Here is a 114,097-nt window from a genome sequence, read left to right as displayed (position 1 = left end):
TTCGGGTCGTCGACCGGCGCGCGCCAGTGCCCGTGGTCGGTGATCACGACCTCGACCCGGTCCGCCCGCACCACGGCTTCGAGGTCGAGCAGCCCCCGCCCGTCGCCGCCGTACGCGTGGTCGGCGACGTTGGCCAGCGCTTCGTAACTGGCGAGCACGATGTCCTGCGCCCGTTCCTCGGGCACGCCCGCCGCACGCACCCACGCCGTGAGCCGGTGGCGCAGCGCGCGCAGCGCACCCGGCTCGGCCACGACGTCGCGGCAGCTGAGCGGGGTCTGGCCCGGCCGCGTGTCCACGGGCGGGCTGTCTTCGGGCAGGGCCACGCTCACGCCTCCGTTCCCGAAGCGAGCGCCTCGTCGACGGTGGTGAACAGGCCGATCCACGTGTCGAGCCCGGTGCTGGTGAGCGGCCGCGTCGTGACGTGCGACGTCGAGACCACGCGCAGCCCCCGCTCCCCCAGCCGCTGGTGCGCCGCGGCCAGCACCTGCAGGCCGGCCGAGCTGAGGAAGGTGACCTGGCGCAGGTCGACCACGAGGGCCTCGGGACGCTCGTCGACCACCCCGGTCACGATCTCGTCGAGCTCGGGCGCGGTGACGAGGTCGATCTCGCCCGCGACGGTCACCACGGCGGCCCGCTCGTGCCACCGCACCGTGACCAGCAGGTCGCCGGATTCGGGCACATCCCGGGGAGAAGACGTCACGAGATCCCATCGTGCAGGATCGCCGCCGAGCGCGCCACTGCCGGTGCTCAGCGCGGCAGCTTCACGACGGTGACGAAGAAATCGTCGATCTGGCGCACGACCTCCACGAACCGGTCGAAGTCCACGGGCTTGGTCACGTACGCGTTGGCGTGCAGGTCGTAGCTGCGCAGGATGTCCTCCTCCGCCTCCGATGTCGTCAGCACCACGACCGGGATGCTGCGCAGCTCCGGCGTCGCCTTGACCTCGGCGAGCACCTCGCGCCCGTCTTTCCGGGGCAGGTTGAGGTCCAGCAGGATCAGGCCCGGGCGCGGCGCGTCGGCGTACTGGTCCTCGCGGCGCAGGAACTGCAGGGCCTCGACCCCGTCGGCCACCACGTAGAGCGCGTTGCGGATCTTGTGGTGCTCGAACGCCTCCTGCGTCATCAGCACGTCGCCGGGGTCGTCCTCGACGAGCAGGATGTCGATGGGGGCCATGGTTTCGGTCATGCGTCCTCGTTCCCGGTCCGGGTCTCGATCAGGGGCTCGGTGTGCCCGGTGTCCGCCGCGGGCTGGGGCGCGGCTTCGAGCACGGGCAGGGTGAAGCGGAAGCGGCTGCCTTCGGTCACGTCGGTGTCGAGCCAGATGCGCCCGCCGTGGAACTCCACGATCTTGCGGCACATCGCGAGCCCGATCCCGGTCCCACCGTAGGCCGACTTGCTGTGCAGCCGCTGGAAGATCACGAAGATCCGCTCGGCGTACTGCGCCTCGATGCCGATTCCGTTGTCCGACACGGAGAACAGCCACTCCTCGCCCTCGCGTTCCGCGCTCACGCGGACGACGGGCGGGGCTTCGCCGTGGAACTTCAGCGCGTTGTTGACCAGGTTCTGCAGCACGGCGGTGAGCAACGGCCCCTCGCCCCGCACCTCGGGCAGCTCGCCGCGCTCGATCCGCGCGCCGGTCTCCTCGATCACGGGCTCGAGGTTGCCGAGCGCGTCGTCGAGCAGCTTCCCGGTGTCCACCACGGTCATCTCTCCCGCGCGGCGGCCCACGCGGGAGAAGGACAGCAGGTCGTTGATGAGGTTCTGCATGCGCTTCGCGCCGTCGACGGCGAAGGCGATGTACTGCTCGCCGCGTTCGTCGAGCTGGCCCTTGTAGCGGCGTTCGAGCAGCTGGCAGAAGCTCGCCACCTTGCGCAGCGGCTCCTGCAGGTCGTGCGAGGCGACGTAGGCGAACTGCTCGAGGTCCGAATTGGACCGTTCGAGCTCCTGCGTGCGGGTGTCGAGCAGCTCGTGCGCGTGCTCCAGCTCGCTGACCTCGCCGACGATCCGCAGGCGCATCGCGTCGACGTCGGCGCCGAGCTCCACGAGCTCCCGCGGGCCGCTGCCGCGCACGGGCCGGTGGATGTCGTCGGCGTCGGACACCGCGCGGACCTCGGCGGCCAGCCGCATGATCGGCACCGTGATCACCCGGCGCAGCCAGATCCACAGCAGCACGAACAGGATCACCACGAGCCCGGCGATCACGAGCAGCAGCACGGTGAGCTGCGTGGCGGCACCGTTGAGGTCGGCCCGGCCGACGTCGCGCGCGGCGGACACGTGCGCGGAGAGCGTGTCGAGGGTGGCCCGGACCCGGTCGAACAACGCCTTGCCGGTGTCGGCCGCGCCGACACCGGGCGGCGGCGCGCCGGGAGCCGTCGGTGTGGTGACCGCCGCCTGCCACGCGCGAGCGGCACGCAGCACGGATTCGAGGTCGTCGCCGACCTGGGTACCGGGCAGGGCTCCGAGGCGGCGCAGCTCGCTCACGGCGGCGTCCTGCTGCGAGCGGCCGGCCAGGTAGGGGTCGAGGAACGAGCGCTGGCCGGTGAGCAGGAACCCGCGGACGCCGGTCTCCTGGTTGAGCAGTGCCTGCGAAAGCGCGTTGGCCTGCAGCAGCTGCGGGCCGCTCTGGTCGAGCAGGCGGCTGCGCGCGTCGTTGAGGTTGCCCACCGCGAGGACTCCGCCCGCGACGGCCGCCAGCAGGAGCACCGCCTCGACGACCCCGACCACCGAGACCCACCGGCGGATCGGCCAGTGCGGCTGCGCTCGCCCGGAGCCGCTCATCGCTGCTCCTCGGCCAGGTGCGTGAGCATGGTGAGGGCGACGTCGTCGTCGAGCGGTCCGGCGTTGAGCTCCTCGACGCGGGTGATGAGCCGGTCGAGCACCACGCCGTGATCGGTGTCCGGGCCGGCCTCGCGCAGGAGCGCGACGAGCAGGCGCGCCATCTCCTCGTGGCCGAGGCGCTCCGCGCCACCGCCGACGCGGCCTTCGAAGATGCCGTCGGTGTAGAGCACGAGCGACCAGCCGGGCTCGAGGGCGACGTCCAGCGGGTCCCAGCGCGCGTCCGGGACGACGCCGAGCGGCACGCCCAGCTTGTCGCCGGGCAGCAGGCGGCCGGTGCCGTCGCGGCTGATCAGCAGCGGGGGCGGGTGGCCGGCGAGGCTCATCCGCGCCGACCGGCGGTCGGGAGCGACGACGACCGTGCACAGCGTCGCGAACAGCGGGCGGATCCGCTCGTGCACGAGGACGCGCTCGACCGTCGCGAGCACGTCGGCCATCGGCATGCCGGCGAGCACCAGGGCGCGCCACGCGATGCGCAGCGCGACGCCGAGGGCGGCCTCGTCCGGGCCGTGGCCGCAGACGTCGCCGATCACCAGGTGCACCGTGCCGTCGGTGAGCTCCACGGCGTCGTAGAAGTCGCCGCCCAGCAGGGAGCCGTTGCGGCCCGGGCGGTACTTCGACGCCAGCTCCAGGTGCGGGTCGGCGAGCAGCGGGGTGGGCAGCAGGCCGCGTTCCAGGCGCGAGTTCTCGCTGGCCAGCAGCTGTTGCTGCAGCAACTGCTGCTCCACCTGCTCGGTGCGCTTGCGTTCCCACGCGTAGCGCAGCGCCTTGCCCAGCAGCGGGCCGTCGACCTGGTTCTTGCCGAGGTAGTCCTGGGCGCCCGCCGCGACGGCGGCGACCCCGGTGGTCTCGTCGTTCTGCCCGGTCAGCACCACCACGGCGGTGCCGGGCGCGTGCTGGCGCAGCCGCGTGAGCCCGGTGAGGCCCATGGCGTCGGGGAGCTGGAGGTCGAGCAGGATGCAGTCGGCCACGACCGGGCCCTTGAGCGCCTCGGCGAGCGTGCGCGCCCGGGCGAGGGTGGCCGGCACCGACGCGTCGGCCAGCATCTCCTCGACGATCAGGGCGTCGCCGTCGTCGTCTTCGATCAGGAGCACACGCAACCGCGAACCCGGCGCGGCCGGATCGGCTCTGGGGACGACCGGCGAGGCGTCCCGCTCCACTGTGTCAGACAGAACACTCAGCCTTTCGGGAAACGCGCCGACTCCGACCCCGCCCCGCCCACGGGGTCACGGCGACACGAAGGAGAGCCCTGGCGCGGACGAATCCACACCGGGGCTCGAAGGCTGCCTTTTCAACCTCCGCCCACCCTAGCCCGGCGGCATCGTGCGGCCTGTGCCGGACATGCCGGAGTGTCCCGCTACACGGTGAACCGGTCGGGGTCCGCGGCCTTCCAGTCGACGGCCCACTCCTCGGGCGGCTCGGCGAGCAGCTGCCCCGGCTCCAGCCACTCGTACAGCTCGGCGTAGGAGCGCACCACGTGCGGGTCGAGGCGGCGGCGCAGCTGGTGCGGCGCGAGGTCGGCCGGGTCGGACACGCCCATCGCGGCCATGATCTGCAGCGCCCCGGCGACGGTCGAGTGCTGGTAGCGCTGCACCCGCTGCGACTTGTCCCCGACGTCGAGCGCGCGCCCGCGCCGCGGGTCCTGCGTCGCGACGCCGACCGGGCACTTGTTGGTGTGGCAGCGCTGCGACTGGATGCACCCGACGGCGAACATCATCGCCCGCGCGGCGTTGGTGTAGTCGGCGCCTTGGATCAGCCGCTTCACGAGGTCGGCGCCCGTGGCGACCTTTCCGCTGGCGCCCAAGCGGATGCGGTCGCGCAGGCCGGTGCCGACGAGTGCGTTGTGGACGGTGATGAGGCCTTCGGTCAGCGGCGTGCCGAGGTGGTCGGCGAACTCCAGCGGCGCGGCGCCGGTGCCACCTTCGGAACCGTCGACGACGATGAAGTCGGGCGTGACGTTCTCGTCCGCCATCGCCTTGCACAGCGCCAGCACCTGCCGCCGAGAGCCCACGCACAGCTTGAAACCGGTGGGCTTGCCGCCCGAGAGCTCACGCATGCGCGCGACGAAGTGCACCAGCTCGCGCGGCGTGGAGAAGACGCGGTGGTACGGCGGGGAAATCACGGTCTGCCCGATCGGCACCTCACGCACCCGGGCGATCTCGGCGTTGACCTTCGACCCCGGCAGCACGCCGCCGATCCCGGGCTTCGCACCCTGGGAAAGCTTGAGCGACACGCACTTCACGTTGTCGTGCTGCGCTTTGTCGGCGAACACGGCCGGGTCGAAGTCGCCGTCGGAGGTGCGGCAGCCGAAGTAGCCGGTGCCGACCTCCCAGATCAGGTCTCCCCCGCCGCGCAGGTGGTACTCCGACAGGCCGCCCTCGCCCGTGTCGTGCGCGAACCCGCCGAGCGCGGCGCCCTTGCTGAGCGCGAGGATCGCGTTGGCGGACAGGCTGCCGAAACTCATCGCCGACACGTTCAGCAACGCCATGTCGTACGGCTTCGTGCAGTCCGGCCCGCCGATCCGCACGCGCGGCGGCGTCTCGACCTGCTTGACCGGCGCCATGGAGGGCACGAGGAACTCGTAGCCGTCGGCGTACACGTCGCGCTCGGTGCCGAACGGTTCCTCCGCGACGGTGCCCTTCGCGCGCTGGTAGACGATGTTGCGCACGTCGCGGTCGTACGGGCGCCCGTCGAAGTTGCGCTCGATGAAGTACTGCTGCAGCTCCGGACGGATCGCCTCCAGCAGGAACCGCGCGTGGCCTAGCACGGGGTAGTTGCGCAGCACCGAATGCTTGCGCTGCACCAAGTCGTACACCCCGACCACCGCCGGCACCAGCAGCGGCCCGGCGAGGAACCACCACCACGCGTTGCCGGCCGCCGACACCACAGCGCCCGCCGCGACCACCACGAGGAGCGCCACCGCCCCGAACCTCACCGCACTCAATCCACGCACGGGGGAAAAGGTAACCGCAGCACCGCCTTTGCGCAGGTCCGGGCTGCCTTTCCGGGCGCTGCGCCAGGTTGTTTCGTCCCGTTCGCGCCCGTTCGGACTACCGGAACCGGACACGGCCGACGCGGGGCACCCCGCGCCGGCCGTGGTTCCGGGTCAGTACGCGAGGTTCGGCCGCAGCCACCGCTCGACCTCGTCGAGGTCCAGGCCGCGCCGGCGCGCGTAGTCCTCGACCTGGTCGCGGCCGAGGCGTCCGACGGTGAAGTAGCGGGACTCGGGGTGCGCGAAGATCAGGCCGCTGACGGCGGCGGCCGGGGTCATCGCGTAGGACTCGGTGAGGCCGATGCCGAGCTCGCGGGCGCCGAGCAGGTCGAAGAGGTCCTTTTTCTCGCTGTGGTCGGGGCTCGCGGGGTAGCCCAGCGCCGGGCGGATGCCGCGGAAGCGTTCGGCGTGCAGGTCTTCCAGCTTCGGCTGCGCGTCGGGCTCGAACCAGCGGCGGCGGGCCTCCAGGTGGATGTACTCGGCGAACGCCTCGGCCAGGCGGTCGGCCAGGGCCTTGACCATGATGGCGCGGTAATCGTCGTGCTCGGCTTCGTAGTGGTGGGCCAGCTCCTCGGCGCCGTGGATGGCCACGGCGAAGCCGCCGAGGTGGTCGCCGGAAGGCGCGAGGTAGTCGGCCAGGCAGCGGTTGGCGCGGCCTTCGGGCTTCTTCGTCTGCTGGCGCAGCATGGGGAAACCGCGGCCCGCGTACTCGCCGTCCAGCAGGATGTCGTCGCCCTCGGCATGGGCGGGCCAGTAGCCGTACGCGCCGCGGGCGGTGAAGGAGCCGTTGGCGATGATCTCGTCGAGCAGCGCGGTCGCGTCGTCGAAGAGCTCGCGCGCGACGGGCTGCTCCAGGATCGCCGGGTACTTGCCCTTGAGCTCCCAGGCCAGGAACAGGAACTGCCAGTCGACCATCTCGCGCAGCTCGGCGATCGTCGGCTCGACCACGCGCACGCCGGTGAACTCCGGCACGGGCACGTCGTCGAACGACACCTCCTCGCGGTTCGCGCGGGCCTGCTCGACGGTGAGCAACGGCGTCGCGTGGCGGTTCTCGTGCTGCTCGCGCAGGCGCTGCTGCTCGGCGCGGTTGGCGGCGTCGAGCACGTCGGAACGGTCGGTGTCGAGCAGGTCGGACACCACGCCCACCACGCGCGACGCGTCGAGCACGTGCACGGTGGTGTGGTCGTAGACCGGCGCGATCTTCACCGCCGTGTGCTGCTTCGAGGTGGTGGCGCCGCCGATGAGCAGCGGCAGCTTCAGCCCGCGGCGCTGCATTTCCGTGGCCACGCTGACCATCTCGTCGAGCGAGGGCGTGATCAGCCCGGAAAGCCCGATCACGTCGGCGCTCTCGGCCACCGCCGTGTCCAGGATCTGCGCGGCCGGGACCATCACGCCGAGGTCGATCACCTCGTAGTTGTTGCAGCCCAGCACCACGCCGACGATGTTCTTGCCGATGTCGTGCACGTCGCCCTTCACCGTGGCGAGCACGACCTTGCCCTGGCCGCGGGAGGTGTCGATGCGGCCTTCGAGGCGCATCTTCTCCTTCTCCGCCTCCATGTACGGCTCGAGGTAGGCCACGGACCGCTTCATCACGCGGGCGCTCTTCACGACCTGCGGCAGGAACATCTTGCCGGAGCCGAACAGGTCGCCGACGATCTTCATGCCGTCCATCAGCGGGCCCTCGATCACCTCGAGCGGCCGGTCGAACTGCTGACGCGCCTCTTCGGTGTCGGCCTCGATGAAGTCGACGATGCCGTGCACGAGCGCGTGCGAGAGCCGTTCGGTGACCGGGCCTTCGCGCCACGACAGGTCCACGACGCGCTTGGTGCCGCTGCCCTTCACCGTGTCGGCGAACTCGACGAGCCGGTCGGTCGCGTCCTCGCGCCGGTCGAAGAGCACGTCCTCGACGAGCTCCAGCAGGTCCTTCGGGATGTCCTCGTAGACGGCGAGCTGGCCCGCGTTGACGATGCCCATGTCGAGCCCCGCGCGCACGGCGTGGAACAGGAACGCCGAGTGCATCGCCTCACGCACCACGTCGTTGCCGCGGAAGGAGAACGACAGGTTCGAGATGCCGCCGGACGTGTGCGCGCCGGGGCAGCGTTCCTTGATCTGCGGCAGGGCCTCGATGAAGGCCTTGGCGTAGCCGTTGTGCTCACTGATGCCGGTGGCGACGGCCAGCACGTTGGGGTCGAAGATGATGTCCTCGCCCGCGAACCCGGCCTGCTGCGTGAGCAGGTCGTAGGCGCGGGCGCAGATGTCCACCTTGCGCTGCGCGGTGTCGGCCTGGCCCTTCTCGTCGAAGGCCATCACCACGACCCCGGCGCCGTAGTCGCGGATGCGGCGGGCCTGCTCCAGGAACGGGCCTTCGCCCTCCTTGAGGCTGATGGAGTTGACCACGCCCTTGCCCTGCACGCACCGCAGGCCGGCTTCGAGCACGCTCCAGCGCGAGCTGTCGATCATCACCGGGATGCGCGCGACCTCGGGCTCGGTGGCGATGAGGTTGAGGAACGTGGTCATCGCCTGCTCGGACTCGAGCAGGTCGGCGTCCATGTTCACGTCGAGCAGGTTGGCGCCGCCGCGCACCTGCTCCAGCGCGACGTCGACCGCGGCCTGGTGGTTGTCGCCCTCGATGAGGCGGCGGAACTTCGCGGACCCGGTGACGTTGGTGCGCTCGCCGATCATCACGAAACCGGTGTCCTCGCCGATCGTGAACGGCTCCAGCCCGCTGAAGCGCGAGCGGTGCGCCGGCTCGGGCACCTCGCGCGGTGCCAGGCCCTGCACGGCTTCGGCGATCTTCGCGATGTGCGCGGGCGTGGTGCCGCAGCAGCCGCCGACGATGTTGACCATGCCCTCGCCCGCGAACTCGCCGAGCATGCCGCCGGTCTCGTCGGGCGTCTGGTCGTAGCCGCCGAACGCGTTGGGCAGGCCGGCGTTGGGGTGGCACGCGGTGTAGGTGCCCGCGATCTTCGCCAGCTCTTCGACGTGCGGGCGCATCTCGGCGGCACCGAGCGAACAGTTCACGCCGACGACCAGCGGTTCCGCGTGGGCGATGGAGCTCCAGAACGCCTCGACGGTCTGACCCGAGAGCGTGCGGCCCGACAGGTCCACGATCGTCACGGAGATCCACAGCGGCAGGTGCGGCGCGACCTCGCGCGCGGCCGTGATGGCGGCCTTGGCGTTGAGGGTGTCGAAGATCGTCTCGATGAGCAGCAGGTCGACACCGCCGTCGGCGAGCGCCTGGATCTGCTCGGCGTAGGAGGCCTTGACCTCCTCGAACGTCACCGCGCGGAACGCCGGGTCCTCGACGCGCGGCGAGAGGGACAGCGTGACGTTGAGCGGGCCGATCGAGCCGGCCACGAAGCGGCCGCCGAACTCGTCGGCCGCCTGGCGCGCCAGGGCGGCCGCGCGCAGGTTCATCTCGCGGACGTGGTCCTGGAGGCCGTAGTCGGCCTGGCCGATGCTGGTGGCCGTGAAGGTGTTGGTGGTCGTGATGTCCGCGCCCGCGGCCAGGTACTGGCGGTGGACGTCGAGGATCACGTCGGGCCGGGTGAGGTTCAGCAGGTCCGGGTCGCCGGTGACGTCCTTGGGGTGTCCCTCGAGCCACTCGTCGCGGTAGTCCTCGGGCGTCAGACCGGCGCCCTGCAGCATCGTGCCCCATGCGCCGTCCAGCACGGCAATGCGCTGGTCGAGCAAGTCTCGCAGCTGCTGGGTCATGCCACCTCCGTCGTAGTCACGGAGGCGCCCTTCGGTTCACGGTGGAGCCGGCCGAGCGTGGCGGACTCACGTGGTCCGTTGCAGCGCCTCTCGACCTCGGTAGTCGAGACTACCGGATCCCCTTGTTACAGGCAGCCACCGTTCACACTCCGGGACGGTCATTCCCCCGGCGGCGCACCCCGCCACTTCCACTCCGCCCGCCGTGACCTGCCCGGCAAGGCGATGCGGCCCGCGCACCACCGGAGACCGTCCCACGGATCGGACGCCGGCGCCTCGCCGGGGAACAGCCGCGCGACGACGTTCGCGCAGACCTCACGCGGCGGGTCGAGCCGGGTGCCCAGGCCGGTCGCCAGGTCCTCGCCGTGCAGCAGCAGCTCGGCGCAGCCCATGGCGGCGAAGCCGGCGGGATCGGCGTTCCCGGTCGGGTGGTAGGCGCGGGCGTCCTCCTTGCTCGCGCTCACGGCCGCTTGGAGCAGGCGGCCGCCGGTGAGGGCGAACTCCAGGAGTTCTTGTGGCGTGGCCCCTTCGTCGGCCTTGGCGAGGAACCGCACGTAGTGGTCCTGCGGCAGGCTGACCACCTGGGCCGCGTAGGACATCAGGACGTCCCCGACGTGCTCCGCGGTCTGGTGGCAGTCCCAGTCGAGCTTGCCGGCTCTGGCGGTCCAGTCCCGGGCGCCGGTGGGCCGGAGGGTGCTCTCGACGCTTTCCAGCGCCCGGCCGAGCTCGGCGGCGGTGACGGTCATGGGGCCATGGTGCCTCAGCCGGGGTTGAGCGCCTTGCGCAACCGGCCGAGCGCCCGGTGCTGCTGCACCCGGACCGCGCCGGCGGTGAGGCCCAGCGCCTCGGCGGTCTCTTCGGCGGACAGCCCGATGATGACGCGAAGGACGAGGATCTCACGCTGCCGGTCGGGCAGGACCCGCATGGGGTCGAGCGCCTCCCGCCGCGTTTCGCGCCCGACGTGGTCGACTTCTCCCCGCGCGAGGGCACACACCAAACCGAGCAACGAGCGCTCGGCACCGACCTGCGACGGCAACGCCCGCAGCACCGCCGCGCAGACTTCGTTCGCGGCACTGTCGGCGGCCGCGAAGGTGCCGTCCTGCCGCCCGATCCGCGCCCGGCAATACCGCACCGCGACGTGTCGTGCGGCCGACAGAACTTGTCGAACCGCCTCCCGGTCCCCCTTCGCCGCCGCCGCGACGATGTCCGCGCTCCCCGCGCGGAGGATGTTCGCCGACGTGGGGCCGGCCGGCTGCCGCAGTGCATCGCCGAACTCGCCGCCGGTGGCCCCGAGCCGGTCCGGCACGGGCGTCTGCTCCGTCATCCTGCTGTCGCTCCCCCTCCCCTGCGCAAGCCGTTCGACAGTAGGAGCGCGGCAGGGGGCCGAACGTGCAACGACACCGAAAACACCCGCGCGTCGCAGAGCAGATGCGTCAGGGAGTCACGGGGTGTTCGCGTGCCAGAACGGGCAGTGGTGGTCGGTGGCGAAGGCGGGATCGGGGTGGAGGCCGTCGGCGGCGAGGGTGACGACCGAGCCGGCCGGCCACGTCGGCAGGGGGCTGCCGTGGACGAAGGCCGCCCAGGCGTCGACCATCTGGTCGGACAGGGACTTCTGCGCGGGGGTGAGAGCGGCGGGGTGGCCGTCGAGGTCGAAGAGGTACGGGAGTTCGAACGTGTGGGCCGCGCCGAGGGGGAAGGGGGCTGGGACGCCGGTGGCGGCCGGGGACGTGGCGTCGGTGAAGTCGTAGCGCCAGACCGACGGCAGGGAGTGCGACAGCTGGTCGGCGACGCAGGCGAAGGACGAGTCCGTGACGGCCGCCGCGTAGGCGCGGGAGGCGTTGCCGCCGAAGGAGGACGGTGGGTATTCGGCCGCGACGGCCGTCGCGTCGGGGAAGTAGCGGGCCAGGGCGGCGGGGTAGCCGGCCGGCGTGATGGGCGGGGCGCCGGCCGCGAGCTGCTGGGCGAGGAAGTAGGTGAACTCGTCGTGGGTGGTGCCCATGAGCACCGGGACGGGAGCGGCGGAGCCGTGCTGGACGGCCGTGACCGGGTCGGCCGGCAGGACCGTGCCACCGGTGGCCGGGCCGGGGATCCCGATGCCGGCCAGCGAGTAGTAGACGGGGGCGGTGGCCAGCTTCGCCACCGGAAGCGCACGCAGGCAGGCGGCGGCCGTCGCGCGGTCGGCGCAACCGTGGGCCGTCGAATAGTCCACACTGGACTTTTCCGCCGCGGCAAGGCCGGCCTGGGCCTGGCACGGAGCACTTTGGACGATCGCCGCGCGGAAGAGACCGCGGGAACCCGGGGCCACGAGGTGGTCGCACACCGACATGCCACCCGCGGACTCGCCGGCGATGGTCACGGCGTCGGGGTCGCCGCCGAAGGCCGCGATGTTGTCGTGGACCCAGTGCAGGGCCTGTTGCTGGTCGAGGAAACCGTAGTTGCCCGGCTGCGCGCCCAGGGCCGGGTCGGCGAGGAAACCCAGCGCTCCCAGGCGGTAGTTGATCGTCACGACGACCACCCCGCCGCGCACGGCCAGCCGGGTGGCGTCGTAGCGGTCGCCGCCGCCGTCGAGGAAGGCGCCGCCGTGGATCCAGACGAGCACCGGGCGTTTCACCGTGGAAACCGGCGGCGTCCAGACGTTGAGGTACAGGCAGTCTTCACTCGTGCTGGCCGTGGTGCCCTGAGGACAACGCGGGCCGGGGGCCGTGGCGTCGCGCTCGGCGGTCCACGACGCGGGCGGGGCCGGCGGCTGCCAGCGGCGCTCGCCGACCGGCGGCGCCGCGTACGGAATCCCTTGGAACACGCGGTGATCCGGTGTCACCGTGCCGCGGACCGGGCCCGACGCCGTGCGCACGACCTCGCCCAGCCGCCCGATCGCCGCGTCCGAAGCCGCGCACGCCGTCGCGGCCACCGCGAGCACGAGCAGCACCACCGCCAGCCCGCGCCGCCGCGCCCCTGCCTCCGCCACCGCGCGGACGATACCGGCCACCAAGATTTTTTCACGGCCCGGGATCCCCGCGGCAGAGCCGCGAACCGTGTCGGTGCTGGTCCGGGAGTCGGCCACCTGGCCAAAGTAGCTCACCACTAAACAACTTCGACGGATCGCTGACGTACCTCACGGCTAAGCCACCCATTAGGCTGACGGCATGGCCGACCACGTGGATTCCGTGCTCGCGCAGTGGGCTGCGCAGCGCCCGGACCTCGACGTGTCCCCGATGGCCGTGATCGGCCGGCTGAAGCGGGTGTCGCGCCTGATCGACACCGAGCTGGCCCGCACATTCGCCAAGCACGGCCTCGACGCGGCGTCGTTCGACGTGCTCGCCACGCTGCGCCGCAGCGACCCGCCCCACCGCCTCACTCCGACCGAGCTGATGCGCACGGCCATGGTCACCTCCGGCGCCGTGACGCAACGGCTCGACCGCCTCGAGGACCGCGGCCTGATCGCCCGCAGCCGCAGCGAAACCGACGGCCGCGGCATCGTCGTCGCCCTCACCGTCGAAGGCCGGGCGCTGATCGACCGCGCGCTGCCCGACCACCTCGACACGGAGCACCGGGTGCTCGACGCCCTCGACCCGCCCGCGCAGGCCGCCCTCGCCGACGCCCTGCGCGTGCTCCTGGAATCCTTCGGCGACCGCACCGGCTGACCCTGGAGGCACCGCGTGAGCATCGACGACCTGGCCCCGTTCCTCGGCGAGTGGACAGTCGGCGTCCTGTTCCCGCACGCACCCGCCGACCAGCCCCCGCCCATCGCCCGGTGCGTCTTCGAGCCGATCCTCGACGGCCGCTACCTCACGCAGCGCACCGAAGTCCCGGTGCCCGAGGCCCCGGACAGCTTCTCCGTCATCGCCGCCCACGACGACGGCACGTTCACCCAGCACTACCACGACGCCCGCGGCGTGAGCCGCCTCTACGCGATGACCTTCCGCGACGGCGTCTGGACACTGCTGCGCGAAACCGCCGACTTCTCACCCCTGAACTTCCGCCAGCGCTTCACCGGCACCTTCAGCGCAGACCGCACCCGCATCGACGGCGCGTGGGAAATGGCGATGCCGGGCGAAGACTGGAAGCACGACTTCGAAATGCACTACCGGCGCGCCTGAGGTTCAGCCCATGCTCTTCGCGCCGTCCAGGGACTCGCGGATGATGTCGGCGTGGCCGGAGTGCTGGGCGGTCTCGGCGATGATGTGCATGAACACCCGCCGCGCCGACCAGCTCGCGTTCGCCTCGAACCAGGGGGCCTTCGGCAGCGGCTGGGTCGCGCCCAGGTCGGGCAGCGTGGCGACGAGCTCGTCGGTCTTGGCGGCTACATCGGCGTAGGCGGCCAGCACGCCGGCCAGCGTCTCGCCGGGCAGCAGGGTGAAGTCGTTGGCGCGCTCGGCGAAGTCGGCTTCGGTCATCTCCGAGAAGTCCGGCATGGCCGACGGGCCCTGCACGATGAACTCCGCCCAGCCGCGTTCCACCGAGGCCACGTGCTTGATGAGGCCGCCGAGGGTGAGCTCGCTGGCCGTGGTCCGCCGGCGGGCCTGGTCGTCGGTGAGGTCGCGCGTGGTGAACCGCAGGAAGTGGCGGTGCTTGCCCAGCATCGCCAGCAGGTCGGCGCGCTCGCCCGTGGTCACGGCGGTCGTCAGGGTCTCGTTCACGGCTTCGTCCTCTCATCGGTGTCTGCGGCCAAACCTAAGGTAAAACCCATTCCGGCCACTTTGTGACCTCAATAGGAGAGAATCTGGATTCATGGCCAACACGAGCTCGCGAACCCTGCGGTTGCTGTCGTTGCTGCAGACGCACCGGTACTGGCCCGGCCAGGAGCTGGCCGGTCGCCTGGAGGTGTCGATCCGCACGCTGCGCCGCGACGTCGACCGGCTGCGTGAGCTGGGGTATCCCGTCGAGGCGCAGCGCGGCGTCGACGGCGGCTACCAGCTCGCGCCGGGCGCGACGCTGCCGCCGCTGGTCGTCGACGACGAGGAGGCCGTGGCGCTCGCGGTGGGTCTGCAGGCGGCCGCGCAGGGTTCGGTCGAGGGCATCGCGGAGTCGTCGCTGCGCGTGCTGGCGAAGGTGGTGCAGGTGATGCCGGCCCGCTTGCGCCGGCGCGTCGACGCGTTGCGCGCGATGACCGTGCCGCTCGGCTGGAATGGCACGCCCGGCCCCAGCGTCGACCCCGGTGTGCTCACGGCCATCGCCCTGGCGTGCCGCGACAACGAACGGCTGCGGTTCGCCTACACCGCTGCGGGTGGCCGGCAGACCGACCGGCACGTCGAGCCGCTTCGCCTCGTCCCCGTGGGCCGCCGCTGGTATCTCGTCGCCTACGACCTCACCCGCCACGACTGGCGCAGCTTCCGCGTCGACCGCCTCAGCGACCCCCGCGGCACCGGCGCCCCGTTCCGCCCGCGCGAGCTGCCCGCGGCCGACGCCGCCGAGTTCGTCCGCGCCGGCCTCGACAACGTCGCGCGGCCGTACCGGGTGGAGGTCGTCGTGGCCGCGCCGGCCACCACCGTGCGCGAACGCATCGGCCAGTGGACCACGGTCGAGGAGCTGGACGGCGGGCAATGCCGGGTCCTGATGACCGCCGACTCCCTGGACTGGCCCATGCTCGCCCTCGGCGTCACCGGCGCCGACTTCCGCGTGGTGACACCACCGGAACTGCAGGAACGCGTACACGAATGGGGCGCGCGCTTCAGCCGGGCGTAGGTATCGTGAGTCCTTCGGGAGGCTGCCATGGCCACAGTCAGCGTCCGCTACTTCGTGGACGACGTCGACGCCGCGATCGGGTTCTACCGCGACCACCTCGGGTTCACCGAGGTGATGCACCCCGCTCCGGCCTTCGCGATGCTCGACCGCGGTGAGCTGCGGCTGCTGCTCAGCGCGCCGGGAGGCGGGCCCGGCGGCGGCCAGGCCCTGCCGGACGGGCGGGTGCCCGAGCCGGGCGGCTGGAACCGGTTCGCGCTGCAGGTCGAGGACCTCGACGCCGAGGTCGCGCGGCTGCGCGCGGCCGGGGTGGCGTTCCGCGGCCCGGTCGTCGACGGGGTCGGCGGACGGCAGGTGCTGATCGAGGATCCGTCCGCCAACCCGGTCGAGCTCTTCCAGCCCACCCGCGCCGAAGCGCGCCTCGACGCGCGCTGAACCGGGTCAGCGCACCTTCGCGGGCTCCGTCGGCGTCGGCGCCCAGCCCCACGCGTGCGGCGCCTCCCCCGGCTCCACCACCTCGCCGCCGCGCACGGTCAGCACGGGCACGAACGCGCGGTCCAGCCGCAGCGAAGCGCCCACCGAGTCGGAGACCGACCAGTCGCCGGCGACGAGGTCGAGCACCGACAGGTCGGCCGGGCGCCCGACCTCGAGACGGCCCGCGCGGTCGGCGATGCCGGCGGCCGCGGCCGGGCCCGCCGTGGCCAGGGCGAGCACCTCGGGCACGCTGAAGCCCAGCGCGAGGTAGCGGCTGAGCACCTCGGTGAGGCTGAAGACGATCTCGCCGTGGCCGGTGAGCGTCATGTCCGTGCTCACCGCGTGCAGCGGAATCCCCTGGTCGAGCACCCGGCGGGCGACGTCGAACGACAGGTTCTTGCAGCCGTGCGCCGAGTCGAACAGCACCCCACGCGAAGCGGCGGCCAGCGCTTCGGGCAGCACGACGCCCTCGGCGTCCAGCACCCCGCCGGGGTTGGCGGTGTAGACGTGCGTGACGATGTCGCCGGCGTCGAGCAGGTCGAGCGTCTCCGGGCCGACGCGCGGGCCGGCCAGGCCGCCGATGTCGCCCACGTGCACCATCAGCGGCACCCCCGCCTCCCGCGCCACCGCGCGCGCGGTCCGGAGCATGTCCAGGCCCGGCCCCTGCAACGCGGGCGACACCATGCGCACCTTGATCCCCCGCACCAGGCCGGGGTTCTCGGCCAGCACGCGGCGCACGCCGTCGGGGTCGAGGTCCGCCCCGGTGGTCACGTCGGGTTTCACCGCGAGCCCGCGTCGTCCGATGTGGACGAACGGCACCACTCGCGTGCGGCACGACGGCAGCAGCGCCTTGAACTCCGCGAAGTTCTCCGCGCCGGAGCTGCCCGCGTCGATGACCGTCGTGACACCCGAGAGCACGCCGGCGACGTCCGGGTCCACGCTGAGCGCCGAGCCGGGAGCGAACACGTGCGTGTGCAGGTCGACGAGCCCCGCCGTGACGAGGCTCCCGGTCACGTCCACCACGCGCGCGGCGCCGGAGCGATCGAGGTCGGGCCCGATCGCCGTGATGACCGAGCCGGTCACGGCCACGTCGAGCCGTCCGGAAAGCCCGGCCCCGGCGTCGACCACTTCACCACCGGCCAGCAGCAGATCCGTCACTGTCCCGCCTCGCTCACGACCAGCAGCCCGTCGAGCGCCACCGCGCGGTCGGCGGTCACCGACACCGGGTTCAGCTCCAGCACGAAACCCGGCCACGGCAGGGTTTCGACGAACCGGGAGAACCGCACGAGGAACGCCACCGCCCGCGCGCCCGCGTCCTGCAGGGAAAGCCCTTTCGACTTCCCCGTGGTCCGCAGCCGCCGCAGCAACGCCAGCGCCGCGGCTTCGTCCAACGGCGCCAGGGCGAAGCTGACGTCGTCGATCAGCTCAGTCGCCACTCCCCCGGCGCCGCACGACACGACCGGCCCGAACACCGGGTCGCGGAATCCCGACACGAGCAGCTCCGTGCCGCCGACGGCGGACTGCTGCACGAGCACACCCAGCAGATCCGCGCCCAACGCCTCCGTGCGCGCCGCAAGCTCGCGGTACGTCTGTTCCGCCGTGGCCCGATCGCCGACACTCAGGCGCACCAGGCCGACCGCCGCACGATGCGTGATCTGCGGAGAGAGCGCTTTCAGTACCACGGGGAAGCCGAGTTTCTCCGCCAGCGCCCCGGCTTCCTCGGCCGAGTGGGCGGTTTCACCGCGCAGCACGTCGAAGCCCGCATCTGCCAGCAGCCGGTGCACCTCGTGCTCCGCCACCACGTCACCACTCGACACGGCGGGCAGCGTCGCGTCGACGACCGGCGTCACCAGCCCCGGCGCGGCAGCCAGGATCGTCCGCGAAACCTCGTCGTCCGTCCGAATCGGACCCGTGAGCAGGCCCAGCGTCTCGACCGCCACGCGCTGGTCGTCGAACACGTGCAGCCCCGCGTCCGTGTACAGCTTCACGGCCTCGGCCGTCGCGCCGCGCGAGTAGACGGCGACCGCCAGCTCGCCCTTGCGGTGCAGGTCGATCACCGGCCCGGCGATGTCCTCGGGGTACACGATCTCGCCCACACTGAACTGCGTCAGCAGCACATCGGCTTCCCCGGAAGCGGCCACCGCGGCCAACGTGGACGACAGCTGCGAGCGCCACTTCTCCTGCACGTACGCCTCGGGCGTGAGGTCGACCGGGTTCTTCGTCGACGCGATCTCCGGCATCGTCGGCGCCAAGGCGGCCCGCGTTTCCGCCGACAGCGCGGGAACTTCCAGCCCGGCCAACGCGCACTGGTCGGACGCCAGCACCCCGGCACCCCCGCCGTGGCCCATGATCACGACCCGGCGGCCCCGCAGCGGCGGCAGCCCCGCGCGGCCGTGGAGGTACCCGGCGGTCTCGAGCAGCTGCTCCACGGAATGCACCTGCACGGCGCCTTCCGCCTCCAGCAACGCGTCCCACACCCGCGTCTCGCCGGCCAACGCTCCGGTGTGCGCGGCGATGGCCGCCGCGCTCGCGGCCGAGTGGCCCACCTTCAGCACCAGCACCGGCTTGCCGAGCTCGCGCGCCCGGCGCAGCATCTTCGCGAACCGCCGGCCGTCGCGCACGCCTTCCAGGTACGCCAGCACGATCTCGGTGCCCGGGTCCTCGACCACGGTCTCGAGCAGGTCGACGACCCCGAGGTCGACTTCGTTGCCCGTGCTGATCATGTACCGGAAACCGATGCCGGACTCCTGCGACCACGCGTGCGCGTTGGCCGCAAGCCCGCCGCTCTGGCTGACCATGGCGATGCCGCTGGTCAGCAGCTTGTCGGCGCCACGCAGCCAGGTCGCGAACGTGCCCGTGAACCCGATCGCCGTGTTGACCACGCCGAGGCAGTTGGGCCCGATCAGCCGCACGCCGGTCTCCCGGACGGTGGCGGCCAGCTCGGCCTGCAGCCGCTCGCCCTCGGGACCGTTCTCGCTGAACCCGCCGGCCCACGCGATCGCACCGGGGATCCCGGCCTCGTGCAGCTCGCGCACGACCCCGGACACGTTGGCGGCGCCGAGGCCGATGATCGCCACGTCGACGCCGGACGGCAGCTCGCCGATCGAGCGGACGGCCGGGTAGCCGGCGACGGTCTCCGCGGTGGGGTGCACCGGGTACACGTCGCCGGCGAAGCCGAACTTCCGCATGAGGGCCGCCGCCGTGCCACCGCGGTTGCCCTGCCGGTCGCTCGCCCCGACCACCGCGACCGAACGCGGGGCCAGGATGCGTTGCAGCGGCGTCACTTGTTCTGCCAGACGGGGGCGCGGCGCTCGACGAACGCGCGGCTGCCTTCCTTCGAGTCGTCGGTGGCGGCGACGTCGCGGTCGAGCTGGCGGGTGTACTCGTCGAGCGCCGGGTTGAGCGACGAGATCCGGTACACGCGGGTGGCGGCCTGCACGGCGTGCGGCGAACCCGCCACCACCATGGCCGCGAGCTCCTCGGCCTTCGCCATGATCTCGCTCTGCGGGGCGACCTTGTTGACGATGCCCTGGCTGTAGCAGTCCTGCGCGGTCAGCCGGCCGTTGCACAGCGTCAGGAACGCCGCGGTGGCGCGGGGCAGCGCGAGGAACTTCGCCTGCGGCGAGCCGAGGCGCCCGACGTTGGTGTGCTGGTCGCCGAGCCACGCGTCGTCGGCCATCACGCGCAGCTGGCACTGCATCACGAGCGTCAGGCCGACGCCGACGGCGAACCCGTTGATCGCGGCGATGAGCGGCTTGTCGAGGTTCGCGTCGTACGGCATCCCGCCGCCGCCCCAGTAGTACGCGGGGTTCGCCGGGTCCTCGTGCGGCGTCTGCTGGCCCTTCGCCTGGTACTCGGCGAGGAACTTGATGTCGCGCCCGGCGCAGAACGCCTTGCCCTCGCCGGTCAGGATGCCGACCCGCACCTCGGGGTCGCGCTGCATGTCGAGCCACACGCGGCGCAGCTCGCGATAGGTGTAGGTGTGCAGCGCGTTGCGCACCTCGGGCCGGTTGATCGTGATGTACGCGACGTGGCCCTTCTTCTCGTACTTCACGAACTCCAGGTCGTTCGGCATGGTCGACGGGTCGTAGGTGCCGGGCATCGGCGTGGCTCTCCTCTTCTTCGGGACTACAGCTGGCTCAGGAAGGCACGGGCTCGGTCCGTGCGGGGGTTGTCGAAGAACTCGGCGGGCGGCCCGGCCTCGACGACCTTGCCGTCGGCCAGGAACACCACCTGATCGCCCACTTCACGGGCGAAGCGCATTTCGTGCGTGACCACGACCATCGTCATGCCGTCGGCGGCCAGCTCGCGCATCACGCGCAGCACCTCGCCGACGAGCTCGGGGTCGAGCGCCGACGTCGGCTCGTCGAACAGCATCACGTCCGGCCGCTGCATCAGCGCCCGCGCGATCGCCACGCGCTGCTGCTGCCCGCCGGACAGCTGCACCGGGTGGGCGTGGGCGCGGTGCTTGAGGCCGACGCGGTCGAGGATCGCCAGCGCGCGTTCCTCGGCTTCCTCGCGTTCGAGCTCGCCGTGCAGCAGCGGCGCGAGCGTGAGGTTGCCGAGCGCGGTGAGGTGCGGGAACAGCTCGAAGTGCTGGAACACCACGCCGAAGCGGCGGCGCTGTTCGAGCAGCTTCTTGCGCGGCATGTCGTGCAGCTTCCCGCCGCGCACCACGCGCCCGATGATCTCGCCGTCGAGCAGCACGTGGCCTTCGTCGGGGGTGAGCAACCCGTTGACACACCGCAGAAGCGTGCTCTTGCCGGAGCCGGACGGGCCGATCAGGCACGCGACCTGGCCCTCGCCGAGCGTCACGTCGACGCCGTCGAGGATCTTCGCCTCGCCGTAGCTCTTGCCGACGCCGACGATCTCCAGCAGGTCCGCGCGGGTCTGCTTCGCGTTCTCCTGCGCTTTGTTCTCATGCGCTGCGAGCACCGGCGTCTCCTTCCGTGGCGATGACCGCGTCGGGCGTGCGGACGCGCCGTCGGTAGGCGCCGGCCCGGCGTTCGAGGTAGCGCTGGCCGACGCTGGCGAGGCTCGTCAGCACGAGGTACCAGATCGAGGCGACGAACAGCATTTCCATCGTCGCGAGGTTCTGTGACGCGATCTGCTCGGCGACGCCCAGCACCTCCGTGCCGGCGATCGCGTAGACCAGCGACGTCGACTTCAGCAGCATCACGAACGTGCTCCCGGCGGGCGGGATCATCACCGGGATCGCCTGCGGCAGCACGACTTTGCGTTCGATCTGCCACGTGCTCAGCCCCATCGCCGCGGCCGCCTCGCGCTGCGACTCGGACACCGACTGGGTGCCGGCCCGCACGATCTCGGCCAGGTAGGCGCCCTGTTCGAGCGAGAGCGCGACGCCGCCGGCGACCATCGGCACGAGCACCGAGTTCGTCGAGACGGACCAGAGGCTCAGGTCGGTGAACGGCAGCCCGATCCCGAGCCGCGGCAGGAAGAGCGCGAAGTTGCCGAAGATCAGGATGAACACGATCAGCGGCACGCTGCGGAAGAACCACACGTACAGCCAGCTCGCCGTGCGCGCCACCGGGTTGCGGCTGACCCGCATGTACCCGACGACGACGCCGATGATCGAGGCCACCACGAACGACACCAGGGCGAGCGCGATCGCGCCGAGCACGCCTTCGAGGATCCGCCAGTCGAACAGGTAGCGGCCGATCACCGAGAGGTGGATGTTGTCGTTGTGCAGCAGCGTGTTCAGGATGATCAGCAGCACGACCGCCAGCGCCAGCCAGGAGACGATCCGGCCGACGGGCGAGCGCACGGCGTGCTGCTGCGGGATCGGGTCGGCGCGGGTGAACCGCGGCCCGGGGTGGATTTCGGTGGTCATTTGGTGGCCTGGTTCAGAGTCGCGGTGGACACCAGCTGGTTCTGCGGCAGACCGAAGCCGGTGAGGATCTTGGCGTAGCTGCCGTCCTTGATCATCGCGTTGACGGCGGCCTGGAACGCGGCGGCGAGCTTCGGCTGGTTCTGGGCGATGGTGAAGCCCTCGTCGCCCTCGTCGATCTGCTCGGCGATGGCGTCGTTGGCCTTGGTGGCCACGAGCTTGCCCTGCGACTGCTGCGCCGTGTAGACGACGGTCGGCGTGGGGATCATGCCGCCGTCGACCCGCCCGGACTGCACGGCGAGCACGATGTCCGCGGTCGCCGAGAGGCCGATCATCTGCGGGGCCGGTTTGCCGCCCTGCGTGCAGTGCTTGACGATGTCGTTGAAGATCGCGACGGTCGCGGCCGCGGCCTTGCCGAGCCCGATCTTCTTGCCGCACACGGCGTCGAGCGTCTCGAACTGCGAGGCCTTGTCGGCCGTGGCCAGGATGCCCTGGAGGTTCTTGAACGCACCGACGACGTTGGCCTTGGCGATGATGTCGGCGTTGGCCGCGCTGGCCGAGCCGCTCACCACGATCTTGCCCGCCTGCATGGCCGGCAGCTGGTCGGGGTAGAGCACCTGCTGCCAGGCGACCTTCAGGCCCATCATCCCGGCGGCGTGCTCCACGAGCTTCACCACCGCGCCGGTGGGCGTTTTGGTGCCGGTTTCGTACATGGCCATGGGGGCGGCCTGGAAGTTCGCGCCGCCGTTGATCGTGCCGGCCGCCGCGATGTCGGCGGGGACGAGCGCCTTGATCGCGGGGTCGACCGCCGCGGGGGCGACGGCCGCCGCGGCCGGCTGGCTCGCGGCGGCGGATCCGGCCGGAGCGCCGACCGGGGTGTCTGTGTTCGAGCAGCCGCTCAGTGCGGTCGCCACGGCGACGCCTGCGGCCAGCGAGAGCACCAGCTTCTTCATGGGGACTCCTCAGTCCAACGGCACTGTTGAGCTGCCTGTCGAGCAGCGCTCACAGTGCCCCACCGGTTCGGTATGCGTCAAGTACTTGACTGACCAATTTTGTCTGACAAGTATTTCTGCAGAGCCGGACTTGTCGTACCTCGTCCGGGTGGATCAGTGCGCACTCGCCTACACTGGGGACGCTGTCGTTTCCCGGCCCGACCTTGGCCGGGGCGTGGGGCTGCGGCGCCGGTGCAGGGGGCGGCGGACACACGAGGGATCAACCACAGGAGGTGCCAGCGGTGTCGTCGGTACTCGGATCACCGTCATTGACCGAGTCGCTCAGCGACGCACTTCGCCAGCAGATCATCCGCGGCGAGGTCGCTCCCGGTCTCCGGCTCACGGAGGCGTGGGTGGCGAACCGGTTCGACGTCGCGCGCCCCACCGCCAAGGCCGGCCTCGACCGGCTCGTCGCCGAAGGCCTGCTCCGCCGTGGCCCGCGGCGCAGCTCGATCGTGCCGCAGCTGTCCACTGAGGACATCCGCGACATCTACTTCAGCCGCGAGCCCGTGGAAACCCTCGCGGTGCGCACGCTCGCCGAAACCAAGACCGTGCCCGCCGAAGCCCAGCAGGCGCTCAACATGATGCGCGTCGCCGCCGAACAGGCGCTGCACTCCGACCACACCGAGGCCGACGTCGCGTTCCACCGCGCCCTCGTCGCGGCCGCCGGCAGCCCCCGCCTGCAGCGCATGCACGGCACCGTGATGGGCGAGGCGCAGCTCTGCATCGCCCAGGTCCGCCGCACCGCCTCCACCGACCTCGTCGAGCTCACGGCCCGCCACGCGGCCATCGTCGAGGCCATCCGCGAAGGCGACGGGACCATCGCGGAAGCAGCCATGCGCGCCGACCTGCACGGCTGCCGCGACATGCTCCTCGCCGACGCGGCCAAACGCGCGGGAGTCGCAGTCTGACTGTCGCCGGGCGGGATTCAGTGCTCGGTGTGGTCTGGACCGCCGGTTCTCGTGGAGTGGCCGCCGGGACGGGAACGCCACCACTGCGCCCGAATCTGCGGCCGGCGACCGCGCTTGAAGAGCGCCTACTGGCCACGAGTTCGCCCACCACGGCCGGAAAGCCGGTCCGCATCGGCGGCCCGACGAAACACGGTCTACCGAGCCGACGGCCACTGAAACGACCCGCCTGCCACCGCGGTCCGGCCGCACGCGCCTTCGCGCGCACGGCGCCCGCTCACGGCAGCCTGGCATGCCTCGCACGCGGCCGCCCGAAGCCAGGCGACCGCGCCGGCCGGCTACCCAAGCCGGCCCGCGCAGCAGCCCGACCGCGATCACCAGCCCAGGTGGGGAACTCCCTCAACCCAGCCCAGGGATTCCTCCGTCGGCACCGTCGGTTTGTACTCGCACGCCACGTTGCCGCGGTAGCCCGCCCGCCAGAGGTGTTCCAGGACGCCCGCGAAGTCGATGTCGCCGGTGCCGGGTTGGCCGCGGCCGGGGGCGTCGGCGAGCTGGACGTGGGCGATGAGCGAGCCGTGGGTGTCGATGACGCGCTTGAGGTCGTCGCCGCTGGTGGTGAGGTGGAAGGTGTCGAAGAGGAGGCCGATGGTGTCCGCGCCGGTGTCGGCGCGGGCCTGTTCGACGACGCGGGCGCCGTCTGCGGCGGTGGTGAGGGGGTAGGCGCCGTTGAGGCCGCGGCCGAGGGGTTCGACCAGGACGGTGCCGCCGGCCTGGCCGAGGCGCCGGGTCGCGGTGGCGAGCTGTTCGCGGGCGACGGCGTCCTCCTCGGCGGGGTCGCCGCCGGGGGTGCGCTGGCCGTAGAGAGCGTTGAACGCCGGGCAGCCGGTGCGCTCGGCGATGGCCACGACGAGGTCGAGGTTCGCCGCGAACTCCTCGCGCCGCGCGGGGTTGGAGACGATGCCGCGTTCGCCGCCGGACATGTCGCCGGCGAAGAGGTTGAGGCCGGTCAGAGAGACGCCTGCCTCGGAAATCGCGGCCACGAAATCGTCCACTTCGGACGAAGAAGGCACCGCCGACGGCCACGGCCACCACGTCTCGACCGCGGTGAACCCGGCACGCGCCGCGCGCGCGAAGCGTTGCAGGTAAGGGACTTCCGCGAACAGCAGCGAGACGTTCGCGACGAGCCGCAGCTCCCCCGTCATCGCGCGCTCCACTTCTCGACGCCGGACAGCGCGGCCACCTGGGTCAGCAGCGCCGAGTGGTCCAGTCCACCGGAACCGGTGGCGCGCAACGACGCCATCAGCTCCCCCACCAGCGCGCCGGCCGGGGAGAACACGCCGTTGGACTTCGCGGCCGCGCGGTAGATCTCGAGGTCCTTGTGGTGCAGGTCCACGCGGAAGCCGGGCTCGAACCTCCCGGCCAGCATCGCCTCGCCCTTGCGCGCCAGTACGGTGCTGCCCGCGAGGCCGCCGCCGAGGACGTCGACGGCCGGCGCGACGTCCACGCCGTGCGTCTCCAGGAACACGAGCGCCTCGGACACGAGCTGCAGCGTGCCCGCGACGAGCAGCTGGTTGGCCGCCTTCACCGTCTGGCCGCTGCCGGGGCCGCCGACGAGCACGATCGTCGTGCCCATCGCCTCGAGCACCGGCCGCGCGCGCTCCAGCGTCTCGGGCGAGCCGCCGACCATGATCGACAGCTTGCCCTCCTTCGCACCGGCCTCGCCGCCGCTCACGGGCGCGTCGAGCATCGGCATCGACACTTCCGCGGCGCGTTCGTGCAGCTCACGGGCGACGTCGGGGCGGATCGTGCTCATGTCGACCAGCAGCGTGCCGGCGGCGGCCGTGGTGAAGACGTCGGCGTACACGGCCTGCACGTCAGGACTGTCGGGCAGCACCGTGACCACCACGTCGGCGCCGGCAACGGCTTCGGCCAGCGACGGCGCGAGCGAGCCACCACCCTCGGCCAGCGGACGGCCTCTGTCCGCGGTACGGGTGAAGCCCACGACGTCGAAGCCCGCCTTGACCAGGTTCAGCGACATCGGGAGGCCCATGACTCCCAGGCCGACGACCGCGATCCGCACTCTGTCTCCCTCCGATGGGCGCCCTGGAACGGACGCCGGTTGGACGGGTGACACCTTTCCTCGTGTCCGGCGCGTCGGTCAAGTACTTTTGTCAGGTGAATTTTGTCTAGCAAGATTACCCTGCGAGGCGACAGAGCGGTACCGTACGAGGAGACGCGGTGATCGTCAGGCAGCCGACCGGACGGGCACCCGAGCCGGCGCACGCTCCGGCAACGTGGCCGACGCGGGAGCCGCGGTACGGGTCGGCAACGCGGTCGGCACCACCGGCCGGCGACGCAGCGAGCCGAGCCACTGCACCAGCAGCACCGCCCCGCCCGGAGCCGTGGACACCAGGCCCAGCAGCCCGTACACGACGGCGACGGTCACCCCCTGCTGCGCGCCCAGTCCCACGGCGGCGAACGCCAGCGCCGCGACGCCTTCGCGCGGCCCGAACCCGCCGACGTTGATCGGCAGCCCCATCGCCAGCAGCGCGAGCACGAGCAGCGGCAGCAGCGTCGTCAGCGAAGCGGTGGCACCGGCCGCATGCGCCGCGACCACGAACAGTGTGAGGTGCCCGGCCAGCGCGACCAGCGACAGCGCCGTGACCCGCGGCCAGGTGCGCAGCCCCAGCAGCCCGGCGCGAACGTCCGCCATCGACTCCGCGAACCCCCGCCGCCACTTCGACGCACTGTGCAGCCAGCGATCGCCCGTGCTGCACGCGACCGTCAGCACCACGATCGCGACCAGAAGAACACCAGCGCCTGCGAAAGTCAGCACATCGTGTGCGAACCCGGGCAACACCGCAGGTCGGAAAATCAACACGGCGAGTCCGGCCGCCACCACCACGACCTGTCCGGCTGTGCGTTCCAGAACAACAGCTCGCACACCCCGCGCCACGTCACCGGCCTTCCGCCCGTGTTCCACCGCGCGGTGCACGTCGCCGAGGATCCCGGCCGGCAGCACCCCGTTGAGGAACTGGGCGCGGTAGTAGTCCCCCACGGCCTGGCGCAGCGGCAGCCGCAGGCCCAGCCGTGAAGCGACCACGCGCCAGCGCCAAGCGCTCACGACGGTGGTCAGCAGCCCGATCGCCAGCGCGGCCAGCACCGGCCACAGGCCGATCCCGCGCAGGCCGTCGAGGAAGGCGTCGGTACCGAGGCGCCACGCCAGCACCCCGATGATCGCGAACCCGGCGAGGATTCGGAACCACGACCAGAACGTACGCATCAGGCCACCTTGATCGGGATGGAACGCCAGCGGGAAAGGACTTCGGTGAGGCGGCGGGCCGCGCGGTCCCACTCTTCGAGTGCGCTGCCGCGGCCGAGCGCCGCCGTGCGCAGGTCGCGCCGCAGCTCGGCGTCGGTGACCCAGCCGCGCAGCGCGGAAGCGAGGGCGCCCGGGTCGCCGGGCGGGACGAGCAGGCCGGGCACGGCGCCGTCCGACGAGCGGCCGAGCGCGTCGGGAACCCCGCCGACGTCGCTCGCCACCACGGGGATGCCGCGCGCCAGGGCTTCGGTGATGACCATGCCGTAGGTCTCCGCGTGCGAGGGCAGCAGCACCAGGTCGGCGCGGTCGTACGCCGCGTCGAGCTCGGCGCCGGCCTTCGGCCCGCTGAACGTGACGCGGTCGCCGAGGCCGAGGCGGTCGACGGACCAGCGCAGCTCGTCGACGTACTCCGGCGCGCGCGTCAGCGAACCGACGAAGTCCACGGTGAGATCGAGGTCGGGCAGCTGGGCCAGCGCTTCGACGAGCACGTCCTGGCCCTTGCGCGGGGTCACCGCCGCCACGCACAGCAGCCGCGACACCCCGTCGGTCCCCGACGCCAGCGGCGCCAGGTCCACGCCCGGCTCCACGACGGCGACCGTCGACGGCCCGAGGCCATGGCGGCGGATCAGTGTGCGCGCGGCCGTCGGGCTGGTCGCCACGACCTGGCGCACCACCCGCAGCGTCTCGCGCTCGCACGCGTCGAGCTCCGCGGCGTGCACGGGGTCGAGGCCGGTCTCGTCGGCCAGCGGCAGGTGCACGAGCACACCCAGGCGCAGCCGCCGCGCGTGCGGCACCACGACCTCGGGGACCCCGCACGCGACCAACCCGTCGATCAGCACGGTCGTGTGGTCCGGCAGCGCCGCGAGCGCCCGCGCCAGCCGCGCGCGCCCCGTCGGCCCCGGCTCGGGCCACGACCCGGGCACGGCGACCTGCAGCACGGGCATCCCCGCGCCCGGCAGGCTTTCGCACATCCGCCGGTCGTAGGTGTTGCCCCCGCTGGGCTCCGTGACGTCGTCCACGTTGCCCGGGAGCACGAACGCGACCACGTCCCCCGCCCGCTGACTCCGCACGTTGCCTCCTCACGCCGCTCTACCCAGCAACACGGAAGCCACGGTCCGGCGGTTCAATCCCGCCGGAAATTCCCACCTCGGCGCAGCGCCGGGATCCCCACTGCACGAACCGCCACCCGACCACCCGGCCGTGGATCCGCCCAGCCCCCTCCCGCCACCCCGATCCGAAGCCGAAACACGGGCGGCGGCGGGTTGTCAAGATACTCTTTCCAGCCTTGACGACCCGCCACCGCCCGTAGTCACACTCGACCTTCGGGGTGGCGTCCCGCCGCCCCTCCCGGCCCCACGTTCCCCGGCTCCACCGCGTTCCCCGGCTTCGGATCCGCGGCCTACAGCCACTTCGGCGCGGCCCCCTTTTCGAGCCGCTTCCACCGGCTCACGAACTCCCGCCGCATGCCCGCGCGCACTCCCCCGGCGGTCCCGTAGAGCACGCCGAACGTGAATCCCACGCCTTCGTCGTGGCCGTCGACCCCGAGCCGGTACACGACCGGGCCCGCCACCACCCAGTCCTGGTGCTCGCCCAGCAGCTCCTGCACGTTCTTCACGTTCTTGCGCCACCCGCGCACCTTGCCGCCGAACACGGGCCGCACCACGTCGGCCGCGTAGCGGGCGCGCTTGGCCTTCTTGCGCACGTCGTGCAGCGCGTGTTCCAGCTCCCGCCCGGACAGCCCGTGTGCCGCCTGCTCCGCCTTCCTCAGCTTCCCCGCGGCCTTGCGCACCGGCTTGCGCAGCACGCTCCGGGCGGGACCGGTGTCGGTCGGCACACCCGACACGACGGCGTCGAGCTCCTGCACCAGAACCAGGTACCGCTTGCTGCGCAACGCCTCCAGCACCTTCTTGCGCGCGTCCGCGGCCTCGCGGGCGAACCGCCGCGTCAGGAACTGGTCCACCGGCCCGACCACGAGCTCGGCCGGCGCGCCGGCCACCCACCCGCGCACGAGCGCCTCGACGACCTCGCCGTCGCGCGCCGGGCTGAGCTCGCCGCCCAGCCACTTCAGCTCGCGCGTCACGTTCGGGATCCGGTCGTCGTCCACAATGGACGAGAAGGTCCGCAGTGCGCTGCGCAGCTTCCTCGACGCCACGCGCAGCTGGTGCACGGAGTCCTCGACGTCGCGCCGCACCCCGACGTCGGCACGCTGCAGCGCCGCGAGCTGCTCCCGCAGGTAGGCCCCGACGATTTCGCCGGCGTCGGAACGCTTGCCGGTCACCTGCCCGTCGGGCACGCGGTCGCCGATCAGGCGCCGCAGCTTCGACGGCCACCGCGACGTCCGGGCGCCGGCGTCGACCAGCGTGCTCTCCAGCTCGTCGAGCAGTTCCGGTGCGGCGTCGCCCGCGAGCTCGACCTCGATCTCACGCCAGCGGTCCAGCCGCGCCGTCTTCCCGCCGACCTCACCGGTCACGTGGTCGTCGGTGACCGTCGCGACGACCTGGCCCGCCGAGTCGGTGAGCCGGTGGGAGAACCGGTCGGTCTTCAGGTGCGCGATGGGCAGCAGCTTGCGGCCCAGCGTGTGGGCGCGCAGCAGCCGGTTGAGCTCACCCGGCACCTTGCCGGCGTCGGCGTCGGCGTCGGCGTCGAGCGGAACCTGCAGCTCCTCGCGCTCGTCGGGCCCGACCGGCAGCTTCAAGTGCCACCCGGCGTCGTGCCCGCCCACGCGCCGGCGAAGGGTGATCCCGGCGCGCACGAGGGAGAACTCGGTTGTGTCGTAGTACGTCGCGTCGAGCTTCTCCTCGGCCGGGGCGTCCTGGCCCTGCACCGTCCCGCCGCCGACGAACTCGGGGACCACCGTGTCCTGCGCGACCTCGTACTTGCGCTCGCGTTCGATTTCGACCACGGGTCTGTTCATTCGTTCACTCCTCAGGTTCGTTCACGAAAGTCTGAGGCATGAGGTGCGCTCACGGCGCGCGATGCTCCAGCGGCGGGCTCACGTCCGGGTAACTCGCCTCCTGGCTCGGCACCGCCGTGGTGACCGCCGTGCCCCGCTGCTCGGCTTCCCGGCGCGAGATCCTGCGGTTCACCACGGCCTCGCCCACCTGCTCGCCGCGGATGCGGCCCAGGACGGCGAGCGTGATGGCGTGCACGATCGCCAGCACCAGCAGCAGCACGCCGACGCGGCCCACCACACCGGGCAGATCGCTGTCGCCGAGCGGGATCGTGGACAGCAACGCCAGGAGTCCCAGCGTCACGAGGTGGAACAGCACTGTCACCAAGCGGGTCATCGACGCACCCGCGGTCGGGTCGCCGTAGGAACTCTCCAGGTACCCGCGGCCGCTGCGGTAGATGATCTGCCCGTCGATCAGCACGAGCACCACACCGATGGCGAGGAACGAGACGTACGCTTCTGTGCTCATCCCGGCACACTCCTTCCGGCCTCTCCCGGAGAACTACCCCTGGACCAGCGGGAGAAAACCCGTTCGGTGGCGGTTCAGCCGCGGAAGGTGTCGGGGTGCGGGCCCGTGCGGTGGTCGGCGTCGAGCTTGCCGATCGCCTCCAGGTCCTCGTCGGCGAGTTCGAAATCGAACACGTCGATGTTCTCCCGGATGCGCGAGGGCGTGGCCGACTTCGGGAACACGATGTTGCCCAGCTGCAGGTGCCAGCGCAGCACCACCTGGGCCGTCGTCTTGCCGTGCTTGTCCGCCAGCCCGGTCAGCACGGGGTCGGAGAGCACGGCCGCCTGCGCGAGCGGGCTCCACGCCTCGGTCGCGATGCCGTGCGCGCGGTGGTAGGCGCGCAGTTCCGTCTGCTGCAACGCGGGGTGCAGCTCGATCTGGTTCACCGCCGGCACGGTGCCGGTCTGGCGGGCGAGCTCTTCGAGGTGTTCCACCTGGAAGTTCGACACGCCGATCGAGCGCGTCTTCCCGGCGCGCAGCAGCTCTTCGAAGCCTTCCCAGGTACGCACGTACTTGTCCTGGTGCGGCAACGGCCAGTGGATCAGGTAGAGGTCCACGTACTCCAGCCCGAGCCGGCGCAGGCTGCCTTCGAGCGCGTTGATCGCGTTGTCGTGCCCCTGGGCGTCGTTGGCGAGCTTCGTGGTGACGAAGACTTCCTCCCGGGGCACACCCGACTTCTCGATGCCCTCGCCGACCCCGGCTTCGTTGCGGTACATCTGCGCGGTGTCGATGTGGCGGTAGCCCGCCTCGAGCGCGGTCCGGACGGCGTCGGCGGTGTCTTCCTCCGGAATCTGGAAAACGCCGAACCCGAACTGCGGGATGCGCACCCCGTTGTTCAGCTCGAGGTCCGGGACGTTCGTCGTGTGAGCAGTCATGATCTCGGCCTACCCGAGGCTCCGGACCCCGAAACTCGATCAGGACGCGAGTGCGGCCGCCAGCGCTTGGGCCAGCGTCCTGTGCACGGCCAACGTGCCGGACGCGCCGGTCACGTCGAGGCAGCGGCGCACGCCGCGCGCACCGTCGCACACCACGGTGAACGAAACAGCCCGATCGTGCGCGGTGAACAACGCGCGGATGCCGGCGCAGCCGAGGAACTCGACGCGGGAGAGATCCGCCACCACGGGCTTGCCCAGCTCGACGGCTTCGGTGAGTGCTTCGGCGAAGACGTGGCCGGTGGCGGCGTCGAGGTCACCCACCGGGGTGAGTACGCGGGTGCCTTCGTGGTCGGTGGTCGTGATGGTGAGCTCCGTCGGTATCGAGACCGCGGAAAACGGGGTGTTCATGGAGCGCTCCTCTCGCAGGAACCTGCCGGGGCGCTGACCGGAGCACGTGTCTGAACAACAGCCAACACCTCCGACCGTACGCCGGTGCGCGGTGAGGTCAACCCTCGTCGAACACGCGTCTCAGCACCGCGAGGCCGGCCTCGATCTTCTCCGGGGCCACGGCACCGTAGCCCAGCGCCAGCCCGGACGGCGCCGGTTCCCCGCACAGTCCCACCAGGGACTGCACCCCCACGCCGGCCTGGTTCGCCCGTGCCGCAACGGGTTCCGCGTCCACATCGGACAGTGCACAGAGGTGGAGCCCGGCGGCCGAGGGCACCGGCGTGAGCAGCCCCGCGAACCGTTCGTGCAGCAGCGTCGTGATGTGCTCGTGGCGCGCGGAGTATTCACGCGTCGCCTTGCGGATGTGGCGAGCGAACAGGCCCTCGTCGAGGAACCGGGCGAGCGCGGCCTGCGTGTGGTGGTCGCCGTGCCAGTCGGCCAGCTTCCGGGCGTGGAGCAATGCCTCGCGCAGCGAGCGCGGAGCGATCAGGAAACCCTGGCGCAGCAGGGGAAGCAGGGTCTTGGAGAACGAGCCGACGTACGCGACGCAGCCGGCGCGGTCGAGGCTCTGCAACGGTTCGAGCGGCCGGTCGGAGAAGCGGAACTCGCTGTCGTAGTCGTCCTCGATCACGATCGCGCCGGTGCGCTCGGCCCAGTCGAGCAGCGCGGCACGGCGCCCGAGCGACATCGGCGTGCCGAGCGGGAACTGGTGCGACGGCGTGACGTACACCAGGCGCGTGCGCGCGGGGAGGGCCGCGACCTGCAACCCCTCGCTGTCCACGGGCACGCCGACGATTTCGGCGCCGTGCGAACGGAACAGCAGCCGCGCCATGCGGTAACCGGGTTCTTCCATCGCGACGCGGTCGCCGGGTTCGAGCAGCACGCGGCACAGCAGGTCGAGGGCCTGTTGCGCGCCCTGGGTCACGAGGACGTCGTCGGCGTCGGCGCGCACGGACCGGGAAACGCCGACGTGGCGCGCGATCGCCGCCCGCAGCCCGGCGTGGCCCGCGGGGTCGCCGTAGTGCGCGGAACCGATGCCGCGCAGCTCCGCCGACAGCAGCCGACGCCAGGTTTGCATCGGGAAGAGCCGTGCGTCGGGGACGCCGACGCGGAAGTCGTACTCCGGGTCGGCCCCCTCCGGGTCCGGCTGGGGCAGTGTCCGCCACACCTCACGCGGCCGGGCCGAACCGGCGGGTGCGTGCCTGGTCCGGCCGGTGGGCAGCTCGGCGGACACGTAGGTGCCGGAGCCGACGCGGCCGGTGAGGAACCCGTCGGCGGTGAGCCGGTCGTAGGCCACGGCGACGGTGTTGCGGGACACCGAGAGGCGTTTCGCCAGCTCACGGGTGGGTGGGAGGCGTTCGCCGGAGCGCAGCCGGCCGTCGAGGATCGCGTCGCGCAGTTCGCGGTAGATGCGCGTGCCGAGGTCGCCGCGCCCGGCGAGCGTCACGTGGAAGTCCACCTCCGGCAGCCTACATTGGCCCGGTCCTTGTGCGCGGAATTGGATCTGGTGCAGGGCCAAAGGCGGCTCTAGCGTCGACGGCATGACGACGATCGAGCGCCCCGCCTCCGTGACCGGCTCGCGGCCCGGCCGCCTGCTCGCGGGCGCGCAGCTCGCCGCCTCACTGGGCGATGGTGCTTTTCTCACGTGCTCGGTGCTGTATTTCACGCGCGTTGTCGGATTGACACCAGGCCAGGTGGGGCTCGGTCTCACGCTGGGCTGGGCGGTGGGCACGGTCGCCGGCGTGCCGCTCGGGCACGCGGCCGACCGCCGGGGTGCGCGGGGCGCGGCGGTGCTGCTGTCGCTGGCGACCGGGCTGGCGATCACGGCGTTCCTGTTGGCGGGTTCGGCGCGGACGTTCACGCTCGCCGCTTGTTGTTATGCCACCGGGCAGTGTGGGGTCAGCGCGGTGCGCCAGGCGCTGCTGGCCGCGGTGGCCGAGCCGCAGCAGCGCACGCGGATCCGCGCGCACTTGCAGTCGGCGGGCAACGCGGGGCTGGCCGTCGGCGCGGGCCTCGGCGGCCTCGCCCTGGTGGCCGACACGCCCGGCGCGTACGTCGCCGCGTTCTCCCTCGACGCGGCCGCGTTCGTGGTGTCCGCCGTGCTGCTGCGCCTGCTGCCGGCCGTCGCACCGGTGCCGCGGGCCAAGGGCGAGCCGGCGCTGGCCGTGCTGCGCGATCGGCCGTACGCGCTCGTCACGCTGCTGAACGCGATTCTGTTGCTGCGCATGCCGTTGCTGAGCGTTGCGATTCCACTGTGGATCGTCTCGCGGACCGCCGCTCCCGAGTGGACGGTGTCGGCCCTGTTCGTACTGAACACGATCGTGGTGGTGCTGGGCCAGGTGCGCGTCGCGACCCGCGTGACCGGCCTGCCCTCGGCGACGCGGCTGGTGCGGCATTCCGGGCTGCTGCTGGCCGCGTCGTGCGCCGCCTTCGCGCTGTCGGCAGCGGGCTCGTCGGCGACGGTCGCCGTCGCGGTGCTCGTCGTCGGTGCGCTGCTGCAGGTGCTCGGGGAGATGCTGCAGTCGGCCGGCACCTGGGAAATCGGCTTCGACCTGGCGCCCGCCTCGCGGCAGGGCCAGTACCAGGGCTTCTTCGGCAGCGGGACGTCCGTGGCCCGCATGGCGGGTCCGGCCCTGCTCAGCACCGTGGTGGTCCAGTGGGGCACCCCGGGCTGGCTGCTGGTGAGCGCGGTGTTCGTGGCCGCCGGGTGGGCGATGGGTCCCGCCGTCCGCTGGGCCGGCCGGCGGCGCTGAACCCGAGAGCGGCGCGAGGCTTCGACGAGGCTCGGTGATCCGGCCGTTCGCTGAGGCAAGCCGCTCAGCGAGTCAAGCCGCCCGGTAGCGCCCAGGTACCCGTGCCCTCGTGACGCGGCCGGACGGTGGCGCAAGCCGCTCAGTGGCGCAAACCACCTGGCATCGAGGTGTCCCTGATGGCACTGCCCTCGCCGGCCTTGACGCCCCGGTGATGCGGCCAACCGGCGGCTCAGGCACCTCAGCGGTGCGAGCCACCCGGCGGCGCTGAACCCCCAGCGACACCACCAGCCTGTGACACAAGCGGCTCAGTGGTGCAATCCACCCACTCGCGCGGAGTCCCCGACAGTGCCGGGGACTCAGTCGCGCAGCGCGAGCTTCGCGAGTTCCTGGTCGAAGTCGAACCAGAGGGCCTCGTCGCCGGCCGGAACCTCGTCGTAGGTGCGGTCGAGGAAGTCGGCCAGTTCGTCGGCCGGGGCTTCCAGCACGGCGGAGCCGTCGGGGGCGTTGAGCTCGACGACCACGCGGGCGTCATCGGCGGCGGGGCGCACTCGCACGTCGCCGTCGCCGGCGGGCGCGATGAGGCCGTCGGCGAGCAGGTCGCGGCCGAAGAGCCAGCGGACGACACCGGGGCCGGCGTGGTAGCCGACGGAAATGGCGTACGGGTCCGACGGGTCGTACTCGAGGTCAGCGCGCACCGGCAGCGGAACGCTCCCGAACGTGCGCAGCCCGAAGACGATCGTCGCGTGGACGACGGGGGGCTCGGTGCCCATGGCGGTACCTCCTTCATCTCGTTCTCGGGTGGAATCAACTCACGGCTCAACGTGAATGTTCCTCTATGAGTAACGCCCCGTAAGAGTACGAGCTGCCCGACAACCGATCTTTCACCCCTTTGGTGGAGACGGACGTCTCATGCGCTCACTCATCGGAATGAAGGGCGTCCCCGATCGATGACGCAAGCTGCCGAGAGCCCCCGCGGGCCGCGCTCGCCGACGAGGCCGGGCACGACGGCGGCTGGATCCTGCGCCGCCCCGACGGCAGCCCGTGGCGGAGGCAAGCACCCTCGGCGCCCGGCGCGTGCGCGACGGTGAGGTGCTTCACCTTGTGCCACGGGGCACAGACCGGCCGGAACTCGAGTACGACGACCTCGCGGCGACGGTCACGGCCGCCGCCGCGCGCACCGGCCGGCCGCGGGCTCCCCGGCACTCGCGGAGGCTGGGCCTGGCGGGCGCCGGCGTCAGCGCGAATCCCACGGCCGGCGCCACACGCAGAAGTCTCACCGGGGCATGGTCGCTCCCGGCGCAAGACGGTGGCGGCCGCCGGCCGGAAGCGGTCAGCGCGTCCACTCCTCCACGCGCACCCCGAGCAGCTCCGCCGCCACGCGCAGCTCCCGGCGCCGGTCGCCCGGGACGGCGTGGATGTGGTTGGCGCCGAACCCCCGCAGGAACACCGGCGCCTCGACGTCCAGCCGGGCGAACGCGTGCGGCCATTCCGGTGTGGACCGAGCGGCCAGCGCCGTGTTGGTGGCGTCGTCGTAGCACTCGAACTCGCCCAGGACCAGCTGCAGCCGATAGGCGCCGTCGAACCGGGTCAGCCGTGCGAGGGTCATCCGCCCCGGCGCCGCGAAGTGCGCCACGGAAGCTCCACCGGCCGGGAAGAAGAACACCGACGGATACAGGTGCACGCGGCTGAGGTTCTCCACCGGATCGTCGCTGCGGGCGGCGAACCACGTGGCATGTTGTCCGGAATTGCACAAATCCCACACGTCACGATCGGGATGGTGGTGCCGGACGTCCGCGAACAGCACCGGGGTGCCCGTGATGCGGTGCATCAGCTGCATCGTCATCGCACCGTCCATATCGGACTCCGTGGCGGTGACGTGGACGGCCTTGGGCCCGTTCCAGTCGTACGGGTCGTTGAGCAGCGCCTCCGCCACGTCCATCGTCGCGAAGTTCTCCGTCAGCTCGGGCTGGGCCTTGATGCCGGAGAAGTCCAGGTGCCGCTCGGCCGCGAGGTCCCGCACGGCCAGGTACGCCCGGATCTGCCGCTCCAGCAACGCCGGCGTGAGCTTCTCACCGTCATAGTGGACGGTCGCGAACCGCTCCAGCCATTCGCGTCCGCGCGCGGCCTCGGCGGCGTCGGCCTTCTCCGCGCGCAGCACGAGCTCGTACTGGTCGATCTCCTCGACGTCCACCCCGAACTGCCGCATCCACTCGTCGGTGTTGGCGACGGCCGTGTTCATCCCCATCGGCCGCCCGCCGAACCGCCCGAACGTCGAGCCGCGCAGCGACGCCACGGCACCGGCCGCCCGCGCGTGCACGCCGACGTCGTCGATCAGCGCCGGGTCGTCCGGCGCGCCCCACAGCCGGGTGTGCCGCCGGCCGATCTGGTCCAGCGCCCCGCCCGCGGCGAGCATCCCGACGAGCCCCGGCTCCGCCGGATCGGCCGACGCGACGAGCAGCAACGGCGTCGTCGTCGCGTCGGCTGCCAGCATCGTGAAGTGCGGAAAACTCCACACGGCGTAGTAGAACACCGTCACGTCCACCGAAGCCGCGGCGACGGACCGGGCGGCCGCGGTCGCCGTGGTGTTGGTGGCCACGAGCCCGCCGCTGATCACGTCGTGGCCGGCGGCCGTGAGGGCGGCGCTGAACGCGTCCACTTTGGACCTGATGAACCCGGTGTTGCGCCGGTGCACGTGATCGCGACCGTCGGAGATCGCGATGATCCCGATGCGCGTCATGAGCCGTGGTTGAGCTCTGCGTAGACCTGCGCGGCGTTGTCCTTCGTGATCTGCCGCGTCTGCAGGGTCTGCGTCTTCTGGACCTGCCCGCAGTCGACGAGCAGTTTCTTCGCCGCGGCCACGGCTTCCGCCCCGCCGGTCGGGTAGATGAACGTGGCCGACAGCCGCCCGGCCTCCACCGCCTTGATGCCGCCCTCCGGCACGGGCAGCCCGTCGATGCCGACGATCGGCAACGTCGCCTTGCCCGCGTTCTGCGCCGCGAGCCGGGCACCTTCGGCCATGGGGTCGTTCTCGGAGAAGATCGCCTGCGCGTCGGGGTGGGCCTTGAGCAGCGCGTCGGCCTGCTGCTGGCCCTTGTCGCGCAGCCAGTCGGCGTCGGCCGTCCCGACGATCGTGATGCCCGAGCCCGCGATGCCCTCGGCGAAGCCGTCGGCGCGTTCCTTCGCCGGCGTCGAACCCGCGAGGCCTTTCAGCTCCACGATCTTCCCGCCTTGCGGCAGCAGGTGCTGCTTGAAGTACTGGCCGGCCTGGCGCCCGATGTCCACATTGTCTGCTCCGATGAACGACGTGTACGCGTCACCGTCCACTTTGCGGTCGAGCACCAGCACCGGAATGCCCTGGTCGTAGGCCTTCTTGACGACGCTGGTGAGCGGCGTCGCCTCGTTGGGACTGATGATCAGCAGGTCGATCTTCTGCGTGAGAAACGTGCTGACCTGCTCCACCTGCTTCGAGTTGTCCTGCGCGGCGTCGGCGAAGTTGACCGTGAACTGCGGGATCGACGCCGCCGCCTTGCGGATGTCGTCGTCCATCCGCACGCGGTAGGGCTCGCCGAGGTTCGCCTGGCTCATGCCGATGGTGAACTTCCCGCCCGGCCCTTTGCACGCCTGCGTGGCGGGCCCGGCGCCGGACGACGCCCCCGGCGCGTTCTCGTGCGTGGTGCCGCAGGCCGCGGCCACGAACGCGACCCCGGCGACCGCGAGCGCCGGCCCGCGGCGAGTGGTGGTGGACATGTGAGCTCCCCTTCCCTGGCCAACGTGGCTACGGCCCGGCCTGCGCGCGGCCCGGACGCAGCCGTTGCAGCCCGGCGGCGAACACGATCACCACGCCGACCACGATCAGCTGCACGTTGGAGTCGATGTTGTTGAGCTGGAGGATGTTGTCGAGCACGCCGACGAGCAGCGCGCCCGCCACGGTGCCGAGCACGGTCCCGCGCCCGCCCGAGAGGCTGGTGCCGCCGATGACGACGGCGGCGATGGCGTTGAGCTCGTAGCCGCTGCCGTCGTTGGGGCCGCCGAAGTTGAGCTGTCCCGCGTGGACGATGCCGGCGAGCGCGGCGAGCAGCCCGCAGATCCCGAACACGAGCACCTTGACCCGCACCACGGGCACGCCGGAGAGCCGCGCGGCCTTTTCGTTGCCGCCGATCGCGTAGATGTGCCGGGAGAACGCGCTGAACCGCAGCAGCACCATGGCGAGGGCGGCGACCACGACGAAGATGAGGGCGGGGATCGGGACGGTGCCGTTGAACGTCCGCTCCCCCAGCAGCGAGAACGGCACCGGGGCCTGGCCGGGGCCGTCGCCGTAGGTGATGGACACGCCTTCGCCGCCGGACCACATGCGGGCGAGACCGCGGGCGATCTGCATGCCGGCCAGGGTGACGATGAACGACTGGATGCGGAACCGGGCGCTCGCGACCCCTTGCACCAGGCCGAAACCGAGGCCGAGGGCGAGGATCGCGAGCACGGCGGGGACGAGGGCCCAGTCGTTCGTGGTGAGCAGTTCGGCGACGCCGACGGACGCGAGGCCCAGCACCGAGCCCACGGACAGGTCGATGCCGCCGACGAGGATCACCAGCGTCATGCCGACGGCGAGGATGCCGATCTCGGAGATGGCGCGGACGACGTTGAGCAGGTTGTCCGCGCCGAGGAACACGAGTTCGCCGTCGTTCGAGGGGGAGAACACGATCGCGGCGGCGAACACCACGACGAGCCCGAAGACGCTCTGGAACCGGAACAGCGTGGCGAGCACCGTGCGGCCGGTCACCGGACGTCTCCCATGGAGGCGGCGAGCAGCTCGCCTTCGCCGGCGAGGGCGGTGTCGAGCTCGTGCACGGTCTTGCCGCCGCGCAGCACCACCACGCGGTCGCAGACGCCCACGAGCTCGGCGGGTTCGGACGACGCGAGGAGGATTCCCACCCCGGTTTGTGCGACTTCTCCCAGGATCCGGTAGATCTCGGCCTTCGCGCCGACGTCGACGCCTCGGGTGGGTTCGTCGAGCAACAGCAGATGTGGTTTTGTGAGCAGAGCGCGTCCGAGAACCACCTTCTGCTGGTTGCCGCCGGACAGCGAGCCGACCGGGTCGGCCAGTGTGCGAAGTTTGACACCGAGCTGTTCGGCCGAGGTCTGCGCGGTTTCGCGCTCCCGGCCGGCGGAGACGATGCCGAAGCGGGCCAGTGCGTCGACGATGGAGAGGACGGTGTTGGCGAGGGTCGAGTGGTCGAGCGAGAGGCCGGAGATCCGGCGGTCCTCGGGGACGAAGGCCACGCCGTTGCGGAGCGCGTCTCGTGGGGACTTCGGACGGTATTCCTTGCCGTTGAGCCGGATTTCGCCGCCGGTGATGGTTCCGGGGGACGCGCCGTAGAGGGTTTCGAGGAGTTCGGTGCGTCCTGAGCCGAGCAGGCCGGCGACCCCGACGATCTCGCCGGCACCGACGCTCAGGCTGACCCCGGCCGGTTCGCGGCGGCCGGCCTTCGGGGTGACGACGAGTTAGTACTGCAACGACACTTCGTGATGGCCGCGTCGTCGGTAGTGGCTAGTACGTGCTCGGGCTTGGCTGGAGCGTCGCCATCGTGACCAGTGCATCGCATGCTGGATTGTGTGGCGGATCGGTGCGGTGACGCGGTTGAGCAGTTTGCGGATTTCGTTGGACGTGAGCGGTATCAGACCGGGTGCGGATCCCCTTTTTTCGCGGCGTCTCGGGTGATGACGAGGAATGCCGCCGCCGCCATGGAGAGGGTGATGTGCCGATACCATGCTTGGTATCGGCGGACCTGGTAGTGGTCGAGCCCTGTTTCGTTCTTCGCGGTTTGAAAACTTTCTTCGATTGCCCAGCGGGTTCCGGCGACGCGCACCAGTTCTTGGAGGTCGGTTGCGGCGGGGCCGAAGCAAATGTAGTAGGCGATCTCGGTGGGGTCGCTGACTGAGCGGCGGGCCAGCAGCCAGTGGCCGACTTCTGGTCGGCGCAGGGGGCGGATGTCGACGGCGGCCCAATCGTAGATCCGTTGCCCGTGGGCGCCATCGCCGCAGGACAGACGTTGCCAGGTGGCCGGGTCGACGTCCGCGATGACGGCGTGGACACGCCGCTGCCGCAGATCCATGGAAATCACCATCTGGGACTTGGGCACTGCGAGCACATGCGCGATGTCGTGTTCTTCCAGCCAGAGCCGTAGCCGCCCGACCTGCCCATAGGCTTCATCGGCGGTGAACCATGCAAACGGGATTCTCGCGGCGAGCGCGCGTTCCACCATCAGTTGTGCCAGTTCGGGCTTGGTCGCGAATCCGACGTCGTCGGGAATACCGGCTGCAGCGCACCTTCCCCGATCCGCGATCCACTCTTTCGGCAGGTACAACTCGCGATCGATCAAAGCCCGCCCCCGATCCGAGGCGTACGCCAAGAACACGCCGATCTGCGAATTCTCGATCCGCCCAGCCGTGCCCGAATACTGGCGCGCCACGCCGGCGGATTTCGTGCCCTTCTTCACGAATCCGGTCTCGTCGGCGATCAACACGCCACGTTCGGCGTCCCCGAGCACGTCGACCACCGCAGTGCGCACATCATCACGCATGCCCTCGGCGTCCCAGGCGTAGAAGTTCAGCAGCCGCTGCATGCCCTGCGGACCCGTCTCACCGGCCATCTCTGCCAGGGTCCAGCCGTTCTTGCGCTCGGCTTCCGCCAGCAGCCCCCGCAGGTAGGAAACCATTTGCCGCCGCGGCTCCACCCGCGAAAACCGCTCCGCGAACCGCCCCGCGAACGCAGCGAAACGCGCCGACCAGTCCGTCACCATCTCCAGCACACAAGATCAACTACACGACCGTCGAACCCGAGCCTAACCGACACGCCGGTCGATTCATAACGAAGTGTCGTTGCAGTATTAGAGCTTGTCTCATGTGGTTAGTTTTCGGAGTTTCTTCCAGCAGGTCACGGCGGCTGCGAGTTGAAGGAAGGCGAGGAAGTGTGCGGCTTTGCGTTCGTAGCGCAGGGTGAGACGTCGGTAGCCGGTCAGCCAGGCGATCGTCCGTTCGATCACCCACCGGTGTTTGCCGAGTTTCTCGGCGGATTCGATGCCCTTGCGGGCGATCCGCACGCCGATGCCTTGGGTTCTGACCCAGTGGCGCAGCGCGCGCTGGTCGTAGGCCTTGTCTGCATGCAGCTTCGCCGGCCGGCCCCGCCGGGGGCCGCGACGGGACTTCACCGCCGGGATGGCCATCACCAGGGGTTTGAGTGCGTGTGAGTCGTGAGTGTTCGCGGCGGAAATCGCGACCGTGAGCGGCAGCCCGCCGCGATCGGACAAGACGTGGATCTTCGAGCCCGGCTTGCCCCGGTCGACAGGGCTGGGACCGGTCAGAGATCCCCCTTTTCGCGCGAACACAGGCACCGTCCACGATCGCGCGACTCCAGTCCAGCAAGCCCCTGCTCCCGAGTTCGTCGAGGAGGACATGGTGCAGCTCGCGCCAGAGCCCAGCCTCGGTCCACTGGGCGAAGCGGCGGTGCGCGGTCTGGAACGGCACCCCGAACGACGGCGGCAGGTCCCGCCACGCGCACCCACTGGTCAGCACGTACACGATCGCCGTGAACACCTGCCGCGGTTCCAACGGCGCTGTTCCTCCGCCCTGGGGACGCGCCACGAACACCGGGATCAACGGCTCCACCAGGTCCCACAGCTCGTCCGGCACCAGCCGCAACGACAAACGATCAACCACAACCAAGATCATGACGCATCAGTCGTTGATCACCACGTAAGACACGCTCTTAGTCGATTACCAGAACGTGTTCACCTTCGGACGGTTTGGTTTCGGTGGTGAACATCTGCTGCACCGGCCGGCCCACCATCGCTTCGGCGACCTGCGAGGCCGTCAGCTCGCGGGCGGCAAACTCGGCGACGACTTCGCCATTGCGCAGCACCGTCGCCCGGTCCGCGACGCGTCCGATTTCTTCCATGCGGTGGGAGATGTACACCAGGGCCACACCGGCTGTGCGCAACTGGTCGATCACTGCGAACAAGCGCTCGACTTCGCGGGGGGAAAGCGCCGAGGTGGGTTCGTCCATGATCAGGATCTGTGCGTTCAGCGACAGCGCTTTCGCGATGGTCACCAATTGTTGTTCGCCCGTGCGCAACCGCTCGACCGGCGTGGTGGCGTCGAGGTCCACACCGGACTGTTCGAGCAGGGCTTTCGTCTGGCGCACCATGCGCTTGCGGTCGAGCACGCCGTAGCGGGTGTGCGGCTCGCGACCGAGGAACACGTTCTCCGCCACGGACAGCGCCGGCACGAGGTCGAGCTCCTGGTGGATCATCGCGACGCCGGCGCGCTGCGCGTCGGCCGGGCGGGCGAACCGGACCGGCACCCCGCCGATCCGGATCGCCCCCTCCTCGGCGGCCACCTCTCCGGAGAGAACCTTCATCAGGGTGGACTTGCCCGCCCCGTTCTCCCCGAGGAGCGCGTGCACCTCCCCCGCCCACACGGTGAAATCCACCGAACGAACTGCACGCACTCCGCCGTAGGCCTTGCTGACGCCGGCCAGCTCGACCAGCGCGACGCCGTCGTCGCCCATCCCCCCCGATCCCACCGTTCGAGAAATCGATTACCAGCGAAGGTAAGGGGGCCGCCGGGGTGTGTCAAGGGTCACTGGACAACCAGCTGAAAACGAGAGAAACCGGACCAGGTGGAGCGCGGATGTGCGGAAATCTTCGACTGAGTGGGGCAATCCGCTGCTCCGCTCAGTCCAGGACCTGGCCGGTCAGGTCACCGGCGACGGAAGGACATCCGCGGGCCGGAAAACGCAGCCCGCGACCACGTCGACACACGCCCGTCGGCCGGCTGCAACGTTCAACAGCAGACGCCGATCAATCCCCCACCCCACTCGGAAAATCGACCACCGCGGCACGCTCCGGCTCCCCCGCCAGCAGTCGCGTCCACACCGGACTCGTCGTGAAGTGGTTGTCGAACTGCTCCTGCGTGGCGAGCACCTCGGAGGAGTCCGCCGCACCCCGCCGGATGCGGTCGCCCAGGCGGAAGTAGTCGAAGCGGTTCTCGCCCGGGGCCTTGACGATCAGCACGTCGGCGCCGGACTCGGGCAGGGTGCCCCAGGCGTGCACCACGCCCGGAGGGACCAGCAGGTAGTCGCCGGTGGTCAGGACCACGATGTCGGCTCCGACGAGCACGCGGAGGCGGCCGTCGAGCAGGTAGAACATCTCCGGCGCGAGCCGGTGGTAGTGCGGTGGCGGACCGTCCACGCCCGGGCCCAGCGTCGTCCGCACGACGTTCATCACGCCGCCGGTGTCGGCGGCGTCCGCGAGCAGCCACGTGCGGTTCGACTCGGCGCCCAGCACCTCGGCGGCAGCACCCCGGACCAGTACCGGTTCATTCATCCCGATCGACCTCCTCGAAAGCCTGCCAAGATAATACGGCGCCGAACTATTCGAAGTCAAAGCAAACCGGCAGGGTTGAACAACCGGTGACGATCACGCACCGTCCCGGCGACAACCTCGGCCACGCTCCGCACTCTCGCCGTTTCCCCAGTGCGCACACCGTAGGTTTGCCGGGTGGTTTGTGGCAGACCTCGCGCGAAACGTGTCCCCGGCGGTGTGGCCTGGGCAACTTTTTGGCGGGTTCCCACAATGCAGCGGCTCCGGCATGCGCCATGCACGACATTGGTGTACCCGCCGGTAAGGGAGCAGGGTGTAAGCGAAGACAGGCGACGATCCGGACACGGACGTCGCCTGCTGCGCGTGGGTACTTGGGAGGCTCAGTCCGGTGTTCAGTCGTGTCGCCATCGTGAACCGCGGGGAAGCCGCAATGCGGTTGATCCACGCTGTCCGAGATCTTTCCGCGGAGACCGGTACACGGATCGAGACGGTCGCCCTTTACACGGACGCGGACCGGTCCGCGACGTTCGTGCGGGAGGCCGACGTGGCCTACTCGCTGGGGCCGGCCTCGGCGCGCCCGTACCTCGATCTCGCCAAGCTGGAGAAGGCGCTGGTCGAGACGAAGGCCGACGCCGCGTGGGTGGGCTGGGGCTTCGTCGCCGAGGACCCGGCGTTCGCGGAGCTGTGCGAGAAGGTGGGAGTCACCTTCATCGGGCCGAGCGCAGACGCCATGCGCCAGCTCGGTGACAAGATCGGCGCGAAGCTGATCGCCGAGGAGGTCGGCGTCCCGGTGGCGCCGTGGAGCCGCGGCGAGGTCGCGACGCTCGAAGACGCGCTGGCGGCCGGTGACAAGATCGGCTACCCGCTGATGCTCAAGGCCACCGCGGGCGGCGGCGGGCGCGGCATCCGCAAGGTGTCCTCGGCCGACGAGCTCACCGACGCCTACGAGCGCACCAGCCAGGAGGCACTGCGCGCGTTCGGCAGTGGCATCGTGTTCCTGGAGCGCCTGGTCACGGGCGCCCGCCACGTCGAGGTCCAGGTGATCTCCGACGGCGAGACCGCGTGGGCGCTGGGCGTGCGCGACTGCTCGGTGCAGCGGCGCAACCAGAAGATCATCGAGGAGTCGGCGTCGCCGGTCCTCTCGCCGGCGCAGACGGCCGAGCTGAAGTCCTCGGCCGAGCGGCTCGCGGTCAAGGTCGGCTACCGCGGCGCGTGCACCGTCGAGTTCCTCTACCACCCGGGCGAGAAGCTGTTCGCGTTCCTCGAGGTGAACACCCGCCTGCAGGTGGAACACCCGATCACGGAGATCACCACCGGCACTGACCTCGTGCGGCTGCAGCTGCACGTCGCGTCGGGCGGCAAGCTCGAGGGCGAGCAGCCCGCCGAGCTCGGCCACGCCGTGGAGGCGCGGCTCAACGCCGAGGACCCCGACCGCGACTTCGCCCCGTCGCCCGGCCACATCGCGCGGCTGCTGCTGCCGGCCGGCCCGGGCATCCGCGTCGACACCGGCGTGAGCGAAGGCGACACGATCCCCGCCGACTTCGACTCGATGATCGCCAAGATCATCGCCTACGGCCGCGACCGCGACCAGGCGCTCGCCCGCCTGCGCCGCGCGATGTCCGAGACCACCGTGATCATCGAGGGCGGCGCCACCAACAAGAGCTTCGTGCTCGACCTGCTCGACCAGCCCGAGGTGATCGACGCCAGCGCCGACACCGGCTGGATCGACCGCGTCCGCGCCGAAGGCCGCCTGGTCACCAGCAAGCACTCCGCGATCGCGCTCGCCGCCGCGGCCATCGAGGCCTACGAGGACGAGGAAGAGATCGCCCGCGTCCGGCTCCTGTCGACCGCGCACGGCGGGCGTCCGCAGGTGCAGTTCGAAAGCGGCCGTCCGCTCGACCTGAAGCTGCGCGGCGTCGCGTACCGGGTGAGCGTCGCGCGCATCGGGCCGAAGCGTTTCCGCGTCGGCATCAGCGGCGGCGGCGACGTGCACCCGGCCGACGTCGAGATCGAGCGCTTCGACTCCCACAGTGGCCAGATCACCGTGAACGGCACGCGCTTCCGCCTCGTCGCCGCCACCCACGGCCCCATCCACCTGGTCGAGGTCGACGGCATCACCCACCGCGTGAGCCGCGACGAGGGCGGGGTCGTCCGCTCCCCCGCGCCCGCGCTGGTGGTCGCGACGCCGCTCTCGGTCGGCGACGAGGTGGACGCGAACGCGCCGATCCTGGTGCTGGAAAGCATGAAGATGGAGACGGTGCTGCGCGCGCCGTTCCGCGCCCGGGTGCGAGAGCTGCCCGTGTCGATCGGCAGCCAGGTCGAGACCGGCGCCGCGCTGATGCGCCTCGAGCCGCTGGCCGACGACGAGGACGCGGCGGAAGCCGCCGACGCCGGCGAGACCGTGGAGATCGAGCTGCCCGCCGAGCCCACGGCCGCCTCCGCCGCCGACCGCGCGGCCCGCGGGCTGCAGGACCTGCGCGGCCTGCTGCTCGGGTTCGACGTCGACCCACACGACCAGCGCCGCACGCTCGCGGGCTACCTCGCCGCGCGCGCCGAGCAGGGTGCTTCGCGGCCGCTGGCCGCCGAGGTGGAGCTGCTGGGCGTGTTCGCCGACCTGTCGGAGCTCACGCGCAACAAGCCGGCCGGCGAAGACGTCAGCCCGGCGAGCCCGGTGCACAGCGCCCGTGAGTACTTCCACACGTACCTGCAGAGCCTCGACGTGGAGCGCGCCGGGCTGCCCGAGACGTTCCAGGCCCGCCTGCGCCGCGTGCTCGGCCACTACGGCGTGGCCGACCTGGAGCGCACGCCGGAGCTGGAGGAGGCGGTCTTCCGCATCTTCCTTGCCCAGCAACGGTCTTCGTCGGACGTCGCGATCGTCACGGCGCTACTGCGGCAGTGGCTCACGGAGGCACCGCCGACCGGCGACCTGCGCGAGGAGGCCGGCCTGGCGCTGGAGCACCTCGTGGCCGCCACGCAGGTGCGCCACCCGGCGGTGAGCGACTTCGCCCGCGGTGTGGTGTTCCGCTGGTTCGCCCAGCCGCTGCTGCGCCGCGCCCGCGCGGAGGTCTACGCCGAGGTCCGCCGGAGCCTGAAGTACCTCGACCACAACCCGGACGCGCCGGACCGCGCGAAGCTCATCGCCGGCATGGTGTCGAGCTCCGAGCCGCTGGTGCGGCTGCTCGGCCAGCGCATCGACCGGCCCGGCACGGATCCCGCGCCGTTGCTGGAAGTTCTCACCCGGCGTTACTACGGCAACAAGAGCCTGTCCGAAATCGAACGGCGCGAGGTCGCCGAGTGTGTGTTCGTCACCGCGGAGCACGCCGAGCCCGCGCGGGTGGTCACGACGGCCGTCGACTTCGCGCGGCTGCCCGCCGCCGTCCGCGCCGCGGGTGAGCTGGCGAGCGACGCCGGCAGCTACGCCGTGGCCGACATCTACGTGACGTGGGCCGACCAGCCCGACTCCGACACGATGGCCGCGCGGCTCGGCGAGGTCCTCGCCGCGCAGCCGCTGCCGGAGGCGATCACGCGCGTCACCACCACCGTCGCCGGGGGCGGCGGGGCCGTGATGCACCACCACTTCACGTTCCGCCGCGGTGGCGACGGGTTCGCGGAGGACCGGCTGATCCGCGGCCTGCACCCGCGCGTCGCCGAGCGCATGCAGCTGGAGCGGCTGCAGGAGTTCGACCTCACGCGCCTGCCTTCGGCCGACGAAGAGGTGTACCTGTTCAAGTGCGTCGCGCAGGCCAACCCGGCCGACGAGCGGCTGGTCGCGTTGGCGCAGGTGCGTGACCTCACGCCGCTGCGCGAGGCCGACGGCCGGCTCGTGTCGCTGCCCGCGGCCGAGGACACGCTGGCCGCGTGCCTCGACGCGATCCGCAACGTGCAGGCGCAGCGCCCGGCCCGGAAACGCTTCGACACCAACCGGATCGTCGTCTACGTGTGGCCGCCGAGCGACCTCACCATGGACGAGCTGAACCTGCTCGCCCAGCGCGTGCTGCCGTCGACGGCGGGCGCGGGTGTGGAGGAGATCCAGTTCCTGGCACGGCGGCGCAACCCGGAGACGGGCGAGCTGACCGAGCTGGCCGTGACGATCCGCAGCGAGGCCGGCTCGGGCGTGCGCCTGTCGGTCGGCGAGCCGTCGCAGGAGCCGGTGCAACCGCTGGACGACTACCGCCAGAAGGTGCTGCGCGCGGCGCGACGCGACACTGTGTACCCGTACGAGCTCACCGACCTGCTCGCCGGCGGGGGCACGTTCACCGAGCACGACCTCGACGACTCCGGCGCCCTGGTGCCGGTCGAGCGGCCGAAGGGGCGCAACAAGGCCGGGATCGTCGCGGGGGTCGTCTCGACGCCGACCGAGCGGGTGCCCGAGGGTGTCACGCGGGTGGTGCTGCTGGGCGACCCGACGAAGTCCCTCGGCGCGCTCGCGGAGCCGGAGTGCGCGCGGGTGATCGGCGCGCTCGACCTGGCCGAGCGGATGCAGGTGCCCGTCGAGTGGTTCGCGCTGTCGTCCGGCGCCAAGATCTCCATGGACTCCGGCGTGGAGAACATGGACTGGATCGCGGCGGCGCTCAAGCGGATCGTCGAGTTCACGCAGGACGGCGGCGAGATCAACATCGTCGTCTCCGGCATCACCGTCGGCGGCCAGCCGTACTGGAACGCCGAGGCCACGATGCTCATGCACACCAAGGGAATCCTGGTCATGACGCCGGATTCGGCGATGGTGCTCACGGGCAAGCAGTCGCTCGACTTCTCCGGTGGTGTGTCGGCCGAGGACAACTTCGGCATCGGCGGCTACGACCGCGTGATGGGCCCGAACGGCCAGGCGCAGTACTGGGCGCCGAACCTGGCGGGCGCGCGCGACGTGCTGATGTCGCACTACGACCACACCTACGTCGTGCCGGGCGAACCCGGCCCGCGCACCGCGGTGACGGCGGACCCAGTCAGCCGCGACATGTCGGACTTCCCGCACGCGATCGTCGGCAGCGACTTCACCACGGTGGGCCAGATCTTCTCGGCCGAGCACAACCCGGACCGGAAGAAGCCGTTCGACATCCGCACGGTGATGCGCGCACTGTCCGATCAGGACCACCCGGTGCTGGAACGCTGGGCCGGCATGGCCGACGCGGACACCGCGGCCGTGCAGGACGTCCACATCGGCGGGCACCCCGTGTGCCTGCTCGGCATCGAGTCGCGCTCGGTGCCGCGCCGCGGCTTCCCGCCCACCGACGGCCCGGACACCTACACCGCGGGCACCCTGTTCCCGCGTTCGTCCAAAAAGGCCGCCCGCGCGATCAACTCGGCCAGCGGCAACCGTCCGCTGGTGGTGCTGGCGAACCTGTCGGGCTTCGACGGCTCCCCCGAGTCCATGCGCAAGCTGCAGCTGGAGTACGGCGCCGAGATCGGCCGCGCGATCGTCAACTTCGACGGCCCGATCGTGTTCACCGTGATATCCCGCTACCACGGCGGGGCGTTCGTGGTGTTCTCCAAGGCCCTCAACCCGAACATGACGGTGCTCGCCCTGGAGGGCTCCTTCGCCTCCGTGCTGGGCGGCGCGCCGGCCGCCGCGGTCGTGTTCTCGGGCGAGGTCAACACCCGCACGGCGAACGACCCGCGGGTCTCCGCGCTACAGGCCCGCCTGGGCGAACTCAGCGGCGCCGAGCGCGCGGCCTGCGCGGCCGAACTGGCGGAGGTGCAGTCGTCCGTGCGCGCCGAGAAGCTGGGCGAAGTGGCCGCCGAGTTCGACCGCGTGCACAGCATCCAGCGCGCCGTCGAGGTCGGCTCGGTCGACGCGATCGTCAGCGTGGCGGACCTGCGGCCGCGGATCGTGGAGGCGATCGAGCACGGGTTGAAGCGCTGAGGTTTGTGGGAGACGCCGGGCCCTGGGTGGGGTCCGGCGTTTTTCTTTGTCCTCAGTAGACGGAGGTGCGGCAGCCGGACGCGAGGGCGGCACTTCGGGCTCGCCGAGACGCGGTGCCTTGCGGGTGCGGCCTCGGCCGGGCGCGGGCCTTCGCCCCTCAGTGGTGCCGCAAGCCGTGCGCACCACCAAGGCGGATCGGTGCGGCCGTTCGAGGTCCGGCCGGGTTGTGCTCAGTAGACGGAGGCGAGCAGCTCCTCGACCTCGGCTTGGTGTGGTGGGCGGGGAGCGTTTTTCGTCACCGCATCGGCCAAGGCGGTTGCGGCCAGGGTGGGCAGGTCGGTGCGGGTGAGGCCGAGGTCGCGGAGGGGGCGTTTGAGGTGGACGGCCGTGGAGATCGCGTGGACGGCGTCGAGGGCGGTGGGCGCGCCGAGGGAGGCGGCGACCTGGGCGTAGGCGGTGGCCGCGAAGGGGGCGGTGTAGGTCATGACCTCCTCGAGGACCGCGGCCAGCGCGACGCCGTGCGGGGTGCCGGTGCGGGCGGTGATGGCGTGGCCGAGGCCGTGGACCAGGCCGAGGCCCGAGCGGGTCAGGGCGTGGCCCGCGAGGTGAGCGCCGAGCATGAGGTGGGAGCGGGCTTCCAGGTTGGCGCCGTCGCGGTAGGCGGTGGGGAGCCAGGTGCCGACGAGGGTGAGGGCGCGGGCGGCGTCGGCGCGTGACGTGGCGTCGGCGCCGAGGGAGGCGAGGGATTCGACGCCGTGGACGAGGGCGTCGAGGCCGGTGGCGGCGGTGATCGGGGCGGGGAGGCCGAGTGTGAGCTCCGGGTCGAGCACGGCGATGCGCGGGCGGACCGAATCGTGTCCGATGTAGACCTTGCGGCGAGCGCAGACGTCTTCCACCACGCCGAAGCCGTTGGTCTCGGCGCCGGTCCCGGACGTCGTGGGCACGGCGATGATCGGCAGTCCGTCCGAAGCGGACCACAGCGTGTCGGCGTCGGCGGCGAGGGAGCCGGGGTTGCCGGCCAGCAGTGAGATGCCCTTGGCCGCGTCCAGCGCGGACCCGCCGCCGAGGGCGATCACGACGGGCGCGCCGTGCTCGCGCAGGCGGGCGGCGCCGCGGTCGAGCTCCGTCGTCGCGGGGTTGGGGCCGATGTCCTCGTGCACCACGCATTCCACGCCGGCGGCGGAGAAGATCTTCTCCACGCGCCCGACGATGCCCGTCGCGCGCAGGCCGCGGTCGGTCACCACGAAGACCCGCGATCCGCCCAGCTCGGCGGCGAACTCCGGCAGCCGTTCGACGAAGCCGGGCCCGAACTCGGTCCGCACCACCGTGCCCCTTTCCCGTTCGAGGTGGACAAGTCGACAACTCAGGCGAGATCGAGCCAAGTGGTCTTCAGCGCCGTGTATGCGTCGAGCGCGTGCAGCGATTTGTCGCGCCCCGCACCGGTCGCCTTGAACCCGCCGAACGGGGTGATGACGTCGCTCGCGTCGAACGCATGCCGGACAACGGGTCCACGAACCCGCCGGCGATGAAGGGCCGGGTCTCAGGGGTCAGGTTGCGCGCTGCGGCGAGCCAGTCTTCGTAGGTCAGATCCGCCATCGGTCCACCGCCTCCTCGTCGAGTTCGACGCCGAGCCCGGGCCGCGGTGGCACGGTGAGCTCGCCGCCCGGGGTGATCGTCAGGGGTTCGGCCAGCATGAAGTCGCGACGCTGCGGGGTCCAGCCCGGCGGGTCGTACGGGAACTCCAGGTACGGGCCGGCGCCGACACCCGCGGCCAGCGCGAGGTTCGCGAGCAGGCCGATGCCGTTGGTCCAGCTGTGCGGGGTGAACGCGCGGTGCTTCAGCTGCGCCACCTCGGCGAGGGTGCGGGCGCGGTGCATTCCCACCGCGAGCACGGCGTCCATTTGGTAGACATCGAGCACGTCCTGTTCGAGATAGCACAGCAGGTCGGGCACGGAGTGGTGCATTTCTCCCGCGACGATGCGAAGTCCGGGGTTTTCCGAACGCAGCGTGCGAAAACCTTCAACATCGGCGTAGGGCAAGGGTTCCTCGACCCAGAACACGTCGAGCTCGGCCAGGCGGCGCACGAGCCGGCGGGTCGCGGCGAGATCGGTGGCGGGCGCGGTGTCGCCGGCCATGCGCCAGGACTGGTTGAGATCCACCATGATGTGAAAATTCGAACCGAGAGCATCACGCACGGCGGCGGCGGTCTCCACGCCCTCGTCGACGCGGTCGCGGTCGATGCGGATCTTGAGCGCGCGGAACCCCGCTTCCCGGGCCTGTTGCGCGGCTTCGACGCGTTCGGCCGGCGGTTTGAGCTCCGCCGAGGAAGCGTAGACGGGCAGCGACCGGGCGGAGTTCCCGAAGAGCGTGGCGACGGGCAGGCCCGCGACCTGGCCGATGACGTCCCACAGCGCGGCTTCGAGCGGCCAGTAGCGGCCGCCGTGGAAGTTGGCCGTCTCGATGGCCTTGACGTGGCGGACGATGTCGAGCGGATCGGTGCCGACGAACAGGTGCTCGACGGCTTCGAAGCCCGCCATCGTGTCGCCGGAGCCGATGCCGGTGACGCCTTCGTCGGTGCGGACGCGCACGATCGTGGCGTCGAAGTGCCGCCGGGGCTCGGGGTCCCACGCCGCGTGCAGCGGGGGGTCGAGCGGCAGGCGCAGGCGGTCGAGGGTGATCGCGGTGATCTTCATCGGCTTCGACGCTACGAGCGCGCCGGGCGGGCCGACAAGGGTGCGCGGGACATCGCAACGTGTGTTGCGCTCAGGCCAACTCGGTTTAGGGTTCGGCCATGACTGCGTCGGGGTACGGCCTGCGCCGCGACCTCGACCTGCTCGAGGCGCTGGCGTCGGCCGAGGCCCAGCGCGCGGGCGGCCTCGGCGTGGTGCGGCTGGCCGCGGTGACCGGGCGCGAGAAGAGCCAGGTTTCGCGCGCGCTCAAGGCACTGGCCCTGGAAGGCGTGGTCGAGCGCGACCCCGACACTCTCCGCTATCGCATGGGCCGGCGTCTGTTTTCGCTGGTCGCGCGCAGTGCCGAGGACCGTCTCGTGCGGGCCGCCGAGCCCGTGATGCACTCGCTGTCGGCGGATCTGGAGGAGACGAGCCACCTGTGTGTGCTGCGCGACCGCGAGGTGCTGACGCTGCTTTCGGTGTCGGGGCACTCGTTCCGCGTCCACGAATGGGAGGGCCGCGGCGTCCCGGCCGATCGCACCTCCGCCGGGCGCGTACTGCTGTTCGACGCGACGCCGGACGAGCTCTACGTGCGCTTCCCGGACCACCCGGCGCTGCCCACGTTGTGGACCACGATCCGGGCCGCCCGTGACAAGGGGTTCGCCCGGGTGGTGGAGGAGTTCGAGCCCGGGCTGTCCGGCGTCTCGGCTCCGGTGCGGGACTTCCGGGGTCGGGTGGTGGCGGCGTTGAACATCTCGGCGCCGCACGCGCGAATCGGTTCACGGCTGGACGAGGCCGGGGCCCGGACCGTGGCGGCGGCGGATGTGGTTTCGGCGCACCTGGGCTGGGAACCGGAACCCCCGCCGGGCCGGATGACCTGAGGTGCACCGGAGTCTCGGCGGTGGCATCGAACCCCGGAGGGTGCTTCGATGCCGGGCAGTTGTTTCGGGGCAACGGAACGAACCGGCACCGCGCGCCGGTCAGGCCGGTGGCGGGTGTCGATGCGTCACCACGAGCGGCAGGCGACCAGGACCGGGTCGAGCGTGACCCGGTCCTGGTGCCGGCGTGGCGGACGGGCGCCGAGTCCAGTGTGGACTCGACGCCCGTCCGGCGGTCAGTCTTCGGAGTCGTCCTGGTCTTCGGCGAGGAGGGCGTAGAGGCGGCGGCGCGCGTCGGCGAGGATCTTGCGCATCTCGGCGGCCTGGGAGTCGGTGCCGGTGTACGCGACCTGGCCCGCGGCGGCCCAGAGGTCGCCGAGCTGCTTGTGAAGGGCGGCGAAGCGGTCGGCGGCCGGGTCGTCCTCGGGAGCGTGGGACGCCCAGAGCGCCGCGAACTCCTCCTCGCGGCCCGCGACGTGCTCGCGCCCCGCCTCGGTCAGCTGCGCGACGCGGCGGCCGCCTTCCTCGGCCGAGCGGACGAGACCCTCGTCCTCCAGCTGCTGCAGAATCGGGTAGATCGAGCCCGGGCTCGGACGCCACTCTTCGTTCGAGCGGCGGCGGATTTCCTGCATGAGCTGGTAGCCGTGCATCGGACCTTCGGCGAGCAGGGCCAGCACCGCCGGGCGCACGGGCCGCGCCGGTCCCCGTGACCCGCGGCCGCCCCACTGACGGCCGTCGAACCAGGCGCGCGGACCGCCGGGGCCGCCCGGGAAACCTGGTCCGCCTGGGAAACCTGGTCCGCCTGGGAAACCCGGTCCGCCTGGGAAACCCGGTCCACCGGGAAACCCGGGCCCCGGCGGAACCGGCGGCATCGGCGGCGGCGGAGGAAAGCCGCCCGGCCCGCGCGCCGCATCGGGCGCAAAGCCGAAGGGCTCACCGGGGCCGTGGTGGGGGCCGGGCCCGTGATGGCCGCCGAAGAACTCGGGGGCGCCGGGGCCGTGGTGCTCGAATGCGTGGTGCTCGCCGTGGCCGGGGGCGTGGTGTTCGAAGCCGAAGTGGGCAGTGTGGTGGTGGCCGTGGCGCTCGGGGCCACCGAAGCCGCTGAACATGTGGTGGGCGCCTGCTGTCCTGGTCATGAGAATCCCTTCGTGTGCTATCGCCGACATAGCCACGATATATCGGCACACTATCGTCGGCAACCCCGCAGGTCAGAGTGTTGAAGGGTGACTTTGAGGCCGTCCGGGCCACAGATCGGCGCTCGCCGGCGTGCGGATCAGCATGGTGATCCGCACCGGTGGGTGCGCCCGGCTGACGGGTCGCGCGTTGGACGCGAGCGGCGAAGGGGCAGCCGCGGCGGAACCGGCCTTTTCCGTGCTGCCCGAGAGCCGGGCAGCACGGGAAGGGCCGACCCGTACTACTGCACGCTCGTCGCCGGCGCGGTGGTGGCCGCTTCGCCGCCGAAGCGGATGGACTTGGCTTCCTTGCCGACGGCGGTCAGCACGGCGACGCCGACCAGCGCCGGGATGACTGTCCACAAGAGAGCGGCCGAATAGCCCTGCGACTGGGCGATGGCTTCCTGGATCGGCAGGTTCAGCGCGGCCAGCAGGTTGCCCAGCTGATACGTGACGCCGGGGTAGAAGCCGCGGATCGCGTCGGGGGACATTTCGGTGAGGTGGGCCGGGATGACGCCCCAGGCGCCCTGCACCATGATCTGCATGAGGAACGACCCGAGGGCCAGCATGCCGGCGCCGTGGTCGAAGGCGAAGATCGGGATGATCGGCAGGCCCAGCACGGCGGCGCTGACGATGGTCACACGCCGCCCGAAGCGTTCGGACAGGGCGCCGAACGTGAGGCCGCCGATGATCGCGCCGATGTTGTAGATCACGGCGATCCACGTGCTCGTCGACGCGCTCAGGCCGGCGCCGCCGTGGTCGGTGGACTTGAGGAACGTCGGGTACACGTCCTGCGTGCCGTGGCTGAGCCAGTTGAACGCCGTCATCAGGATGATCAGGTACACAAAGCGGCGGATCACCTTGCCGTTGAGCAACACGTCCTTCACCGACGTGCGGGTGACCCGCATCTTCTCCTGCGCCGCCTCCCACACCTCGGATTCCTTGACGCGGGCGCGGATCAGCAGGCTGATGAGCGCCGGGAACACGCTCAGCACGAAGATCCAGCGCCAGTCCAGGTCGAGCGCGGTGTGGAACAGCAGGTACGCCAGCGCGGCCACGAGGTAGCCGCTCGAGTAGCCGGCCTGCAGCACGCCCGAGAAGAACCCGCGCCGCTGCACCGGAATCTTCTCCATGGCCAGCGCCGCGCCCAGGCCCCACTCGCCGCCCATGCCGATGCCGTAGACGAACCGCAGGATCAGCAGCACGGTGAAGTTCGGCGCCACCGCGCAGAGCACGCCGGCGACCGAGTACAGCAGCACATCCACCATCAACGGGATCCGCCGGCCGACGCGGTCCGCCCACAGCCCGAACACCAGCGCCCCCACCGGCCGCATCACGAGCGTCGCCGTGGTGATGAACGCGAGCTGCGTCGCCGTCGCGCCGAAGGACTTGTCCTTGGCGATGTCGGCCAGGATGAACACGACCAGGAAGTAGTCGAACGCGTCCATGGTCCACCCGAGCCAGGCGGCGATGAACGCGTTGCGCTGGTCGGAGGTGAGTTTGGGTTTCTTGCCCGCCGTGGCATCCTGCACCGGAGTCCCCCTGCTCGTTGGTGAGTTTCGAGGTGTCGCCGGTGTTGGTCTACACCTGAGTGAGTGACCGGGCAACCGATGTGGTTTGGCGGTTTTGGTGTCATTCAAGGGGTTTGCGCGGATTCCGGCACGGCCGGAGCAGGGCACGCGACGATCGGGAAGACGCTCGTCACAGGTGAAACGGGCAGGTGGTCAGAGAGAAACGTGCGAGCTCACGTGGTTGCCGACATCGCGGGCCCACGTGCGGATTCGCGCCCAGTCACGGAAATCGCCAGCACGGGACCCACGCGCCATCAGCCGCGGCAGAATCCCCCGGACGAGCGCGGGGTCCAACCGCCCGCCGAACGTGGTGGTGCGTTCCGCGTCGATGCTCGCCGCCAGGAGGGCCACGGACGCGGGCAGGCTCACGTGCACGAGGGACGCGCCGGGGCCGCACGGGCCACTGTGGAAGAGCCAGACCTGGCGTTCACGCAAGGCTTCCACGTTGCGCTCCAGCAACCGCACGGCCGACGGGCGCCAGCGCGAGTAGTACAGCGCGCTCCCGACCACCACGGCCGCATAGCCCGCCACGTCGGCGACGTCGGCCGCGTCCCGCGTGTCCACGGTGTGGCCGAGGGCGCGCAGCTCCTCCGAGACCACCTCGGCGATCTCGCGGGTGCCGCCGTTCTTGCCTGCGTGGGCGACGAGCACTGCGGTCATGTCCCCATTGTCCGCCCTCCGCGGACCGTCGGCGCCCCCAGTTCGCAGGGATCCGCCGAACGGCTGTTCTCATTGACCAGGGAGCAGGAACGCCGGCCGCGTCGCGGGGTCGGGTTCGTCGTAGTAGCGGTGGAAAACCGGGGTCTGCGCGCCGGAAAGCGGTGGCACGAGCCAGCTCCAGTCGGCCGGGCACGAGCGGCCCGCTCGCTCCTCGCGCTCGAGGTGCGTCAGGAACCGCTGTGACTCCGAGTGGTGGTCGGCGATGGTGACGCCCGCTTGGTCGAACGAATACTGCACGGCCAGCGTCAGCTCCACGAGCGCGCGGTCGCGCCACAGCGTGCGGTCGTCGTCCGTGGCCAGGCCCATGAGGCCGGCGATGACGGGGAGCAGGTTGTAGCGCGCGACGTCGGCGAGGTTGCGCGCGCCGATCTCCGTGGCCATGTACCAGCCGTTGAACGGCGCCGCGGAGTAGCGCACGCCGCCGATCTCCAGCGGCATGTTGCTGATGGCGGGCACGGCGTGCCAGCGCAGGCCGAGGCCGGCGAACCAGCGGTGGTCCGGGTGCGTGAGCGGCACCTCCAGCACGGCGTCGGCGGGCAGGCCGAACAGCTGCGGCGAACCCGGTTCCGCCTCGACGAGCAGCGGGAGCACGTCGAACGAACCGCGCCGCTCGGGCGGGCGCCAGCCCAGCTCGCGCACGGTGTCGGTGAACTCGACGTACTGCGGATCGCCCAGCACGGAGCCGTCTTCGAGGCGGTAGCCGGCGTAGCGGATGAGCTGGTCGTTGTGGATGCGCGGGCCGGGCGTGGTCGGGCTGTCCGGCGCGAACACCGTGAGCGTGGGCCGGATCCGGCCGCCGCGGGTCGCTTCGCGCAGGTGCGTGACGCATTCGGCGGCGACTCCCGCGGCGTCGCGCACGTCGCGCCGGTCGCGCACGCGCAGGCCGCGCCAGTAGAGCCGGCCGATGCAGCGGGCGGAGTTGCGCCACGCCACGCGCGCGCCGTGGGCCAGTTCGGCGTGGGTGTGCCGGTAGGAACCGGTTTCGGCGATCTCCTCCTTGATCTGCGCGAGCCGCTCGTCGACGCGCAGGCCGGGCACGGCGGCTTCCGCGTGGCAGAGCCGGATGAATTCCTCGGCCTCGCCGTATTCGACGGTTGTCACCCTTTCGGGCGCCAACGGTGCGTCGAAATTCACTCGCATGGACGCAATGGTCACCGGGCTACTCCACTGGCAGAAAGCACAACCCGCGACACGCAGGCAAGACCCACTGTTCCTCCGTCATTCGGTGCTGATCCGAGCCGGCGGCGACAAATCCCGTAGCCCCAAGGGTTTCGCCAGAACGGGAAGCGTACCCGAAGCGGCGTTCCAGGCAACCGCCGAATGTGCCGGGCACCGCCCGCGAAATGCGGAATTCGCAGGTAGGCGGCGGTGCTGCGGGCGCGGAAATAATTGCGTCACCTCGACCTTGCACAATGTGTCCGGAAATTGATCACGACCTGGAAGCGGTTCCGTGATCACTTGGCGGTAAGGTCGGTGCGACGGCGGGAGGGGTGTGATCGTGGCCAGGCAGCGGATCCCGGTGGTCCTCGTCACGGGGTTCCTCGGCTCGGGCAAGACCACGATGCTCAACCACCTGCTCGCCAACCGCCAGGGCGCACGGGTCGGCGTGGTGGTCAACGACTTCGGCAGCGTGAACATCGACGCGCTCGCCGTGTCCGGCCAGGTCGACACCATGGTCTCCCTCGGCAACGGCTGTCTCTGCTGCGCCGTCGACGCGAGCGGGCTCGACGCGATGCTCGGGCAGCTGTCGAGCTCCGAAGCCGGCATCGACGTGATCGTGGTCGAGGCCAGCGGCATCGCCGAGCCGCGCGACCTGCTACGGCTGATGATCGCGAGCGAGAACCCCGACATCCGCTACGGCGGCCTCGCCGAAGTCGTCGACGCCGCGGAGTTCGACAGCACCCGCGAACGCCACCCCGAGCTGGCCGACCACCTGCGCATCGCCGACCTGGTCGTGGTCAACAAGGCCGACCGCGTCACGGCCGACGAGCTCGCCAAGCTGACCGCGACCGTCGAGGAGTTCGCGCCGGGCGTGCCGGTGCTGGTGACCGACCACGGCCGGGTGGACCCGGAGCTGTTCTTCGACCCGAAGCCGCGCGAACGCTTCGGCCAGCTGTCCTTCGACGACCTGCGCGAAGACGACCACGACCACTCGCAGCACCTCCACGCGGCCTACGAGAGCGTCACCTTCACCGCCGACCGCCCGCTGTCGCCGCGGCGGCTGCTGGCATTCCTCGAACAGCGCCCGCCCGGCCTCTACCGCGTCAAAGGCCACGTGGACCTGGGCCCGCGCGCGCGGTTCGGGCTGCACACCGTGGGCGCGTTCATCCAGCTCGACCGCTCCCCCTGGCCCGCCGGACGGCCACACCGCACCGAGCTCGTGCTGATCGGCGCCGGCCTCGACGCCGACGACGTCACGCGGCGCCTCACCGAGTGCGTGGCCGAAGCCGACGAGATCGACGAACGCGGCCTGCTGCGGATCTTGCGTTACCTCAACGAACCGGCGCCTGACCAGGCAGAAGAGTCTCCAGAGGACTGAGCGCGCCACGCCGAACACCGCCAAACGCACGGATTCCCGCACCGCGCGACGGAAGATGGCTGTGACGAAGGAATGAAGCTGAACCGGCCTCCCAGGAGGACAGTTCCATGGCGACAATCCCCACAGTCCACACCGCGACGCGCTGGTACCTCGTCGGCGTCCTGCCCGACGACGCGCCCGTCGCCCATCTCATGACCCGCGCCGGCGACCTGCGCTACCGCCGCTCGGTCTGCGGCGAACGCGAGTCCCGCACGTGGACACCGGTCGACCTCACGGCCCCGGGCACCGGCGACGTCACCCCGTGCCCCACCTGCGCCGCGACCCTGTCCGGCGCACCACCAGGAGACGGCGACGGTCAGCTGGCGTTCGACCTGCCGTTCGCGTGACGCGCGAGGTCTTCGACGGAGCAGCCGCTCTCCGGGTCGTTCTCGTGCGCCGGGAACGCGGGGATCCGCCGGTCGCCTTCGCGCTCGTACAACCGCCTCGCTGCGGGCTGCCGCAGGCCGGTCTCGAGCCGCAGCCGGCTCAGCTCTTCTTCGCGCGGCTCGGCGCCACGCGCGGCGGCTCGCCCGGCATCTTCGGGTACACCGGCGGCCAAGGGGCGTCCATCAGGCCCGATGCGAGGTCCGCCCGGGACAGCTCCAGCAGCGGTTCGATGGACTGCGGCCGGTCGTTCGCCCCGGCCCAGGGGTCGCCGTGCTCGGCGACGAGAGCGGGCACCGAAGTCAGGGTGAGCGTGTCCGGGATGACGGTGGCGAGGTCGGCCCACGAGATCGGCGTCGACACCTGGCCGCCGACGCGTGGACGGACGCACCACGCGCCGAAGACCGTTTTGTGCGGGGCGTTCTGGTTGAAGTCGACGAAGACGCGCGCGCCGCGTTCCTCCTTCCACCACTGGGCCGTGATGAGGTCCGGGTGGCGGCGTTCGAGGGCCCGCGCGAGGGCGACCGCAGCGGCGCGGACCTGGTAGCCGTCCCAGCGGGGTTCGAGGATGGCGTAGAGGTGCAGGCCGCGCGAGCCGGAGGTCTTCACGTGGACCTCGATGCCCAGCTCGGTCAGGAACTCGCGCACGAGCACCGCCGCGTCGCGCAGCTGCGGGAAGCCGATGCCGGGCGACGGGTCGAGGTCGATGCGCAGCTCGTCGGCGATGTCGAGCGACGCGGCGCGGTTGGGCCACACGTGGAAGCCGAGGCAGCCCTGGTTCACCGCCCACAGCACGTGGGCGAGGTCAGCGGCCACGAGGGCGTCGCTGGTCGTGCCGTTGGGCGTGGAGACGACGGTGGTGGTCAGCCACTTCGGGGCGGTCTTGGGGACGCGTTTCTGAAACCAGCTCTTGCCGCCGGCGCCGTCCGGGTAGCGCTCCAGCAGCAGCGGGCGGCCGCCGAGGCGGTCGAGCAGCGGGCCGGCCACGGCCTGGTAGTAGCGCACGAGGTCGAGCTTCGTCTCGCCGCGCTCGGGGAAGTACACCTTGTCCGGGCTCGAGATCGTCAGCTCGACGCCGTCGAGCTCCAGGACCACGCCGCTCATCTGGCCTCCCCGAACAACGTCGCCAGCTCGGCCGGCGGCGCCTCCTCCAGCTGCGCGTACGTGCACGAAGCCGGGTCACGGTCGGGGCGGAAGCGCACGAGCCGCCCGCCGTGGCGGAACCGGCCGCCCTGCAGGTGCTCGTACCGGACCTCCGCGACCCACTCCGGCCGCACGGCCTCCCACGACAGGTCCTTCTGCGGCGCCCACCGGCTGTTCGCGCCGGGCCGGCGGCCGGGCTCGGGCTCGTACTCGGCCCAGGTGCGCCACGGGTGGCCCTCCAGCGCGTTCTCCCGCAACGGCGCCAGCTCCTCGACCAGCTCGCGGCGCCGCTTGGCGGTGAAACTGCTGGCCACGCCCACGTGGTGCAGCGCGCCGGCGTCGTCGAACAGGCCGAGCAGCAGCGAACCCACGCCCTGCCCGTCCTTGTGCCAGCGGAACCCGGCGACGACGCAGTCGGCCGTGCGTTCGTGCTTGACCTTCCACATCACACGTTTGTCCTGCTCGTACCGCTGATCGGCCGGCTTGGCCATCACGCCGTCGAAGCCGGCGCCCTCGAAGCGGGTGAACCAGTCCTCGGCCGTGTCCGGATCCGTGGTCAGCGGCGTCAGGTGGACGCGCTGCAGGCCGCCGGACGGGTTGTCCCCGAGCAGGTCTTCCAGCATCCGCCGGCGCGTGCGGAACGGTTCCCCGGTGAGATCGCGCTCGCCCAGGGCCAGCAGGTCGAACGCGATGAAACTCGCCGGCGTCTCCTCGGCCAGTTTCCGCACGCGGCTCGCCGCCGGGTGCAGCCGCAGCTGCAGCGACTCGAAGTCCAGGCCCCGCGGCGTGACCAGCACGATCTCGCCGTCGACCACGCACTTCTCCGGCAGCGCGTCGCCCAGCAGCTCGACCAGCTCGGGGAAGTAGCGCGTGAGCGGGCGGTCGTTGCGCGAACCCAGCTCCACCTCGGCGCCGTCGCGGAACACGACGCAGCGGAACCCGTCCCACTTGGGCTCGAACCAGAGCCCCTCGGTCCTCGGGACCTCGTGCACGGCCTTGGCGAGCATCGGCCGCACGGGCGGCATCACGGGAAGCTCCACGCGCCGATCCTAGGCCGAGCCGCCGCTGACCAGCACCGTTTGACCTTCCTCGCCCGTTCGGGAAGAAGTTTCCCCGCTGCGGCGAAGACGTGGTGAAAGCTGTCCCGGCTGGGAGGAAACCCCGCGTGAGAAGAGGCAGAGAAACGACCGCACCGGTGGGCGACGCCGGGCCGGCCGCGCGGTTCCGGCTGGAGCCCGAGGCGTTCACCGAGGTGCACGACCGCAGAGTCCGGTGAGGGCCACGAAAGCCGCGTGGTCTCGGCGATCACGGCCCGCGGCACGCTCGCGGCCGCGCTGGCCGAGCTCCCGCACGGCGAACGCGACGGGCTGTTGCTCTTGGCGCTCGCGGAACTCGATTACAACGAGGTGGCCCCGGCCCCGCCCGCCACGCCGACCGTCGTCCAGTCCGGACAGCAGGTGCTGCTCGCCGCCGCGACCGTCGCCGAGCGCACGCCCGACGCGACCGGCACCTGCTGGCACGTGCCGCAGTAGGTCACGGGCGGGCGCGGCCCGCCGGGAACACCCGCGCCGGCCCGCCCGCCAGGGCCCGGCCGATGCCGCGCGCGGCCGCCATCACCAAGGGCGCCAACGCGGCCGGCTGGGCGCTGCCGGCCCGGACCACAAGGGACACTGCCGCCGCGACCGTGCCGTCGGCGGTGGACACCGGCGCGCCGACCGACAGCGCGTCGACGGTGACCTGGCCGTCGCTGACGGAGTAGCCCTGCTTGCGGACGTCGGCGAGCACGCGGCGCAGCCGAGCCGGATCGCAGACGGTCTTCGCGGTGTAGCCGTGCAGGGGCCCGCCGAGCACTTCCTCCTGCACGGCCGCGGGCGCGTGGGCCAGCAGCACGAGGCCGACGCCCGTGGCGTGCAGGGCGAACCGGCCGCCGACCCGGGTCCAGACCGGCACGGCGTCACGCCCGGCGATGCGTTCGACGAACACCACCTCCAGGCCCTCGCGCACGGCGAGCTGCACGTTCTCGTGCGTGACCTCGTACAGGTCCTCCAGGAACGGCATCGCCGCGTCACGCAGGCCGAGCCCGCGCGGCGCGAGCGACGCGACCTCCCACAGCCGCAGCCCGATGCGGTAGCGCCCCGCCGCGTCGCGTTCCAGCGCACCCCATTCGACGAGCTCGGCCGCGCGCCGGTGCGCGGTCGCGAGCGAGACACCGGACCGCCGGGCCAGCTCGCTGAGACTCAGATCCGCGGCGTTCGGGGTGAAAGCCTCGAGCAGCGCCAGCACCTTGCTGGTCACGGAGGTGCCCGTCGCCGGGGCTTGCCGGGTCATCGCCTCACGCTACCCGCGGGGTCAGAGATCCAGAACCAGTCGCGCACCGGCGCAGCGCGACACGCAGATCATCATCACGTCGCCCGCCTCGCGCTCCGGGCCGGTGAGCACGGAGTCGCGGTGGTCCGGCACCCCGTCGAGCACGCCGGTCTCGCACGTGCCGCACGTCCCCTCCTGGCAGGAGGACAACACGGACACCCCCGACTCCTCCAGCACCTGGAGGATCGAGCGGTCCGCCGGTACCTGCACCGTCCGGCCCGACTGGGCGAGCTCGACCTCGAACGCATCGCGCGGACCGGTGTCGGGCAGCGCCGTGAACCGCTCGAGGTGCAGCAAATCGGGCGCACACCGCTGTTCGACGGCCGCCAGCAGTGGTTCCGGGCCGCAGCTGTAGACGGCCGCGCCCGGTGCCGCGGCCAGCGCCGCGTCGAGGTCGAGCAGGCCGCGTTCGTCCTGCGGCACCAGCTCCACGCGGTCGCCGTAGCGTTCGCGCAGCTCAGCCGCGAAAGCCATCGACGCGCGGGTGCGCCCGCCGTAGAGCAGGTGCCACTCGGCCCCGGCCGCCTCGGCCGCGGCGAGCATCGGCACCAGCGGCGTGATGCCGATGCCGCCCGCCACGAACAGGTAGCGCGGCGAAGGCACCAGCGCGAAGTGGTTGCGCGGACCGCGCACGCGCAGCCGCTCGCCGCCGGTCAGGCCGTGGACGTGCGCCGAGCCGCCGCGTCCGGCCGGCTCATGCAGCACGGCCACCTGCAGCACCGACCGGTCGGCCGGATCACCGCACAGCGAGTACTGCCGCACGAGATCCGGGCCCAGCACCAGATCCACGTGCGCGCCCGGCTCCCAGGCCGGCATCGCCGCGCCGTCCGGGTCGCGCAGGGTCAGCCGGACGACGCCGTCGGCCAGCCGTTCCGGGGCCGCCAGCACCACGTCGAGCTCCAGCTCCGTGGCCAGGACGCTCATCGTCTCCTCCTCATGAACCGGTCAGATCTCTCAGACCGCTCAGACCGCGACGGCCACGCGCTCCGGCGGGACCAACGGCACCGCCGGACCGCCGTGCCCGACGGGGTGGGCCAGCAGCCAGTCCCACAGCTCCACCGGGTCCTCCGACTCGTGCTCGGCCCCGCAGTGGCACACGCCGACGAGCACGTCGGTGCCGAGCTTCCAGTGGATGCGCACCACGTTCTCGCCCCGCAGCATCGCCACGCGCTCGCTCACGACGACACGACCTGCGCGCTCTCGCCGGCCGCCAGCCTCTTGAGGATGCGGCGCGCGGCCAGCCCGCCCGTGTCGATGTTGACCGAAAGCTCCTGGTACCCCTCGGGTTCGGCCTCGATGACGCGTTCGAGGATGTCGAGCGCCCGCACGTCCTGCAGCACGACCGTGCGGTTGTTCTCCGCGAGGAAATCGGACACGGCGGTGTCCTCCAGAGCGAAGTCCCGTGCCACGGCCCAGAAGTCGTGGGTGCTGTGCTCGGTCTCCGGGGTGATCGCGTAGACCACCTCGACGTGGAAACCGTCGGGGTCGGTGCCGTCGGAGTTCGGCAGCACGCCGACGGGCGCGATGCGGCTGTGCAGCAGGTACAGGCACGGCGGGTGGTACTCGATGTCCTGCCAGCGCGTGATCCGGCCTTCGATGCCGGTGGACTTCGCGTAGAACGACGGGCACTCGGCGTCGGCCATGTGGCGGCTGACGTAGATGATGCCGCGGTCCTCGTCGACCTCCGTGGTGATCGGCGTGTTCGCGACCTCCGGCGTGCCGATGTAGCCGCCGTGCAGGTAGGTCTCGTGCGAGAGGTCGAGCAGGTTGTCCACGAGCAGCTCGTACCGCGCGGCCAGCGGTTCCATACCGCTCACGCTGGTGTACGCCGGGTCCGCGAGCCACGGCGCGCGCGGGATCGTGGACTCGTCGGCCAGCTCGCGCTCGCCGATCCACACCCACACGAACGAGTCCTGCTCCACCACCGGGTACGAGGGAACCCTTGCGGTGCGCGGAATCCGGGCCTGGCCGGGGACGAAGACGCACGAACCGGCGCTGTCGTAGGTGAAGCCGTGGTAGCCGCAGACGATCTTGTCGCCGTCGAGCCGGCTCTCCGAGAGCGGGTAGCGGCGGTGCACGCAGCGGTCGGCCAGCGCGACGACGTCGCCGGATTCGGTGCGGTAGAAGACGATCGGCTCGCCGAGCACGGTCCGGGAGAACAGCTCCCGGCCCACCTCGCGGCCGTATGCGGCGACGTACCACTGGTTTCGGGCGAACGCTGCCATCGACGCCTCAGAGCTCCTTCGGTCGGGGTCGGTTTCCGAAGCTCTCACCCGCGGTGCGCCGGGGACCATCCGGGTTTTCACCCACTGAAAGACTCTCGTCGTCACGAAATCACCTCTTCCCACAGCGCGGGGGCGGACGTACAGTCGGCGGCATCGTTATTTCGGGTACCGGAACGTACGGGGACCAAAATGACCACCAACGACACCGAGACCTTCGACGAACTGGGCCCGGAAGCGGGCCTCGGCGAGGTCCTGCTGGCTCTGGGCGGGCGCTTGACCCGGCTCCAGACGGAGCTGCTCGCCGGGCTCGAGCTGCCGCTCACCATCCGGCAGTACCGGATCCTGTCGAGGGTCGGGAGCGGCCACACGTCGCTCACGGCGCTGTGCAAGCTCGCGCACCGCAACCCGTCGACGATGTCGGAAAGCGTCGACAAGATGGTGAACCAGGGCCTACTCTCGCGCCGTCCCTCGGCCACGAGCCGGCGCACGATGCAGCTCGAGCTCACCGCCAAGGGCGTCACCGCGCGGGACACCGCCCGGCGCACCCTCGACAAGTTCGCGGCCGAACTGACCGCGGGCCTCGCCCCCGAGGTGCGCGACCAGCTGCTGCCCGCGCTCTCGCAGATCTACTTCGACGTCCAGGGCAACCTGGACGACCGGTGACGGAAGAAGACCCAAGGGGGGTCAGCACCACCGCACCACACCGGATCGGAACCGTTTGACGCCAGGCCATCCGGCCCTGCGCCACGGGTTTCGAACCGGACGGCTTCGAGCCGCCGGCCGACATCCCTCGGCCTCCGCACCGCCGGGCTTTCGAGCCGGGCCGCTTCGGAGTGCCGTGGTGCCGGAGTCTCGAAGCCATCGGGTGGCAACCGATCGGTTCGACACGGCCGGACGCACGCCGGTGGCCCACAAGGCCGCCGACCGGCGAACCGGACCGCCGATGGGTTGCCGGCCAACGGGTTCCACGCCGTTCGACCACCGCGTCGGGCGGCGAGGAGCCACCGGGTAGCACCAGCCGCCGTCCTACGAGCTGCTGGGTTTCACAAGCCCTGGGTTGTTCCAGCCACAAGGAGGTGGCCCCACATGCCCCCGTCCCCCGCGACCTCGTCCCACTCCCTGCTCTCCCGCCTCGACGAGTCGGCGTTCACCGCACGGCACCTGAGAATCTACGTGACCGTCCTCATCGGACATTTCCTGTGCGGGTTCGTGATCAACCTGACCGGCGTGATCCTGCCGGGTGTCATCAAGACCTTCCACCTCACCAGCGAGTCGGCCGGCGTGTTCTCCTCGGCGCTGTTCGCGGGCATGCTCGTGGGCGCGGCCGTCGCCGGCACGGTGTCCGACCGGTTCGGCCGGAAGGTGCCGCTGTCGATCACGGTGATCGTCTACGCCGTGTTCTCGCTCGCCGCGGTGTTCGCGCCCAGTTTCGGCGCCCTCGTCGCGTTCCGCGCGCTGCAAGGGATCGGGCTCGGTGCCGAGATCGCCGTGGTCCTGCCCTACATCGCCGAGTTCGTGCCCTCGCGCCACCGCGGCCCGCTCGTCACCGCCGCCACGGCGGCGTGGCTGATCGGGCTGCCGACGGCGGCCGCGGTCGGCACCGCGGTGGTGCCGGCGTTCGGCTGGCGCGCGATGTTCGTGATCGCCACCGTGCCGGTGGTCGTCGGTGTGTTCATGCTGGCGACGCTGCCGGAGTCGGTCCGCTACCTGCTGCGCCGCGATCGTCTCGCCGACGCCGCGGCCATCGTCAGCGGCCTGTGCCGGGGCGGCAACCCCACCGAAGCCCCCGCCGGCCGGCCCGCGGCACCCGAGAGCGGCGGCACCGTGCGCACGCTCGTCGCCCGGCACTACCTGCGCTACACGATCGCCATCTGGTTCATGGAGGTCTGCGCCGGCGCGTTCCTCTACGGGCTCTCGAGCTGGCTGCCCTCGGTCCTGGAAGACCAGGGCGTGGACCTGCTCAAGAGCTTCGGCTACACGGCGATCATCACGGCCGCCGGCGTGGTCGGCGCGATCCTCGCCGGGCAGCTGATCAACCGGATCGGCCGCCGCGTGGTGCTCGGCGGGGCGTTCGTCCTCAGTGGAGTGTTCTGCCTCGCCTGGGGCACCACGTCGGCGACCGGCGCGGTGATCGTGCTCGGCTCGCTGGCCACGTTCTTCGGCAGCGGCCTGGCCGGCAGCACGCTCTTCGCCTACGCCAGCGAGCTCTACCCCACGGCCAGCCGCGCGACCGGGCTCGGCTGGGCGGCGGCGTGGCAGAAGGTCGGCGGCCTCATCATGCCCGTGCTCGTCGGGTTCATCCTGGCGGCACACGCTTCGCAGTTCCTGTTCTTCCTGGTCTTCGGGATCATCTCGATCCTCGCCGGGATCGCCGCGCTCGTGGCGACCTTCGAGACCCGCGGCCGCACCGTCGAGCAGATCACGAGCGAGATCACCGGCGAAGGGGCGCCCGCCGCCCTGGCCCCGGCGCGCTCCTGACTGCCCGAGTCACCACCGGAAACCGACCCCACCACAACCACAGTGGAGGTACCCATGACGATCGACCACGCCCCGGCACCCGCCGGAGCGGGCCTGTCCCCCGAGGACCTCGCGGAGCTGCAGCTGCGGCACCGCAAGATCCGCGACGCGATGGCCGAGCAGGGCCTGGACGTCGTGCTCGCCTACGGCCCCGCCTGGCGGCGGGAGAACATCCGCTACTTCACCGACGTGACCCCGGCCGGCAGCGCCGCGCTCGTGGTGTTCCCCGCCGAAGGTGACGCGGTGGCGTTCTCGACCCGGCCTTCGGACCTCGCGGCCTTCACCGCGCAGGGCTGGGTCGGCGAGGCCCGGCGGCTGGACCCGGCGAACCCGGCCGAGCTGGGCGTGGTCCTCAAGGAGCTGGCGCCGCGGCGCATCGGCATCGCCCACCACGAGCTCGTGCCGCTCGTGCTCATGGAGACGATCCGCGCCGCGGCGCCGGGCGCCGAAGTCGGGTCGGCCACGAAGCTGCTCGACACCGCGCGGCTGGTGAAGAGCGAGTGGGAGCTGGCGCGGATGCGCCGCAGCGCCGTCGTGTGCGCGGCCGGCTGGGAAGCGTTCGTGGACGTGCTCGAACCGGGGCTGCCGGAGTACCGGATCGTCGCGGAGGTCGAGGCGCGGCTGAAGAACCTCGGGGCCGAGGACAACTTCATGCTCATCGCGTCGGGCCGCGACGAGGTGCGCGGCATGACCCCGCCGGGCGACCGGCTGCTCGAAGCCGGCGACATGGTGCGGACCGAGCTCACGCCCAAGATGGACGGGTACTGGCTGCAGATCTGCCGCTCCGCCGTGGTGGGCAAGGCCGACGACGGGCAGCGCAAGTCGTTCGACCTGTTCAACGAGGCCGTCGAGGCCGGCATCTCCGTGGTGCGCCCCGGCATCACCGCCCACGAGGTGGCGATGGCCGAGAACGACGTGTTCCGCAAGTACGGCTACGGCGAGTACTGCAGCAGCAACTACACCCGCGTGCGCGGCCACGGCCACGGCCTGCACCTCGACGAGACGCCGATCATCGAGGGCAACCACACCGTGCTGCCCGAGAACTCCGTGTTCATCATCCACCCCAACACCTACACGCCGCTGGCCGGCTACCACGTGCTCGGCGACCCCGTGCGCGTGACCGCCGACGGCTGTGAAGTGCTGATCACGACCGAACGGAAGCTGTTCGAGACAGGAGACGTGGCGTGAAACGAGGTCTGCACGTACTCGACCCCGCGGAAACCCCCGACCAGGAGTGGGGCGACCGCGTCGCCGCGCTGCAGAAGGCCATGGCGGCCCAGGGCGTCGACGTCGCGTTCGTCTACGCCGACGTGTCGCGCTCCGACGACCTCGCCTACCTGACCAACCTGTGCCTGTACTGGAACGAAGGTGTGCTGGCGATCCCCGCCGAGGGACCCGTCACGTTCCTCACCAAGCTCTCGCTGCGGGTGCAGAACTGGATGAAGGCCTCGTCGAAGGTCACGGAGTTCAGCGGTGGCAAGAACTTCGCCGACCTCGTCGCGAAGTACCTGCTGGGCAAGAAGAACGGCACGATCGGCCTGGTCGACGCCGCGCTGTGGCCCGCCGACGTGGCCGACGAGATCGTGGCCGCGGTGCCCGGCTGGCAGGTCGAGCGCCTCGGCGGGCTGGTGCGCGAGCAGCGCCTGATCCCGTCGGCGGCCGAGACCGAGCTGCTGCGCGCGGCCGGCCGGATCCTCGACGACGCCGCGGCCAAGGCCACGGTGGAGGGCAGCACCGCCGGCAGCCGCGTCGAGACCGTGGAACGCGCCCTGCGCGGCGGCGGGTTCCTCGACCTGTACCCGAGCTCGCTGTCCACTTCGGACGGCGTGACGTCCTTCGGCGTCACCGGGCAGTACCGGATGAACTGGGTGTACTCGAGCCGCGTCCTCGGTGACGGCGCCGGCTGGCCGGGTGCGCTGAAGGACGCTCTGACCGCGGCCATCGCCTCGGCCAAGGCCGGCGCGAGGATCGGCTCGCTCGCCGAGGCCGCCGCACCCGCGCTGGCGAAGCTGCCGGAGGGCGCCAAGGCCGAGGTCCGCTGGGTCAACCAGGCCGACCTGTCCACCAGCGGCGAGTTCCGCGCCCAGGACCCGGCCGCCGTACTGGCCGAAGGCGAAGCGGGCGCGGTGTCCGTGGAAGTCGCCTTCGCCGACGGCGGCAACGCGGCCGTGGCCGAGACCGTCCGCGTCACCGCGGGCGAACCAGAACACCTGACAGGAGCACAACGGTGAGGATCCTTTCCAACGGCGACATCGAGCAGGTGCTCACCGCCGGCGAGACGCTCGACGCGCTGGAGACGGCGTACAAGGAGCTCAACTCCGGCCAGGGCGCCAACCGGCCGCGCAACCACACGTACTTCCCGGTCGAGGACAGCCGTCACCCGGGCTTCCGCTTCCGGTTCAAGTCGCAGGAGGGCGGCAACGTCTCCAGCGGCGTGTGGGCGCTGCGGATCACGTCCGACATCGCGGGCGTCGAGACGCTGCCCTCCGGGGTGCAGCGGCGCCGGCTCATCCCGGCCGCGCCCGGTGGCCGCTACGTCGGGCTCGTCACGCTCTACAGCCTGACCACGCTCGAACCGCTCGCCATCATGCACGACAGCTTCATCCAGAAGATGCGCGTCGGCGCCACCTCGGCGCTCGGCATCCGCGAACTGTCCAACCCGGACGCGACGGTCGCCGGGATGTTCGGCTCGGGCTGGCAGGCCGAGGCGCACCTGGAGTGCCTGCTCATGGTGCGGCCGAACATCGAAGAGGTCCGCGTGTACAGCCCCACGCCCGAGCACCGCGAACACTTCGCGAAGGTGTGGAGCGAGAAGACCGGGCGCAAGATCGTGGCCGTGGACGAGCGGCGCGACGCGGTGGCCGGCTGCCAGATCGTCACCTGCGCCACCGCGGCCATGGAAGCCTGCTTCGACGGCGCCTGGCTCGACCCCGGCACGCACGTCACGGCCATCACCTCGCCCGACGGCACCGCCACCCGGCGCGAGCTGGACGACACGACGTTCGACCGCGCCGCGCCGCACATCACCGTGCTCTCGCGCGAGCAGGTGCACCACGACAAGCAGTACGACATCCTCGGCCCGGTCACCCGCGGCCTGATGGAGTGGGACGCCATCCGCGAGCTCGGCGACCTGCTGCTGGGCGAGGCGCCGGGCCGCACGAGCCCCGAGGACATCACGGTGTTCGCGAACAACACCGGCATGGGCGTGCAGTTCGCGGCCGTCTGCGCGCGGGCGCTGGCCCTGGCCGAGAAGCGCGAGCTCGGGCACACGGTGCCGACCGACTGGTTCCTGGAAGAGACGAGCCCGTGACCGGAAACCGCCGCACACCAACGGATCCACGAGCGGAGACTTCCCATGGGCAGTGATTTTCGTGTCGGAGGCCAGGTCATCACCTTCGGCGAGAACGTGAACACCGACGTCATCATCCCCGGCCGTTACCTCGTGAGCATCGACCCGGCGGAGCTCGCCGAGCACGCTTTCGAGCCACTGGGGCCGGAGACCCAGGCGCGGCTGCGGGCGAGCGACGTCGTGGTCGCCGGCCGTAACTTCGGCTGCGGCAGCGCGCGGGAGCAGGCCGCCACGTGCCTGATCGGCGCCGGGATCAAGGCGGTCGTCGCCGCCTCCTTCTCCCGCGTCTTCTTCCGCAACGCCATCAACACCGGGCTCGTCGCGGTCGAGTCGCCCGCCGCGGCCGAGGCCGCCACCGACGGTGGCGAGATGTGGGTCGACTACGACGCGGGCACGGTCGAGGTGGACGGGCAGACCTTCCCGTTCAGCCCGTACCCGCAGGTGCTGCGGGAGATCATGGCCGACGGCGGCCTGATCCCGCACCTGATGGCGAGCTTCGCGGGAGGAAAGCAGTGACCGCCAAGACCTTCGCGCAGAAGGCGATCGAACGCGCGTCCGGGGTCGCCGACCTCGTGCCGGGCCAGATCGTCGACGCGTTCCCCGACCTGTACATGAGCCACACCGCGAGCTGGCGGTGCATCCGGACGCTCGAGAAGATGGGCGTCGAACAGCTCTACGACGTGAACCGCGTCGCCATGGTGATGGACCACCTGTCCCCCGCCATGAACGCCAAAACGGCCGCGGACCACGCCCTGTGCCGCGAGTTCGCGCAGAAGATGGGCGTGAAGAACTTCTTCGACGTCAACAGCGGCATCGCGCACATCGTGCTCATGGAGCACGGCCTCGTGCGGCCCGGCCAGTTCATCATCGGCACCGACTCGCACTCGACGATCTACGGCGCGCTGGGCGCGTTCGGCACGGGCGTCGGGTTCAGCGAGATCACCGCCGCGTGGGTCACCGGCAAGCTGTGGGTCAAGGTGCCCGAGTCGGTGCGGATCGTGATCGACGGCGACCTCGCGCCGGGCGTCTACGCCAAGGACATCATGCTCAAGCTCATCGGCGACCTCGGTGCCGACGGGCTGACCTACGAGTCGGTGGAGTTCTCCGGCTCCTACGTCGAGGGCATGTCCGTGTCCGAGCGCATGACGTTCTGCAACCTGGCCATGGAGATGGGCGCCAAGAACGCCTTCGTGGCCCCGGACGACACCACGCTCGCCTACCTCGACGAGGCCGGCGTGCCGCGTGACGAGCTGGACATCCTGCTGCCGGACGAGGGCGCGACCTACCGCGCCACCGTGCGGCTCGACGGGCCGACGCTCGCCCCGCAGATCGCGGTGCCGCACACGGTCGACAACGTGGTGGGCGTCGGCGACGTCGCCGGCACGAAGCTCGACCAGGTCTTCATCGGCTCTTGCGCCAACGCCAAGTACGACGACCTCGTGATCGCGGCCGACGTGCTCGCCGGCCACCGCGTGGCCCCGGGCCTGCGGCTCATCGTCACGCCCGCGTCGGCGAAGATCATGGCGCAGGCATCGGACAGCGGCGTGCTCACGAAGCTGATCCAGGCCGGCGCGATGATCACCAACCCCGGCTGCGGCGCGTGCGCGGGCAACGGCGGCGCGATGGCCGACGGCGAGACCACGCTGTCGACCGCCAACCGCAACTTCCAGGGCCGCATGGGCAGCTACGACTCGAAGATCTTCCTGTCGAGCCCGGCCACGGCCGCGGCGTCGGCGATCCGCGGCGTCATCACCGACCCGCGCGAGATCGTTGCGACGGCGGTGGTCGCGTGAACCTCGTCGAGAAGATCCTCGCCCGCGCCAGCGGGCGCGAGTCCGTGGCGCCCGGCGAGATCGTCGTGGCCAAAGTGGACCGCCTGATCATGCACGACCTGTCGGGGTACCTCACCTCGCAGGTGTACGAGAAGCGCGTGAACGTGCCCATCCCCGATCCGGAGCGGGCCGTGATGGTGTTCGACCACCACTTCGCGCCGCCGACCGAGCAGCAGGCGGACGTGCTGCAGCACAACCGCCGGTGGGCCCGCAAGCACGGCCTCAAGCTGTACGACTGCGGCAACGGCAACCTGCACCACGCCGTGGTCCGCAACGGGCACATCAAGCCCGGCATGATCGTGGTCGGGTCCGACAGCCACACGCCGGTGCACGGCACCATGGGCGCCCTGGCTGTGGCACTCGGCAACGACTCGCACGCCGGAACCGTGCTGCCGTACGGCAAAGCGTGGTTCAAGGTGCCGGAGACGACCCGCGTCCACCTCGAAGGCACGCCGAAGCCCGGCGTCACCCCGCGCGACATCGCGCTGTGGCTGGTCGGGCGCATCGGCGAGGGCGAGCTGAACTACCGGGCCGTGGAGTTCGGCGGCCCGTACGTGCGCGGACTGTCCTTCTGGGACCGTTGGCTGTTCCCGCTGCTGTGCGTGGACCTCGGCGCCAAGTGCAGCTTCGTCGAGCCGGACGAGATCACCGAGGCGTTCGTGCGCACGCTGCCCGGCGGCGACGCCGGCCTGCTCGTGCACGGCGACGGTGAGGAAGCCGCGCAGGTGCTGCGATTCGACGTCGGCGAGGTCGACCCCACGGTCGCGTGCCCGCCGACCGTCGGCAACGTCAAGCCCGTGGCCGAGGTCGCCGGCACGCCGGTGCAGTACGCGGAGCTGGGCGGCCACGGCGGCGGCCGGCTCGAGGACTTCCGCGCGGCGGCCGAGGTCCTGGCCGGGCACAAGGTGCACCCGGACACGCGGTTCCACCTCGTGCCGTCCAGCCGCGAGGTGTTCGCGGAGGCCGCGCGCGAAGGGCTTGTGCTCGCGTTGCACGAGGCCGGTGCCACGTGGTTCCCGCCCAGCACGGGCTCGAACCAGGCCTACAACATGGGCGCGATGGCGTCCGACGAGACGATGATCTCCACCCACGCCCGCAACTTCCCCGGCCGCAACGGCAGCCCGGACGCGTCGATGTACCTGGCGTCTTCGGAAACCGTTGCCGCGTCGGCCGTCGCGGGGGTCATCGCGAGCCGTGCAGGAGGGAAAGCGTGAAGTTCGAGGGCCGCTGCTGGCGGTTCGGGGACAACATCCCGACCGACCGGCTCGTGAAGACCCAGTACGTGTTCGAGCCGATGGAGATCCTCGTGCAGCACGTGCTCGAAGACCTCAACCCGGAGTTCCCGAAGCAGGTGCAGCCCGGTGACATCGTGTTCGCCGGCAAGCACTTCGGGCAGTCCTCGGGCCGCGCCATCGCGACGAAAGCGTTGCAGGCCACCGGAATCGGGTGCGTGGTCGCGGAGACGTTCGCCCGGACGTTCTACCGCAACTGCTTCGAGGTCGGCCTGCCGGCGCTCGAAGTCGGGCTGAACCCCGACTTCGCCGCCGACGGCGACCGCGTGCGCGTGGACCTCGCCACCGGCGAGTTCACCAACCTCACCACGCAGACGACGATCCGCGGTGCCGCGGCCGACCCGTTCCTCGTCGACATGCTCGAGGCGGGTGGGCTGATCAGCCTCGCGAAGAACCGGCCGGAGGTGTTCCGCTAGGACGGACGTACACGGTGAAACCCCCTGGCGGACAAGGACTTCGCGTCCGCCGGGGGTTTCGTCGTGCCCGCGGCGCGGACCGGAAACCCGCGGAAATCGATGTTTCTCAGCTTCTTGACGCGCGTCGAGATTGAGAGTCACACTGACCGGAGCACAAAGAGGTGCACCTCCCGATGCTTCTCATGGTCGACACCTCGCCCGATTCCAGACCGGGGCGGAAAAAGCTCCCCGCGTCCCCGGTCTCCCCTCTGGACACAATCGAGGTCTCCCCCGTGCCATGGAAAACTCTCCGCCGGACCCGGCTCGCGTTACCGGCTCTCGCTCTCGCCCTCGTCGCCACCGCGTGCGGCTCGGGTGGTGGTGGCGCCTCGGGCGGCGACACGATCACCCTCGGCCTGCCGGTGCAGGCCACCACGCTCGCGCCGGTCTACCTGGCCGACGACCTGAACCTCTGGAAGCAGCACGGTCTCACCGTCAAACCCGTCACGTTCAAGGGTGACGCCGAGCTCGCCAAGGCCGTGCTGTCCGGCGACGTCGACGTCGCGGTCGGTTCGCTCACCGGGCCGCTCACGGCCGAGGAAGCCGGCCAGGACGTGAAGGTCATCTACGGCGGTTTCGACATGACGGCGTTCGCCTGGTACGCCGTGCCCGAGATCCACACCGTGGCCCAGGGCAAGGGAAAGAACTGGGGTGTGACGACCATCGGCTCGTCCACCGACCTGCTCACGCGCTTCGCCGCGGCGAAGGCCGGCCTGGACCCCAACAAGGACATCAAGGTCGTGCAGGGCGGCGCCTCGGCGGCGCGCCTGGCGGCCATGAAGGCGGGCCAGCTGCAGGCCAACATCTTCACCGAGCCGCAGACGGTCTACGCGCAGAAAGAGGGCTACAACAAGATCCTCGACCTCAAGGATCTCGTCGACAGCTACCCGATGCACGTCACCTGGAGCAAGCCGGGCTTCGTCAACGACAACCCCGACCGCGCCAAGAAGTTCGTCGACACCCTGTCGCAGGCCATGAAGATGACCAAGGACCAGCCCGACGACGCGGTGAAGTCGATCGCGAAGAACCTCAAGATCAGCACCGACGACGCGAAGGCCAGCATGGCCGAGTGGATCGACCAGCTCTACCCCGACGGCCGCATGCCCTCGGCGAAGGCGATGGACGACTTCTGGCAGATGGGCCTGCAGGGCAAGGTGTTCGCGAAACGCCTGCCCGACTCGCAGTGGCTCGACACCCGCTTCCTGCCCAAGACCAGCTGAGCGGAGCACGAGATGGCAGACATCACCTTCGACCAGCTGCAGATCTCCTACGCCGGCAAGGGCGAGCCGTTCGTGGCGGTGAACGGGTTCGAGGCGCACGTGCGCGACGGCGAGTTCGTGACGATCGTCGGCGCCAGCGGCTGCGGCAAGAGCAGCGTGCTGCTGGCCGCCGACGGCCTGCTGAAGCCGTCGGGCGGGCAGATCCGCATCGGCGAGAAGATCGTGACCAAACCCGGCCCCGACCGCGGGGTCGTGTTCCAGGACGCGTCGCTGATGCCGTGGCGCACGATCCTCGCGAACGTCGCGTTCGGACTCGAGATGCAGGGTGTCGACAAGGCGACGCGGCTGGACCGGGCGCGGCACTTCATCGAGCTGGTCGGCCTGGGCGGGCGTGAAGAGGCCCACCCGCACCAGCTCTCGGGCGGCATGCGCCAGCGCGTCGGCATCGCCCGCGCGCTGGCCACCGACCCCGAGGTGCTGCTGATGGACGAGCCGTTCGGCGCGCTGGACGCGCAGACGCGCGAGCTGATGGCCACCGAGCTGCTGCGGATCTGGGACCTGGACCGGAAAACGGTGCTGTTCGTGACCCACGGCATCGACGAGGCGGTGTTCCTCGCCGACCGCGTGCTCGTGATGGGCGGCAGCCCGAGCCGCGTGGTCGAGGTGATGGAGATCGACCTGCCGCGCCCGCGGGACGCCGCGGTGCGCGCGAGCGAGGCGTTCGGCAAGTACCGCACGCACCTGGCCGAGCTGCTCTTCGGCGCGCAGGCCGGGGCGGCGGTGCCGTCATGACGCAGGGCTTGCGAACGCGGCCGCCGCGCCCGGTGGCCGCGGCGCCGCCGAGCCGCGCGGTGGGCCTGCGCTGGCTGCCGCCGGTACGGGCGCGGTTCGTGCTCGGCAGCGTCGTCGTGGTGCTCGCGCTGTGGCAACTGGCCGCCTCGACCGGCCTGGTCGACGTGCAGTTCACCAGCACCCCGGTCGCGATCGTCCGAGCCGGCGGCGACCTCCTGAGCTCGGGTGAGCTGTGGGACAACGCGCAGACGACGCTCGTCGAGTTCTTCACGGGCTTCCTGCTCGCCGTCGTGGTCGGCGTGCCGGTGGGCATGCTGATGGGCTGGAAGCTGCGGATCCGCCAGACGCTGGAACCGGCGCTGATCGCGCTCTACGTGACGCCGTCGCTCGCGTTGCTGCCGCTCGTGGTTCTCGCGCTGGGCATCGGCGAGGCGTCGAAGATCGCGATGGTGTTCATCGAGGCCGTGATCACGATCGCGGTGAACGCGATGGCCGGCATCCGCGAGACGGACCCGAAGCTCGTGCAGGCCGCGCGGGCGTTCTGCGCCGGTGGCGGTGCGATGTTCGGCAAGATCCTGTTCCCCAGCGCGCTGCCGACGATCATGGCCGGCCTGCGCCTGGGCGCCGGGCGCGGCGTGATCGCGGTGATCGTGGCCGAGCTCTACGGCGGCACGGACGGTGTGGGCCAGCTGATCTCCACGTACGGCCAGAACTTCGACGTCGCGCCGCTGCTGTTCCTGACGCTCGTGGTCGGGATCTTCGGGTACGTCGTGACCGCGCTGCTGCGCGTGCTCGGCACGGCCGCCACGGCTTGGGAGAGGTGACCCGATGACCACCACTGTCAGTCCCCGGAAGCGGCGGGTGCCGGAGAAGGCCATGCCGATCGTGCTCGGCGGCGGGTTCCTCGTGCTGGTCGCGATCCTGTGGCAGATCGCCGCGTGGGCCGGCCTCGTGAACCCGTTCCTCACGTCCTCCCCCGTGCTCATCGCGGGCTCGCTCGGCGACCAGATCGGCTCGGGCCTGCTGCTGCACAGCCTCGGCACGAGCGCGCTGGAGCTGGTGATCGGCTTCGGGATGGCCGCGATCGTCGGTGTCGCGGTGGGGCTGCTGATGGGCCGCTACCGCTACGTCGACTACGTGGTCGAGCCGTACGTGTGGCTCCTGTACTCCGCCCCGATCGTGGCCCTGTTCCCGTTGCTGGTGCTGATGTTCGGCCTCGGCAGCCCGTCGGTCGTGGCCATCACGTTCCTGATGTCGGTGATCCCCGTGATCGTCAACTCCGCCCAGGGCGTGCGCAACGTCGACCCGAAGCTGATCCGCACCGCCGTGTCGTTCGGCGCGGGCGAGACGGCCTTGCTGCGCAAGGTGATCCTGCCCGCGTCGGTGCCGACGGTGATGGCCGGGCTGCGCCTGGGCGTGGGCCGCGGGCTCGTCGGCGTGGTCGTGGGCGAGTTCTTCGCGGGCGACGGCGGGATCGGCTACAACATCAGCTTCTTCGCCGGCCACCTCGGCACCACGGAGGTGCTCGCGTCGGTGTTCGTCGTGATCGTGGCCGGTGTCCTGCTCAACGTGGGCGCCCGCAAGCTCGAATCCCTCGCCGACTCCTGGCGCACCGAACTCCCCTGACCGCTTTCGCAGAAAGAGGTACCCCGTGAAGCAGATCGCCGCCGACATCGGCGGGACGTTCACCGACCTGACCGCCGTGGACGAGCACGGCGTCTTCACCACCGCCAAGACCCTCACCACCCCGCACGACCACGCGGAGGGCGTGCTCGACGGCCTCGACAAGCTCGGCGCGCACCTGCCCGACACCGAGCTGTTCCTGCACGGCTCCACCATCGCGATCAACACCGTGCTGCAGCGCGCCGGCGCCGCGACCGCGCTGATCACCACCGAGGGGTTCCGCGACGTCTACGAGATCGGACGCGGCAACCGCTCCGAGCCGTACAACCTGTTCTTCGGCAAGCCCGACCCGCTGGTGCCGCGCCGGCTGCGCCGGGAGGTGCGCGAGCGCGTGCTCGTGGACGGCAGCGTGCGCACGCCGTTGGATGTCACGGCCGCGCGCGAGCTGATCACCGAGCTGAAGTCGTCGGGCGTCCAGTCCGTCGCGGTCTGCCTGCTGCACGCGTACGCCAACCCGGAGCACGAGCTCGAGCTGGGCCGGTTGTTCACCGAGCTGTGGCCCGAGGCGTACGTGACGCTGTCGCACCAGATCATGCGCGAGTACCGCGAGTACGAGCGCACGTCGACCGCGGTACTCAACTCCTACGTCGGCCCGGTCGTGTCGCGCTACCTCGACTCGCTGACCACACGCCTGGAGGCCCGGGGCTTCCGCGGCCGGCTGCTCATCATGCAGTCCAACGGCGGCATCATGTCCGTCGAGACCGCGCGGCAGAGCCCGGTGCGCATGATGGAGTCGGGTCCGGTCGCGGGTGTCATCGGCGCATCGGCGCTGGCCGCCGGGCTCGACCTGCCGCGGCTGATCTCGTTCGACATGGGCGGCACCACGGCCAAGACCAGCCTGGTGAAGGACGGGCAGGTCGACATCAGCCCGGGCTACTTCATCGGCGGCTACGCGACCGGGCACCCGATGGCGCTGCCCGTGGTCAACATCGTCGAGGTCGGCGCGGGCGGCGGCAGCATCGCGTGGGTCGACCCGGCGGGCGCGCTCAAGGTCGGCCCGGTCAGCGCCGGCGCGGCGCCCGGCCCGGCGTGTTACGGCCGCGGCGGCGACCGCCCGACGGTGACCGACGCCAACCTAGTGCTCGGCCGGCTCGGCGCGAGCCGGTTCCTCGGCGGCGAGATGCCGCTGGACCGCGCGGCCGCCGAAGCCGCGATCATGACGCACGTGGCCGAGCCGCTGGGCCTCGACCTGCTGGCCGCCGCGCGCGGGATCGTGACGATCGCCGACGCGCAGATGTCGCTGGCCGTGCGCGCGGTTTCGGTGGAGAAGGGCGAGGACCCGCGCACGTTCGCGCTCGTGGCGACCGGCGGTGCCGGACCGCTGCACGCCGTGTCGATCGCGCGGGAGCTCACCATCGGCACGGTGGTCGTCCCGGTCCTGCCCGGGCAGTTCTCGGCCAAGGGCATGCTCTACTCCGAGGTGCGCCACGACCTCACCCGTACGCACCTGGCCAAGTTCGAGTCGTCCACAGTGGAGCAGTACGCGATCACGCTCAAGGCGCTGGGCGCCGAGGCGTGGGCGCGACTGCGGGCCGACGTCGGCGAGCCGGCGACCGCGCCCGTGCTGCAGCACTTCCTCGAGCTGCGTTACCAGGGCCAGGAGTTCACGATCCCCGTGCCGGTGCCCGAAGAGGGACTGTCCACTTCGAACCACGCGGCCGTGCGCGCGCTGTACGACGAGATGCACAACCGCCTCTACGGCCACCACGCGTCGGACGAGACGGTGGAGGCCGTCGGCGTCCGCACGGTGATCTCGCTGCCGCTCGAAACGACCGCGGGCACCGCGGCCGAGGTCGAGACCGCGTCGGGCGACCCGGAACCGGTCGAGCACCGGCCCGTGGTGCTGCACGGCGGCGGCCCGGAACCCGTGTCCTGTCCCGTCTACGACCGTGAGGCGCTGCGGCCCGGCCACCGGATCACCGGTCCCGCCGTGGTGCAGGAAGCCACGTCCTCGGTCGTCTTCTATTCCGGTGACGTGCTGACCGTCGCCGCCGACCTGTCACTCGTCGTCTCCGTGGGGAGCCCCGCATGACCATCGACCCCGTCACGCTCGAAGTGGTGCGCTGCGCGCTCGTGGCGTACTCCGACGAGATGGCCACCGCGCTGCGCCGCGCCGCCTACAATCCGATGATCTTCGAGGTCCAGGACTACTGCGTGGGCCTCGTCGACACCGCGGGCGAGCTGATCGCCCAGAACCTCGGCGGCCTGCCGATCTTCCTGGCCGACCTCGGCGTCTCCGTGGCCGACGGCATCGAGCGCCACGGCCTCGAGGGCTTCGAGCCCGGCGACGCGCTGGTGATGAACTACCCGTACGTCGCGGGCCAGCACCTCAACAACGTCGTGGTCTACACGCCGATCTTCGTCGACGGCAAGGTGGTGGCGTTCCCCGCGGTGCGCGCCCACTGGGTCGACATCGGCGGCTCGCGCATCGGCTTCGGCTCCACCGCCACCACCGACATCTACTCCGAGGGCCTGCAGCTGCGCTCGATCAAGGTGATGAAGGCCGGCGAGTGGGACGCCGACGTGATGCAGATCCTCAAGGACAACATCCGCATCCCGGAGTCGTCGCTGGGCGACCTGCGCGCGGCCATCGCGGCCTGCCGGCTGGGCGAGCGCCGCATCGCGGAGCTGTGCGAGCGCTACGGCCTCGACACGGTGATGGCCTGCATCACCGAGATGCGTGACCAGTCGGAACGCCTGTCGCGCCACGCGGTCGCGCAGATGGCCGACGGCGAGTACACCGCCTCGGCGTGGATGGACAACGACGGGCAGGACCTCGACAAGCGCATCACGCTCGACCTCAAGGTGATCGTGAAGGGCGAAGAGCTCACGATCGACTTCTCCGACATCAACGAGCAGGTCAAGGGCCCGCTCAACTCGGGCAAGTCGGGCGGCGTCGCGGCGGCGCGGGTGGCGTTCAAGATGCTGACGCTGCCGACGCACCCGGTCGACGAGGGATCCTTCCGCAACCTGCACGTGGTGCTGCCGGAAGGGAAACTGCTCAACGCGAAGTCGCCGGCCGCGCTGGGCCAGTGGAGCATCTCGCTGCCCACGGTGGTCGACACGATCATCCGGGCGCTCGCCGACGCGCTGCCCGACCAGGTGCCGGCCGCGCACAAGGGCGACATGTCCGGCTTCACCTTCCACGGCATCGACGAGAAGACCGGCTCGCGGTTCGTGTGCCTCAACATCAACGGCGGCGGCTGGGGCGGGCGTCCGGTCGGCGACGGGCCGAGCGCGTGCGTGTCGGTGTGCCAGGGCGACGTGCGCAACATCCCCATCGAGATCCAGGAAGCGCGCTACCCCTTGGTGTTCACGCGCCACGAGCTGCGGGCCGACAGCGGCGGCGCGGGCCGGCACCGCGGCGGACTGGGCCTGGAGATCGACGTGGAGCCGCAGCAGGCGATGTTCACCAACATCGCCAACGAGCGCACGACCTGCCCGCCGTGGGGCCTGCGCGGCGGCCAGGCGGGCGCGGTGAACGACACGATCGTCACGCAGCCGGGCGGGCAGCCGGAGCACGTGAAGAAGCACACCGGGCTGGCGTTGCAGAAGGGCTCGAAGGTCACCTTCCGCACCGCGGGCGGCGGGGGCTGGGGTTCGCCGGCGGAGCGGCCGGCCGCGGACGTGGCCGAGGACGTGCGCGACGGCTTCGTGACGGCCGAGGCCGCGCGTGAGCTGTACGGCGTCGCGCTCACAGCCGACGGGCGGGTGGACGAGCCGGCGACCGGCCGGCTCCGGGCCACGCAGGCAGATGTCGCTCGTCGGTGAGCTCGCCGCGCGGGCGCACTCGGTCGGTTCCCGGCCGGTGCCGCCCGCGGTCCGGGTCGCCGCCCGGGCCCACCTGACCGACGCCGTCGGTGCCCTGATCGCCGGCCACACCACGCTGGCCGGCTCCGTGGCCGGGCTCGCGCGCACCCTGTCCGCGGAGTACGGCGCCGCGCGGCGGACCGCGTTCCTCGGCGGGGTGTACGCGCACGGCTGGGAAGCGGGCGACATCCACCGAGGTTCGGTGCTGTGCCCGGGTTGTGTGGTGTTGCCGGCGACACTGGCGGTGGTGCCCTCGACCGCGTCGGCCGAGGATTACGAGCGCGCGTTCCTGGCCGGCTACGAGGTCGCGCTGGCCGCGGCGGCCGCGATCGGGGGCGAGGCGCTGATCCGCCGGGGGTGGTGGCCGACGGCGCTGCTGGCCCCGCTCGGCGGTGCGGCCGCGGCTTCGGTGCTCCTCGACCGGCCGCTCGCCGTCACCGCGTCGGCGATCGCGCTGGCCGCGCAGCACGCGGGCGGATCGATCGCGGGCGCGACGGACCGGGCCGACGGCAAGTACCTGCTGGCCGGGTTCGCGGCGGAACGCGCGGTCACGGCGTTCCTCGCGGCCGACTCCGGCTGGACGGGCCCGCTCGACATCCTCGACGACCCGCGTTCGCCGCTGCGTCGTTCGGAAGCCGCGGTGCCGGAGCCGTTCCTGCTGCCGGAGACGAGCCTGAAGCCCCACGCGGGGGCGAAACACCTGCAGGGCGCGATCGACGCGGTGCTGTCGTTGCGTCCCGCGGGCGGCTGGGCGCCCTCGTCGGTGCGGCGGCTGAGGTGCCTGTTGCCGGCGCAGCTGGCCGGGATCGTCGACCGGCCGCCGCCGTTCGGCTCGGCGCTGAGTGCGTTGGGCAGTGCCCAGTTCGTGCTGGCCGTGTCGGCGCTGCGGGGGCACTGCACGCCGTGGGACTTCGAGGACGGTGCGCTGCGCGACGAGGCCGTGCTGGAGCTGGCGCGGGTCGTCGAGGTCGGGTCGGCGGACGATCTGACGGCCGCGTATCCCGCCAAGTGGGGCGCGCGGGTGGAGATCACCACCGCGTCGGGGGCCGTCTCGGCGGATCGGCTCGACGCGCGGGGTGACCCGGGGAACCCGTTGCCGGACAACGAGATCGTCGGCAAGTTCACCACGCTGGCCTCGCGCGAGCTGGGTCCGGTGCGGGCGCGCGAGGTCGCGGAGTCCTTGCTGGGCCCGGATCCCTCGACGGTGTCGGTGCTGCGCGAGCACGTGCTGCCGTTGCTCGGGGGTACGTTCGTCAGGTCACCGGAGAACGCCGCGGCGGGCGTGAGAACAGGGGGTTCGTCCTGACCACCGACCGACCCGCACCCGACCTGAGCCGCGCACCGACGCCGCAGACGGTGCTGATGACGATGCTCGGCCGCTACTGCCTCGAGGAGAACCCCGAGATCGCGACCGCCGGGTACATCGACGTGCTCGCGCGGATCGGCGTGTCCGCGCACGCCACGCGGCTCACCGTGTCGCGGATGGCCGAGCGCGGCCTGCTGGAGCGTTCCCGGCAGGGCCGCGCGGCGTACTTCCGCGCGTCGGAGGTCGGGCTGCGGGTCGTGCGCGTGCAGCAGCAGCGGACGTTCCACGACACGGGTGAGGAGCCGCAACCGCCCGGTGCGTGGACGGTCCTGTGTTTCTCGCTGCCGGAGTCGCACCGCAAGGAACGCCACCTCCTGCGGCGCAGCCTGGCGTGGGAGAGCTTCGGCCTGCTGCGCGACGGCGTGTGGCTCGCGCCGGGCGAGCGCGACGTGTCGGCGATCCTCGCGCAGCTGCCCGGCGCGGGCGTCGACCAGCACGTGGAGGTGTTCACGGCGTACCCGAGGTTCGACGACGTGCAGGGGATGATCTCCCGCACGTGGCACCTGGACGAGCTGGCCGCGCGCTACGACCGGTTCCTGCGGTCGTGGGACGTGCCCGACCCCGTGCCCGAGGCGCTCGACGACCTGGGCCGCGACCTGATCCTGGCGTCGGCCTGGCGCCAGCTGCTGCGCGAGACCCCGCGCCTGCCCGCCGAGCACCTGCCGGGCGACTGGCCGGCCGCGCGCTGCCACGAACTGTTCCGCACCCTGCACGAGAGCTACCGCCCCGATGCCGACCGCCTCTTCGCCGGCATCCTCGCCGAACACCGGATGAGCTGAGGAGAATTTCGATGCGCGTGGTGGACACCCACTTCCACTGGTTCCCCCGGTCCCATTTCGAAACCATGGCCGCACGGGCGGCGTTTCCCCGCACCGAACGCGTCGGCGACGGCTACCGCTACCTGTACAACGAAGGCCGCGGCTTCATCCCCCTGCCGGCCGTCTGGTTCGATCTCGACGCCGGCTTCCAGGCGGCTTTTGCCGCCACCGGCCCCGACACGGTCGTGGTCTGCACCACCGGCGTGCTGGCGGGGATGCTCGACCAGATGCCGGCGGACGAGGCGCTGGACGAGGCGTACGCGTACAACGAGGAAATCTCTCGCGCGCAACGCCTCCACCCGGGCCGCTTCTTCGGCACGGCCGCGATTCCGTTGCAGGACACGGCAACGGCGCTGAAGGTGCTGGACCACGCGGTGGGCTCACTCGATCTGCGCGGGGTGAACCTGCCTTCGATGATCGGCTCGGAAACCGTCGATGTCTCGCGGCTGGAGCCGTTCTACGCACGCGTCGCGGAACTTGATGTGCCCCTCATCGTGCACCCGACGGACCTCGCCTTCAACGAAGTCCTGACTGGTTACCAGGACGGCATCCAGCGATCCATCGGCCGCCTCCTCGACTCCAGCGTCACCGTGCTGCGCCTCATCTTCAGCGGCATCCTGGAACGCCACCCGTCGCTTCGCGTCGTCCAGACCCACGCCGGCGGCCTGCTCCCCTACCAGGCCGGGCGCATCGACAAGAACGCCCGCATCGAAGGCCTGCCGCGGCTTCCTTCGGAGTACCTGAAACGCATCTTCGTCGACACCGTCGCACCCCAGTCCCTGACCATCCGCACGGCCCTGGAGTACTACGGCCCCGACAACATCCTCTACGGCACCGACCACCCCTGCTGGAGCCCCCACGCGGCGGTCTCGGTGCTCGACGAGTCGGCGCTGTCGGACGAGGTGCGCACGAAGATCTACTCGACGAACGCGGAGTCGGTCTTCAAGCTGACGTGAGTCCACTGTGGTGCTCACTCCCCCGGTTCGACAACTCCCTGGCGTTCGCCGCCGGTGTCGAAGAAGCGGGTCACGTAGTCCTCCGGTGCGAGGGGGCTGTCGCGGAGCAGGGAGAAGACTTCGGTGCCCGGGCCGAGCTCGTGGGTCTCCGCCAGGGCATAGGCCTGGGCGAAGTCAAGGAAGCTCACCCCGTTCTCCGAGGCGTAACGACGAGCCTCGCGTTCCGCGCAGTCGAGGGCGGAGGCGAGGCTGGACGCGCGCCAGAGGGTGATCCGCTCCTCGAACGGCGCGCCGGCCGCCCGCTCCCACTGGAACACGCACCGGACCGCGTACCACTCGAACATGCCCGCTCCCTCGGATCCCGGCCAGAACGACACCGAGCACCACACCACACCGATCAGGCGGGCAAGCCGAGCGCCACCCGGGTTTCGGTGTCGAACGTGATCGTGGCGGCCGCCAGGTTGGCTTCGAGGTGGGTCTTGTCGGTGGTGCCGGGGATGAGCAGGACGTTCGGCGCGCGGTGGAGCAGCCAGGCGAGGCCCACCTGCGCGGGCGTGCGGCCCAGGGCGGCCGCGGCGGCGAGCACGGACGGCTCGTCGGTCACCTTCGGCAGGTCCGGACCGGCGCCGCCGAGGGGGAAGTAGGGCACCCACGCGATGCCTTCGGCGGTGCAGAGGTCGAGCAGCTCCTCGTCGTCGCGCGCGGCCAGGCTGTAGGCGTTCTGCACGCAGACGATGCCGGCCGGCAGGGCGCGCCGCAGTGTCTCGAGGGACACGGCACTGAGGCCGATCGCGCCGATCTTCCCCTCGTCGCGCAAGGCCACCAGCTCGGCGATCTGGTCATCGACATCGACGACCTGATCACCCTGCGCACGCACGGGCGCCGGGCCGGTGTCCGTACGCCGCAGGTTGACCACCGGGACCTGCTCCAGACCCAGGCCGGCGAGGTTTGCCTCGACGGACGCCCGAAGCTGTTCCGGCCGTTGCGCGACGCGGATCGGGTGCGGCCCGGTCGGGTCCGGGTCGGCACCGACCTTGCTGACGATCAGCACCCCGTCCTCGGGGCGCACAGCCTCGCGCAGGAGGTCGTTGACGAAACCGTCGCCGTAGAAGTGGGCGGTGTCGATGTGGTCGACACCGAGGTCCACCGCGTGGCGCAGCAAGGCGATGGCGGCGGCACGGTCGTCGCGCAGCCCGCGTAGCTGCATCGCGCCGTAGCCGATCCGGGAAACGGCGCGGCCGGCGAAGGGGAAAGCCATGGGGAACCTGCCTCCGTGACAGAATGCCAGAAGCGGAAGGTCTTCCGCTTCAGCTACGCTAGCAGAAACGGAAGGGCTTCCGCTTGACTGGATCGGCAGGTCGCGCCGACGCGCGCCGCAACAGGGACAAGATCCTCGCCGCCGCCCGCGGCATGCTGGGCACGGACGGCGGGTCGCTGGCGATGGAGTCCCTGGCTCGCGAGGCCGGGGTCGGCGTCGGCACGCTCTACCGGCACTTCCCGAACCGGGAAGCGCTGATCGAAGCGATCTACGCCGCCGAGCTCGACGACATCACGACCAGTGCCGCGGAGCTGCTCGAACACCACCCGCCCGAGGTGGCCCTCCGGCTGTGGATGGACCGCTACGCCGCGTTCACCGCCACCAAGCGGGGCATGCTGGACACCCTCCGCGGCAGCTTTGCCGCCGGACGCATCGCGCCCCACACGCGAGAACGCGTCACCGCCGCCTTCCGGACCATCCTCGAGAGCGGGGTGCGGGCCGGCACCCTCCGCGCGGACGTCAACCCCGAAGACGCCACCACCCTGCTGCACGGCGTCTTCCTGGCGACGGTCGACGGCGACGTACCTGAACGCTCCCACCGCCTGCTCGACCTCATCGCCGACGCGGTGCGAGCTCCCGGTGTCACCCGCGGCGAACCGGATCCCGGCTGAGGCGTTCGCACACAGCCGCTTCGCTCTCGAACGCTCAGATCTCCGCCAGAACCAGCCCGCCCCGAGGTTTCGGGGTGAAGTACGTCGCCTTCCGGGGCATGCGCAGGCCGGCCGCGTGGACCTTCAGGACCGTCGAGAAGTCCACCGGGGCCAGTTGCAGCACCGCGTCGGCGTCGGCCGGTGCGGGGCGGCTCGCCGGCAAGGGCTGCACGTGCGGGCCGTCCAGATCCAGGCCGAGGGCCTCGCCCAGCAGCAGCTGCTCGACCACCGCGTGGTCGATCGTCAGCTCGTCGGCCGGCGGCAGCACCACGCGCAAGAAAGACGGCCGGGCCAGCACCACCACCGAACCCGGGACCGCGGGCGGGGTGCCGTCGGCGACCTCCGAAACGTCCAGTCCGACCCGGCGCCAAGCGGCGGCCAGGTTGTCGGACGTCAAGCCCGTGCCAGTCAGCACCCGGTGAATCGCCCCGATCCGCAGCCGCGGCCCGCCCGTCACGAGCGCCAGCAGTGAGCCCGTCTGCGCGGCCGCGGCGACCCGGTGGTTCCCGTCGGCCACCAGCAGGTCCGCGGCCGACACGGCCCCCACCAGGCGTTCCTGCAAAGTCCCCGAAGGAACCACCCACAGCTCGTGCCGGCGGCCCGACTGGTCCACAGTGGACACATCCGGCGGCCCCAGCCCCGCGCACGCCGCCTCCACGGCCTCGGTCAGCGCCTCGCCGCCGGAGGACGGCACGAGCAGCGCCGCGCTCGTGGCGGTGCCCAGCCCGGCCAGCACGGCGGCGCGCTCGGCGACCACGTGCGGGTACACCTCCTCCGTGTGCCGCACGTGGGACCCGCCCGCCGTCAGCTCGCGGACGTCGACCAGGCAGAGCACGCCCACCGCCACGCCGTCCGGGCCCGAGATGCGGTAGGGCGCGACGAACCCCGCCACCGACCGGTAGTGGCGGGCCCGGATGCGGGCCAGCGCGGCGCGTGCGGAAGGCAGCGCCGCAGTGAGGTCGAGGCCACGCGCCAACGCCGCCGGCGTGCGAGCCGGGTGCTGCACCGCCAGCAGCGTGTCGCCGGCCGCGCCGGGGGACGCGAGGGCCGTGACCACGGCGTCGGGCTCCGCGAACTCGTCGACGTCCGGGCCCGGCACCTCGCCGCGCACCACCCACCCGCGGCGGATCGGCCGCACCCACGTGTCCATCCCCTCATCATGGCTGGCCCGCCAAGACTGTCCGACAGTCACTCTTTCGTGAAATGCTTACCGTTGCGAAACAGTTGTCCCCGGCCCCAGGGAACCCCGAGGAGACCCCGCCGATGAGCACCCCCGCCGAGACGCCGGCGCCCACGAAAAAGGCCGTCGGCCTGCGCTCCGAACGCGGGCCGGTGCTCGCGGCGGTGATGCTGAGCACCGGGCTGGTCGCGCTCGACAGCACGATCATCGCCACGGCCGTGCCCTCGGTGGTCGGCGACCTGGGCGGGTTCTCGCAGTTCCCGTGGCTGTTCTCGGTCTATCTGCTCACCCAGGCGGTCACCGTGCCGCTCTACGGCAAGTTCGCCGACGTCCTCGGCCGCCGGCCGGTGATGTTCTTCGGCATCGCCGTGTTCCTGCTCGGCTCGGTGCTGTGCGGCGCGGCCTGGAGCATGCCGGTGCTCATCGCCGCGCGCGCCCTGCAGGGCGTCGGCGCCGGGGCCGTGCAGCCGATCAGCATGACGATGGTCGGTGACCTGTACACCGTCGAGGAACGCGCGCGCGTGCAGGGTTACGTGGCCGGCGTGTGGGCCGTCGCGTCCGTGCTCGGCCCGGCGCTGGGCGGCGTGTTCTCCGAGTTCCTCAGCTGGCGCTGGATCTTCTTCGTGAACCTGCCGCTGGGCGCGATCGCCGCCTGGATGCTGTACCGCAAGTTCGCCGAACGCGTCGAACGCACCCGCCACCGCATCGACTACGCCGGCGCCGGCCTGCTCATCACCGGCTGCACGCTGCTGATCCTCGGGCTGCTGGAAGGTGGCGTGGCCTGGGGCTGGGGCTCGGTGGTGGGCGTGCTCATCTTCGTCGCCTCCGCGGCGGCGCTGGTCGGGTTCGTGCTGGTCGAACGCCGCGCGGCCGAGCCCGTGCTGCCGCTGTGGGTGTTCACGCGGCGCACCCTCGTGGGCGGCACGCTGGTGGCCCTCGTGGTCGGCGCGACCCTGATGGGGCTCAGCTCGTTCCTGCCGACCTACGCCCAGGGCGTGCTCGGCCACGACGCCCTCACGGCCGGCTTCGCCCTGGCCGCGCTCACCGTCGGCTGGCCGCTCGCCGCGTCGCTTTCGGGGCGGCTCTACATGCGGATCGGGTTCCGCGACACCGCGTTCATCGGCGCCGGGCTCATCGTCGTCGGCGTGGCGCTCACCACGCTGCTCGGCGAGAACACCTCGCTCTGGAGCGTCGCCGGCGCCGCGTTCGTCGTCGGCGCGGGCCTCGGCCTGGCGTCGAGCCCCACGATCGTGGCCAGCCAGTCGAGTGTCGGCTGGGAACGCCGCGGCGTGGTCACGGCCACGAACATGTTCGGCCGGTCACTGGGCAGCGCGGTCGGCGCGGCGGTGTTCGGCGCCATCGCCAACGCCACCCTCGCCGACCGCTTCGCCCACCCGCCCGCCGCCGTCGCCGGCCACCTGCCCGACAGCGCCGACGCCACCAGCCTGGTCCTCGGCCAGAACGACCACTCGGCGGCCGCGGAGTACGTCCGCGACTCGCTGACGGGCGCCACGCACAACGTGTTCGTGGCGATCGCCGCCGTCGCCGCGCTCAGCATCGTCGCGCTGGCCCTGATGCCGCGCAAGACGGAGCAGCTGAAGTTCTAGTTCTGCAGCGGCAGCAGCTCGCGGTGCAGCCCGTCGAGGAACCGCCGGTAGTCGCCCGAATGCCCGGGCCGGATCACGAACTTCGACAGCCCCGCGTCGATGTGCTGCTCCAGCAGGCGCCGCGCCTCGGCCCAGCTCGTGGCCACGAGCTCGGTCACGGGCGTGCCGGGGCGGCGCTTCGCGGCGACCTCCAGCATCCGGTCGGGCATCCCCTCGCTCGCCACCAGCAGGCTGAGGCCGAAGTGGTCGGGCTCGATCTCGCGCCCGGCCTCGGCCGCGGCGTCCTGGATCGCGATGCGCGCGGCCCGCGCCTGCTCGGGTGAGTGGAAGCTGCCGAGCCAGCCGTCGGACAGCCGCCCGGCACGGCGCAACGCGGCGGGCGCACTGCCGCCGAGCCACACGTCGAGACGCTTGGCCGGGCGCGGCCCGATCGTCACGCCGTCGACCTGGTAGAACTCGCCGGCGAAGTGCACGTCGTCCTGCTCCAGCAGCAGCCGCAGCAGGGTCAGAGCTTCGTCGAACACGGCCGCGCGCGGGCCCGCCACGGGGAACAACGAGTGTTCGGCCGCATTGGCCGGCCGCAACCCGAACACCGGCAGCACCCGCTTCGGCGCCAGCCCGGCCAACGTCACCAGCTGCTTCGCGACGAGCACGGGGTGGCGGCCGGGCAGGATCGCGACCCCCGTGCCGACCTTGAGGTTCGTGGTTCGCGCCAACGCGTGCGCCATGCCGACCAACGGGTCGACCTCCGGCGCGTACACGAGCTCCGAAAGCCACAGCGAGTCGACTCCGGCCGCCTCCAGCGTCTCCGCCAGCCCCGCGAACTCCGCGGGCCCGGTCCCCGGCGCCGGCGCCACCCCGATCCGGATCTTCAGTTCCTCGCCCACCCGTGCTCCTTCCGCAGCCGTCCCTGTGCGCAACGCCCTCGGGACCGCCCGGTATGCCCGCAAGACGAAGGCCCCCTCCCGGATGGGGGCCGGAAGGAGGCCTTCTGCTCGCGGCGGCCGGTGTCCACGCCGGCCGGATTCCGCGCCCGCTCATCCTGGAAGACGGGCATACAAGAGCTGTATATATTGCCCCGGCTCCGCCGGGGCGTGCGAGATCGCTGAGTCTTTGGCCCCGGCTCCGCCGGGGCGTGCGAGATCGCCTTTGAGCCGGCTTCCGGATGGGGCGGTCGGATCGGCCGGGGGCCGATCGCACCGCCCCATCCGGAAGCCGGCGCGATCTCGCGGTGTGTCGCCTCGGCAGGGTGGGGTTGGGTGGGAATGTGCAGTTGGTCGTGGGTGGGCAGGGAGTGAGCGGGCAAGAATAAGTGGGCAAGGTTGGGCGGTAATGGGTGAGCTGGCAAGGGCGGCCGAAGTGGCGGGGTGGTTGGTTATCCACCGCCGCGGTGGGTCCAGGCGGCGATCTCGGTGCGGTTGGCCAGGGCGAGTTTGGCCAGGATGCTGCGGACGTGGCTTTCCACCGTGCGTTCCGACAGCACGAGCTGCTCGGCGATCGCGCGGTTCGCCAGGCCGTCGGCGACGAGGCCGGCGATCTCGCGTTCGCGCGGAGTCAGCGGGCCGGTCGTGCTCAACCGGGCCAGCAGTGCCTGGGCCGTGACCACCGGGCCCGGCATCACGAGCCGGCGCGCTTCGTCGAGGGCCTGGCGCGCCAGGGAGCGCGCCTTGCCGGTCTCGCCGAGGGTGGCGAGCACCGTGGCCAGCCGCAGGCGGTTCTGCGCGACGAAGGGGCGGGCGCCGACCCGGACGTTCGCGGCGATCGTGGTCTCGAACAGCCGCGCGGCTTCCTCGGGCCGGCCGAGCACCACGGCGAGACGGGCCGCCCAGCTCGTGCCGCAGTCGCTGCAGTACACGCCCGCGCCGCCTGAGAGCACGTGCTCGTCGGCCCGCAGCACGGGCTCGAGGAAGCGGGCCGTCTCGACGTCGCCGAACGCCTCCACCAGCACCACCAGGTTCGGCCCCACGCCGCTGGACCGCAGGTCGAAGCCGTCCTGGCGCGCGAGGTGGCGCACGGCCTCGTACCCCGCGAGCGCCGCCTCGCGCTCGCCGAGGACGACGTGCACAAGCGGCCGCGACACCACCGCGATGGGCAGGGTCGGCACGGTAGCGAGCACGTCGTCGTAGTGCTCGTCGATCTCGGAGACGTCACCGGTCACGAGCGCGAGCTGCAGGCTGAACGCGGACGACATGCCGAGCGCCGAGCGATCGTCCGCCAGCTCGCCCTGGGCCAGTTCCCTGGCCTGCCGGTTCAGCTCACGCGCCTCGGCGAACGCGCCGCGGAACGCGAGCAGCGACGTGCGCAGCCGCAGGTCGTGCCAGCGGACCAAGGGCAGCCGGGTCGTCGCCGCGAGCGCCGTGACGGCCGTGATCTCGTGGTCGACCACGGCCATCGCCCCGGTCTCGAGCGCGGCGTCGATGCGCCACTTGTGGCCCCACAGCGCGGAAAGCGGCTGCCGGTCCCCGAAGCGCACGGCCAGGGAGCCGAGCCGCAGGCGGGCGTCGAGCGGCAGCTCGATCGGGAGGACCTTGAACCGCGCGCGCACGGCGTCGAGCAGGGCCTCGTCGTCGGTGCCGCGTTCGGCGAGCGCGAGCGCTTCGTCGGCCAGCCGGCGGGCCTCGTCGGTGTGCCCGACGTCGGCGGCGACCGACGCAGCCTGCGCGAGCAGCCGGGCGCGAAGGGCGTCGGGCAGTTGTGCGCCGAGGGCCGTGTCGGCGAGTTTTCCCAGCCGCGGCAACAGTTCCGGCGCCGAGAGGTCGCGCACGACGAGGGCCGCGGCGGCGAACGTCTCCGGAGTTTCCGCGCGCTCGGCCGCCTGCTCCGCGTGGTCGAGGGCCGGGCCGAAGCGGCCCGAGCGGTACTCCGCCGTGGCGAGGTCGACGAGCAGCTCGGCGAACCCGTCGGTCCGGCCCGCTCGCCGTCGCGCATCCACGGCGAAGGTCAGAAACCTTGCCGCCTCGGCGAAAGCCAGCGCGCGCGTCGCCTCGCGCGCGGCGACCACGGCCCAGTCTGCGGCGCGGCCCAGGGTCACCGGGTCGGCGGCCGACCGCAGCCAGTGCACCGCGACCACCCCGGCGTGGGCGGGATCGGCTTCGGCTCGCGGCGTCAGCGCCCGCGCCGCCTGGGCGTGCAGGGCCTCGCGAACGCCCTGGTCGAGGTCCTCGTAGACGCCGTCGCGCACCACGGCGTGGGCGAACCGGCGCCGCCCGGCCGCGACGGGCACGAGCACCCCTGCGCGCACGACGTCGTCCAGCAGCGGCACGACCTCGGCGGCCGGCCGGCCCGCGACGTCGGCGACCACGCCGCAGTCCACCTCCTCCCCCAGCACCGCCGCCACCGCGACCAGCTCCCGGACCTCCGGCGCGAGCCCGGCCACCGACGTCCGCACGAGGTGGCGCAGCTCGGCGCGTCCGCCGCCGGACCCGGCCGACCGCGCGACCGCGCGCAGGTACAGGGGATTGCCGCCGGAGCGGCGCAGCGCGTCGCGCACCTCGGCGTCGCCGACGGCCGCGCCGGCCACCTCGGTGAGGTACCTGCGCACATCCGGCTCGGCCAGCGGCGCGACCGTCACGGCGTGCGTGGCGGGGCCGCCGAGGAGTTCGGGCAACGTCTCGTCGAGCGTGGGGCCGGTGTCGCGGTAGGTCGCGAGCACCACCAGCCGGGAGCGGCGCAGCTCCCCCGCGAGGTGGCGCAGCAGCCGCAACGACGCCTCGTCGGCCCAGTGCAGGTCCTCCAGCACTACCACGAGACCACCGGGCTCGGCCGCGGCGACGAGGGCGTCGGCCGCCGTGGCGACGAGCCGGAACCGCGCCGCGACGAGGTCCGTACCAGCGGGTCCGTCCAGGTCGGCGACGGCGCGGGCGACCTCGGCGCCCGCCGTGGGCAGGGCCGAGAGCACGCGCCGCCACGGCCACAGCGGTGGCGCCCCGGGATCGTCCACGCAGCGGCCCCACACGGTGGCGAGGCCCTCGGTGGCGGCCTCGGCGAGCGTGGTCTTGCCGATGCCGGCGGGCCCGCCGAGGAGCACCAGGGCACCCGTGCCCGCCGCACCGGCCGCGAACCGGCCGCGCAGGTCGGCGAGCACCCCGGCCCGGCCGACGAACGGCACGGAGCCTGTCACGCAGGCCAGTATGCGCCCGGTTTCAGTGGTCCGTCTGCGTACTGGCACTGATGTCCGCAACGCCCGCGCCGCCGAAGGTGGACCTCGTCGAACTTCCCACCCCAGGCCGAAGGAGCAGCATGTACGCCACCGTCCACCAGTTCCGGCGCACCGCCGCCGACGAGAGCGGCGACTGGGGGCGGGCCCTCGCCGCGGACCTGCACCCCGGCCCGGCGCCCCTCGGCGGGTGCGTGCTCGGCCAGGTCGCCGGCGTACTCGGCGCGGCCGTCGCGTTCTGGCCCGACGCCGCGTCGGCGAACGAAGCCGCCGCGCACACCGGCCCCGGCACCACGTGGCTCGACACCGACGTCTACGAAGTCGTCTCCGCCGAGTTCGCCCCCGGCTCGCCGCGCTACGCCCAGGCCAGCCGGTTCGCCGGTCCGCGCGACGAGGCACAGGTCCGTGCCGAGGACTTCGCCGGCCGCGAGCGCATCTGGCCCGCCGCCCGGCAGGTGCCGGGCATCGGCCCCGTGTTCGTGCTGCGGGCCGAAGACGGCGCGGGGCTCGTGCTCGGGTTCGCCGAATCCGTCGCCGCGATCGAAGCCGTCCAGAAAGCCGTCCTGAACACCGAGCTGCTGCCGGGCGAGGACCCGGCGCTGCTCACCGGTCCCGAGCGGATCGACCTGCACCGCGTTTTCCACCACACCCTGCCCGCATCCGTCACCACCGGAGGTACCCGATGAGCACCCCCACCACCACCCGTCTGCGTCCCGGCACCTGGACCGTCCACACCGGACGGACGTCGGCCACGTTCACCGTGCGCAAGCTCGGTTTCCACCTCGTGCACGGCACGATCCCCGTCCGGTCCGCGACGGTGCACGTGAACGCCGCCGGCACGCCGACCGCCCTGCGCGCGGAGCTCGACCTGTCCGCGATCGACACGGGCAACCGCCGCCGCGACCGCGACCTGCAGAAGGCCCAGTGGCTCGACTGCGCCGCGGAACCGACGATGACCTTCGCGTCCGGCGACATCAGCACCGGCCCGGAAGGCTGGACGGCGCAAGGGTTCCTGAGCCTGCGCGGCACCACGTGCCCGCTCACGCTCACCGTGGAACAGCCCGCCGACACCGGCCGCGGCTCGGTGCGCGTCCAGGCCCGCGCGACGCTCGACCGGGCACCGCTCGGCATGGGCGCGCCGCGCGCGATCGTCGGGCGCTACCTGGAAATCGGCATCGACGCGGTGCTCGTGGCACCGCACTGAGCGCTCAGCCGGTCGCTTCGATCACGCGACCCAACGCGGCGTGGAGGGCCTCCAGCTCGGAGACCTCCATGCCGAGCGTCTCGACCACGCGGTACGGGATCTTCTCGGCCTCGGCCCGCAGCGCGCGGCCCTTCTCCGTGAGCTCGACGGTGAGCTGCCGCTCGTCGGAGGCCTTGCGGCCACGGGTGACGTAACCCATCGCTTCGAGGCGCTTCAGCAGCGGAGACAGCGTCGCGGGTTCGTGGCGCAGCGCGGCCCCGAGGTCCTTCACCGACCTCGGGGCTTTCTCCCACAGCGCGAGCATCACGAGGTACTGCGGGTGTGTCAGCCCGTACGGCTCCAGCAGGGGCCGGTAGACCGCGATGACGCTGCGCGAGGCAACCGACAGCGCGAAGCACACCTGGCGGTCGAGCTTCAGCGGGTCGTCGCCCAAGTCGATCTCTGCCACGGGGTCCTCCTCCTGGTCCGGGCCACCCTAACCGCTCCGGGTGTGTCCTCGGCTACCTCATCGATTAGCGCACTAATGATTAGTGTACTCTACTGGTAGCCGACAAGGAGGCGTGATGAACCGTCCAGGAGTCTTCCGCTGGTTCTGGTACGCAGTGGGCGGGCGGCTGCCCGAACGCTACCGGGACTGGATCCTGCACGACACGACGTCGAAGCACTGGAAGGCGCGGCACGTGCTGCGCAGTTCCGTGGGCCTCATCCCGCTGTGCCTCGTGTGGCTGCTGCTGCCGGGCCCGCTGGCGCTGCGGCTCGCGATCGTGCTCATGGCCGCGCTGGTCGCGTACTTCTACTCGTCGGTGTACATGGAGGAGAGCATCGAGCACCGCCTCACGCGCAACGGCTTCCCTCCCGGCACGGGCAAGCGCATCCGCCGCGAGGCCGCCGAAGCCGCCGACGCCGAGGCGAAGGCGCGCTACATCGCGATCTACCGCCAGAACACGGGCGAGTGACCGCTCCCGGCAGCGGTGCCGCGGGCCCACGACCGGAGCACGACTAGAGTCGGCGTCCGATGAGACGCAAGCTTCGCGGCCCGCTGCCGCCGCGCCACGGGCTCGACCCGGCGCGGCTGAGGATGCCCGACGAAGGCCCGTGGGCCACGTTGCTGGAGCACCTCGTGGAGCGGCTGCCGCGGCTGGACCCGGTGCGGATCGAGCAGATGCTGCGCGAGGAACGCATCTTCGGCCTCGACGGGCCGCTCGGGGTCGACGCGGCGTTCGTGCCCGGCTCGTTCATCTGGTTCCACCGCGACCTGCCCGACGAGGTGCCGGTGCCGTTCGACATCACTGTCGTGCACCGCGACGAACACCTGCTGGTGGTCGACAAACCCCACTTCCTCGCCACGATCCCCCGCGGCAAGCACATCCTCGAAACCGCGCTCGTGCGGCTGCGGCGCGACCTGGATCTGCCGGCGTTGTCGCCCGCGCACCGGCTCGACCGCGTGACCGCGGGGCTGGTGATGTTCGTGATCACACCGGAAGTGCGCGGAAAGTACCAAACGATGTTCCGCGACCGACGCGTGCGGAAAGAATACGAAGCGATCGCACCGTACGATCCCACGCTGGAGCTGCCGCGCACGGTCCGCAGCCACATCGTCAAGGAACGCGGAGTGCTTGCGGCGCAGGAGATCGAGGGGCCGGTGAACGCCGAAACCCGCGTGGAACTTCTCGAACACCGCGACGGGCTCGGCCGCTACCGCCTGCTGCCCGCCACCGGCCGCACGCACCAGCTGCGGGTGCACCTGGCGGGCCTCGGCATCCCGATCCTCGGTGACGACTTCTACCCCGTGCTGACGGAAAAGCCGCTCGACGACTTCACGAAACCGTTGCAGCTGCTGGCCAAAGTGCTCGAGTTCGACGACCCCGTGACCGGCGAGCACCGCCGGTTCACCAGTTCCCTGCGGCTGACGGCGTGGCACTCGCCGGACGAGTGGGCGGCGCCCCCGGCTCGCTGAGGCCGAGGACGCCGCGCCGAACTCACTTCGTCCAGAACTTCACACCGCTCCACTGCACGGTGATCGGTCCCGCACCGCTGCTGGTGCGATACGAACCGAATTTGTCGTAATAACTACCACTCGGGCTGTCGATCGTCTGCTTGAGCGAGCCGTTGATGTACACCTTGTGCGTGCTGCCCACCTGGTTGATGGTGTTGACCCGCACGGACGTGCCCACGGTGGCGCCGCCGGCGAGCGTCTGACCGCCCTCCACCGCGTACATCCGGCCGCCCTTTTCCACCGCCAGCAGGAAGTACGGGCCGGCGTTCGACCCGTCGCGGAAGGTCTGCTTCACGCTGATGCGTGTGCCGCTCATGCTGGTGACCTTGAAGGAACCCTCGAACTGGTGCGTGCCGCCGGTGTAGGTGTCGTAGCGGCGCTCGGCGCGCTGGTCGCCGCTGCCCGTGGAGCAGGTGAGCTGGAACGTGAGCCCGTTGATCTGCCCGCACCCGCGCTCCTGTTCGGAGAACCCGGGCGACCACGAGTTCCACGGACCGGTGCCGACCTGCGCACTGGCCACCGGAGCCACCACCGCGAGCCCGCACACGACCCCCGCGAGCACCCCACCGAGGCGTAGTCTTCCTCGCACTTGCCAACCTCCGTACAACTCAGGGCGGCGGTAGTGGGACAGGTTCAGACCACTGCGTCGAACCTGGGTGATCACTGTGCGAGCACGGGCGAAAACAGACAAGAGCCGGATTCGCGACTCTTGACAGCTTTGTTTGTCAATGCTTGGCTCGGCGAATGCAGGACGTCGAGGTGATCGAGGACCCGGCCGCGGCGGCGGCCGCGCTGGACCCGGTCCGCGCGCGCCTGCTGGCGGCGCTGGCCGAACCCGCGTCGGCGGCCTCGCTCGCCACGCGCGTCGGGCTCACACGCCAGAAGGTGAACTACCACCTGCGCGCACTGGAGTCCCACGGCCTCATCGAGCCCGCGGGCGAGCGGCAGTGGGGCGGGCTGACCGAACGCCTCTTCGCCGCCACGGCCGCGTCGTACCAGGTCTCCCCCGCCGCGCTCGGCGACGCCGGCACGTCGGCGATGGAACCCGACCGGCTCTCCTCGGCCTACCTGCTGGCCGTCGCGGGCCGGACCGTGCGCGAGGTCGCGGGGCTCGTGCGCCGCGCCGCGCGCGCCGGCAAACCGCTGCCGACTTTGGCGCTGGACACGGAAATCGCGTTCCGCTCGGCGCGCGAGCGGGCGGCGTTCACCGACGAGCTGACCACGCTCGTGGCGGGGCTCGTCTCGCGTTATCACGACGAATCAGCTCCGGGTGCGCGGACGCACCGCCTGGTGGTCACCGCGCACCCGAAGCCGGCCGATCCGCCTACGCCGGCTGGATGATCACCTTCAGCGCCTGGTGGTCGGCGGCGTTGCCGAACACGTCGTAGGCCTGGTCGAGCTGGTCGAAGGTGAACGTGTGCGTGCCCATCTTCTCCGCGGGGATGCGGCCGCTCGCGACCATCTTCAGCAGCGTCGGGATGGACACGGTGTCGACGAGCCCCATGGTGAGCGTGATGTTGCGGATCCACAGGTCCTGCATGGGAAGTTCGACACCCACGCCGTGCACGCCGATGTTCGCGACGTGCCCGCCGGGCCGCACGAGCGCGGCCGCGGTCTGCAGGGTCTCGGGGTAGCCGACGGCTTCGATGGCGACGTCGACTCCGAGCCCGTCGGTGTGCGCGAGGACCTCCGCGACGGTGTCGGGTCCGACGGCGACGGTGTCCGTCGCGCCGAACTCGAGGGCCTTCTCGAGGCGGAACTTGTTGGCGTCGATGGCGATCACCTTCGACGCGCCCCACAGGCCCGTGGTCAGGATCGCCGCGAGCCCGACCGCGCCGGAACCGACGACGGCCACCGTGTCACCCGGGCGCACCTCGCCCGCGAGCACGCCGACCTCGTAACCGGTGGGCAGGGAGTCGGCGAGGAAGATGGCCTGCTCGTCCGTGACCTCGGCGGGCACGTGGTAGAGCGAGGTGTCCGCGAAGGGCACGCGGACGTACTCGGCCTGGGTGCCGTCGATGAGGTGCCCGAAGATCCAGCCGACGCCGCCGACCGTGCGACAGTGCGAGGGCATGCCCCGCTGGCAGTAGTCGCAGCGGCCGCAGCGCGTGACAGCCGGCACGAGCACCCGGTCGCCGACTTTGAAGCTGCCCACCGCGTCGCCGACGGCCGTGACCGTGCCGACGGCTTCGTGGCCGAGGATGCGGCCGTCGGTGACCGCGGCGACGTCGCCGTGGAGGATGTGGAGGTCGGTGCCGCAGATCGTGGTGGTGTCCACCTTCACCACTACGTCGGTCACCTCTTGGATCGTCGCGTCGGGAACGTCTTCCCACGCCTTGTTTCCGGGTCCGTGGTACACCAGTGCCTTCATCGCCACCTCCGGGTCGGGACCGACCTTCGACGCTACGACGGGTCCGCGGCGCCGCCGGTCTCAAATTCAGACACCCGAACAGGTGTTCGATCGTCGTGTACGGTGGGGGCATGAGTCACGCACTTCAGGGATCGCTCTTCGGGTCCGGCTTCGAAGGCGCTGCTTTGGGCCCCCTCACAGGAATCCGGCGCACCGACCTCGGCCGCGGCGCGTGGGTCGACGTGCTGCCGGGCTGGCTGTCGGGGTCCGACGAGATTTTCACGCACCTGGCCGAGGACGTCCCGTGGCACGCGGAACAGCGGCAGATGTACGACCGCGTCGTCGCCGTGCCGCGCCTGCTCTGCTTCTACCGCGAAGGCGAAACACTGCCGCACCCCCTGCTCAGCGCTGCCCGCGACGTGCTCTCCGCGCACTACGCCGCCGAACTCGGCGAACCCTTCCGCACCGCCGGTCTGTGTTATTACCGCGACGGCCGCGACAGCGTCGCCTGGCACGGCGACACCATCGGCCGCGGCAGCTCCGAAGACACCATGGTCGCGATCCTGTCGGTGGGCACCGCCCGCCACCTGGCCCTCCGCCCCCGCGGCGGCGGCGAATCCCACCGCTACCCCCTGGGCCACGGCGACCTCATCGTCATGGGCGGCTCCTGCCAGCGCACCTGGGAACACGCGATCCCGAAGACCGGCAAGGGCGTGGGGCCGCGGATCAGCATCCAGTTCAGGCCGAAGGGGGTGCGTTAGTCGGTTGGCCGGCCGGGTGGGAGAAGTCCCGTGCGCGCCACGGGGTTCCCGGCGAGGGCGACGGCCGCGAACGGTCGGCCGACGGCACCGCCCCTGCCCTACGTGAACGGTCCGCCTACGAGACCGGCCGTCGGCGAACGGACGACCGCGCCACCCGACCTCCCCATAGGCTCGGCGAAGCCGGCCGCGAGAAGCACCGGAGACATCAGTTCTCGCAGGTGTCCCCGTAGCGCTGCTGTAGTCCGACAACCGCGCGCGTGAACCGTTCGCCGGTCAGCCGAAGCGGCGGAAAAGCGCCGCCTGAAGCCGTTCTTCGTCGAAGCACACCGAGAGACCGCCCCTCGGCGCGGCCTGGCGTCAGCGGACCAGAACCGGCAGTGAGTCGAGGCCGTAGACGATCGAGACCTTGCGGAAGGCCAGTTCGTCCGGGGAGACGGCGAGGCGCAGGTCCGGGAATCGCTTCACCAGGGCCGGGTAGGCCGTGCGCAGTTCCATGCGGGCGAGTTCCGCGCCGATGCAGCGGTGGATGCCGTAGCCGAAGGCCAGGTGGGAGGACGGGTCGCGTTTGGGGTCGAAGCGTTCCATGTCGGTGCCGAGGGTGGCGTCGCGGTTGGCGACGGACAGGGAGACGAGCACGATGTCGCCCTTGCCGATGTGGACGCCCGCGACGTCCATGTCTTCCTTGGCGAAGCGCGGGAAGGCCATCTGCACCACGGTGAGGTAGCGCAGCAGCTCCTCCACGAACCGGTGCACGGAGTCGTCGTCGCCGCGGACGGCGTCGAACGCGGCGGGGTCGCGCAGCAGCACCAGGGCGCCGAGGGCGAGCATGCTGGCGGTGGTTTCGAGGCCGCCCGTCAGCACGCCGTCGGCGAGGCCCGCGAGCTCGAGGTCGTCGATCTCGTCGCCGTGTTCCTTGATGAGCATGCCGAGCAGGCCGTCGCCCGGCTGTTCGCGCTGCTTCTTGACGATGTCGAGCAGGTACGTCAGCGACTCCGAGATCGCGCCGAGCGACGCGCCCGCGCCGCCGAAGAGGTCGAAGCGCGCCGTGCTCAGGCGCTGGAAGTCGGCGCGGTCCTCATAGGACACCCCGAGCAGCTCGCAGATCGTGAGCGAAGGGATCGGGAGCGCGAACGCCTCCCACAGGTCCACGGGCCCCTCGGCGGCGGCCATCGCGTCGAGCTGTTCGTTCACGATCTCGTCGATGCGCGGCGTGAGGCGGTTGAGCCGGCGCATGGTGAACTCCGGCGTCAGCAGCTTGCGCAGCCGCGAGTGCACCGGCGGGTCGGCGAAGCCCAGCCCGCCCGGGTTCTGGTCCTCGGTCACGCCCGCGTTGCCGACGAGGTTCGTGAAGTCGTTGCTGAACTCCGAGACCTTGCCGAGGACGGCCTTCGACTCCTCGTAGCCGGTCACAAGCCAAGCGTTCATGCCGAACGGCAGGTCGAGCTTGCTGATGGGCGCCTCTTCCCGGCGCTGTCCCAGCGACGGCACGGGGTCGAGCCCGACGCGCCGCAGCGGTTCCAGCGCGGAGTCGGGCAGAAATGCCATCTTCTCGAGGTCGAAACCCTTTTTCTGCTGCCGGGCGATGTACCGGCGACCGGCCCAGGCGAGGACACGCGAGCGGAGACTCCCCATGGCGGCGACACTACCCCACCCGCCGTTCGGGTGATCCGGGCGGAGACAGCTGTCACCTGCGGTTCACCCGGAGATTGTCGGTGCCGCCGTCCAGAATGGGCGCGACGAACGACGCCGGGCCGTGAGAAGCTCGGCTCAAGAACCCGGAGGAAACGGACATGACTGCGGCGCTCATCGGACGGGAGCACCCCGCCTCGGTGTTGCGCGCGGAGCTGGCGCGTGCGACCGCGAGCCACGGAGGCCTGGTGCTGGTCACGGGCGAGGCCGGCATCGGCAAGACCACGCTCGTCACCGGCTTGGCCGACGAGGCCCGCGAACGCGGCGCGCTCGTTCTTGCCGGCACGTGCTGGGAGTCGGGCAGCGCGCCCGGTTACTGGCCGTGGGTGCAGGTCGTGCGCGCGCTGCGCCGGGCCGCGGAGCCGCACGAGTGGGCCGCCGCCGATTCGGCGACGCTCTCGGCGCTGCTCGGCGAATCCCCCGAACCCGGCGACGCGTTCCGGCTGCACGACGCCGTCACGAGCGCGCTCATCACGCTCTCGCACGACCGGCCCGTGGTCGTGGTCCTCGACGACCTGCACTGGGCCGACCCCGCTTCGCTGCGCCTGCTCGACTTCGCCGCGCGCCACACGTGGTTCGAGCGGCTGCTGCTGATCGGCACTTACCGGGACGTCGAGGTCGAGGCGCCCGGCCACCCGTTGCACCAGCTCGTGCTGCCGCTCGTCGCGAAGGCCACCACGGTCACGCTCACCGGCCTCGACCCCGCGCAGGTCGCCGAGCTGATGGGCCGCACCGCGGGCACGGACCCGGGCGCCGAGCTGGCCGCCGACGTGCACCGCCGCACCGGCGGCAACCCGTTTTTCGTCGAGCAGACCGCCCGCCTCTGGCGCAGCGGCAGCCCGGTCTCGGCCGTCGCGCCGGGCGTGGCCGACGCGTTGCAGCGGCGGCTGTCGCTGCTGCCGGCCCAGGTGGCGGACTTGCTGAGCGACGCCGCCGTGCTCGGCCGGGAGTTCTCCCTGCACTTGCTGGCCGCGGTCGCCGCCGCGCCGGTGCCGCAGGTCGACCACCTGCTCGGCCAGGCCGTCGCGGCGCGGCTCGTGGTCGCGCTCGGCGAAGGCCGCTTCGCGTTCGCCCACGACCTCGTCCGCGAATCGCGCTACGCCGGCCTCGGCGCCGAAGGCGCGGCCCGCCGCCACGCGGCCGTCGCCGGCTCCGACCTGATCGGCCCCGCCGAACGTGCCCGGCACGCCTACCTGGCGGGCGCCCTCGTCGAGCCGGCCCGCACCGTCGAGCTGCTGCTGGCGGCGGCCCGGGACGCGAGCGCGCGCCTCGCCATCGAGGAGTCGATCGGTCACCTGCGGCGCGCGCTGGACCGCGCGCCGACCGTGCGGACGCGCGCGGTCGTGGAGCTGGAACTGGGCACGCTGCTGTGGCGCGTCGACGACAAGGACGAGGCTTGGGAGCACTTCGAAGGCGCCGTCGCGGCCGTCCGCGAACTCGACGACGCCGAGCTGCTCGCGCGCGCCGGCCTCACCCTCGCCCGCGTCGACCCGGGCGGGGCCCGCCACGAGCTCGTGTCGGGTCTGCTGCTGGAAGCCCACCGCCGCCTCTGCGCGGGAACGCCGGCCGAACAGCTGTCCCTCGACCGCGTCACACTCGAGCTGACGGCCCGCGCCGCCATGCTCGCCCGCGACGACGAAGACGACCACGCACTCGCCTTCTCCCTGTGGGCCCGCCACGACGCCATCTGGGGCCCCGGCAGCGGCGCCGAACGCGAACGCTTGACCGACGAGCTCGCGGCCGTCGCCCGCCGCACCGGTGACCGCGAAAACGAATACTTCGCGTCGTCGCTGAAATGGGTCGCCCTGCTCGAACAGGGCGACCCGCGTTACCTGGAGCAGTTCCGCTCCTTCCAGGCCCTGACGGAAAACAGCGGCCTGCGCGGCGCCGAACTCGCCGCGAAAATCGACCGCAGCATCATCTGCGCCCTGCACGGCCGCTTCGCCGAGTCGGACGCCGCGCTGCAGCAAGCGCTCGACGCCCACCTCGGCCTGAGCGAACGCGAGTTCGGCTTCATGGGCGACCAGCTGCGCTGGAGCACCTTGCTGCTGCAAGGCCGTTTCGCCGAGCTGGCCGACCTGCCCGCCCGCATGAGCGACGCCGGCCACTCCCACCCCGGCCTCCTGCGCGCCCTCGCCGCCGCCCACGCCGGCGACGCCGCCGCCACGCGCGCGCTACTCGCCGAGGCCACGGCGGAAGCCCCGTACTCCCGCGAGTTCACCCCGCTCTGGCTGCGCTGCCAGGCCCAGGCCGCCGCCGTCCTGGGCGACCGCCCCGCCGCCGAACGCCTGCTGGCCGAGCTCGCCCCGTACTCCGGCGAATGGCTGGTTTCCTTGTACGGCTGCGATCTGAGCGGTCCCGTCGACCTCTGGACCGGCCTCCTCGCCGCCACCCTGGGCGACCACGACCTCGCCGTCGACCTGTTCACAGCCGCCGCCCGCTCCGCCGACCGCCTTCGCGCCCGCCCGTGGTCGATCGAAGCCCGCAGCCACCTCGCCACCGCCTACCAGAACCTCGGCGACCCCACTCGTGCGGCGGAACTCTTCGACACCGTCACCGCCGAAGCGACGTCACTCGGCCTGCACCACATCCCTGCCCGCGTCCGTTCAGCGCGAACGGAACCGTTACCCCCCAACGAGTTCCGCCGCACCGATTCCGTCTGGTGCCTCCGCTACGCCGGCCAAGAAACCCGTGTCCCCGATTCCAAAGGCCTGCGCGACCTCCACTTCCTCCTCGGCCGCCCCGGCACCGACGTCCCGGCCGTCCGCCTCTTCTCCCCCGAGGCTCCGGTCGTTCCCTCCTACACCGGCGACCCCCTCCTCGACGACACCGCCAAAGCCGCCTACCGCCACCGCCTCACCGAACTCGACGCCGCCATCGACCACGCCACCACCCTCGGCGACGACACCCGCGCCGCCACCCTCGACACCGAACGCGCCGCCCTCCTCACGGAACTCCGCACCTCCTCCGGCCTCGCCGGCCGCACCCGCCGCCTGGGCGACGAATCCGAACGCGCGCGCAAAGCCGTCACCGCCCGCATCCGCGACGCCATCCGCAAACTGGCCGACCTCCACCCCACCCTCGCCGACCACCTCCACGCCACGATCACCACCGGCTCGAGCTGCTCCTACCACCCGCCGGCCCCGACCCCCTGGCGCCTGTAACCCCGCACAGCGCACCCACACCGCCGGCCGCCCACACAACCCACCCCGACGTTCTCTTGCCCCTCACCAACCCCCACCCGGCAACGCGGGTGAAACTCCCCCAACCCCTCCCCGCACCCTTCCCCCGGCCGGCCCCCGATTCTTTTGCCCCACACGGTCTGGACCGGTTGTCAAGGTACGCTTTCCCGCCTTGACAACCGGTCCAGACCGTAGTGACACTCGAAAATCGGGGTGCCCCACCACACTTCCTCGAACGCAATGGTGCGGTCCGCGCGCCGAGCACTTCACTTCCGGTTGTACAACCGCATAGTCCACGTCCCGAACACCACCGTCAGGGCCCCGGCCGCGATCAACGTCCACATGATCGCCCCGAAGTCCCACGCCCCGGCCATCATCGACCGGACCCCGCTCACCAGCTGGGTGATGGGATTCAGTTCCACAAAAACCTGCAACCACCCCGGCATGGTCGACGGATCCACATACACATTGGACAGAAAAGTCAGCGGCATGATCACCATCATGCTCACCCCCATCACCGACTTCTCCGACCTCAGCAACAACCCGAACATCGTCCACACCCACGACAGCCCGAAAGAAAACACCAGCAGCAGCACAACCCCGGCCACCACACCCCCGAACCCGCCAGGCGGCCGGAACCCCAGAATCAACCCCACCACCATGATCACCACGGACGCGATCACATACCGCAGCGCGTCCCCCAGCAAATACCCCACCATCGCCGACGGTCGCCAAATCGGCAACGTCCGAAACCGGTCAAACACCCCCTTCTCGATATCCGTGTTGACAGCCAACCCGGTATACATCGTGATCATCACAACACTCGACGCCAAAATCCCCGGCAGGAAAAACTGCAGATACTGCGAAGGCGAGCCCGCCAACGCCCCACCGAACAAATACGTGAACATCAACGTCATCATGATCGGAAACGCCGTCACGTCGAACAGCTGCTCCGGGACGTGCTTGATCTTCAGCACCGCCCGCCGCCCGAACGTGATGGACGTGGACAACGCGCTGGGCCGCGGCGGCCGCTCCACCGCCACCAGCAACGCCGCCAAATCCTCGACCTTCGGCGCCGCCAACTCGACATCAGCCTCACGTACAGTCGTCACACCGCCACCTCCTCAGCCGGACGATCGGTCAAAGCCAAGAACACCTCGTCAAGACTCGGCTGCCCCAGGGAAAACGTGTCCACCGTGATCCCCGCCCGAGCCAGCTCCGCCAACGCGCGCGACGCCCGATCCGCCGCACCGAGATGCGCATCGGCCGACAGCCGCGCCGTCAACGCCACCGGATCCGGTTCCAACTGCACAGCCGCGTCGAGCGTGCGCCCCAGTACTTCAGCGGCAGCCGCACGCTGGTCGGAATCACGCAACCGAAGGTGCACTGCCCCCACCCCCACGGAGGCCTTCAGCTCCCCCTTGGTCCCCTCCGCGATCACCTTCCCGTGATCGATCACCGCGATCCGCGACGCCAGCTGATCGGCCTCGTCGAGGTACTGCGTGGTCAGCAGCACCGTCGTCCCCTGCGCGACGATCGCCCGCACGATGTCCCACACCTGGTTGCGGCTACGGGGATCCAGCCCGGTCGTCGGCTCGTCGAGGAACAGCAGATCGGGCGTGTTGAGAATGCTCGCCGCGATGTCCAGCCGGCGCCGCATCCCACCCGAGTAGTTCTTCACCTGACGCGCCGCCGCGTCGGTCAACCCGAACGCCTCCAGCAGCTGCGCCGCCCGCGACCGCGCCGCGGGTTTGCGATGCCCCAGCAACCGAGCCAGCATCACGAGGTTCTCGGTCCCGGTGAGATCCTCGTCGACCGACGCGTACTGCCCCGTGAGGCTCACCCGGCTGCGCACGGCATCGGCGTCCCGCACCACGTCCTTGCCGAACACCCGTGCCTCGCCCCCGTCGGGTCTGGTCAGCGTCGCCAGCATCCGCACGGCCGTCGTCTTGCCCGCGCCGTTGGGGCCGAGGACGCCGTAGACGGTGCCGGCGGGCACCACGAGGTCGATGCCGTCGACTGCCCGGGTCTCCCCGAACACCTTCACGAGCCCGGCGGTCTCGATCGCCGGCTCGGCGGTGGCACTGCTCATGTCTGTCCTTTCCCCGTCACAGTCGGTTCACGCGCAATACGGCCGCGCCCGCCGCCCGTCGCGCAGGGCGAGCCCCCACCAGACGAGCTCGTCGAGCAACGTCGTCACGGCGTGCGCGTAGCGCTCCGGATCGGGCCGGAACCCGCCGTCGGCGACGCGGCCTTCGAGCAGGTCGAGGCACACCGCGTCGCGCAACGTCGCCGTGTGCAGCTCGGTGAACACCCCGCGAAGCTGCTCAACCGCGTACCGGCCGGCGGCGCGGTAGCCGTAGGAGACGAACCCGACCGGCTTCGCCCGCCACTCGTCGTACGCGCAGTCGATGGCCTGCTTCAGCGACGCCGGGAAGCTGCGGTTGTACTCCGGCGTGACGACCACGTACGCCTCCGCCGCCGCGATCCGCCGCGCGAACCCGGCCATCGCCGGCGTCGGCCGCGCGGGGTAGCACGTCGGGATCGCGAAGTCGGCGAGGTCGACCACGTCGAGGTCCAGCCCGGTGCGCCCACCGGCCCGCTCGACGAACCACCGGCCGACGCCGCCGCCCACCCGGCCCTCCCGGGTGCTGGCGACGACCACGGCCACCCGCAGCTTCTCCTGCACACAGTGGAGGCGCCAGATCCGCGCGAGCCGCCGCCAGATCGAATCTGGCAGACGTCAGGCGAGGAACGGGTGCAGCCCGTAGATCGGGATCACCGACCCCACGAGCCACACGGCACCCGCGCACCGTTGAAACGTTTCATCATCGTGTTAGGCTGGCCGTCCCAAGGGGCGAGGGAGGGCCGTGGTCGGCATCAAGGACGTCGCGAAGCGCGCGGGCGTTTCGATCGGCACAGTGTCCAATGTGGTCAATCGGCCGCACGTCGTCGCGACGGCCACGCGCAACCGGGTGCTGTCGGTCATCCAGGAGCTGGGGTACGTGCGCGACGAGTCCGCGCGGCAGCTGCGGGCGGGGCGTTCGCGGATCATGGCGCTGCTCGTGCTCGACCTCGGGAACCCGTTTTTCGTCGACGTCGCGCGCGGCGCCGAGGAAGCCGCCCACGCGCAGGGGATCAACATCATCACGTGCAACAGCGGGCAGCGGGTGGAGACCGAGGCGTCGTACCTCGCGATGCTCGCCGAGCAGCGGGTGCGCGGCGTGCTGCTGAGCCCGGTCGACACCGCGGGCGACGCGATGCAGGCCTTCCGGCGCAGCGGGATCCCGTACGTGTTCGTGGACCGCAAAGTGCCCGCCGACGAGGCCAGCTCTGTGTCCGTCGACGACGTCGCCGGTGGCGCGCTGGCCGCGCGGCACCTGCTGGAGACCGGGCACCGGCACATCGGGTTCGTGAACGGTCCCACCATCCTCACGCAGTGCCGTGACCGCGACGCCGGCGTGCGTTCCGTGCTCACCGGCTCGGGCGCGCAGTTGTCGGTGGTCGAAGCGATCGGCCTCGACGTCGCGTCGGGCCGCGACGCGGGCGCGCGCCTGCTCGGCATGAGCCCCCGGCCGACGGCCGTGTTCTGCGCCAACGACCTGCTCGCCCTCGGCGTGCTGCAGGCGATGGTCGGCGCCGGCGTGCGCGTGCCCGACGAGATGGCCATCGTCGGCTACGACGACATCGAGTTCGCGGGCGCGGCGGCCGTCCCGCTCACGTCCGTGCGCCAGCCCGCGTTCCGGCTCGGGCGCACGGCCGCCGAGCAGCTGCTCGCGGAGACGGACGAGAACCCGCCGCCGCACCGCGAAGAGGTCTTCACGCCGGAGCTGGTGGTGCGGGAGTCGACGCGCGTTCGGCGATAACTGTTTACACCGGAGTGTACAGAGAGCTATAAACACTCTCGTGGACACTGGCCGCAAGCTCCTGCCCCGCGCCGAACGCCGCGCGCAGATCCTCGCCGCGGCGCGCACGGCCTTCGCTCGCGACGGATACGCGGCCACCACCATCGAGCTGGTGGCCCGCGAGTCCGGCGTCACGGCGACGATCATCTACCGCCACTTCGCCGGCAAGCCCGACCTGTACCGCGCCGTCCTCGACGACGTCCGCGACCGCCTGCGCGCGGCCACGTCGGACCGTCCCGACCCGGTGCGCGCGGCGGTCTCCGCGGCGGCCGCCGACCCGGACGGCTTCCGCCTGCTGTTCCGCCACGTCGCACGCGAGCCGGAGTTCAGCGAATGGGCGGCCGACTTCCGCTCGCGCAGCTCCCTGGTCGCGGAATCGGCGCTGCCGGCGGAAATCCCCGACCCGGCACGCCGGGCCTGGGCCGCGACCTTGTTGACCACGCTCTCGGTGGAAACGATCCTCACCTGGCTCGACGCCGGCCGCCCGGCTTCCGGGGAGACGGTCGCCGCCGCCATCGACGCCGCCTCCGCCGCCTTGATCACCACGATCGGAGCACCATGACCTACCACGACGTCGGCCGCTTCGACGCCCGTGCCGACACCTACGACAAGCCGGCCCTGCAGGGCTTCTTCGGCGCCGTCCACCGCGCGACGCTTTCCTTCGCCACCCCTGACGCGCCGGGTTCGGTCCTGGACGTGGGCGCCGGCACCGGCGAACTGCTCGCGCTGGTCCACGCCCGTTTCCCGGACGCCGCTTTGTCCGGTGTGGACCCCGCGGCCCGGATGCTCGCACGGGCACGGGAAAAGCCTTTCCCGGCCGAACTTTCCATCGGCACCGCGGAGGCTCTCCCCTTCCCGGCCGAGCACTTCGACCTGGTGCTGTCGACGACGTCGTTCCACCACTGGGCCGACCCCGCCCGGGGCCTCGCGGAAATCCACCGCGTCCTCACTCCCGGCGGCACGGCGGTCGTGGCGGAACACTTCACGCGAGGCTGGCTACGCGTTGCCGCCCGCCTCCTGCCGCGCCGCAACCGCACGGAAAGCGTCGAGGACGTCGTCGCACTGGCCCACAACGCCGGCCTCGACTTCGCCGGCCAAGCGACCGTCTTCCGCTTGGCGGGACTGCATTTCGTCACCGCTCTCCGGTTGCGCAAGCCCGGAAACGCCTGAGGGGCGGCACCGAAACGGCACCGACCCTCCGGACGTGGGTACCCGAAGGTGTGCCGGGTCGGGGCACCGGCGCACCTTCGGGCAGCTATCCCCCGGTACTCAGCCGCATGGCCAGAGCCACCGCGCCGAGCAGCGACGCGTCCTGGTCGAACCGCGCCGCCACCAGTTCCGGCGGGAACGGCACCGCCCCGGCCAAGCGGTCACGCAAAGCCGGCAGCAGCACGTCGGCCGAGCGGACCAGCCCGCCGCCCACGGCGATCCGCGAAGGATCGAACGCGATGGCCAGATTGGCGACGTGCATGGACAACTCGTCCAACGCCGAGGTGACCAGTTCCTTCGCCTGCGTGTTCTCCCGAGCCAGCTCGAACAACGAAGCCGCCGTCACCGGACGGCCCAGCAGCTCCGCGGCCCGGCGGCCCAGCCCGCGCCCGCCGACGGCCTCCTCCAGCGGCGCCGAGCCGCTGGCGAAGCCGTCGGTGTCCTGGGGCGCGAGCAGGTTGTAGCCGATCTCGCCCGCGGCCCCGTTGGCGCCGGTCAGCACGACACCGCCGACCAGGACCGCGGCGGCGATGCCGGTGCCCAGCGAGAGGAACACCGCCGGGTCGGCGCCCGCGAGGGTGCCGAACTCCCATTCCGCCAGGGCGGCCGCCTTGGCGTCCGTGCCGGTGGCGATGGGGACGCCGCCGAACTCGGCCGCGACCAGCGAATGCAGGTGCAGCTGTTCCCACCCGGGCACGTTGGGCGCGAGCAGGATCCGGTCCTCCAGGACGATCCCGGGGCTGACGACACCGACCGAGTCGACGCGCGCGCCCTCGTCGGCCACCAGAGCCTTGGCCCCGGCGAGCGCGCGCGTCACCACCTGCTCGGCCCCCGCCTCGGCGTCGGTGTCCAGCCGGCGCGTCGCCAGCAGGGTTCCGGCGTCGTCAGCAAGCCCCAGCGCCACTTTCGTGCCGCCGAAGTCGATACCCAGGATCACTCGCGAGTCCCCTCGATCGCCGGCGGACGGACGGCGTAGCCGCCGTGGTGACCGCGCGAAGCGGGCACCACCACGTTGCCGGTGTTGAAGCCGTCGACCGTGATCACGGCGGGTGCGCCGTGCAGGTCCGCGGCCTTGTAGGTCACCGTCAGCGTCTGCGACTCGCCGGGCCACAGCGTGATGTCGTTGTCGTCCCACGTCGCCGCGGCGAGCTGGCTGTCGCCGGACGCGACACCACCGGAAGCGGTGCCCCGGCGGACGTCGGCGCGGAGGAAGAACCCGACAGCCGGCGTCTTCGACGTGTTGGTCACCGTCACCGTGGTCGCCGTGTCGGCCCCGTCCGGACCCGCCACGCGCTTGGTCGAGCTCTCGACACCGATCTGCGCCTTCGGCAGCTCACGCAGCGCGGACATGTCGCTGTACTGGCTGAGCGTGGCCTGCGGCTCGCCCAGGGTCTTGTTCCAGTCGACGACGTCCTTCTGCGTGGAGAGCCAGTAGACGTTGCGGTCCACGACCTTCGCGCCCTGCTTCACCTGCAGCTCCACGAAGTACACCTGCGCCTTGGCCGGCGGCTTCGTCTCGGCCGGCACCTTCGGCTTGAGCAGCCCGGTGACGGCACCCTGCGAGTTCAGCGACACGTTCTTCGCCGTCTGGTCGTCGAGCACCTTGCCCGCGGTGTCGTACACCTTGGCCTGCACCGAAACACCGGACTGCGTACCGCCGCCCAGGTTGGCCAAGGCCACGGAACCGTTGTCATAGCCGTAGATCGCGTGCAGCGGCTCGTTGGCCTTCTTCGCGCCGAAGAACGCGCCCGGCTGGTCACCGTCGTCGTTGTAGAGCGACCACAGCAGCGTCGGCCAGCCCTTGTTCAGCTGCCAGTACACGACCCCGGTCGACGGGTTGTCCTTGTCCGTCGAGTGCGCGATGAACGACTCGAACTGCGACCGGGTGTTCTCGTAGTTCGCGACCTGCGCGGACTCCACATAGGACTCCAGCGAGTTCCACTTGCCGTAGCGCTGGGTGATGGAGTTGTCCAACGTGTACAGCGTGCCGAAGGCGTAACCGCCGTGGTCAGGCTCGAAGTTGGCGTGGTACTGGTTGTACGCCGGGTCCTGCCACAGCTTCGCCTGCTCCTCGGGCGAGAGGAACCGCTTGATGGAGTCCAAAGTGGGCACGGTGTGCCCGGCGCTCTGCTCGCTCGCGAAGCCCCACGAACCACCGGCGTTGGTCCGGCTGGAGTCACCGGAGTCGAAGTGCGACGTGTCGTACCAGTAGGCCGGCGGGACCCAGTCGTACGGGCCTTCCTTCTCACCGGAGACACCGAGCGTCGGGGTGCTCTTGTACTCCGCCGAAGCGATCACCGGCACCTGGAAATCGGCTTCGGAGAACGCGGCGAGCGTCTCGGACTCCTGCCGAGCGACGGGTTCGTTGTCGCTCCAGCCGTAGTTGAAGACGCTCGGGTGGTTGCGCTCGCGCTGCGCGATCGAGTACGCGGAGTCGTGCATGATCCGGTAGTCGCGATCGGTGAGCTTCGAGGCGTCCTCGGGCTGCCAGGCGTCGCAGCACAGGAAGCCGCCGATCACCAGCAGGCCCGCGCGGTCGGCCTGATCGTAGAAGTCCTGCGGCATGTCGTGGCCCTCGAGCCGCACGCCGGACAGGCCCATGTTCTTGATCAGCGCGATCTGGTGCGCGGTGTCGGCCTTGTCGTAGCGCAGGAACAGGTCCGGCGCGAAACCGCCGCCGCGGAACACGAAGTCCTTGCCGTTCACGGCGAACAGCCGCGAGCCCTGCGGCAGCGGCGCCGACTTGCCGACGAGCTTCGAGGTCACCGTGCGGATACCGAAGGTGTCCGAAGAGGACGTGGACACGACGCCGCCCTGGCTCACCGAGGTGTCCAAAGTGTACAGCGGCTGCGCGCCCATCGAGTACGGCCACCACACCTGCGGCTTGCGGATCTTCAGCGCCGCGAACTTCGCCGGCGTGAACGTCACCGTCTGCTTGGCGTGCGCCGCCACCTTCACGCTCTGCTTCACCACGATGGGCGCGCCCGACGGCGGGTTCACCGTGGCCGTGACGTCACCGGTCTGCGCCGAGCCGGCGTTGTTGGTGACGTCGACCTTCACCGTCAGCGAGGAGGTGGACAGGTCGGCGGCGTTGTCCTGCACCACGTGGGCGTTGTCGCCGGTGAGCGCGTCGGACAGCTGCAGGGTCGGCGGGTACTGGATGCCGGTGTCGTTGTCCGGCGGGATCTGGCCCCAGTCGACCTGGTCGAGCGTGTACATCGTGAGCGGGTTGTTCGGGTAGACCTTGATCGCCAGCGTGTTCTTGCCCGGCTTCAGCAGCTTGGTCACGTCGAAGGTGTGGCCGGCGAACGCGCCGCTCACCACATCCTTGCCCGCCACCAGCGTGCCGTTGACCCACACGTCGCCCTCGCCGACGATGCCCGGGATCGTGAGCTTGCCGTTCTTGCCCTTGGCGAAACCGGGGTCGAAGTCCGTGCGGTACCACCACGGGTCGGAGAACGGCTTCGTGGTCACGGGGCCGAGCTTGTCGACGTACCCGAAGCACTTGCGCATGTTGTCGGAGTAGAAGACGTCCGGGCACTTGCCGTTCTGCACCAGCGCGT

The 114,097-nt window shown here is 71.3% G+C and carries 102 protein-coding genes (2 of these 102 only partly in view); 41 read left to right on the top strand and 61 right to left on the bottom strand.

Annotation, left to right across the window (positions count from 1 at the left end):
• From ACQPXB_RS16080 to ACQPXB_RS16035, 10 genes are all read right to left on the bottom strand, one after another.
• Positions 1-329, bottom strand: partial view of an ATP-binding protein gene (locus ACQPXB_RS16080; protein WP_432852741.1) — the 5' portion only. 130 nt of this gene lie to the left of the window's left edge; the window shows 329 of its 459 coding nt (coding positions 1-329); its start codon is at positions 327-329; its stop codon lies beyond the left edge, outside the window.
• A complete protein-coding gene (locus ACQPXB_RS16075) occupies positions 326-700 on the bottom strand; it encodes an STAS domain-containing protein (RefSeq protein ID WP_386951896.1) in 375 nt (124 codons plus the stop codon). The genes ACQPXB_RS16080 and ACQPXB_RS16075 overlap by 4 nt, the downstream gene beginning before the upstream one ends.
• 47 nt (positions 701-747) lie before the next feature.
• Entirely contained in the window at positions 748-1,185 is a 438-nt protein-coding gene (locus tag ACQPXB_RS16070; RefSeq protein WP_285968600.1) for a response regulator, read from the bottom strand.
• A complete protein-coding gene (locus ACQPXB_RS16065; RefSeq protein ID WP_366586317.1) occupies positions 1,182-2,777 on the bottom strand; it encodes a sensor histidine kinase in 1,596 nt (531 codons plus the stop codon). Before ACQPXB_RS16065 ends, ACQPXB_RS16070 begins: the two co-directional genes overlap by 4 nt.
• Positions 2,774-3,934 carry a PP2C family protein-serine/threonine phosphatase gene (locus tag ACQPXB_RS16060; RefSeq protein ID WP_386951892.1) on the bottom strand — a complete coding sequence of 387 codons (1,161 nt, stop codon included), beginning with the start codon at positions 3,932-3,934 and terminating at the stop codon, positions 2,774-2,776. Before ACQPXB_RS16060 ends, ACQPXB_RS16065 begins: the two co-directional genes overlap by 4 nt.
• Positions 3,935-4,191: 257 nt before the next feature.
• Entirely contained in the window at positions 4,192-5,754 is a 1,563-nt protein-coding gene (locus ACQPXB_RS16055) for an FMN-binding glutamate synthase family protein (RefSeq protein ID WP_386951889.1), read from the bottom strand.
• Between the two features lie 186 nt (positions 5,755-5,940).
• Positions 5,941-9,540 (bottom strand): methionine synthase, encoded by a 3,600-nt coding sequence (gene metH, locus ACQPXB_RS16050; RefSeq protein WP_366586325.1) that lies wholly within the window; start codon positions 9,538-9,540, stop codon positions 5,941-5,943.
• A 158-nt stretch (positions 9,541-9,698) separates the two neighbouring features.
• The gene (locus tag ACQPXB_RS16045; RefSeq protein ID WP_432852733.1) at positions 9,699-10,283 is read right to left on the bottom strand and encodes a hypothetical protein; all 585 of its coding nucleotides are present in this window, start codon (positions 10,281-10,283) and stop codon (positions 9,699-9,701) included.
• A 14-nt stretch (positions 10,284-10,297) separates the two neighbouring features.
• Positions 10,298-10,861, bottom strand: a complete 564-nt coding sequence (locus ACQPXB_RS16040) for a sigma factor-like helix-turn-helix DNA-binding protein (RefSeq protein ID WP_432852730.1) — start codon at positions 10,859-10,861, stop codon at positions 10,298-10,300.
• 117 nt (positions 10,862-10,978) lie between these two features.
• Positions 10,979-12,502 (bottom strand): carboxylesterase/lipase family protein, encoded by a 1,524-nt coding sequence (locus ACQPXB_RS16035; RefSeq protein ID WP_432852727.1) that lies wholly within the window; start codon positions 12,500-12,502, stop codon positions 10,979-10,981.
• A 178-nt stretch (positions 12,503-12,680) separates the two neighbouring features.
• On the opposite strand from ACQPXB_RS16035, the gene ACQPXB_RS16030 reads away from it, so the two are divergent.
• Both ACQPXB_RS16030 and ACQPXB_RS16025 read left to right on the top strand, forming a co-directional pair.
• A complete protein-coding gene (locus ACQPXB_RS16030) occupies positions 12,681-13,178 on the top strand; it encodes a MarR family winged helix-turn-helix transcriptional regulator (protein WP_432852724.1) in 498 nt (165 codons plus the stop codon).
• 15 nt (positions 13,179-13,193) lie between these two features.
• A complete protein-coding gene (locus tag ACQPXB_RS16025; RefSeq protein ID WP_432852721.1) occupies positions 13,194-13,634 on the top strand; it encodes a hypothetical protein in 441 nt (146 codons plus the stop codon).
• A gap of 3 nt (positions 13,635-13,637) precedes the next feature.
• Here the strand turns inward: ACQPXB_RS16025 and ACQPXB_RS16020 are convergent, their stop codons facing one another.
• Entirely contained in the window at positions 13,638-14,117 is a 480-nt protein-coding gene (locus ACQPXB_RS16020; RefSeq protein ID WP_366586508.1) for a DinB family protein, read from the bottom strand.
• 148 nt (positions 14,118-14,265) lie between these two features.
• Here ACQPXB_RS16020 and ACQPXB_RS16015 point away from each other — a divergent pair, with 148 nt between their 5' ends.
• Together ACQPXB_RS16015 and ACQPXB_RS16010 are read left to right on the top strand one after the other, a co-directional pair.
• Entirely contained in the window at positions 14,266-15,219 is a 954-nt protein-coding gene (locus ACQPXB_RS16015) for a helix-turn-helix transcriptional regulator (protein ID WP_432852718.1), read from the top strand.
• Between the two features lie 27 nt (positions 15,220-15,246).
• A complete protein-coding gene (locus tag ACQPXB_RS16010; protein ID WP_432852715.1) occupies positions 15,247-15,651 on the top strand; it encodes a VOC family protein in 405 nt (134 codons plus the stop codon).
• Positions 15,652-15,657: 6 nt separating this feature from the next.
• On the opposite strand, the gene ACQPXB_RS16005 is transcribed toward ACQPXB_RS16010, so the two are convergent.
• Genes ACQPXB_RS16005 through ACQPXB_RS15980 form a run of 6 tightly spaced genes read right to left on the bottom strand, consistent with a single transcriptional unit; the run spans position 15,658 to position 22,491 of the window.
• Positions 15,658-16,848, bottom strand: coding sequence for an amidohydrolase family protein (locus ACQPXB_RS16005; protein ID WP_432852712.1), 1,191 nt, complete (start codon positions 16,846-16,848; stop codon positions 15,658-15,660).
• The gene (locus ACQPXB_RS16000) at positions 16,845-18,974 is read right to left on the bottom strand and encodes an acetate--CoA ligase family protein (protein ID WP_432852709.1); all 2,130 of its coding nucleotides are present in this window, start codon (positions 18,972-18,974) and stop codon (positions 16,845-16,847) included. The genes ACQPXB_RS16005 and ACQPXB_RS16000 overlap by 4 nt, the downstream gene beginning before the upstream one ends.
• On the bottom strand, positions 18,971-19,792 hold the full coding sequence (locus tag ACQPXB_RS15995) for an enoyl-CoA hydratase/isomerase family protein (protein WP_386951876.1): 822 nt from the start codon (positions 19,790-19,792) through the stop codon (positions 18,971-18,973). Before ACQPXB_RS15995 ends, ACQPXB_RS16000 begins: the two co-directional genes overlap by 4 nt.
• A 26-nt stretch (positions 19,793-19,818) precedes the next feature.
• Positions 19,819-20,625 carry an amino acid ABC transporter ATP-binding protein gene (locus ACQPXB_RS15990; RefSeq protein WP_366586353.1) on the bottom strand — a complete coding sequence of 269 codons (807 nt, stop codon included), beginning with the start codon at positions 20,623-20,625 and terminating at the stop codon, positions 19,819-19,821.
• A complete protein-coding gene (locus ACQPXB_RS15985) occupies positions 20,609-21,541 on the bottom strand; it encodes an amino acid ABC transporter permease (protein ID WP_366586356.1) in 933 nt (310 codons plus the stop codon). Before ACQPXB_RS15985 ends, ACQPXB_RS15990 begins: the two co-directional genes overlap by 17 nt.
• A complete protein-coding gene (locus ACQPXB_RS15980) occupies positions 21,538-22,491 on the bottom strand; it encodes a transporter substrate-binding domain-containing protein (RefSeq protein ID WP_366586359.1) in 954 nt (317 codons plus the stop codon). The genes ACQPXB_RS15985 and ACQPXB_RS15980 overlap by 4 nt, the downstream gene beginning before the upstream one ends.
• Before the next feature lie 308 nt (positions 22,492-22,799).
• Between ACQPXB_RS15980 and ACQPXB_RS15975 the strand changes: the two genes are divergently transcribed.
• Positions 22,800-23,441, top strand: a complete 642-nt coding sequence (locus ACQPXB_RS15975; protein WP_432852702.1) for a GntR family transcriptional regulator — start codon at positions 22,800-22,802, stop codon at positions 23,439-23,441.
• Between the two features lie 371 nt (positions 23,442-23,812).
• Here the strand turns inward: ACQPXB_RS15975 and ACQPXB_RS15970 are convergent, their stop codons facing one another.
• The 9 genes from ACQPXB_RS15970 to ACQPXB_RS15930 all read right to left on the bottom strand — a co-directional run bounded on the left by ACQPXB_RS15970 (position 23,813) and on the right by ACQPXB_RS15930 (position 32,999).
• Complete coding sequence (locus ACQPXB_RS15970) at positions 23,813-24,640, bottom strand: hydroxypyruvate isomerase family protein (protein WP_432852699.1); 828 nt, start codon at positions 24,638-24,640, stop codon at positions 23,813-23,815.
• Positions 24,637-25,518: an NAD(P)-dependent oxidoreductase gene (locus ACQPXB_RS15965; RefSeq protein ID WP_432852696.1), complete on the bottom strand. Its 882-nt coding sequence runs from the start codon at positions 25,516-25,518 to the stop codon at positions 24,637-24,639. Before ACQPXB_RS15965 ends, ACQPXB_RS15970 begins: the two co-directional genes overlap by 4 nt.
• A gap of 165 nt (positions 25,519-25,683) precedes the next feature.
• Positions 25,684-26,721: a lysylphosphatidylglycerol synthase transmembrane domain-containing protein gene (locus ACQPXB_RS15960; protein ID WP_432852693.1), complete on the bottom strand. Its 1,038-nt coding sequence runs from the start codon at positions 26,719-26,721 to the stop codon at positions 25,684-25,686.
• Positions 26,721-27,830, bottom strand: a complete 1,110-nt coding sequence (locus ACQPXB_RS15955) for a glycosyltransferase family 4 protein (protein ID WP_432852690.1) — start codon at positions 27,828-27,830, stop codon at positions 26,721-26,723. The genes ACQPXB_RS15960 and ACQPXB_RS15955 overlap by 1 nt, the downstream gene beginning before the upstream one ends.
• 329 nt (positions 27,831-28,159) lie before the next feature.
• On the bottom strand, positions 28,160-29,674 hold the full coding sequence (locus tag ACQPXB_RS15950; RefSeq protein WP_432852687.1) for a CHAD domain-containing protein: 1,515 nt from the start codon (positions 29,672-29,674) through the stop codon (positions 28,160-28,162).
• Positions 29,675-29,723: 49 nt separating this feature from the next.
• Positions 29,724-30,179, bottom strand: a complete 456-nt coding sequence (locus tag ACQPXB_RS15945) for a hypothetical protein (protein ID WP_366586378.1) — start codon at positions 30,177-30,179, stop codon at positions 29,724-29,726.
• A 74-nt stretch (positions 30,180-30,253) separates the two neighbouring features.
• The gene (locus ACQPXB_RS15940; protein WP_386951857.1) at positions 30,254-31,093 is read right to left on the bottom strand and encodes an aldo/keto reductase; all 840 of its coding nucleotides are present in this window, start codon (positions 31,091-31,093) and stop codon (positions 30,254-30,256) included.
• Positions 31,094-31,132: 39 nt separating this feature from the next.
• Positions 31,133-31,501, bottom strand: a complete 369-nt coding sequence (locus tag ACQPXB_RS15935; protein ID WP_432852683.1) for an STAS domain-containing protein — start codon at positions 31,499-31,501, stop codon at positions 31,133-31,135.
• 97 nt (positions 31,502-31,598) lie between these two features.
• A complete protein-coding gene (locus ACQPXB_RS15930) occupies positions 31,599-32,999 on the bottom strand; it encodes a PLP-dependent aminotransferase family protein (protein ID WP_432852680.1) in 1,401 nt (466 codons plus the stop codon).
• 82 nt (positions 33,000-33,081) lie between these two features.
• Here ACQPXB_RS15930 and ACQPXB_RS15925 point away from each other — a divergent pair, with 82 nt between their 5' ends.
• Complete coding sequence (locus ACQPXB_RS15925) at positions 33,082-34,293, top strand: MFS transporter (protein WP_432852677.1); 1,212 nt, start codon at positions 33,082-33,084, stop codon at positions 34,291-34,293.
• 356 nt (positions 34,294-34,649) lie between these two features.
• Here ACQPXB_RS15925 and ACQPXB_RS15920 read toward each other — a convergent pair whose 3' ends face one another.
• The 9 genes from ACQPXB_RS15920 to ACQPXB_RS15880 all read right to left on the bottom strand — a co-directional run bounded on the left by ACQPXB_RS15920 (position 34,650) and on the right by ACQPXB_RS15880 (position 43,673).
• Entirely contained in the window at positions 34,650-35,063 is a 414-nt protein-coding gene (locus tag ACQPXB_RS15920) for an SsgA family sporulation/cell division regulator (RefSeq protein WP_220238926.1), read from the bottom strand.
• Between the two features lie 560 nt (positions 35,064-35,623).
• On the bottom strand, positions 35,624-37,030 hold the full coding sequence (locus tag ACQPXB_RS15915) for an L-fucose/L-arabinose isomerase family protein (protein WP_432852674.1): 1,407 nt from the start codon (positions 37,028-37,030) through the stop codon (positions 35,624-35,626).
• Positions 37,027-38,040 carry a substrate-binding domain-containing protein gene (locus ACQPXB_RS15910; RefSeq protein WP_432852671.1) on the bottom strand — a complete coding sequence of 338 codons (1,014 nt, stop codon included), beginning with the start codon at positions 38,038-38,040 and terminating at the stop codon, positions 37,027-37,029. The genes ACQPXB_RS15915 and ACQPXB_RS15910 overlap by 4 nt, the downstream gene beginning before the upstream one ends.
• Before the next feature lie 28 nt (positions 38,041-38,068).
• Positions 38,069-39,070 (bottom strand): ABC transporter permease, encoded by a 1,002-nt coding sequence (locus tag ACQPXB_RS15905; RefSeq protein ID WP_366586393.1) that lies wholly within the window; start codon positions 39,068-39,070, stop codon positions 38,069-38,071.
• A complete protein-coding gene (locus ACQPXB_RS15900) occupies positions 39,067-39,744 on the bottom strand; it encodes an ATP-binding cassette domain-containing protein (protein WP_432856661.1) in 678 nt (225 codons plus the stop codon). The genes ACQPXB_RS15905 and ACQPXB_RS15900 overlap by 4 nt, the downstream gene beginning before the upstream one ends.
• A gap of 221 nt (positions 39,745-39,965) precedes the next feature.
• Entirely contained in the window at positions 39,966-41,090 is a 1,125-nt protein-coding gene (locus ACQPXB_RS15895; RefSeq protein WP_432856633.1) for an IS701 family transposase, read from the bottom strand.
• A 99-nt stretch (positions 41,091-41,189) separates the two neighbouring features.
• A protein-coding gene (locus tag ACQPXB_RS15890; protein WP_432845802.1) for an IS5 family transposase occupies positions 41,190-42,006 on the bottom strand; the annotation gives its coding sequence in 2 pieces (ribosomal slippage) (positions 41,190-41,664 and positions 41,663-42,006; 819 coding nt in all).
• Between the two features lie 49 nt (positions 42,007-42,055).
• The gene (locus tag ACQPXB_RS15885; RefSeq protein ID WP_432852668.1) at positions 42,056-42,856 is read right to left on the bottom strand and encodes an ATP-binding cassette domain-containing protein; all 801 of its coding nucleotides are present in this window, start codon (positions 42,854-42,856) and stop codon (positions 42,056-42,058) included.
• 292 nt (positions 42,857-43,148) lie between these two features.
• Entirely contained in the window at positions 43,149-43,673 is a 525-nt protein-coding gene (locus ACQPXB_RS15880) for a cupin domain-containing protein (protein WP_432852665.1), read from the bottom strand.
• A gap of 385 nt (positions 43,674-44,058) precedes the next feature.
• On the opposite strand from ACQPXB_RS15880, the gene ACQPXB_RS15875 reads away from it, so the two are divergent.
• Entirely contained in the window at positions 44,059-49,530 is a 5,472-nt protein-coding gene (locus ACQPXB_RS15875) for a biotin carboxylase N-terminal domain-containing protein (RefSeq protein WP_432852662.1), read from the top strand.
• A gap of 230 nt (positions 49,531-49,760) precedes the next feature.
• Here ACQPXB_RS15875 and ACQPXB_RS15870 read toward each other — a convergent pair whose 3' ends face one another.
• Together ACQPXB_RS15870 and ACQPXB_RS15865 are read right to left on the bottom strand one after the other, a co-directional pair.
• On the bottom strand, positions 49,761-50,852 hold the full coding sequence (locus tag ACQPXB_RS15870) for an iron-containing alcohol dehydrogenase family protein (RefSeq protein WP_432852659.1): 1,092 nt from the start codon (positions 50,850-50,852) through the stop codon (positions 49,761-49,763).
• Between the two features lie 261 nt (positions 50,853-51,113).
• Entirely contained in the window at positions 51,114-52,223 is a 1,110-nt protein-coding gene (locus ACQPXB_RS15865) for a mandelate racemase/muconate lactonizing enzyme family protein (RefSeq protein ID WP_432852656.1), read from the bottom strand.
• Between the two features lie 98 nt (positions 52,224-52,321).
• Between ACQPXB_RS15865 and ACQPXB_RS15860 the strand changes: the two genes are divergently transcribed.
• A complete protein-coding gene (locus tag ACQPXB_RS15860; RefSeq protein WP_432852653.1) occupies positions 52,322-53,080 on the top strand; it encodes an IclR family transcriptional regulator in 759 nt (252 codons plus the stop codon).
• Positions 53,081-53,313: 233 nt separating this feature from the next.
• Here ACQPXB_RS15860 and ACQPXB_RS15855 read toward each other — a convergent pair whose 3' ends face one another.
• The 4 genes from ACQPXB_RS15855 to ACQPXB_RS15840 form a co-directional block, all read right to left on the bottom strand.
• Positions 53,314-53,766 carry a PadR family transcriptional regulator gene (locus tag ACQPXB_RS15855; RefSeq protein WP_432852650.1) on the bottom strand — a complete coding sequence of 151 codons (453 nt, stop codon included), beginning with the start codon at positions 53,764-53,766 and terminating at the stop codon, positions 53,314-53,316.
• Positions 53,767-54,491: 725 nt separating this feature from the next.
• A complete protein-coding gene (locus tag ACQPXB_RS15850) occupies positions 54,492-55,781 on the bottom strand; it encodes an MFS transporter (protein ID WP_432852647.1) in 1,290 nt (429 codons plus the stop codon).
• 192 nt (positions 55,782-55,973) lie between these two features.
• Positions 55,974-56,480, bottom strand: a complete 507-nt coding sequence (locus tag ACQPXB_RS15845) for a flavodoxin domain-containing protein (protein ID WP_432852644.1) — start codon at positions 56,478-56,480, stop codon at positions 55,974-55,976.
• A gap of 69 nt (positions 56,481-56,549) precedes the next feature.
• Positions 56,550-57,680 carry a nitric oxide synthase oxygenase gene (locus ACQPXB_RS15840; RefSeq protein WP_432852641.1) on the bottom strand — a complete coding sequence of 377 codons (1,131 nt, stop codon included), beginning with the start codon at positions 57,678-57,680 and terminating at the stop codon, positions 56,550-56,552.
• A gap of 358 nt (positions 57,681-58,038) precedes the next feature.
• Between ACQPXB_RS15840 and ACQPXB_RS15835 the strand changes: the two genes are divergently transcribed.
• Together ACQPXB_RS15835 and ACQPXB_RS15830 are read left to right on the top strand one after the other, a co-directional pair.
• A complete protein-coding gene (locus tag ACQPXB_RS15835) occupies positions 58,039-59,079 on the top strand; it encodes a CobW family GTP-binding protein (protein ID WP_432852638.1) in 1,041 nt (346 codons plus the stop codon).
• Positions 59,080-59,186: 107 nt separating this feature from the next.
• Entirely contained in the window at positions 59,187-59,465 is a 279-nt protein-coding gene (locus ACQPXB_RS15830; protein WP_386951814.1) for a hypothetical protein, read from the top strand.
• 139 nt (positions 59,466-59,604) lie between these two features.
• Here the strand turns inward: ACQPXB_RS15830 and ligD are convergent, their stop codons facing one another.
• Together ligD and ACQPXB_RS15820 are read right to left on the bottom strand one after the other, a co-directional pair.
• On the bottom strand, positions 59,605-60,606 hold the full coding sequence (gene ligD, locus ACQPXB_RS15825; RefSeq protein ID WP_366586426.1) for a non-homologous end-joining DNA ligase: 1,002 nt from the start codon (positions 60,604-60,606) through the stop codon (positions 59,605-59,607).
• Positions 60,603-61,685, bottom strand: a complete 1,083-nt coding sequence (locus ACQPXB_RS15820; RefSeq protein WP_432852634.1) for an ATP-dependent DNA ligase — start codon at positions 61,683-61,685, stop codon at positions 60,603-60,605. Before ACQPXB_RS15820 ends, ligD begins: the two co-directional genes overlap by 4 nt.
• Before the next feature lie 252 nt (positions 61,686-61,937).
• On the opposite strand from ACQPXB_RS15820, the gene ACQPXB_RS15815 reads away from it, so the two are divergent.
• Positions 61,938-62,177 (top strand): hypothetical protein, encoded by a 240-nt coding sequence (locus tag ACQPXB_RS15815; protein WP_432852631.1) that lies wholly within the window; start codon positions 61,938-61,940, stop codon positions 62,175-62,177.
• A 1-nt stretch (position 62,178) separates the two neighbouring features.
• Here ACQPXB_RS15815 and ACQPXB_RS15810 read toward each other — a convergent pair whose 3' ends face one another.
• The 4 genes from ACQPXB_RS15810 to ACQPXB_RS15795 are packed head-to-tail and all read right to left on the bottom strand — an operon-like array spanning position 62,179 to position 65,237.
• The gene (locus ACQPXB_RS15810) at positions 62,179-62,973 is read right to left on the bottom strand and encodes an IclR family transcriptional regulator (RefSeq protein ID WP_432852628.1); all 795 of its coding nucleotides are present in this window, start codon (positions 62,971-62,973) and stop codon (positions 62,179-62,181) included.
• A 21-nt stretch (positions 62,974-62,994) separates the two neighbouring features.
• Positions 62,995-63,936 (bottom strand): PDR/VanB family oxidoreductase, encoded by a 942-nt coding sequence (locus tag ACQPXB_RS15805; protein WP_432852625.1) that lies wholly within the window; start codon positions 63,934-63,936, stop codon positions 62,995-62,997.
• Positions 63,937-63,975: 39 nt separating this feature from the next.
• Positions 63,976-64,191, bottom strand: coding sequence for a hypothetical protein (locus tag ACQPXB_RS15800; protein ID WP_432852622.1), 216 nt, complete (start codon positions 64,189-64,191; stop codon positions 63,976-63,978).
• Positions 64,188-65,237, bottom strand: a complete 1,050-nt coding sequence (locus ACQPXB_RS15795; RefSeq protein WP_386951802.1) for a Rieske 2Fe-2S domain-containing protein — start codon at positions 65,235-65,237, stop codon at positions 64,188-64,190. Before ACQPXB_RS15795 ends, ACQPXB_RS15800 begins: the two co-directional genes overlap by 4 nt.
• Before the next feature lie 189 nt (positions 65,238-65,426).
• On the opposite strand from ACQPXB_RS15795, the gene ACQPXB_RS15790 reads away from it, so the two are divergent.
• The 18 genes from ACQPXB_RS15790 to ACQPXB_RS15705 all read left to right on the top strand — a co-directional run bounded on the left by ACQPXB_RS15790 (position 65,427) and on the right by ACQPXB_RS15705 (position 85,327).
• The gene (locus tag ACQPXB_RS15790; RefSeq protein WP_366586446.1) at positions 65,427-65,900 is read left to right on the top strand and encodes a MarR family winged helix-turn-helix transcriptional regulator; all 474 of its coding nucleotides are present in this window, start codon (positions 65,427-65,429) and stop codon (positions 65,898-65,900) included.
• Positions 65,901-66,323: 423 nt separating this feature from the next.
• On the top strand, positions 66,324-67,715 hold the full coding sequence (locus tag ACQPXB_RS15785; protein ID WP_432852617.1) for an MFS transporter: 1,392 nt from the start codon (positions 66,324-66,326) through the stop codon (positions 67,713-67,715).
• 54 nt (positions 67,716-67,769) lie between these two features.
• Positions 67,770-68,942: a M24 family metallopeptidase gene (locus ACQPXB_RS15780; protein ID WP_366586453.1), complete on the top strand. Its 1,173-nt coding sequence runs from the start codon at positions 67,770-67,772 to the stop codon at positions 68,940-68,942.
• A complete protein-coding gene (locus ACQPXB_RS15775; protein ID WP_432852614.1) occupies positions 68,939-69,985 on the top strand; it encodes an aminopeptidase P family N-terminal domain-containing protein in 1,047 nt (348 codons plus the stop codon). The genes ACQPXB_RS15780 and ACQPXB_RS15775 overlap by 4 nt, the downstream gene beginning before the upstream one ends.
• Positions 69,982-71,064, top strand: a complete 1,083-nt coding sequence (locus ACQPXB_RS15770) for an ornithine cyclodeaminase family protein (protein ID WP_432852611.1) — start codon at positions 69,982-69,984, stop codon at positions 71,062-71,064. Before ACQPXB_RS15775 ends, ACQPXB_RS15770 begins: the two co-directional genes overlap by 4 nt.
• Before the next feature lie 45 nt (positions 71,065-71,109).
• Positions 71,110-71,619, top strand: a complete 510-nt coding sequence (locus ACQPXB_RS15765) for a 3-isopropylmalate dehydratase (protein ID WP_366586461.1) — start codon at positions 71,110-71,112, stop codon at positions 71,617-71,619.
• Positions 71,616-72,896: an aconitase/3-isopropylmalate dehydratase large subunit family protein gene (locus tag ACQPXB_RS15760; protein ID WP_432852608.1), complete on the top strand. Its 1,281-nt coding sequence runs from the start codon at positions 71,616-71,618 to the stop codon at positions 72,894-72,896. The genes ACQPXB_RS15765 and ACQPXB_RS15760 overlap by 4 nt, the downstream gene beginning before the upstream one ends.
• Entirely contained in the window at positions 72,893-74,149 is a 1,257-nt protein-coding gene (locus ACQPXB_RS15755; protein WP_432852605.1) for a 3-isopropylmalate dehydratase large subunit, read from the top strand. Before ACQPXB_RS15760 ends, ACQPXB_RS15755 begins: the two co-directional genes overlap by 4 nt.
• Positions 74,146-74,643 (top strand): 3-isopropylmalate dehydratase, encoded by a 498-nt coding sequence (locus ACQPXB_RS15750; protein WP_285968654.1) that lies wholly within the window; start codon positions 74,146-74,148, stop codon positions 74,641-74,643. The genes ACQPXB_RS15755 and ACQPXB_RS15750 overlap by 4 nt, the downstream gene beginning before the upstream one ends.
• 272 nt (positions 74,644-74,915) lie before the next feature.
• Positions 74,916-75,902, top strand: coding sequence for an ABC transporter substrate-binding protein (locus ACQPXB_RS15745; RefSeq protein WP_366586470.1), 987 nt, complete (start codon positions 74,916-74,918; stop codon positions 75,900-75,902).
• 12 nt (positions 75,903-75,914) lie between these two features.
• The gene (locus tag ACQPXB_RS15740) at positions 75,915-76,694 is read left to right on the top strand and encodes an ABC transporter ATP-binding protein (protein WP_366586473.1); all 780 of its coding nucleotides are present in this window, start codon (positions 75,915-75,917) and stop codon (positions 76,692-76,694) included.
• Complete coding sequence (locus ACQPXB_RS15735) at positions 76,691-77,518, top strand: ABC transporter permease (RefSeq protein WP_366586476.1); 828 nt, start codon at positions 76,691-76,693, stop codon at positions 77,516-77,518. Before ACQPXB_RS15740 ends, ACQPXB_RS15735 begins: the two co-directional genes overlap by 4 nt.
• A 4-nt stretch (positions 77,519-77,522) precedes the next feature.
• Entirely contained in the window at positions 77,523-78,320 is a 798-nt protein-coding gene (locus tag ACQPXB_RS15730) for an ABC transporter permease (protein ID WP_366586478.1), read from the top strand.
• 25 nt (positions 78,321-78,345) lie between these two features.
• On the top strand, positions 78,346-80,409 hold the full coding sequence (locus ACQPXB_RS15725) for a hydantoinase/oxoprolinase family protein (protein WP_432852599.1): 2,064 nt from the start codon (positions 78,346-78,348) through the stop codon (positions 80,407-80,409).
• On the top strand, positions 80,406-82,148 hold the full coding sequence (locus ACQPXB_RS15720; protein ID WP_366586483.1) for a hydantoinase B/oxoprolinase family protein: 1,743 nt from the start codon (positions 80,406-80,408) through the stop codon (positions 82,146-82,148). The genes ACQPXB_RS15725 and ACQPXB_RS15720 overlap by 4 nt, the downstream gene beginning before the upstream one ends.
• Positions 82,132-83,493, top strand: a complete 1,362-nt coding sequence (locus ACQPXB_RS15715; RefSeq protein ID WP_432852596.1) for an MmgE/PrpD family protein — start codon at positions 82,132-82,134, stop codon at positions 83,491-83,493. Before ACQPXB_RS15720 ends, ACQPXB_RS15715 begins: the two co-directional genes overlap by 17 nt.
• 56 nt (positions 83,494-83,549) lie before the next feature.
• Complete coding sequence (locus ACQPXB_RS15710) at positions 83,550-84,332, top strand: PaaX family transcriptional regulator (RefSeq protein ID WP_386951771.1); 783 nt, start codon at positions 83,550-83,552, stop codon at positions 84,330-84,332.
• A gap of 11 nt (positions 84,333-84,343) precedes the next feature.
• The gene (locus ACQPXB_RS15705; RefSeq protein WP_366586490.1) at positions 84,344-85,327 is read left to right on the top strand and encodes an amidohydrolase family protein; all 984 of its coding nucleotides are present in this window, start codon (positions 84,344-84,346) and stop codon (positions 85,325-85,327) included.
• Positions 85,328-85,341: 14 nt separating this feature from the next.
• Here the strand turns inward: ACQPXB_RS15705 and ACQPXB_RS15700 are convergent, their stop codons facing one another.
• On the bottom strand, positions 85,342-85,671 hold the full coding sequence (locus tag ACQPXB_RS15700) for a hypothetical protein (protein WP_432852591.1): 330 nt from the start codon (positions 85,669-85,671) through the stop codon (positions 85,342-85,344).
• Positions 85,672-85,724: 53 nt separating this feature from the next.
• Positions 85,725-86,585, bottom strand: a complete 861-nt coding sequence (locus tag ACQPXB_RS15695) for an aldo/keto reductase (RefSeq protein WP_432852588.1) — start codon at positions 86,583-86,585, stop codon at positions 85,725-85,727.
• 83 nt (positions 86,586-86,668) lie between these two features.
• Here ACQPXB_RS15695 and ACQPXB_RS15690 point away from each other — a divergent pair, with 83 nt between their 5' ends.
• Entirely contained in the window at positions 86,669-87,256 is a 588-nt protein-coding gene (locus tag ACQPXB_RS15690; protein ID WP_432852585.1) for a TetR/AcrR family transcriptional regulator, read from the top strand.
• Between the two features lie 34 nt (positions 87,257-87,290).
• Here ACQPXB_RS15690 and ACQPXB_RS15685 read toward each other — a convergent pair whose 3' ends face one another.
• Entirely contained in the window at positions 87,291-88,445 is a 1,155-nt protein-coding gene (locus ACQPXB_RS15685; protein WP_432852583.1) for a DUF1015 family protein, read from the bottom strand.
• Between the two features lie 113 nt (positions 88,446-88,558).
• Here ACQPXB_RS15685 and ACQPXB_RS15680 point away from each other — a divergent pair, with 113 nt between their 5' ends.
• Positions 88,559-90,082, top strand: a complete 1,524-nt coding sequence (locus ACQPXB_RS15680; protein ID WP_432852580.1) for an MDR family MFS transporter — start codon at positions 88,559-88,561, stop codon at positions 90,080-90,082.
• On the opposite strand, the gene ACQPXB_RS15675 is transcribed toward ACQPXB_RS15680, so the two are convergent.
• Both ACQPXB_RS15675 and ACQPXB_RS15670 read right to left on the bottom strand, forming a co-directional pair.
• Entirely contained in the window at positions 90,079-90,969 is an 891-nt protein-coding gene (locus tag ACQPXB_RS15675) for a TIGR03854 family LLM class F420-dependent oxidoreductase (protein ID WP_432852577.1), read from the bottom strand. The two genes, ACQPXB_RS15680 and ACQPXB_RS15675, sit on opposite strands and share 4 nt — an antisense overlap.
• Before the next feature lie 488 nt (positions 90,970-91,457).
• Positions 91,458-94,202, bottom strand: a complete 2,745-nt coding sequence (locus tag ACQPXB_RS15670) for an ATP-binding protein (RefSeq protein ID WP_432852575.1) — start codon at positions 94,200-94,202, stop codon at positions 91,458-91,460.
• A gap of 119 nt (positions 94,203-94,321) precedes the next feature.
• Between ACQPXB_RS15670 and ACQPXB_RS15665 the strand changes: the two genes are divergently transcribed.
• Entirely contained in the window at positions 94,322-94,924 is a 603-nt protein-coding gene (locus ACQPXB_RS15665; RefSeq protein ID WP_432852572.1) for a hypothetical protein, read from the top strand.
• Positions 94,921-95,442, top strand: a complete 522-nt coding sequence (locus ACQPXB_RS15660) for a YceI family protein (protein ID WP_432852569.1) — start codon at positions 94,921-94,923, stop codon at positions 95,440-95,442. Before ACQPXB_RS15665 ends, ACQPXB_RS15660 begins: the two co-directional genes overlap by 4 nt.
• A gap of 4 nt (positions 95,443-95,446) precedes the next feature.
• Here the strand turns inward: ACQPXB_RS15660 and ACQPXB_RS15655 are convergent, their stop codons facing one another.
• Positions 95,447-95,890, bottom strand: coding sequence for a MarR family winged helix-turn-helix transcriptional regulator (locus tag ACQPXB_RS15655; RefSeq protein ID WP_366586128.1), 444 nt, complete (start codon positions 95,888-95,890; stop codon positions 95,447-95,449).
• A 115-nt stretch (positions 95,891-96,005) separates the two neighbouring features.
• Between ACQPXB_RS15655 and ACQPXB_RS15650 the strand changes: the two genes are divergently transcribed.
• Together ACQPXB_RS15650 and ACQPXB_RS15645 are read left to right on the top strand one after the other, a co-directional pair.
• Positions 96,006-96,398 carry a DUF5313 domain-containing protein gene (locus ACQPXB_RS15650; RefSeq protein WP_366586130.1) on the top strand — a complete coding sequence of 131 codons (393 nt, stop codon included), beginning with the start codon at positions 96,006-96,008 and terminating at the stop codon, positions 96,396-96,398.
• A gap of 59 nt (positions 96,399-96,457) precedes the next feature.
• On the top strand, positions 96,458-97,399 hold the full coding sequence (locus ACQPXB_RS15645) for an RluA family pseudouridine synthase (RefSeq protein WP_432852565.1): 942 nt from the start codon (positions 96,458-96,460) through the stop codon (positions 97,397-97,399).
• Positions 97,400-97,421: 22 nt separating this feature from the next.
• On the opposite strand, the gene ACQPXB_RS15640 is transcribed toward ACQPXB_RS15645, so the two are convergent.
• Complete coding sequence (locus tag ACQPXB_RS15640; RefSeq protein ID WP_432852562.1) at positions 97,422-98,027, bottom strand: hypothetical protein; 606 nt, start codon at positions 98,025-98,027, stop codon at positions 97,422-97,424.
• A 155-nt stretch (positions 98,028-98,182) separates the two neighbouring features.
• Between ACQPXB_RS15640 and ACQPXB_RS15635 the strand changes: the two genes are divergently transcribed.
• Entirely contained in the window at positions 98,183-98,779 is a 597-nt protein-coding gene (locus tag ACQPXB_RS15635) for a winged helix-turn-helix domain-containing protein (protein WP_366586134.1), read from the top strand.
• Here ACQPXB_RS15635 and ACQPXB_RS15630 read toward each other — a convergent pair.
• On the bottom strand, positions 98,763-99,809 hold the full coding sequence (locus tag ACQPXB_RS15630; protein ID WP_366586136.1) for an alcohol dehydrogenase catalytic domain-containing protein: 1,047 nt from the start codon (positions 99,807-99,809) through the stop codon (positions 98,763-98,765). The two genes, ACQPXB_RS15635 and ACQPXB_RS15630, sit on opposite strands and share 17 nt — an antisense overlap.
• 110 nt (positions 99,810-99,919) lie before the next feature.
• Between ACQPXB_RS15630 and ACQPXB_RS15625 the strand changes: the two genes are divergently transcribed.
• Positions 99,920-100,549 carry an alpha-ketoglutarate-dependent dioxygenase AlkB gene (locus ACQPXB_RS15625; RefSeq protein ID WP_432852558.1) on the top strand — a complete coding sequence of 210 codons (630 nt, stop codon included), beginning with the start codon at positions 99,920-99,922 and terminating at the stop codon, positions 100,547-100,549.
• Between the two features lie 357 nt (positions 100,550-100,906).
• On the opposite strand, the gene ACQPXB_RS15620 is transcribed toward ACQPXB_RS15625, so the two are convergent.
• A complete protein-coding gene (locus ACQPXB_RS15620) occupies positions 100,907-102,181 on the bottom strand; it encodes a cytochrome P450 (RefSeq protein WP_386951729.1) in 1,275 nt (424 codons plus the stop codon).
• Between the two features lie 158 nt (positions 102,182-102,339).
• Between ACQPXB_RS15620 and ACQPXB_RS15615 the strand changes: the two genes are divergently transcribed.
• Entirely contained in the window at positions 102,340-105,402 is a 3,063-nt protein-coding gene (locus ACQPXB_RS15615; protein ID WP_432852555.1) for an ATP-binding protein, read from the top strand.
• Positions 105,403-105,686: 284 nt separating this feature from the next.
• Here the strand turns inward: ACQPXB_RS15615 and ACQPXB_RS15610 are convergent, their stop codons facing one another.
• Genes ACQPXB_RS15610 through ACQPXB_RS15600 form a run of 3 tightly spaced genes read right to left on the bottom strand, consistent with a single transcriptional unit; the run spans position 105,687 to position 108,109 of the window.
• Complete coding sequence (locus ACQPXB_RS15610) at positions 105,687-106,532, bottom strand: ABC transporter permease (RefSeq protein WP_366586146.1); 846 nt, start codon at positions 106,530-106,532, stop codon at positions 105,687-105,689.
• Positions 106,529-107,512, bottom strand: a complete 984-nt coding sequence (locus ACQPXB_RS15605; RefSeq protein WP_366586148.1) for an ATP-binding cassette domain-containing protein — start codon at positions 107,510-107,512, stop codon at positions 106,529-106,531. Before ACQPXB_RS15605 ends, ACQPXB_RS15610 begins: the two co-directional genes overlap by 4 nt.
• 27 nt (positions 107,513-107,539) lie before the next feature.
• Positions 107,540-108,109: an NADPH-dependent FMN reductase gene (locus tag ACQPXB_RS15600; protein ID WP_432852550.1), complete on the bottom strand. Its 570-nt coding sequence runs from the start codon at positions 108,107-108,109 to the stop codon at positions 107,540-107,542.
• Between the two features lie 181 nt (positions 108,110-108,290).
• Here ACQPXB_RS15600 and ACQPXB_RS15595 point away from each other — a divergent pair, with 181 nt between their 5' ends.
• The 3 genes from ACQPXB_RS15595 to ACQPXB_RS15585 are packed head-to-tail and all read left to right on the top strand — an operon-like array spanning position 108,291 to position 110,495.
• Positions 108,291-109,286, top strand: a complete 996-nt coding sequence (locus ACQPXB_RS15595) for a LacI family DNA-binding transcriptional regulator (protein WP_366586152.1) — start codon at positions 108,291-108,293, stop codon at positions 109,284-109,286.
• Positions 109,287-109,326: 40 nt separating this feature from the next.
• The gene (locus ACQPXB_RS15590; protein WP_366586154.1) at positions 109,327-109,887 is read left to right on the top strand and encodes a TetR/AcrR family transcriptional regulator; all 561 of its coding nucleotides are present in this window, start codon (positions 109,327-109,329) and stop codon (positions 109,885-109,887) included.
• Positions 109,884-110,495: a class I SAM-dependent methyltransferase gene (locus ACQPXB_RS15585; RefSeq protein WP_432852546.1), complete on the top strand. Its 612-nt coding sequence runs from the start codon at positions 109,884-109,886 to the stop codon at positions 110,493-110,495. The genes ACQPXB_RS15590 and ACQPXB_RS15585 overlap by 4 nt, the downstream gene beginning before the upstream one ends.
• Before the next feature lie 85 nt (positions 110,496-110,580).
• On the opposite strand, the gene ACQPXB_RS15580 is transcribed toward ACQPXB_RS15585, so the two are convergent.
• Together ACQPXB_RS15580 and ACQPXB_RS15575 are read right to left on the bottom strand one after the other, a co-directional pair.
• Positions 110,581-111,471 (bottom strand): ROK family protein, encoded by an 891-nt coding sequence (locus ACQPXB_RS15580; protein WP_432852543.1) that lies wholly within the window; start codon positions 111,469-111,471, stop codon positions 110,581-110,583.
• Positions 111,468-114,097 carry the 3' portion of a glycosyl hydrolase 2 galactose-binding domain-containing protein gene (locus ACQPXB_RS15575; protein WP_432852540.1) on the bottom strand. Its footprint extends 280 nt past the window's final position, so only the last 2,630 of its 2,910 coding nucleotides appear in the window; its start codon lies beyond the right edge, outside the window; the stop codon is at positions 111,468-111,470. The genes ACQPXB_RS15580 and ACQPXB_RS15575 overlap by 4 nt, the downstream gene beginning before the upstream one ends.

The organism is Amycolatopsis sp. CA-161197 (assembly GCF_050942255.1).
GTDB lineage: Bacteria > Actinomycetota > Actinomycetes > Mycobacteriales > Pseudonocardiaceae > Amycolatopsis.
Note: the sequence above shows the minus strand (reverse complement) of the source record. Positions and strands in the feature narration are given on the sequence as shown.

Bases quoted from the DNA above. Each gene is read 5' to 3' on its own strand.
- ACQPXB_RS16070 (WP_285968600.1), bottom strand. From the start codon at position 1,185: ATGACCGAAACCATGGCCCCCATCGACATCCTGCTCGTCGAGGACGAC.
- ACQPXB_RS16065 (WP_366586317.1), bottom strand. From the start codon at position 2,777: ATGAGCGGCTCCGGGCGAGCGCAGCCGCACTGGCCGATCCGCCGGTGG.
- metH (WP_366586325.1), bottom strand. From the start codon at position 9,540: ATGACCCAGCAGCTGCGAGACTTGCTCGACCAGCGCATTGCCGTGCTG.
- ACQPXB_RS16045 (WP_432852733.1), bottom strand. From the start codon at position 10,283: ATGACCGTCACCGCCGCCGAGCTCGGCCGGGCGCTGGAAAGCGTCGAG.
- ACQPXB_RS16040 (WP_432852730.1), bottom strand. From the start codon at position 10,861: ATGACGGAGCAGACGCCCGTGCCGGACCGGCTCGGGGCCACCGGCGGC.
- ACQPXB_RS16030 (WP_432852724.1), top strand. From the start codon at position 12,681: ATGGCCGACCACGTGGATTCCGTGCTCGCGCAGTGGGCTGCGCAGCGC.
- ACQPXB_RS16020 (WP_366586508.1), bottom strand. From the start codon at position 14,117: ATGCTGGGCAAGCACCGCCACTTCCTGCGGTTCACCACGCGCGACCTC.
- ACQPXB_RS16015 (WP_432852718.1), top strand. From the start codon at position 14,266: ATGGCCAACACGAGCTCGCGAACCCTGCGGTTGCTGTCGTTGCTGCAG.
- ACQPXB_RS16010 (WP_432852715.1), top strand. From the start codon at position 15,247: ATGGCCACAGTCAGCGTCCGCTACTTCGTGGACGACGTCGACGCCGCG.
- ACQPXB_RS15995 (WP_386951876.1), bottom strand. From the start codon at position 19,792: ATGCCCGGCACCTACGACCCGTCGACCATGCCGAACGACCTGGAGTTC.
- ACQPXB_RS15985 (WP_366586356.1), bottom strand. From the start codon at position 21,541: ATGACCACCGAAATCCACCCCGGGCCGCGGTTCACCCGCGCCGACCCG.
- ACQPXB_RS15980 (WP_366586359.1), bottom strand. From the start codon at position 22,491: ATGAAGAAGCTGGTGCTCTCGCTGGCCGCAGGCGTCGCCGTGGCGACC.
- ACQPXB_RS15970 (WP_432852699.1), bottom strand. From the start codon at position 24,640: ATGACGGGGGAGCTGCGGCTCGTCGCGAACGTCTCGCTGCTGTTCGCG.
- ACQPXB_RS15960 (WP_432852693.1), bottom strand. From the start codon at position 26,721: ATGCGTACGTTCTGGTCGTGGTTCCGAATCCTCGCCGGGTTCGCGATC.
- ACQPXB_RS15950 (WP_432852687.1), bottom strand. From the start codon at position 29,674: ATGAACAGACCCGTGGTCGAAATCGAACGCGAGCGCAAGTACGAGGTC.
- ACQPXB_RS15945 (WP_366586378.1), bottom strand. From the start codon at position 30,179: ATGAGCACAGAAGCGTACGTCTCGTTCCTCGCCATCGGTGTGGTGCTC.
- ACQPXB_RS15940 (WP_386951857.1), bottom strand. From the start codon at position 31,093: ATGACTGCTCACACGACGAACGTCCCGGACCTCGAGCTGAACAACGGG.
- ACQPXB_RS15935 (WP_432852683.1), bottom strand. From the start codon at position 31,501: ATGAACACCCCGTTTTCCGCGGTCTCGATACCGACGGAGCTCACCATC.
- ACQPXB_RS15925 (WP_432852677.1), top strand. From the start codon at position 33,082: ATGACGACGATCGAGCGCCCCGCCTCCGTGACCGGCTCGCGGCCCGGC.
- ACQPXB_RS15920 (WP_220238926.1), bottom strand. From the start codon at position 35,063: ATGGGCACCGAGCCCCCCGTCGTCCACGCGACGATCGTCTTCGGGCTG.
- ACQPXB_RS15915 (WP_432852674.1), bottom strand. From the start codon at position 37,030: ATGACGCGCATCGGGATCATCGCGATCTCCGACGGTCGCGATCACGTG.
- ACQPXB_RS15910 (WP_432852671.1), bottom strand. From the start codon at position 38,040: ATGTCCACCACCACTCGCCGCGGGCCGGCGCTCGCGGTCGCCGGGGTC.
- ACQPXB_RS15895 (WP_432856633.1), bottom strand. From the start codon at position 41,090: ATGGTGACGGACTGGTCGGCGCGTTTCGCTGCGTTCGCGGGGCGGTTC.
- ACQPXB_RS15885 (WP_432852668.1), bottom strand. From the start codon at position 42,856: ATGGGCGACGACGGCGTCGCGCTGGTCGAGCTGGCCGGCGTCAGCAAG.
- ACQPXB_RS15880 (WP_432852665.1), bottom strand. From the start codon at position 43,673: ATGAATGAACCGGTACTGGTCCGGGGTGCTGCCGCCGAGGTGCTGGGC.
- ACQPXB_RS15865 (WP_432852656.1), bottom strand. From the start codon at position 52,223: ATGAAGATCACCGCGATCACCCTCGACCGCCTGCGCCTGCCGCTCGAC.
- ACQPXB_RS15860 (WP_432852653.1), top strand. From the start codon at position 52,322: ATGACTGCGTCGGGGTACGGCCTGCGCCGCGACCTCGACCTGCTCGAG.
- ACQPXB_RS15845 (WP_432852644.1), bottom strand. From the start codon at position 56,480: ATGACCGCAGTGCTCGTCGCCCACGCAGGCAAGAACGGCGGCACCCGC.
- ACQPXB_RS15840 (WP_432852641.1), bottom strand. From the start codon at position 57,680: ATGCGAGTGAATTTCGACGCACCGTTGGCGCCCGAAAGGGTGACAACC.
- ACQPXB_RS15830 (WP_386951814.1), top strand. From the start codon at position 59,187: ATGGCGACAATCCCCACAGTCCACACCGCGACGCGCTGGTACCTCGTC.
- ligD (WP_366586426.1), bottom strand. From the start codon at position 60,606: ATGAGCGGCGTGGTCCTGGAGCTCGACGGCGTCGAGCTGACGATCTCG.
- ACQPXB_RS15810 (WP_432852628.1), bottom strand. From the start codon at position 62,973: ATGACCCGGCAAGCCCCGGCGACGGGCACCTCCGTGACCAGCAAGGTG.
- ACQPXB_RS15805 (WP_432852625.1), bottom strand. From the start codon at position 63,936: ATGAGCGTCCTGGCCACGGAGCTGGAGCTCGACGTGGTGCTGGCGGCC.
- ACQPXB_RS15795 (WP_386951802.1), bottom strand. From the start codon at position 65,237: ATGGCAGCGTTCGCCCGAAACCAGTGGTACGTCGCCGCATACGGCCGC.
- ACQPXB_RS15790 (WP_366586446.1), top strand. From the start codon at position 65,427: ATGACCACCAACGACACCGAGACCTTCGACGAACTGGGCCCGGAAGCG.
- ACQPXB_RS15785 (WP_432852617.1), top strand. From the start codon at position 66,324: ATGCCCCCGTCCCCCGCGACCTCGTCCCACTCCCTGCTCTCCCGCCTC.
- ACQPXB_RS15780 (WP_366586453.1), top strand. From the start codon at position 67,770: ATGACGATCGACCACGCCCCGGCACCCGCCGGAGCGGGCCTGTCCCCC.
- ACQPXB_RS15765 (WP_366586461.1), top strand. From the start codon at position 71,110: ATGGGCAGTGATTTTCGTGTCGGAGGCCAGGTCATCACCTTCGGCGAG.
- ACQPXB_RS15740 (WP_366586473.1), top strand. From the start codon at position 75,915: ATGGCAGACATCACCTTCGACCAGCTGCAGATCTCCTACGCCGGCAAG.
- ACQPXB_RS15735 (WP_366586476.1), top strand. From the start codon at position 76,691: ATGACGCAGGGCTTGCGAACGCGGCCGCCGCGCCCGGTGGCCGCGGCG.
- ACQPXB_RS15730 (WP_366586478.1), top strand. From the start codon at position 77,523: ATGACCACCACTGTCAGTCCCCGGAAGCGGCGGGTGCCGGAGAAGGCC.
- ACQPXB_RS15720 (WP_366586483.1), top strand. From the start codon at position 80,406: ATGACCATCGACCCCGTCACGCTCGAAGTGGTGCGCTGCGCGCTCGTG.
- ACQPXB_RS15715 (WP_432852596.1), top strand. From the start codon at position 82,132: ATGTCGCTCGTCGGTGAGCTCGCCGCGCGGGCGCACTCGGTCGGTTCC.
- ACQPXB_RS15710 (WP_386951771.1), top strand. From the start codon at position 83,550: ATGACGATGCTCGGCCGCTACTGCCTCGAGGAGAACCCCGAGATCGCG.
- ACQPXB_RS15705 (WP_366586490.1), top strand. From the start codon at position 84,344: ATGCGCGTGGTGGACACCCACTTCCACTGGTTCCCCCGGTCCCATTTC.
- ACQPXB_RS15700 (WP_432852591.1), bottom strand. From the start codon at position 85,671: ATGTTCGAGTGGTACGCGGTCCGGTGCGTGTTCCAGTGGGAGCGGGCG.
- ACQPXB_RS15695 (WP_432852588.1), bottom strand. From the start codon at position 86,585: ATGGCTTTCCCCTTCGCCGGCCGCGCCGTTTCCCGGATCGGCTACGGC.
- ACQPXB_RS15685 (WP_432852583.1), bottom strand. From the start codon at position 88,445: ATGGACACGTGGGTGCGGCCGATCCGCCGCGGGTGGGTGGTGCGCGGC.
- ACQPXB_RS15680 (WP_432852580.1), top strand. From the start codon at position 88,559: ATGAGCACCCCCGCCGAGACGCCGGCGCCCACGAAAAAGGCCGTCGGC.
- ACQPXB_RS15665 (WP_432852572.1), top strand. From the start codon at position 94,322: ATGTACGCCACCGTCCACCAGTTCCGGCGCACCGCCGCCGACGAGAGC.
- ACQPXB_RS15660 (WP_432852569.1), top strand. From the start codon at position 94,921: ATGAGCACCCCCACCACCACCCGTCTGCGTCCCGGCACCTGGACCGTC.
- ACQPXB_RS15650 (WP_366586130.1), top strand. From the start codon at position 96,006: ATGAACCGTCCAGGAGTCTTCCGCTGGTTCTGGTACGCAGTGGGCGGG.
- ACQPXB_RS15645 (WP_432852565.1), top strand. From the start codon at position 96,458: ATGAGACGCAAGCTTCGCGGCCCGCTGCCGCCGCGCCACGGGCTCGAC.
- ACQPXB_RS15635 (WP_366586134.1), top strand. From the start codon at position 98,183: ATGCAGGACGTCGAGGTGATCGAGGACCCGGCCGCGGCGGCGGCCGCG.
- ACQPXB_RS15630 (WP_366586136.1), bottom strand. From the start codon at position 99,809: ATGAAGGCACTGGTGTACCACGGACCCGGAAACAAGGCGTGGGAAGAC.
- ACQPXB_RS15625 (WP_432852558.1), top strand. From the start codon at position 99,920: ATGAGTCACGCACTTCAGGGATCGCTCTTCGGGTCCGGCTTCGAAGGC.
- ACQPXB_RS15620 (WP_386951729.1), bottom strand. From the start codon at position 102,181: ATGGGGAGTCTCCGCTCGCGTGTCCTCGCCTGGGCCGGTCGCCGGTAC.
- ACQPXB_RS15615 (WP_432852555.1), top strand. From the start codon at position 102,340: ATGACTGCGGCGCTCATCGGACGGGAGCACCCCGCCTCGGTGTTGCGC.
- ACQPXB_RS15605 (WP_366586148.1), bottom strand. From the start codon at position 107,512: ATGAGCAGTGCCACCGCCGAGCCGGCGATCGAGACCGCCGGGCTCGTG.
- ACQPXB_RS15585 (WP_432852546.1), top strand. From the start codon at position 109,884: ATGACCTACCACGACGTCGGCCGCTTCGACGCCCGTGCCGACACCTAC.